Annotated in this window: 109 protein-coding genes and 6 pseudogenes (2 of these 115 running past the window's edge); 61 read left to right on the top strand and 54 right to left on the bottom strand. The window is 63.3% G+C overall.

Annotated elements, in window-relative coordinates; translation table 11 throughout:
• Both QE385_RS16965 and QE385_RS16960 read left to right on the top strand, forming a co-directional pair.
• Positions 1-516 carry the final stretch of an OprO/OprP family phosphate-selective porin gene (locus QE385_RS16965; protein WP_307103842.1) on the top strand. It extends 1029 nt beyond the left edge of the window, so the window shows 516 of its 1545 coding nt (coding positions 1030-1545); the start codon falls outside the window, past its left edge; the stop codon is at positions 514-516.
• 80 nt (positions 517-596) lie between these two features.
• Positions 597-1196 (top strand): phosphatase PAP2 family protein, encoded by a 600-nt coding sequence (locus QE385_RS16960; protein ID WP_307103840.1) that lies wholly within the window; start codon positions 597-599, stop codon positions 1194-1196.
• 57 nt (positions 1197-1253) lie between these two features.
• On the opposite strand, the gene QE385_RS16955 is transcribed toward QE385_RS16960, so the two are convergent.
• Positions 1254-1622, bottom strand: a complete 369-nt coding sequence (locus tag QE385_RS16955) for a DUF4440 domain-containing protein (RefSeq protein WP_307103838.1) — start codon at positions 1620-1622, stop codon at positions 1254-1256.
• Between the two features lie 340 nt (positions 1623-1962).
• Complete coding sequence (locus QE385_RS16950) at positions 1963-2208, bottom strand: hypothetical protein (protein WP_307103836.1); 246 nt, start codon at positions 2206-2208, stop codon at positions 1963-1965.
• 112 nt (positions 2209-2320) lie between these two features.
• Between QE385_RS16950 and QE385_RS16945 the strand changes: the two genes are divergently transcribed.
• The gene (locus QE385_RS16945; RefSeq protein ID WP_307103834.1) at positions 2321-2713 is read left to right on the top strand and encodes a hypothetical protein; all 393 of its coding nucleotides are present in this window, start codon (positions 2321-2323) and stop codon (positions 2711-2713) included.
• Positions 2710-3294, top strand: a complete 585-nt coding sequence (locus QE385_RS16940) for a transcriptional regulator (RefSeq protein ID WP_307103832.1) — start codon at positions 2710-2712, stop codon at positions 3292-3294. The genes QE385_RS16945 and QE385_RS16940 overlap by 4 nt, the downstream gene beginning before the upstream one ends.
• Positions 3295-3578: 284 nt before the next feature.
• On the opposite strand, the gene QE385_RS16935 is transcribed toward QE385_RS16940, so the two are convergent.
• The 3 genes from QE385_RS16935 to QE385_RS16925 are packed head-to-tail and all read right to left on the bottom strand — an operon-like array spanning position 3579 to position 9509.
• Positions 3579-5099, bottom strand: a complete 1521-nt coding sequence (locus QE385_RS16935; protein ID WP_373424692.1) for an efflux transporter outer membrane subunit — start codon at positions 5097-5099, stop codon at positions 3579-3581.
• 3 nt (positions 5100-5102) lie between these two features.
• The gene (locus QE385_RS16930; RefSeq protein WP_307103831.1) at positions 5103-8306 is read right to left on the bottom strand and encodes an efflux RND transporter permease subunit; all 3204 of its coding nucleotides are present in this window, start codon (positions 8304-8306) and stop codon (positions 5103-5105) included.
• Positions 8307-8312: 6 nt separating this feature from the next.
• Positions 8313-9509, bottom strand: a complete 1197-nt coding sequence (locus QE385_RS16925; protein ID WP_307103829.1) for an efflux RND transporter periplasmic adaptor subunit — start codon at positions 9507-9509, stop codon at positions 8313-8315.
• Between the two features lie 101 nt (positions 9510-9610).
• Here QE385_RS16925 and QE385_RS16920 point away from each other — a divergent pair, with 101 nt between their 5' ends.
• Positions 9611-10204 (top strand): TetR/AcrR family transcriptional regulator, encoded by a 594-nt coding sequence (locus QE385_RS16920; RefSeq protein ID WP_307103827.1) that lies wholly within the window; start codon positions 9611-9613, stop codon positions 10202-10204.
• Between the two features lie 39 nt (positions 10205-10243).
• On the opposite strand, the gene QE385_RS16915 is transcribed toward QE385_RS16920, so the two are convergent.
• Complete coding sequence (locus QE385_RS16915; RefSeq protein ID WP_307103825.1) at positions 10244-11050, bottom strand: transporter; 807 nt, start codon at positions 11048-11050, stop codon at positions 10244-10246.
• A gap of 476 nt (positions 11051-11526) precedes the next feature.
• On the opposite strand from QE385_RS16915, the gene QE385_RS16910 reads away from it, so the two are divergent.
• Complete coding sequence (locus QE385_RS16910) at positions 11527-12822, top strand: site-specific integrase (RefSeq protein WP_307103823.1); 1296 nt, start codon at positions 11527-11529, stop codon at positions 12820-12822.
• Between the two features lie 338 nt (positions 12823-13160).
• Positions 13161-13703, top strand: a complete 543-nt coding sequence (locus tag QE385_RS16905; RefSeq protein WP_307103822.1) for a hypothetical protein — start codon at positions 13161-13163, stop codon at positions 13701-13703.
• A 165-nt stretch (positions 13704-13868) separates the two neighbouring features.
• Here QE385_RS16905 and QE385_RS16900 read toward each other — a convergent pair whose 3' ends face one another.
• Positions 13869-14600 (bottom strand): SDR family NAD(P)-dependent oxidoreductase, encoded by a 732-nt coding sequence (locus tag QE385_RS16900; RefSeq protein WP_307103820.1) that lies wholly within the window; start codon positions 14598-14600, stop codon positions 13869-13871.
• Between the two features lie 84 nt (positions 14601-14684).
• Between QE385_RS16900 and QE385_RS16895 the strand changes: the two genes are divergently transcribed.
• Positions 14685-15002 (top strand): transcriptional regulator, encoded by a 318-nt coding sequence (locus QE385_RS16895; protein WP_307103817.1) that lies wholly within the window; start codon positions 14685-14687, stop codon positions 15000-15002.
• A 247-nt stretch (positions 15003-15249) separates the two neighbouring features.
• On the opposite strand, the gene QE385_RS16890 is transcribed toward QE385_RS16895, so the two are convergent.
• Both QE385_RS16890 and QE385_RS16885 read right to left on the bottom strand, forming a co-directional pair.
• The gene (locus tag QE385_RS16890) at positions 15250-15567 is read right to left on the bottom strand and encodes a hypothetical protein (protein ID WP_307103815.1); all 318 of its coding nucleotides are present in this window, start codon (positions 15565-15567) and stop codon (positions 15250-15252) included.
• Positions 15568-15782: 215 nt separating this feature from the next.
• Entirely contained in the window at positions 15783-17213 is a 1431-nt protein-coding gene (locus QE385_RS16885; RefSeq protein WP_307103522.1) for an IS1182 family transposase, read from the bottom strand.
• 116 nt (positions 17214-17329) lie between these two features.
• Here QE385_RS16885 and QE385_RS16880 point away from each other — a divergent pair, with 116 nt between their 5' ends.
• The 4 genes from QE385_RS16880 (at position 17330) to QE385_RS16865 (ending at position 19356) form a co-directional block, all read left to right on the top strand.
• Positions 17330-17731, top strand: a complete 402-nt coding sequence (locus QE385_RS16880; RefSeq protein WP_307103813.1) for a nuclear transport factor 2 family protein — start codon at positions 17330-17332, stop codon at positions 17729-17731.
• An 86-nt stretch (positions 17732-17817) separates the two neighbouring features.
• Positions 17818-18513, top strand: a complete 696-nt coding sequence (locus QE385_RS16875; RefSeq protein WP_307103810.1) for a YafY family protein — start codon at positions 17818-17820, stop codon at positions 18511-18513.
• Positions 18514-18583: 70 nt separating this feature from the next.
• The gene (locus tag QE385_RS16870) at positions 18584-18958 is read left to right on the top strand and encodes a VOC family protein (RefSeq protein ID WP_307103808.1); all 375 of its coding nucleotides are present in this window, start codon (positions 18584-18586) and stop codon (positions 18956-18958) included.
• Positions 18955-19356: an EVE domain-containing protein gene (locus tag QE385_RS16865; RefSeq protein WP_307103806.1), complete on the top strand. Its 402-nt coding sequence runs from the start codon at positions 18955-18957 to the stop codon at positions 19354-19356. Before QE385_RS16870 ends, QE385_RS16865 begins: the two co-directional genes overlap by 4 nt.
• Before the next feature lie 112 nt (positions 19357-19468).
• Here the strand turns inward: QE385_RS16865 and QE385_RS16860 are convergent, their stop codons facing one another.
• Entirely contained in the window at positions 19469-20188 is a 720-nt protein-coding gene (locus tag QE385_RS16860) for a carbon-nitrogen hydrolase family protein (RefSeq protein ID WP_307103804.1), read from the bottom strand.
• Positions 20189-20353: 165 nt separating this feature from the next.
• Between QE385_RS16860 and QE385_RS16855 the strand changes: the two genes are divergently transcribed.
• The gene (locus QE385_RS16855) at positions 20354-21376 is read left to right on the top strand and encodes an IS110 family transposase (RefSeq protein ID WP_307103802.1); all 1023 of its coding nucleotides are present in this window, start codon (positions 20354-20356) and stop codon (positions 21374-21376) included.
• Between the two features lie 292 nt (positions 21377-21668).
• On the opposite strand, the gene QE385_RS16850 is transcribed toward QE385_RS16855, so the two are convergent.
• Positions 21669-22022 carry a cupin domain-containing protein gene (locus QE385_RS16850; protein ID WP_307103800.1) on the bottom strand — a complete coding sequence of 118 codons (354 nt, stop codon included), beginning with the start codon at positions 22020-22022 and terminating at the stop codon, positions 21669-21671.
• Positions 22023-22199: 177 nt separating this feature from the next.
• On the opposite strand from QE385_RS16850, the gene QE385_RS16845 reads away from it, so the two are divergent.
• Positions 22200-22649 carry a GNAT family N-acetyltransferase gene (locus QE385_RS16845; protein ID WP_307103798.1) on the top strand — a complete coding sequence of 150 codons (450 nt, stop codon included), beginning with the start codon at positions 22200-22202 and terminating at the stop codon, positions 22647-22649.
• Positions 22650-22780: 131 nt separating this feature from the next.
• Here QE385_RS16845 and QE385_RS19890 read toward each other — a convergent pair whose 3' ends face one another.
• Entirely contained in the window at positions 22781-23272 is a 492-nt protein-coding gene (locus tag QE385_RS19890; protein WP_373424690.1) for an AAA family ATPase, read from the bottom strand.
• Positions 23273-23654: 382 nt separating this feature from the next.
• Positions 23655-25085 carry an IS1182 family transposase gene (locus QE385_RS16840; protein WP_307103522.1) on the bottom strand — a complete coding sequence of 477 codons (1431 nt, stop codon included), beginning with the start codon at positions 25083-25085 and terminating at the stop codon, positions 23655-23657.
• Positions 25086-25413: 328 nt separating this feature from the next.
• Here QE385_RS16840 and QE385_RS16835 point away from each other — a divergent pair, with 328 nt between their 5' ends.
• On the top strand, positions 25414-26844 hold the full coding sequence (locus tag QE385_RS16835) for an IS1182 family transposase (protein ID WP_307103796.1): 1431 nt from the start codon (positions 25414-25416) through the stop codon (positions 26842-26844).
• A 190-nt stretch (positions 26845-27034) separates the two neighbouring features.
• On the opposite strand, the gene QE385_RS16830 is transcribed toward QE385_RS16835, so the two are convergent.
• Positions 27035-27616 (bottom strand): GNAT family N-acetyltransferase, encoded by a 582-nt coding sequence (locus tag QE385_RS16830; RefSeq protein WP_307103794.1) that lies wholly within the window; start codon positions 27614-27616, stop codon positions 27035-27037.
• 28 nt (positions 27617-27644) lie between these two features.
• The gene (locus tag QE385_RS16825; RefSeq protein WP_307103792.1) at positions 27645-28484 is read right to left on the bottom strand and encodes an AraC family transcriptional regulator; all 840 of its coding nucleotides are present in this window, start codon (positions 28482-28484) and stop codon (positions 27645-27647) included.
• Positions 28485-28562: 78 nt separating this feature from the next.
• On the opposite strand from QE385_RS16825, the gene QE385_RS16820 reads away from it, so the two are divergent.
• Both QE385_RS16820 and QE385_RS16815 read left to right on the top strand, forming a co-directional pair.
• Positions 28563-29036 carry a hypothetical protein gene (locus tag QE385_RS16820; protein WP_307103790.1) on the top strand — a complete coding sequence of 158 codons (474 nt, stop codon included), beginning with the start codon at positions 28563-28565 and terminating at the stop codon, positions 29034-29036.
• A 142-nt stretch (positions 29037-29178) separates the two neighbouring features.
• Positions 29179-29985 (top strand): hypothetical protein, encoded by an 807-nt coding sequence (locus tag QE385_RS16815; protein ID WP_307103788.1) that lies wholly within the window; start codon positions 29179-29181, stop codon positions 29983-29985.
• Positions 29986-30306: 321 nt separating this feature from the next.
• Here the strand turns inward: QE385_RS16815 and QE385_RS16810 are convergent.
• The 4 genes and pseudogenes from QE385_RS16810 to QE385_RS16795 all read right to left on the bottom strand — a co-directional run bounded on the left by QE385_RS16810 (position 30307) and on the right by QE385_RS16795 (position 35425).
• Positions 30307-31309: pseudogene (locus QE385_RS16810) on the bottom strand (IS110 family transposase).
• Positions 31310-31502: 193 nt separating this feature from the next.
• The gene (locus QE385_RS16805; RefSeq protein ID WP_307103786.1) at positions 31503-32513 is read right to left on the bottom strand and encodes an alpha/beta hydrolase; all 1011 of its coding nucleotides are present in this window, start codon (positions 32511-32513) and stop codon (positions 31503-31505) included.
• A 175-nt stretch (positions 32514-32688) separates the two neighbouring features.
• Entirely contained in the window at positions 32689-33693 is a 1005-nt protein-coding gene (locus QE385_RS16800) for a hypothetical protein (protein WP_307103785.1), read from the bottom strand.
• A gap of 301 nt (positions 33694-33994) precedes the next feature.
• The gene (locus QE385_RS16795; protein WP_307103522.1) at positions 33995-35425 is read right to left on the bottom strand and encodes an IS1182 family transposase; all 1431 of its coding nucleotides are present in this window, start codon (positions 35423-35425) and stop codon (positions 33995-33997) included.
• A gap of 132 nt (positions 35426-35557) precedes the next feature.
• Between QE385_RS16795 and QE385_RS16790 the strand changes: the two genes are divergently transcribed.
• The 5 genes from QE385_RS16790 to QE385_RS16770 all read left to right on the top strand — a co-directional run bounded on the left by QE385_RS16790 (position 35558) and on the right by QE385_RS16770 (position 39812).
• Positions 35558-35974 carry an NUDIX domain-containing protein gene (locus QE385_RS16790; protein ID WP_307103783.1) on the top strand — a complete coding sequence of 139 codons (417 nt, stop codon included), beginning with the start codon at positions 35558-35560 and terminating at the stop codon, positions 35972-35974.
• Entirely contained in the window at positions 35971-36462 is a 492-nt protein-coding gene (locus tag QE385_RS16785) for a DUF523 domain-containing protein (RefSeq protein WP_307103781.1), read from the top strand. The genes QE385_RS16790 and QE385_RS16785 overlap by 4 nt, the downstream gene beginning before the upstream one ends.
• Before the next feature lie 182 nt (positions 36463-36644).
• Positions 36645-37718 (top strand): sensor histidine kinase, encoded by a 1074-nt coding sequence (locus QE385_RS16780; protein ID WP_307103779.1) that lies wholly within the window; start codon positions 36645-36647, stop codon positions 37716-37718.
• On the top strand, positions 37715-38425 hold the full coding sequence (locus QE385_RS16775; protein WP_307103777.1) for a LytTR family DNA-binding domain-containing protein: 711 nt from the start codon (positions 37715-37717) through the stop codon (positions 38423-38425). The genes QE385_RS16780 and QE385_RS16775 overlap by 4 nt, the downstream gene beginning before the upstream one ends.
• A 133-nt stretch (positions 38426-38558) precedes the next feature.
• Positions 38559-39812 carry an amidohydrolase family protein gene (locus QE385_RS16770; RefSeq protein WP_307103774.1) on the top strand — a complete coding sequence of 418 codons (1254 nt, stop codon included), beginning with the start codon at positions 38559-38561 and terminating at the stop codon, positions 39810-39812.
• Between the two features lie 106 nt (positions 39813-39918).
• Here QE385_RS16770 and QE385_RS16765 read toward each other — a convergent pair whose 3' ends face one another.
• The 4 genes from QE385_RS16765 to QE385_RS16750 all read right to left on the bottom strand — a co-directional run bounded on the left by QE385_RS16765 (position 39919) and on the right by QE385_RS16750 (position 43932).
• The gene (locus QE385_RS16765) at positions 39919-41397 is read right to left on the bottom strand and encodes a S41 family peptidase (protein ID WP_307103773.1); all 1479 of its coding nucleotides are present in this window, start codon (positions 41395-41397) and stop codon (positions 39919-39921) included.
• Between the two features lie 84 nt (positions 41398-41481).
• On the bottom strand, positions 41482-42246 hold the full coding sequence (locus QE385_RS16760; RefSeq protein ID WP_307103771.1) for an AraC family transcriptional regulator: 765 nt from the start codon (positions 42244-42246) through the stop codon (positions 41482-41484).
• A gap of 116 nt (positions 42247-42362) precedes the next feature.
• Positions 42363-43112 carry a nucleotidyltransferase domain-containing protein gene (locus QE385_RS16755; RefSeq protein WP_307103769.1) on the bottom strand — a complete coding sequence of 250 codons (750 nt, stop codon included), beginning with the start codon at positions 43110-43112 and terminating at the stop codon, positions 42363-42365.
• A 178-nt stretch (positions 43113-43290) separates the two neighbouring features.
• Positions 43291-43932, bottom strand: a complete 642-nt coding sequence (locus tag QE385_RS16750) for a CPBP family intramembrane glutamic endopeptidase (RefSeq protein WP_307103767.1) — start codon at positions 43930-43932, stop codon at positions 43291-43293.
• Positions 43933-44173: 241 nt separating this feature from the next.
• Between QE385_RS16750 and QE385_RS16745 the strand changes: the two genes are divergently transcribed.
• The 3 genes from QE385_RS16745 (at position 44174) to QE385_RS16735 (ending at position 46801) form a co-directional block, all read left to right on the top strand.
• Positions 44174-44926: a S41 family peptidase gene (locus QE385_RS16745; protein WP_307103765.1), complete on the top strand. Its 753-nt coding sequence runs from the start codon at positions 44174-44176 to the stop codon at positions 44924-44926.
• 236 nt (positions 44927-45162) lie between these two features.
• Positions 45163-46194 (top strand): NADP-dependent oxidoreductase, encoded by a 1032-nt coding sequence (locus QE385_RS16740; RefSeq protein ID WP_307103763.1) that lies wholly within the window; start codon positions 45163-45165, stop codon positions 46192-46194.
• Between the two features lie 103 nt (positions 46195-46297).
• The gene (locus tag QE385_RS16735; protein WP_307103762.1) at positions 46298-46801 is read left to right on the top strand and encodes a nucleoside deaminase; all 504 of its coding nucleotides are present in this window, start codon (positions 46298-46300) and stop codon (positions 46799-46801) included.
• A 196-nt stretch (positions 46802-46997) separates the two neighbouring features.
• Here QE385_RS16735 and QE385_RS16730 read toward each other — a convergent pair whose 3' ends face one another.
• A complete protein-coding gene (locus QE385_RS16730; protein ID WP_307103760.1) occupies positions 46998-47651 on the bottom strand; it encodes an arylsulfatase in 654 nt (217 codons plus the stop codon).
• Between the two features lie 276 nt (positions 47652-47927).
• On the opposite strand from QE385_RS16730, the gene QE385_RS16725 reads away from it, so the two are divergent.
• From QE385_RS16725 to QE385_RS16710, 4 genes are all read left to right on the top strand, one after another.
• On the top strand, positions 47928-50429 hold the full coding sequence (locus tag QE385_RS16725; protein ID WP_307103759.1) for a TonB-dependent siderophore receptor: 2502 nt from the start codon (positions 47928-47930) through the stop codon (positions 50427-50429).
• A 158-nt stretch (positions 50430-50587) separates the two neighbouring features.
• Positions 50588-51475, top strand: coding sequence for a MurR/RpiR family transcriptional regulator (locus QE385_RS16720; protein WP_307104788.1), 888 nt, complete (start codon positions 50588-50590; stop codon positions 51473-51475).
• A complete protein-coding gene (locus QE385_RS16715) occupies positions 51472-52797 on the top strand; it encodes an aspartate aminotransferase family protein (protein WP_307103757.1) in 1326 nt (441 codons plus the stop codon). The genes QE385_RS16720 and QE385_RS16715 overlap by 4 nt, the downstream gene beginning before the upstream one ends.
• A 58-nt stretch (positions 52798-52855) precedes the next feature.
• On the top strand, positions 52856-54139 hold the full coding sequence (locus QE385_RS16710; RefSeq protein WP_307103755.1) for a dicarboxylate/amino acid:cation symporter: 1284 nt from the start codon (positions 52856-52858) through the stop codon (positions 54137-54139).
• Positions 54140-54282: 143 nt separating this feature from the next.
• Here QE385_RS16710 and QE385_RS16705 read toward each other — a convergent pair whose 3' ends face one another.
• From QE385_RS16705 to QE385_RS16695, 3 genes are all read right to left on the bottom strand, one after another.
• Positions 54283-54519, bottom strand: coding sequence for an AAA family ATPase (locus QE385_RS16705; RefSeq protein ID WP_307104786.1), 237 nt, complete (start codon positions 54517-54519; stop codon positions 54283-54285).
• A gap of 25 nt (positions 54520-54544) precedes the next feature.
• A protein-coding gene (locus tag QE385_RS16700; protein WP_307103753.1) for an IS3 family transposase occupies positions 54545-55752 on the bottom strand; the annotation gives its coding sequence in 2 pieces (ribosomal slippage) (positions 54545-55428 and positions 55428-55752; 1209 coding nt in all).
• Between the two features lie 73 nt (positions 55753-55825).
• Positions 55826-56080: a hypothetical protein gene (locus QE385_RS16695; RefSeq protein WP_307103751.1), complete on the bottom strand. Its 255-nt coding sequence runs from the start codon at positions 56078-56080 to the stop codon at positions 55826-55828.
• 118 nt (positions 56081-56198) lie between these two features.
• Between QE385_RS16695 and QE385_RS16690 the strand changes: the two genes are divergently transcribed.
• Positions 56199-56636 carry a GNAT family N-acetyltransferase gene (locus QE385_RS16690; RefSeq protein ID WP_307103749.1) on the top strand — a complete coding sequence of 146 codons (438 nt, stop codon included), beginning with the start codon at positions 56199-56201 and terminating at the stop codon, positions 56634-56636.
• A gap of 109 nt (positions 56637-56745) precedes the next feature.
• Here QE385_RS16690 and QE385_RS16685 read toward each other — a convergent pair whose 3' ends face one another.
• A complete protein-coding gene (locus QE385_RS16685; protein ID WP_307103747.1) occupies positions 56746-57108 on the bottom strand; it encodes a darcynin family protein in 363 nt (120 codons plus the stop codon).
• Positions 57109-57184: 76 nt separating this feature from the next.
• On the opposite strand from QE385_RS16685, the gene QE385_RS16680 reads away from it, so the two are divergent.
• Together QE385_RS16680 and QE385_RS16675 are read left to right on the top strand one after the other, a co-directional pair.
• On the top strand, positions 57185-57799 hold the full coding sequence (locus tag QE385_RS16680; RefSeq protein ID WP_307103746.1) for a TetR/AcrR family transcriptional regulator: 615 nt from the start codon (positions 57185-57187) through the stop codon (positions 57797-57799).
• 118 nt (positions 57800-57917) lie between these two features.
• Positions 57918-59348 (top strand): IS1182 family transposase, encoded by a 1431-nt coding sequence (locus QE385_RS16675; protein ID WP_307103744.1) that lies wholly within the window; start codon positions 57918-57920, stop codon positions 59346-59348.
• 290 nt (positions 59349-59638) lie between these two features.
• Here QE385_RS16675 and QE385_RS16670 read toward each other — a convergent pair whose 3' ends face one another.
• Genes QE385_RS16670 through QE385_RS16655 form a run of 4 tightly spaced genes read right to left on the bottom strand, consistent with a single transcriptional unit; the run spans position 59639 to position 64767 of the window.
• Complete coding sequence (locus QE385_RS16670) at positions 59639-60442, bottom strand: formylglycine-generating enzyme family protein (RefSeq protein WP_307103742.1); 804 nt, start codon at positions 60440-60442, stop codon at positions 59639-59641.
• A 16-nt stretch (positions 60443-60458) separates the two neighbouring features.
• On the bottom strand, positions 60459-60725 hold the full coding sequence (locus QE385_RS16665; protein WP_307103740.1) for a hypothetical protein: 267 nt from the start codon (positions 60723-60725) through the stop codon (positions 60459-60461).
• Entirely contained in the window at positions 60713-62371 is a 1659-nt protein-coding gene (locus QE385_RS16660; RefSeq protein ID WP_307103738.1) for a sulfatase, read from the bottom strand. The genes QE385_RS16665 and QE385_RS16660 overlap by 13 nt, the downstream gene beginning before the upstream one ends.
• A gap of 11 nt (positions 62372-62382) precedes the next feature.
• Positions 62383-64767: a TonB-dependent receptor gene (locus QE385_RS16655; RefSeq protein ID WP_307103737.1), complete on the bottom strand. Its 2385-nt coding sequence runs from the start codon at positions 64765-64767 to the stop codon at positions 62383-62385.
• Between the two features lie 449 nt (positions 64768-65216).
• On the opposite strand from QE385_RS16655, the gene QE385_RS16650 reads away from it, so the two are divergent.
• A complete protein-coding gene (locus QE385_RS16650; protein ID WP_307103733.1) occupies positions 65217-65708 on the top strand; it encodes a GNAT family N-acetyltransferase in 492 nt (163 codons plus the stop codon).
• 317 nt (positions 65709-66025) lie between these two features.
• Here the strand turns inward: QE385_RS16650 and QE385_RS16645 are convergent, their stop codons facing one another.
• Positions 66026-68119 (bottom strand): TonB-dependent siderophore receptor, encoded by a 2094-nt coding sequence (locus QE385_RS16645; RefSeq protein ID WP_307103731.1) that lies wholly within the window; start codon positions 68117-68119, stop codon positions 66026-66028.
• A 429-nt stretch (positions 68120-68548) separates the two neighbouring features.
• On the opposite strand from QE385_RS16645, the gene QE385_RS16640 reads away from it, so the two are divergent.
• Positions 68549-69352 carry a class I SAM-dependent methyltransferase gene (locus QE385_RS16640; protein WP_307103729.1) on the top strand — a complete coding sequence of 268 codons (804 nt, stop codon included), beginning with the start codon at positions 68549-68551 and terminating at the stop codon, positions 69350-69352.
• 166 nt (positions 69353-69518) lie between these two features.
• Positions 69519-69887 carry a hypothetical protein gene (locus QE385_RS16635; RefSeq protein ID WP_307103727.1) on the top strand — a complete coding sequence of 123 codons (369 nt, stop codon included), beginning with the start codon at positions 69519-69521 and terminating at the stop codon, positions 69885-69887.
• 287 nt (positions 69888-70174) lie between these two features.
• Here QE385_RS16635 and QE385_RS16630 read toward each other — a convergent pair whose 3' ends face one another.
• Both QE385_RS16630 and QE385_RS16625 read right to left on the bottom strand, forming a co-directional pair.
• On the bottom strand, positions 70175-71206 hold the full coding sequence (locus QE385_RS16630; RefSeq protein WP_307103725.1) for a purine nucleoside permease: 1032 nt from the start codon (positions 71204-71206) through the stop codon (positions 70175-70177).
• Between the two features lie 592 nt (positions 71207-71798).
• Positions 71799-72689: a LysR substrate-binding domain-containing protein gene (locus QE385_RS16625; RefSeq protein ID WP_307103723.1), complete on the bottom strand. Its 891-nt coding sequence runs from the start codon at positions 72687-72689 to the stop codon at positions 71799-71801.
• 100 nt (positions 72690-72789) lie between these two features.
• Here QE385_RS16625 and QE385_RS16620 point away from each other — a divergent pair, with 100 nt between their 5' ends.
• The 7 genes and pseudogenes from QE385_RS16620 (at position 72790) to QE385_RS16590 (ending at position 79412) form a co-directional block, all read left to right on the top strand.
• Positions 72790-74301 (top strand): MFS transporter, encoded by a 1512-nt coding sequence (locus QE385_RS16620; RefSeq protein ID WP_307103721.1) that lies wholly within the window; start codon positions 72790-72792, stop codon positions 74299-74301.
• A 43-nt stretch (positions 74302-74344) separates the two neighbouring features.
• Positions 74345-74899 (top strand): recombinase family protein, encoded by a 555-nt coding sequence (locus QE385_RS16615; RefSeq protein WP_307103719.1) that lies wholly within the window; start codon positions 74345-74347, stop codon positions 74897-74899.
• Positions 74900-75084: 185 nt separating this feature from the next.
• Entirely contained in the window at positions 75085-76242 is a 1158-nt protein-coding gene (locus tag QE385_RS16610) for an epoxide hydrolase family protein (protein WP_307103718.1), read from the top strand.
• A 349-nt stretch (positions 76243-76591) separates the two neighbouring features.
• The gene (locus QE385_RS16605; RefSeq protein ID WP_307103716.1) at positions 76592-77026 is read left to right on the top strand and encodes a hypothetical protein; all 435 of its coding nucleotides are present in this window, start codon (positions 76592-76594) and stop codon (positions 77024-77026) included.
• A 55-nt stretch (positions 77027-77081) separates the two neighbouring features.
• Positions 77082-77459 carry a transposase gene (locus QE385_RS16600; RefSeq protein WP_272815911.1) on the top strand — a complete coding sequence of 126 codons (378 nt, stop codon included), beginning with the start codon at positions 77082-77084 and terminating at the stop codon, positions 77457-77459.
• Entirely contained in the window at positions 77456-77803 is a 348-nt protein-coding gene (gene tnpB, locus QE385_RS16595; RefSeq protein WP_126053555.1) for an IS66 family insertion sequence element accessory protein TnpB, read from the top strand. Before QE385_RS16600 ends, tnpB begins: the two co-directional genes overlap by 4 nt.
• A 111-nt stretch (positions 77804-77914) precedes the next feature.
• Positions 77915-79412: pseudogene (locus QE385_RS16590) on the top strand (IS66 family transposase).
• Positions 79413-79546: 134 nt separating this feature from the next.
• Here the strand turns inward: QE385_RS16590 and QE385_RS16585 are convergent.
• A complete protein-coding gene (locus tag QE385_RS16585; RefSeq protein ID WP_307104782.1) occupies positions 79547-80521 on the bottom strand; it encodes a DUF1176 domain-containing protein in 975 nt (324 codons plus the stop codon).
• A gap of 376 nt (positions 80522-80897) precedes the next feature.
• Here QE385_RS16585 and QE385_RS16580 point away from each other — a divergent pair, with 376 nt between their 5' ends.
• The 3 genes from QE385_RS16580 (at position 80898) to bla (ending at position 82909) form a co-directional block, all read left to right on the top strand.
• The gene (locus QE385_RS16580) at positions 80898-81437 is read left to right on the top strand and encodes a hypothetical protein (protein WP_307103712.1); all 540 of its coding nucleotides are present in this window, start codon (positions 80898-80900) and stop codon (positions 81435-81437) included.
• A gap of 85 nt (positions 81438-81522) precedes the next feature.
• Positions 81523-82002, top strand: a complete 480-nt coding sequence (locus QE385_RS16575) for a hypothetical protein (protein WP_307103709.1) — start codon at positions 81523-81525, stop codon at positions 82000-82002.
• 10 nt (positions 82003-82012) lie between these two features.
• Positions 82013-82909, top strand: a complete 897-nt coding sequence (gene bla / locus QE385_RS16570; protein WP_307103707.1) for a class A beta-lactamase — start codon at positions 82013-82015, stop codon at positions 82907-82909.
• Between the two features lie 75 nt (positions 82910-82984).
• On the opposite strand, the gene QE385_RS16565 is transcribed toward bla, so the two are convergent.
• Entirely contained in the window at positions 82985-83917 is a 933-nt protein-coding gene (locus tag QE385_RS16565; RefSeq protein ID WP_307104780.1) for an NAD(P)-dependent alcohol dehydrogenase, read from the bottom strand.
• A gap of 197 nt (positions 83918-84114) precedes the next feature.
• Here QE385_RS16565 and QE385_RS16560 point away from each other — a divergent pair, with 197 nt between their 5' ends.
• From QE385_RS16560 to QE385_RS16545, 4 genes are all read left to right on the top strand, one after another.
• Complete coding sequence (locus QE385_RS16560; RefSeq protein WP_307103704.1) at positions 84115-85035, top strand: LysR family transcriptional regulator; 921 nt, start codon at positions 84115-84117, stop codon at positions 85033-85035.
• Positions 85036-85138: 103 nt separating this feature from the next.
• Positions 85139-85483, top strand: coding sequence for a DUF1801 domain-containing protein (locus tag QE385_RS16555; protein WP_307103703.1), 345 nt, complete (start codon positions 85139-85141; stop codon positions 85481-85483).
• Positions 85484-85574: 91 nt separating this feature from the next.
• Positions 85575-86521 (top strand): IS630 family transposase gene (locus QE385_RS16550; RefSeq protein WP_307103701.1). Its coding sequence is split into 2 segments (ribosomal slippage): positions 85575-85911 and positions 85911-86521, totalling 948 coding nucleotides; the frame shifts between segments, so codons are not numbered across the junction.
• A 256-nt stretch (positions 86522-86777) separates the two neighbouring features.
• Positions 86778-87371 carry a TetR/AcrR family transcriptional regulator gene (locus tag QE385_RS16545; protein ID WP_307103699.1) on the top strand — a complete coding sequence of 198 codons (594 nt, stop codon included), beginning with the start codon at positions 86778-86780 and terminating at the stop codon, positions 87369-87371.
• Here the strand turns inward: QE385_RS16545 and QE385_RS16540 are convergent.
• Complete coding sequence (locus QE385_RS16540; RefSeq protein WP_307103697.1) at positions 87352-88584, bottom strand: cytochrome P450; 1233 nt, start codon at positions 88582-88584, stop codon at positions 87352-87354. The two genes, QE385_RS16545 and QE385_RS16540, sit on opposite strands and share 20 nt — an antisense overlap.
• Complete coding sequence (locus tag QE385_RS16535) at positions 88581-89747, bottom strand: MFS transporter (RefSeq protein ID WP_307103695.1); 1167 nt, start codon at positions 89745-89747, stop codon at positions 88581-88583. The genes QE385_RS16540 and QE385_RS16535 overlap by 4 nt, the downstream gene beginning before the upstream one ends.
• A gap of 152 nt (positions 89748-89899) precedes the next feature.
• On the opposite strand from QE385_RS16535, the gene QE385_RS16530 reads away from it, so the two are divergent.
• The 10 genes and pseudogenes from QE385_RS16530 to QE385_RS16485 all read left to right on the top strand — a co-directional run.
• Entirely contained in the window at positions 89900-92110 is a 2211-nt protein-coding gene (locus tag QE385_RS16530) for a TonB-dependent receptor (RefSeq protein ID WP_307103693.1), read from the top strand.
• A 5-nt stretch (positions 92111-92115) separates the two neighbouring features.
• Positions 92116-93294: an N-methyl-L-tryptophan oxidase gene (gene solA / locus QE385_RS16525; protein ID WP_307103691.1), complete on the top strand. Its 1179-nt coding sequence runs from the start codon at positions 92116-92118 to the stop codon at positions 93292-93294.
• 520 nt (positions 93295-93814) lie between these two features.
• A complete protein-coding gene (locus QE385_RS16520; RefSeq protein WP_307103689.1) occupies positions 93815-95941 on the top strand; it encodes a TonB-dependent siderophore receptor in 2127 nt (708 codons plus the stop codon).
• Positions 95942-95949: 8 nt separating this feature from the next.
• Entirely contained in the window at positions 95950-97323 is a 1374-nt protein-coding gene (locus tag QE385_RS16515; RefSeq protein ID WP_307103687.1) for an MFS transporter, read from the top strand.
• Complete coding sequence (locus QE385_RS16510; RefSeq protein ID WP_307103686.1) at positions 97320-97940, top strand: TetR/AcrR family transcriptional regulator; 621 nt, start codon at positions 97320-97322, stop codon at positions 97938-97940. The genes QE385_RS16515 and QE385_RS16510 overlap by 4 nt, the downstream gene beginning before the upstream one ends.
• A gap of 103 nt (positions 97941-98043) precedes the next feature.
• Positions 98044-98253, top strand: coding sequence for a hypothetical protein (locus tag QE385_RS16505; protein ID WP_307103684.1), 210 nt, complete (start codon positions 98044-98046; stop codon positions 98251-98253).
• Positions 98254-98413: 160 nt separating this feature from the next.
• A pseudogene (locus QE385_RS16500) lies at positions 98414-98925 on the top strand (transposase); the annotation flags it as partial.
• A gap of 67 nt (positions 98926-98992) precedes the next feature.
• Positions 98993-99517, top strand: coding sequence for a transposase (locus QE385_RS16495; protein WP_307103682.1), 525 nt, complete (start codon positions 98993-98995; stop codon positions 99515-99517).
• Positions 99518-99583: 66 nt separating this feature from the next.
• Positions 99584-99883, top strand: a pseudogene (locus QE385_RS16490) (DDE-type integrase/transposase/recombinase); the annotation flags it as partial.
• A pseudogene (locus QE385_RS16485) lies at positions 99880-100023 on the top strand (IS630 family transposase); the annotation flags it as partial. The pseudogenes QE385_RS16490 and QE385_RS16485, both read left to right, overlap by 4 nt.
• 85 nt (positions 100024-100108) lie before the next feature.
• Here the strand turns inward: QE385_RS16485 and QE385_RS16480 are convergent.
• The gene (locus QE385_RS16480; protein WP_307103680.1) at positions 100109-101326 is read right to left on the bottom strand and encodes an MFS transporter; all 1218 of its coding nucleotides are present in this window, start codon (positions 101324-101326) and stop codon (positions 100109-100111) included.
• A 101-nt stretch (positions 101327-101427) separates the two neighbouring features.
• Here QE385_RS16480 and QE385_RS16475 point away from each other — a divergent pair, with 101 nt between their 5' ends.
• Both QE385_RS16475 and QE385_RS16470 read left to right on the top strand, forming a co-directional pair.
• A complete protein-coding gene (locus QE385_RS16475) occupies positions 101428-102033 on the top strand; it encodes a TetR/AcrR family transcriptional regulator (protein WP_307103678.1) in 606 nt (201 codons plus the stop codon).
• Between the two features lie 199 nt (positions 102034-102232).
• Positions 102233-103042, top strand: a pseudogene (locus QE385_RS16470) (IS5 family transposase).
• Positions 103043-103502: 460 nt separating this feature from the next.
• On the opposite strand, the gene QE385_RS16465 reads toward QE385_RS16470, so the two are convergent.
• From QE385_RS16465 to QE385_RS16400, 14 genes are all read right to left on the bottom strand, one after another.
• Complete coding sequence (locus tag QE385_RS16465; RefSeq protein WP_307103676.1) at positions 103503-103730, bottom strand: AlpA family transcriptional regulator; 228 nt, start codon at positions 103728-103730, stop codon at positions 103503-103505.
• Positions 103727-104047, bottom strand: coding sequence for a DUF736 family protein (locus QE385_RS16460; protein ID WP_307103674.1), 321 nt, complete (start codon positions 104045-104047; stop codon positions 103727-103729). Before QE385_RS16460 ends, QE385_RS16465 begins: the two co-directional genes overlap by 4 nt.
• Before the next feature lie 4 nt (positions 104048-104051).
• Positions 104052-104270 carry a DUF2274 domain-containing protein gene (locus QE385_RS16455; protein ID WP_307103672.1) on the bottom strand — a complete coding sequence of 73 codons (219 nt, stop codon included), beginning with the start codon at positions 104268-104270 and terminating at the stop codon, positions 104052-104054.
• Between the two features lie 11 nt (positions 104271-104281).
• Entirely contained in the window at positions 104282-105553 is a 1272-nt protein-coding gene (locus QE385_RS16450) for a TrbI/VirB10 family protein (RefSeq protein WP_307103670.1), read from the bottom strand.
• Positions 105554-105567: 14 nt separating this feature from the next.
• On the bottom strand, positions 105568-106542 hold the full coding sequence (gene trbG / locus QE385_RS16445) for a P-type conjugative transfer protein TrbG (RefSeq protein WP_307103667.1): 975 nt from the start codon (positions 106540-106542) through the stop codon (positions 105568-105570).
• Complete coding sequence (gene trbF / locus QE385_RS16440; RefSeq protein WP_307103665.1) at positions 106539-107354, bottom strand: conjugal transfer protein TrbF; 816 nt, start codon at positions 107352-107354, stop codon at positions 106539-106541. Before trbF ends, trbG begins: the two co-directional genes overlap by 4 nt.
• 3 nt (positions 107355-107357) lie before the next feature.
• Positions 107358-108728 carry a P-type conjugative transfer protein TrbL gene (gene trbL / locus QE385_RS16435; RefSeq protein WP_307103663.1) on the bottom strand — a complete coding sequence of 457 codons (1371 nt, stop codon included), beginning with the start codon at positions 108726-108728 and terminating at the stop codon, positions 107358-107360.
• Between the two features lie 102 nt (positions 108729-108830).
• The gene (gene trbJ / locus QE385_RS16430) at positions 108831-109544 is read right to left on the bottom strand and encodes a P-type conjugative transfer protein TrbJ (RefSeq protein ID WP_307103661.1); all 714 of its coding nucleotides are present in this window, start codon (positions 109542-109544) and stop codon (positions 108831-108833) included.
• Complete coding sequence (gene trbE, locus QE385_RS16425; RefSeq protein ID WP_307103659.1) at positions 109541-111994, bottom strand: conjugal transfer protein TrbE; 2454 nt, start codon at positions 111992-111994, stop codon at positions 109541-109543. The genes trbJ and trbE overlap by 4 nt, the downstream gene beginning before the upstream one ends.
• On the bottom strand, positions 111988-112287 hold the full coding sequence (locus tag QE385_RS16420; protein ID WP_307103657.1) for a VirB3 family type IV secretion system protein: 300 nt from the start codon (positions 112285-112287) through the stop codon (positions 111988-111990). The genes trbE and QE385_RS16420 overlap by 7 nt, the downstream gene beginning before the upstream one ends.
• Complete coding sequence (locus QE385_RS16415) at positions 112284-112589, bottom strand: TrbC/VirB2 family protein (protein WP_307104778.1); 306 nt, start codon at positions 112587-112589, stop codon at positions 112284-112286. The genes QE385_RS16420 and QE385_RS16415 overlap by 4 nt, the downstream gene beginning before the upstream one ends.
• Before the next feature lie 20 nt (positions 112590-112609).
• On the bottom strand, positions 112610-113590 hold the full coding sequence (gene trbB / locus QE385_RS16410; RefSeq protein WP_307103655.1) for a P-type conjugative transfer ATPase TrbB: 981 nt from the start codon (positions 113588-113590) through the stop codon (positions 112610-112612).
• Positions 113587-114003 carry a CopG family transcriptional regulator gene (locus tag QE385_RS16405; protein WP_307103654.1) on the bottom strand — a complete coding sequence of 139 codons (417 nt, stop codon included), beginning with the start codon at positions 114001-114003 and terminating at the stop codon, positions 113587-113589. Before QE385_RS16405 ends, trbB begins: the two co-directional genes overlap by 4 nt.
• Before the next feature lie 11 nt (positions 114004-114014).
• Positions 114015-114159, bottom strand: the final stretch of a protein-coding gene (locus QE385_RS16400) for a conjugal transfer protein TraG (RefSeq protein WP_307103651.1). It continues 1892 nt past the right edge of the window; the window shows 145 of its 2037 coding nt (coding positions 1893-2037); its start codon lies off the right edge, out of view — the gene reads right to left on this strand; its stop codon occupies positions 114015-114017.

Genomic DNA, 114159 nt, shown 5'->3' with positions numbered 1-114159 from the left:
ATCGCGGTCGGCGGCTTCTTCAACGACAATCTGCGGATCGCGCCGGGCACCTTCACCGGCGCGCGGTCGGGCACCGGCTATGGCCTGGAACTGGGGACGTTTCACAAGTCGCTATGGGCTTATGGCGAATATGGCCGACGGCGGATCGAAAGCCGCACGGGCGCCGCGACCGACCAGTCGGCCTGGGCGGTGCAGGCGGGCTGGTTCCTGACCGGCGAGACCCCGCCCTATCTGACGCGCGGCGGCGTGTGGAGCCGCCCCAAGGTGCTGCGCCCCTTCACCTCGGGCGGGCGCGGCGCGATCGAGCTGGCCACACGCTATGAGGAACTGGATTACAGCGACAACCCCACCGCCGGGCGCGGCACCGCGCTGACGCTGGGGGTCAACTGGTATCTCAACAATTTCGTCCGGCTCCAGCTGAACGCGATCGACTGGACGGTCGCCAATCCGGCGCAGAATGCCGGGGCGTCGGATCACGGACGAACCCTGATCGGCCGGGCGCAGATCGCCTTCTGAGCATTCCCGGCCTTGCGCGCCCATCGGCCCGGTCGACGGGCATGCGGAGCCAAAGGACTGATCCATGTGTTGGATCGACCATGGGCGAGAAACACGAAGTCACGGCGGTCGAACAGGCCGACCGCCGGATCACGACGAAGGTCAACGGCCAGCGCGATGCGTGGCCCATGCGGGTGATCGGCACGGCCAGCGAGATCGGGGATCAGCCGCAGATGCGGACGATCTGCGCCACGACGGTCCTGCTGGGCCTCGCCCGGCGCGACCGGCACCTCGCCGAGACCGGGCTGCGGATGCTGGCCGCCCACACGATCGCCACCTGGGGCAAGAGCGGGATCAAGGCCGTGATCGACCGGAGGCGCCCGAAGGACGGCGACGACCCTCGGCTGTGCCCCGGCGACAGCGACCGCCACGAGGACAATTCCTTTCCCTCCGGTCATAGCGCAGGCGCGGTGGCGGTCGGCGAGGCGCTGGCGCGGGCCTATCCCGACCATGCGGTCGGCGCGCGTGGCGCGGCCTTGTCGGTGGCCGTCGTGCAGGTGCCGCGCGGCACGCATTATGCCGGGGATGTCGTCGCCGGGATCGCCATCGGCCTGATCGCCGAGCGGGTAAGCGACGCCGCAATCGGTCTGGCGCGACGATGGCTTGCGGCCGATCCGGACCGGGCACCTATCCGGGAATGACGGCGGGGCCCGTCCGATCGCCGGAGCGAACCCGCGATCGGACGGGCCGGTACGCCGTTACGCTTCGGCGAGTGGCTTGGTCAGTTTCGGGGTCTGCTGGTGCTGCACGACGCGCCAGACCTCATGTTCGAGCCGCCGGATGACCGAGGTGCAATAGGCCTCATAGGCTTCGTCGCCCCGGCTGGCCGCGACGTGATAGCCGATGACGATCACCCCCTCCTGCGGACGAGAGACCTGCCGCTCGGTCAACTCGGCGCTGTCCCAGACGGGCGTATCCGCCACCGCCGACACCGCCGCCTCGCCAGCCAGCACGAAGGGCGGCCGGGGCAGCACCATCACGACCTCGGCATCGACCTTTTCCCGGTAATTGTCCGGGCCCTGGGTCCACAGGCTTTCCTCGAAGCTCCAGAGGCGTTCATCATCCATGTTTGGGACTCCCGATTGTAAAGCAAAGGGCGTGCGCGCCGGACAGCTTCGGTCTGGCGAAGTCGCCGAGCGCGGCGGCTTCGTCGTCCGTGCGGTCTGGCAACGGTTTCTCGTCCGGTGGAGTCCGGTCCGGACGAACGGGCGATCCGTCCTCCCCCGCTTGCTCGACGGGCGGGACGGCATGCGGCGCAGGCGAGGATTGGGGGTGATCGGACATGACGGCTCCACGGATGCGGCCGACATGATCCCGTCGGCCCCGTCACAGAACGCCCCCGCACGCCATCGGAGCCGTCCGCCAATCAGGAAAATCGCCGGGGAGCCGCCGCCCCGGGCCGGGCCGTCAGCTTTTCGCCGTCACCGGCACCGAAACCCGCGCGGTCGCGGCCGGACCATGGTCCACCGGCGACGGGTCCGACGCGATACGCCGCATGGCGTAGAGACGCCGCAGGATGAGCGCCAGATCGTCTTCGGTCAGCTCGGACGCCGGATCGATCAGCACGCCTGCGGGCAAGCCCTCCACCCAGGCCGCCAGGCGGTTGCACGCTGCGCCGAGATCGGCATCGGAGCTGTCGTCGAAAGCGGCCATGCGATCAGCCTAATCCTTTCGCCGCCACCCGCAAGCATCATCGCTCCGACCGTCCGGAACGACCCTTGCCGGTGTTCGTCTGTACCCTGATCATTTTGTCGAGGCAGCGAGCGTGACCAGCACCAGACCGGCCCGGCGCGTTGTCGTCGCCGACGCCTCCAGCGGCGACGAAGGCCGGGGACGCGATGTCGTCACCACGCCGGACGGCCGCTACATCGTCGTACGAGGCCGGTTGTGGCGAAAGGCCAACCCCGCTCTGGCCCCCGACGAGCGGCAGGCGCTGGTCGACGCGCTGATGCGCGCCCGGCGCGCGATACGGACCGCGATGGCGCAGGCGGACGAGGCCGGGCTCCGCCACGCACGGGCGCAGGTCCAGGCCGCCAAGGTCGCGCTGGGCGAGCGCGGGCCGGTATGGTGGGACGATGGGACGCCCGACCTCAACCGCCACCTGATCCGCAACACCGGCTATGCCGAATGGTATGCCGACGGGGCGCCGCAGCGATGAACGTCTTCCTGGATTTCGAGGCCTCCTCGCTCTCGGACAAGAGCCACCCGATCGAAGTGGCCTGGGTGTTCGAGGACGGCCGCTCGCAAAGCCATCTGATCGCGCCCGCGCCGGGCTGGACCGACTGGGACGCCGCCGCCGAGCGGATCCACGGCCTGTCGCGCGAGATGCTGGTCCGCGACGGCGCGGCGCATGATTTCGTCGCGCGGCAGATGGTCGAGCAGTTGTCCGGCCATGCGCTGTTCGCCAGCGCACCGTCCTGGGACGGCAAATGGCTGAGCGCGCTGCTCCGCGCGGCGGGGTTCCCTCGCCACACGCTGCGCCTGCAGGACACCGACATCGCCCTGCGCGATGCGGCGATCCGGATCCTGCGCGACAGCGTGGCCCCCGATAGACTCGAGGCGCAGGTCACGCACCTCGTCGCATGGGCCAACGCGACCAAGGACGCCACACCCGCCCACCGCGCCCTTGCCGACGCGGTCGAGGAACGGGCGATCTGGCAAAGGGTGCAGGAACAGGCGCAGGCGATTGTGGCGGCATCGCCGCGCGCGCCAATTCTTCCCCTTGCGGGAGAGGAATGAGAGCGAAGGGCGATCGGCCTTGGGGCGAATCGACATTCAGGATCGCTTCCTTTTCCCCTCTCCCCTGGACAGGGGAGAGGGTTAGCGAAGCTTGCCAGCCTGCTGGCTAGCGCAGCTTGGGTGAGGGGTAGAGCGAGCCCAAAGGCTCGCGCGCTCGCCAAGCGAGCGCCCACCCCTCACCCAGCTCCGCCTAAGCCTTTGCTTTCGCAAAGGCCAAGTCTGCGCAACCCTCTCCCCTCTGCGAGGGGCGAGGGAAAGAGGGTATCGCCGAACGGCGATCGGCCTTAGTTCAGCCCGCCGCCCAGCGAGCGATACAGTTCCACCATGTTGCTCGCCCGGTTGAGGCGCGTGGTGACGAGCAGTTGCTGCGCCGAATAGGCGGTACGCTGGGAATCGAGCGTCGTCAGGAAGGATTCGACTCCCGTCCGGTAGCGCGCGTCCGAAATCTTCAGCGCGACATTGGCCGCCTCGACGCGGGCCGTCTGCGCCGCGATCTGTTCGTCGATGGTGCCGCGCTGCGCCAGGGCATCCGCTACCTCGCGAAAGGCGGTCTGGACGGTTTTCTCATAGGTCGAGACGGCGGCTTGCTGCTGCGCCCGCGCGACATCCAGATTGCCGCGGAGCCGTCCCCCGTCGAACAGCGGCAGCGATACCGACGGTGCGCCCGTATAGGTGAAGCTGCCCCCCGCGAAGAGACCGCTGAGCGCGGTGCTGATCGTGCCTAACGTCGCGGTCAGCGAGATGCGGGGGAACATCGCCGCGCGCGCCGCGCCGATATTGGCGTTTTGCGCGATCAGCTGGTGCTCGGCCTGCAACACGTCGGGGCGGCGGAGCAATATGTCCGACGACAGGCCGGTGGGCAGCACCTGCAACGCCGCGTTCGCATCGCCCAGCCCCTGCGGCAGCAGCTCGCCGGCCACAGGCGCGCCGACCAGCAGGTCGAGCGCGTTCTTGTCCTGCGCCACCCGCGTCTTGAGCACCGCGATGTCATTGCGCGCGCCCTGATAGGTCGTCTCGGCCTGCCGCGCCTCCAGCTCCGAGGCGACGCCGATACGGAATTGCGCCCGCGTCAGTTCCAGCGACTGCTCGAAGGATTTCAGTGACTCCTGCGAGATGCGCAGCTGATCCTGATCCGACGCATAGGTCAGCCAGGCCGTCGCGATCTCGGCGATCAGGCTGATGCGTGTCGAGCGCTGGGCTTCCTCGGTCGCGAAATACTGCTCCAGCGCCGCCCGGTTGAGGTTGCGGACACGACCGAACAGATCGAGTTCGAAGGCGGAGAAACCGGCATTGACCGAATAGAATTCCAGGTTGGACGAGGATGTCCCCACCCCGGCGCCCAGTCCGGTGCCGCCAGAACCCGCGCCGGTTCCGGTACCTGCTCCGGTGCCCGTGCCCGCCCCCGTGCCGGTTCCACCACCGGCCGCCCCGCCCAGCGCGCCCGAGGCGCCCTGGATGTTGTTGGTATAGGTCCCCGAGGCGGAGAGGGTCGTCGACGGCACCAGATCGGCACGCTGGATGCGATATTGCGCCCTGGCCTGCAGGACGTTGGCCGCCGCGATCCGCAGGTCGCGATTATTCTCCAGCCCCAGCGCGATGGTCCGGCGCAGCCGGTCGTCGGTGAAGAAGTCCCGCCACCCGATCCGGGTGACGTCGGGCGCGTCGGATGCCGCCGCCGGATAGATGCCGTCCTGCGGGAGCGTCGCCGGGACGGCTCCCACGGGGCGCACATATTTGGGGGCGAGATTGCACCCGGCCAGCGTCGTGGCCGCCAGCAGGGCCAGCGCGAATTTGGAATGGATCACGATTCAAACTCCCTGCGGCACGGTCGGCGGGTTCTGCTCGCCATCATGGGGCCTGCCGCCTTCGTACGGCTGCGCATCGCCCGGCGGCATTTCGCCCTTCTTGCGATCGAACAGCCGCATGACGACAACGAAGAACATCGGCACGAAGAAGATCGCCAGGACCGTCGCCGACAGCATGCCGCCGACCACCGCGCGACCGATCGCGTTCTGACCGCCCGCGCCCGCGCCGTCGGCGATCGCCAGCGGGAACACGCCGAAGATGAAGGCCAGGCTGGTCATCAGGATCGGACGCAGGCGCAGCTTGGCGGCTTCGATCGCCGCGTCGAACGCATTCAGCCCCTCCCGCATCTTCTCCTCGGCGAACTCCACGATCAGGATCGCGTTCTTCGCCGACACGCCGATCGTGGTGATCAGGCCGACCTGTAGATAGATGTCGTTGTTCAGGCCGGTGATCAACGCGGCGAGCAGCGCACCGACCACGCCCAGCGGCACGACCAGCATGACCGAGATCGGCACCGACCAGCTTTCATAGAGCGCGGCAAGGCACAGGAAGACGATCAGCAGCGACAGCCCGTAAAGCGCCGGAGCCTGGCCACCGGACAACTGTTCCTCATAGCTGAGGCCCGTCCAGTCGAGCCGGGTGCCCGGCGGCAGCTTGGCCTGCATCTCCTCCATCGCCTTGATCGCGGCGCCCGACGACACGCCCGGCGCGGCCTGGCCCAGGATTTCCATCGAGGGCTGGCCGTTATAGCGGGTGAGCTGCATCGGCCCCTGATGCCATGCGACGGTGGAGAAGGCGGTGAACGGCGCCATCGTACCCGTGGCCCCGCGCACATAAAGGTCGCCGATATCCTCGGGCGCCATGCGATAGGCGGAATCGGCCTGGATATAGACGCGCTTCACGCGGCCCCGGTCGATGAAGTCGTTCACATAGGCACCACCCCAGGCCGTGGCGATCGTGTTGTTGACGGTCGACAGGTCGAGACCCAGCGCGCCCGCCTTGTCCTGGTCGACATTGACCTTGAGCTGCGGCGCATCGTCGAGCGCGTTGGGGCGCACGCCGACCAGCAGCTTGTTCTGCGACGCCATGCCCAGCAGCTGGTTGCGCGCCGCCAGTAGCCGCTCATGGCCGATGCCGCCTTCGTCCACCAACTGCATGTCGAAGCCGGTGGCATTGCCCAGTTCCTGCACCGCAGGCGGGATGACCGCGAAGATCAGGCCGTCGCTGTAACGCGAGAAGGCCCCCATCGCACGGCCGATGATCGCCTGCGCCTTGTTCTCGGCGCCGGGGCGGTCCTTCCATTCCTTCATCGGGATGAAGGCGATGCCGCTATTCTGGCCCTGTCCCGCAAAGCTGAACCCGTTGATCGTGTAGACCCCGCGAATGGCGCTGCCCGCATCGCTCAGGAAATGGTCGCGAACAAGGTCGAGCCCCTTCTGGGTCCGCGCGCTGGTCGCCCCCGGAGGCCCCTGGACCAACGCGATCATCACGCCCTGATCCTCGTCGGGAAGGAAGCCGCTCGGCAACCGCATGAACAGGAAAGCCATGCCCGCGACGATCAGCGCATAGGCGATCAGCGACCGGCCCCAGCGCCGCGCGGTCGAGCGAGCGCCCTTTTCATAGCGGTCGCGACCACGGTCGAACCGGTCGTTGAACCAGCGGAAGAAGCGCGCCAGCGGGCCGTTCCCCTGCCCCTTGTTCGGGTCGTGCGGCTTCAGGATCGTGGCGCACAGCGCGGGCGTCAGGATCAGCGCGACCGCGACCGACAGCGCCATCGCCGACACGATCGTGATCGAGAACTGGCGATAGATGACCCCCGTCGATCCGCCGAAGAACGCCATCGGCAGGAACACGGCGGACAACACCGCCGCGATGCCGATCAGCGCGCCGGTGATCTCGTCCATCGATTTGCGCGCCGCCTCCTTGGGCGACAGATGCTCGGTGGTGATCAGGCGCTCGACATTCTCGACGACGACGATCGCGTCGTCGACCAGCAGGCCGATGGCCAGCACCATGCCGAACAGGGTCAGCGTGTTGATCGAATAACCGAACGCCGCCAGCACCCCGAACGTGCCCATCAGCACGACCGGCACCGCGATCGTCGGGATCAGCGTGGCGCGGAAATTCTGGAGGAAGAGGAACATCACGAGGAAGACGAGCACGACCGCCTCGACCAGCGTCTCGATCACCTGCTCGATCGACAGCCGCACGAAGGGCGACGTGTCATAGGGGTAGATGACCTTGACGTCGGGCGGGAACTGCTTGGCCAGTTCGTTCACCCGCTCCTTGACCGCCGCGACGGTGTCGAGCGCATTGGCGCCGGGCGCCAGCTTGATGCCGATGCCCGACGCGGGCTTGCCGTTCCACTGCGACGAGAAGGCGTAGTTTTCCGCGCCGATCTCGACACGCGCGACGTCGCCCAGCCGGACGATCGAACCATCGGTGTTGCTCTTCAGGCGGATCTTCGCGAACTGCTCCGGCGTGGTCAGCCGCGACGAGACCGACACGGTCGCGTTGAGCATCTGTTCCTTGGGCGCGGGCTGCGCGCCGATCTGGCCCGCCGAGACCTGCGCGTTCTGCGCCGTGACCGCATTGGTCACGTCCGCCATGGTCAGCGCATAATTGTTCAGCTTGATCGGATCGACCCAGATGCGCATCGCATATTGCGATCCCAGGATCATCGTATCGCCGACACCCGTGACGCGCGACAGCGGATCGGCGATCCGCGAGGCGACGATATCGGACAGGTCGTCCGCGTTGTGCTTGCCGTTTTCCGAATAGAGGCTGACGAACAGCAGGAAGTTCTGCGTCGCCTTGGCGACGATGATGCCCTGGCGCTGGACCTCCTGCGGCAGAAGCGGGGTCGCCGCCTGCAGCTTGTTCTGGACCTGCACCTGCGCGATGTCGGGATCGGTCCCCTGTTCGAAGGTCAGCGTGATCGTCACGCTGCCCGCCGAGGACGAGGAGGACGAGAAGTAGCGAAGGTGATCGATCCCCTTCATCTGCTGCTCGATGATCTGGGTGGTCGTGTTCTCCAGCGTCTGGGCGTCGGCGCCCGGATAATTGGCCGTGATCGACACCGCGGGCGGCGCGATCGCCGGAAACTGGGAAATGGGCAGCGTGCGCAGCGACAGGAAGCCGGCGATGACGACCATCACCGCCAGCACATAGGCGAAGATCGGGCGATCGATGAAATAGCGTGCCATGGCCGTTTACTTCGCCTGTGCCTGTGCCTGGCCCGCTGGCGACGGCGCGCCGGCGGGCTTGGCATTGGGGTTCCATGGCTTGCCCTGGACGGGCATGCCCGGCCGCAGCAGCATGCCGCCTTCGACGATGATCTTGTCCCCGGCCTTCAGCCCGCTGTTGACCAGCCAGTTGTCGCCGATCGAGCGGCCGGTCTGGAGCGTCCGCACCTCGACCTTGTTGCCCGCGCCGATCACCATCACCGTCGCCTGCCCCTTTTCGTCGCGGCTGACGGCACGCTGCGGCACCAGGAAGGCGTTCGACCGCGTTCCCTCGACCAGCGACGCGCGCACGAACATGCCGGGCAGCAACAGGCCGTTGGGGTTGGGGAACAGCGCACGGATCACCTGCGACCCGGTGGTCGGGTCGACGGTGACGTCGGCGAAGCGCAGCGTGCCCTGCGGGCCATATTCGCTGCCGTCCTCCAGCGTCAGCTTGACGCGGGCATTGCCGTCGCGGGTCAGCTGGCCGCTCATGATCTGCTGCCGCAGCTTCAGCAGTTCGGCGCTGGGCTCCTGGATATCGACATAGATCGGGTCGAGCCGCTGGATGGTGGCCAGCGCATTGGCCTGCGATGCCGACACCAGCGCGCCGGTGGTGAACACCGAACGGCCGATCCGCCCGGTGATCGGCGCGCGGATGGTGGTGCGGGCCAGGTCGATCTCCGCGGTGCGCAGCGCCGCCTGTTGCGCGGCGACATCGGCCTGCGCCTGCGCCGCGCTCGTCTGGGCGTTCTCGAACTCCTGGCGCGCGATCGCGTTGATCTTGACCAGCTCGCCATAGCGGCGGGCCAGCGCGGCGCTGGACGCGATCCCTGCGCGTGCACGGGTCAGCGCGGCGCGGGCGCTGGCCACCTGGGCCTGATAGGGCGCCGGGTCGATACGGTAGAGCGGCTGGCCCTGACGGACCATGTCGCCCTCGACGAACAGCCTCTGGGTGATCAGGCCGTTGACCTGGGGGCGGACATCCGAGGTTTCGAATGCGGTGGTTCGACCGGGCAATTCGGTCGTCAGGGTGACAGGCTGCTCGCTCGCCACCACATAACCGACCGGCGCCGGCCCCTGGGCAGCCTGCTGCTGCTGTTGCTTGCTACCGGCACCGCAAGCGGCCAGTGCGAGCAAGGCTCCGGATGCCAACACACGACCCATTAGCCGATTGGAGGACATATCATTTCCCGCTTGCTAAATTGTATGAGAGCGATCACTCACAAACGGTGTCGTTAGACCCGCCGGTCGAGTGCGTCAACATCCTTAAGAGAGGTCCCAACGTGTTGAATACCCAGTGCCCACCTCCCACCCGTGCCGAATTGCGCCGGCACAATATCAAGGAGGTGGCGCGTCGCCTGTTCGTCGAAAATGGCTTTCACGCCACGGGAATCGCCGCCATCGCCAAGGAATCGGGCGTCGCGGTTCAACAGCTGTACCGCGACTTTCCGTCGAAAGAGGATATCATCGCGGCCATCGTGGCGGCCGACTGCGAACGATTCGCCGACCAGAAGACGCTGAACAGGGCGCTGGCGACGAAGGACCGCGACGGGATCATCGCGTGGCTGGTGGGGACACCGTCCCGCAAGGACGAAGCCGGAGACCGGCTGTTCCTCGAGATCGCAGCCGAAGCGGCGCGGAACGATCGGATCAAGGCCATCTTCCTCGACGTTCGCGAGCGCGCGTCGGAGAATATCAGCCGCGCCTTTGCGGGCCTGATGGGCAGCGACTCGGTCAAGAGCGAGCATTACACGCTGGCCCAGGCCTTCATGGTCATTTCGCTGGGCTCCGTCTGCGCCAGGACGCTCCATCAGGAGAATGTAAAGCCCGCCAGTGACAAGCTCATTGCGTGCCTGATCGACGGCGCGCGCCCCTGACATCGGCGCAACACGGGCCACGGCCTTTGTCCGCGCCGCTCAAAACAGGATCGCGCCGCCGGTTACGAGGCGCAGGCCCGGCGCGGCATGGTTCAGGCCAGCCGATGCCAGAATGTCGAGTTGCACGACCTTGGTCGGGCGCCAGGCGGCCGACAGGGCGGCCAGCGCCAGCGTCTCGTGCCCATCGGGTTCGTCGTCCCGCTCCAGCGACAGTTCCGCCGTCGCGGTGACCCGCTCGGTGAACTTGTAGCGCAGGCCCGCAATCTCGCTATAGGCCAAATGCCGTCCCGTGCCGGACTGGTTCGCCGCGGCATCGGCCTCGGCCGTCACGGCGATCGCGACCTTCTTGGTCAGCTCATATTGGACGGGGACGATGATACCCATCGACCAGCTGCCCGCACCGACCGGATAACGCCCCGTCGCGGCGGTCACGAACGCCTGCACGCCCGCCGAGAAGGGCTTTTGCTTGTCCCCGGCCAGATGCTGGCGGATCGCGAAGGTCACGTCGCCGGTGCCCGTGACGGTATCCACCGTGCCCGCCGCCTTGTCACGTGTCCGATTCCGGCCATAGCCGACCCAGTCGAGCTGCACCTCGCTATTCTTACCGATGCCCAGACGGGCCAGGATGTCCGCCGTGACGATACGGTCCTCGCGCTGATCCGCCTGGTCGTCACGCTGCCAGTCCAGCGCCGACACCTCGACATGGACGCGCCCCGGCTCGGTCGTGCAGCTTGATCCGCCAAGGTTCGGCCTAGTGGGGCAGAAACGCGGTTCGTCTTCGGCAAGGGCGGGAGCCCCCATCGTCAGGACCGCCGCACTCAGCGCCAAGCCTATCACCCTCACCATCGACGCCCCCGCTAACTATTTGATCGGAAAGCATTGCACCGGCTTGACTGCACCTTGCAACGCCAAAGCCTTTCCAGGCGAGCGGCCGCGTCGCGGCCAACGGAATTTCCCAGCGGTTCGATGACGGTCAGCCTTGCCACGCTGGCGAGGGCATCGTCGGCCAGTTGGCGCAAGCGTTCACGATCGACTGATGAGAATCGGATCAGGAATGGCTATCGATGTGAGCGAGGATCCCGGGTTTCAACGCCTTGGTTGAAATCAGCGAGATATGGCGGAGAGGGAGGGATTCGTATCCCACATTCTTAGCATTTGAGCAAAAAGCCGAAAAATGGTATAAAACCATTATAAACACGTGGGTTTTTGTGGGACGCTTTCCGTCGCGGTTCTGATCGGTTCACGGTCGTTCGCCGCGATCCGGCGCCAGACTTGGGTTGCAACTTGGGTTGCTGAAGTTCGGCGGAGAATGGAGGATTCGAATGGGCCGCGCGATTCACAAGCTCTCGGCACGTCGCGTCGAGACGGTCAAAGAGCCCGGCAAATATGGCGATGGCGGCGGCCTATGGCTACGCGTCGGCAAGGACGGCTCCCGCCGTTGGGTTCTCATCTGGCAGCGAGATAAGCGGACCCGGGAGATGGGCCTCGGCTCTGTTGCCGACGTGCCTCTCGCTCAGGCCCGCCAGGAAGCTGAGAAGGCGCGGACGCTGATTGCGCAGGGCCTTGATCCAATCGCCGCCCGGACAACATCCGCCGTCGATAACACCGCGGAACCGGACGGTACGACCGATGCTCAGGCCGAAAGCAATTCCCGAGTATCGACTGTGCCGACGTTCAAGGAATTCGCCTCGACCTACATCAATATTCACGAAAGCGGTTGGAAGAATGCGAAGCACCGCCAGCAATGGCGTAACAGCATCAACACTCATGCAGGCAATATTCTCGACATGCCCGTCAATGAGATAACCGCAGACGACGTGGCGAGCATATTGTTGCCGATCTGGCAGAAAAAGCCAGAAACCGCGAGCCGGGTACGTAGCCGGATCGAAACCATCCTAGATGCTGCAAAGGCAGCCAAGCACATTCCTGGCCCTTGGGAAAATCCGGCTCGTTGGCGTGGCAATCTCATTCACCGCCTGCCGGCGCAGCGCCGCAAGTCGAGAGTGAAGCATCATGCCGCGATGCCGTTTGAGGACCTTCCGTCTTTCTACGCTCAATTGCGCACTCGGAACGCAGTCGCGGCACGCGCCCTCGAACTCACGATTCTATGCGCTACGCGGACGAACGAAACGCTCAAGATGACATGGGGCGAAGTCGATCTTGATACTGGAACGTGGACGATCCCCAAGGAACGCATGAAGATGGAGGTTGAACATGCCATTCCTCTATCAACGACCGCAATCGAGCTGTTGAAGGGAATGGCTGGTTCCAACACCCCACCATCAGGTCAGTACGTCTTTCCGGGGGAAAAAGAGGGCATGCCGCTGTCGCAGATGGCAATGACCATGGTGCTGAGGCGGATGGATCTCGGCCATTTCACCGTACACGGAATGCGAAGCGCGTTCAGCGATTATATGGGCGACATGACGGATTTTCCCGACGCACTAATCGAACAGTCGTTGGCCCATCAGGTGGGCAGCGAGGTTAGGCGCGCATATCGACGTCGCAATGCATTTCTGAAACGGCGGGCCCTCATGGAACACTGGGCGCAATATGTGACCGGCACGCTTTCGGAACAAAGACAGGACGCCGTTGAACCGGAATTGCAAGCGGCGTGAGATTCTGCACTGACGCAACCCAATAGCTTCGTGGCCATCCCGCGCGAGGCCGAGTCTCTCGCAGGCCCTCGCTGTTCGCATATAGCGTTTCTTCTAGGGTGCCGATTTTCCCGCTTCTCCATGTCCAACCGTCGATTCTGGGAAGGGGCATTTGGGAACACGTTTTGAGAAAGCCGATGCTTGGGGTGCCTCCAATCGTGCCATATTACTGGCTTTCATGCTGCACGTTCGTTTGTGGGAGGGCCGTGGTTGCCAGGAACTTCGACGAGCATCGCTTTTAATCAGCGCGACGCCGCTTTCAGAATGTGAGACGATGCGAATTGAGGAGAAACCATCTGATGTTTTTCGCTATTCTTGCAGCGGCTATACAGGTCCAGGCTGCTGCGTCTCCCGGCATTCCACCCGCGCCCAAGCCGCTCCCGCCTTTCTCTGCTGATGTCGAAGCTGTTGCGCGCCTAAAAGGCATGAGAGTATTCGCATCTTACGAGACGTGTGGTGATGCCCGCGCACGCAGCAACGCACGGGCTGTTGAAGCGTTCGGCACCCCACAACACTCTGCCGCATGGGCAAAAGCAACCGCAGCATTGAAGGCCGCGCTTTTTGTTTGTCAGGAACAGCGACAGGCTTTACGTGACAAACAGGACTTCATGGAATATGTCGCTGCAAACGGATCAGCCCACGATCAAGAATTGGCCGCTCGGCAAGTCGAAAGTATTTCGTACGAACTTAAAGCTATTGAGAAATACTACAAAGAAGAATCTATCCGCTATAAGCACCTTGTTATGGTTGGCTGGGGCAGTCCTCACTGTGACGCCCACCCGGACGGCTACATGCCACCTTCAAGCATATGCAAAGCTGGCGAAGACCCGTTCAAACCGTAGCCACATACCTAATCCCGGCCGCTTGGTCGGTGGATGACGTGATGGACTATCGCCCGGTCACGGGCATTCCCGAAATCCGATCCCAATGGGAATGTCCCAGCCGTCTTGCCCAACCTTCGTATTTGGGCGGGCGCCGGACCAAAGGTCCGGTCGCCCGGCATCCGCTTATATTTGTGCGAGGCCTCCATCGACGAACAGCTCGACGCCATTGACATATCGGGCGTCCGGCCCGGCAAGAAAGCTGACGACGGAGGCGATGTCTTCGGGTTCGCCGATCCGTCCGGCTGGTGCGTTCTGGGCGGTCCAGTTTTCGAACGCAGTGATCGAGCCATCGGCCTCTCCCTGCAACTGATGGGCGAGGGGCGTGCGAACCGGACCAGGGCTGAGGGTATTCACGCGGATGCATCGGTCACGAAGGTCGTTGGCCCATGATCTCGCAAAGGCGCGCACCGCCGCCTTCGACGCATTGTAGACGCTGAGGTCGGCCATGCCCTTGATCGAGCAGATCGAGCCGATCAGGATAACCGACGCACCATCGGCGAGCCGGGGCAGCAACGCCTGTACGGTGAAGAAGACCCCGCGCACGTTGAGATCGAACATGCGGTCGAAATCAGCTTCGGTGACATCCCCGAATTTGGTCGCCTCAGCAGTGCCGGCATTGGCCACGAGAACATCGAGCGTCACACCATCGGTTTCCAGACGTTCCGCGACTGCGCGGATACCGTCGCTTGTCGCCATATCCGCGCGGATGCCGATCAGACCTTCGGCTGCCGCAGCCCTCAGTCGTTCCTCGGTCCTGCCGGTGACGTAGACCGGTCGCCCGGTAGCGGCGAGCGCGTGCGCGCTGGCAAGCCCGATCCCGGCCGTTCCCCCCGTTACGAGTGCCGCGTATGTCATCACTGATATCCTCGTTCCGTTGATTCGGTAGTACGGATATACGGAACTATGGAATTTGACGCCAGCCCCTGATAGGTATGGGTGATGATCGGTTTCGTTCACCCTCCGGCGGATGCCGTCGAACTGCACCACATTCTGTCGGCGCTGGCCGATCCGACGCGCCTGCAAATCGTGAAAGCGCTTCACCGGGCCGCGGAAGGGCTGAACTGCACGGCCGCGACCGCTCCGTTCCTGCAGGTGCCGAAATCGACCCTCAGCAGCCACTTCCGGGTGTTGCGAGAGAGCGGGTTGATCTGCACCACCAAGCGCGGTGTCGAGAACATCAACGTGTTGCGCTGGGATGATATCGAAAGGCGCTTCCCAGGGCTTCTGCCAAACATCCTGGCGTTTACTCCCGATTGAAGCCGGCACAGCGCCTTTCTCGCAGTTCTATCCCCAGCGAGACGGCCAACGCCGTCTCGCTGGCCGTTCCTCTTTGGGAAAGACGCTTACGCCGCTGTCTGTCGCTTCATTGTCCATGCGAATGGGCTGCTCAACAGAACAAAAAGCATGAAGATGATCTGCTCGATCAACATCGGAGCCTGAGCTAGAGCTTGCAGAAGCGGTGGGAAGTAGTGGGCCTGAATCCAGACGTTATGAATCACATCCATTACAATGATGCAAATGCAACCGTCAGCCCGACTCCGACGTTAGGACGCGCGAATAAGAGGATAACAGCGGCAGGATCGAAAAAGGCCAGCGCCGTCCAGAAGGTGGCACTCCCCTTCGGAAATCCACCGTAATCCCAATGCAACCCGTGGTGATAAATCGCATACCAATGGTTGTAGGTAGCACCCAGCAAGCACAGCGCGTAGATGGTCCGCAGAATTAGGCTGCGACGCGATGCTTTGGCGTCAGGCGGTCTGGGCATGGCTCTACCCTGATTGGTGGGGTTGCGATCGTCAACGCTGCCGGCTTGATCGAGCAACGCTATTCCCGTTTCTCGATCCCTATGGGAATGCCCTGGCGGTCTCGCCGCCCGTTCCAGACCGTCCGAAAACTCGCTGGCTGTGGGAGCTGCAGGGGTTCCTCTTGGCGAACTGGCGCAAGAACCGGGATCTTGCCTCTATGTGCGCCGTGCGGCCGGGATATGCATCCTACCCGCTGTCCAGGACATGACGATGGCGTGTTCAGCGATGTGGCTCACATCTGCACCGCTCGGATCAGTCCCGGCACGCCGATGAGGGTGATGGCGCGCCTGAGATTGTAGGCGAGCGCCGTCAGACTGAACTCGGCACGCACCTTCTCCAGCCCGCGCATGAGGAACGCGCCCTGGTTCATCCACTGCTTGATCGAGCCGAACGGGTGTTCGACCGTGGACTTGCGGATGGCGAGGATGCCGGGCCGTTCCGCGAGGCGTGCCGCCATGCGCTCGATGACCGCCTCGTGCTCGCCGCGATTGACGCGCCGCCAGCGCCCCTTGGTGCAACGTGCCTTGATCTGGCAGCCGGCACACGCCGCGGGGCTGGAATACTGGACCGACAGATGCCCGCGCGTCACCGAGGCGTAGCGCGTGTCCAGCACCTGTCCACCGGGGCAGTGATAGACGTCGGCCTCGGGATCGTAGCGGAACCGCTCCTTGGGAAAGAGGCCGTTGCCGGCCGCGGTGCCACGATGCGGGCGGGGGATGTAGGGCGTGATGCCGGCCGCCTCGGATGCGACGATATCGTCGCCCGCGTGATATCCCATGTCGGCGACCGCATCGATCCGCTCGACCCCGAGTGCCTCCATCGCCGCACCGGCGGTGGGTGCCAGCAGGCCCATGTCGTTGCAGGCATTGGTGACGTGCTGTTCGACGATCAGGCTATGTTTGGCGTCGACTGCCACCTGGGCATTGTAGCCGACCGTGACTTTCGAATGCGCGACCATGAGGCGCGCATCGGGATCGGTGAGCGAGATCTGCCCTTCGCCGCTGTCCTGCAACTGGCCCAGCAACGCTGCGCTCGCCTGGCGCTGCTCACGCAGCCGCGCGATCTTGGTCGCCAGCGCCTCGCCGCGACCGGTGCCGGCACCATCCTCACCGCGGTCGATCTCGTCGAGTTCGGCCAGGTAGCGCTCCAGTCGCGCATCGGTCGAAGCGAGATACGTTGCCAACCGCTCGCGGCTGAAGTTGCGCGCCCGGCTGTTCACCGCCTTCAGCCGCGTGCCGTCCACCGCCAGCAACTCGCGCCCGAACAAATCCAGCTTGCGGCACAGTATCACGAAGGCGCGGAACACCGCCTTGAACGCAGCCCGGTTTTCGCGACGGAAGTCGGCGATGGTCCGGAAGTCCGGCCGCACCCCGCGCAGCAGCCAGATCAGTTCGAGATTGCGCGTCGCCTCCATCGCCAGGCGCCGGCTCGACCGCACCCGGTTGAGATAGCCGTACAGATACAGCTTGAGCATATCGGCCGGATCGTAACCCGGCCGTCCCGTCGCCTTCGGCCGTGCGCGCTGGAAACCGGAACCGCCCAGATCGAGGTCGTCGACGAAGGCGTCGATGAACCGCACCGGGTTGTCCGCCGCCACATAGTCCTCGACCGACGCCGGCAGCAGCAGCGCCTGGTTCCGAGCATGTCCCTCGATGTACGCCATGCCAGACGATTACACCGCCGCGATGCGCACGGGAATCATGATCCGCGTTTTCGGACGGTCTCGTTCCCAATCGGGAAGGTGGTGGCGACCTTGCTAGGCCGTCGCTACAAAGCCGCATGAACACCGAGCATCAATCACCCGCCGCCTTGGTCCATGCCTTTTATGAAGCACGACAGGCAAACGACCCCGACGCATTGCGCCCATGGCTGTCGGACGATGTGCGTTGGAACGAGCCGGTCGTTGGCGACCATATGGGGCACCTTCAAGGCGCCGATGCGGTCGTGGACATGCTGAAGCGTGCCTTGGCAACCACGGGCGGCACGTTTTCGCTGCGGGTCGCGAGCACCGTCGAGACTGGAAGCCATTGCGCTGCGGTCATCGAGTGGAGCGCCGACAAGAACGGCCGAATGATCCGGGGCCAGGAAATGGCCGTCTTCGGCTTCAAAGACGGCCAGATCATGGAAGCCTCGTTCTTCGCGTCCGATATCACCAACGATCAGGCGTTCTGGGAGGGCTGAAGCAGCCTTCCCGTTTAACCATCGAGAAATGGGAATTAGCCTTACTGCCATTTCTTGGCAGGTGAGCTGCGCTATACGCTGAGCGCATGTCCCGATCCGAGCGCCTTTTCGACCTTCTTCACGCTATGAGGCGGCACCGCCGTCCCGTCAGCGGGAAGACGCTGGCCGATGAGGTCGGCGTCAGCATCCGCACGCTGTATCGCGATATTGCGAGCCTCCAGGCGATGGGGGCCGCGATCGAAGGCGAGGCCGGCGTTGGCTATGTCCTGAAGCCCGGATTTCTGCTGCCGCCGTTGATGTTCACGCCGGATGAGATCGAAGCACTGGTGCTTGGCTCGCGCTGGGTCGCCAATCGTGCCGATGATCGCTTGAGCGATGCAGCTCGCAGCGCGTTGATCCGGATCGCTGCCGTGCTGCCTGCCGATCTTCGCGACGAACTCGACGGCTCAACGCTGTTGATCGGTCCCGGGGCCACGGTCCCGGTCGATGCCGTCGATCCGGCGTTGCTGCGAAAGGCGATCCGTATCGAACGCAAGTTGGTTCTTCATTATCGCGATGGTGCCGGTTCGGTATCCGAGCGGATCGTCTGGCCGTTCGCACTGGCGTTCTTCGACGCGGTGCGGGTGCTGCTGGGCTGGTGCGAATTAAGGCAAGGCTTTCGTCATTTCCGCACCGATCGCATCACATCGGCGACGCTGATCCAGGCACGATATCCCAAGCGGCGTCAGATATTGATGAAGGAGTGGCGGGAGGCGGAAGGGATCACCAAGCGGCTCGACTGAACGCTGCTGCCGCAAACTGACAGCGTGCGGGGGTTAGACCGGTTCCACCATTTCGAACCGGAGCCTTCCGATGACCGATACGAACACCCTGCTTCTCTATGTCGCCGATCCCGCAGCGAGCGTGCGTTTCTATACCGACATGTTGGGCATTCAGCCCGTCGAGCAAAGCCCGACCTTCGCCCTGTTCGTCCTACCTTCGGGACTGGCGCTCGGCTTGTGGATCAGGGATGGCGTCGAACCTGTGCCGACGGCAACCGGCGGGGGCAGCGAACTAGGCTTCAAAGTGGCAAACCCCGCCGCGATCGACCAGACCTACACAGAATGGTCCGCCAAGGGCGCGACGATCGCCTTGCCGCCGACCGACCTCGATTTCGGACGCAGCTTCGTAGCGCTCGACCCCGATGGCCATCGCCTGCGCGTCTATGCCGCCGCAGAGGAAATGTGAGCGGCGCGTCACGCCACTGGATCGCCGTCGCATCGGCCGAGCATGTTGCGCTCGGCCGGTCGCTGGGTTTCATGCAAGTATGTCATGGAAAGGCGGCGCCTCTTCGTCGCCTAACGCCCGGTGACGGCGTTATCTATTATTCCCCAGTATCCCGCTTCGGCGGGAAGGATCGTCTGCAAGCGTTTACGGGGATCGGCACGGTCGCCGATGGAATGCCCTACCAGGTAGAGATGGCACCCGGCTTCACGCCTTGGCGGCGCAACGTGCATTGGCGAGCGGCGCACGAGACACCGATCCACCCATTGCTCGGCGATCTGGCGTTTGTCGGCGACGGCAAAATTGGGGGTACAAATTCCGATTCGGCCTTTTCGAGATCGGTGAAGCGGATGCTGCGTTGATCGAAAGCAGGATGCTGGCGGGGAACGCGCTTCAATAGCTTCCCGAAGACGAACGGCGGGCGGGACGGCCGAACCGTTCCCATTGGGATGGTTAAATGGGAATGCCGCCAGTCTAGCCAGTGGGTATGTCATAGACTGCCACGCCCTCATTCAGCTCCTGGACGCGGGCCACGACGTTGCCCTCCGGCGTCACGATTGCAGTACATCCCCAGCTCATGAGATTGCCCGAGGTGCCGGTTACATCGGATGATGCCACCCAGCACCCTGTCTGGCGGGCTCGGCCGATTAGGTTCGCGACGCTCTTCTCCCGCCAGCGATCGGCCGTTTCGGATCGCAGCATATTGTTCAATGGGTATAGGATCAGTCGCGCGCCGTGATCTGCTACGCGCTGGGCCGCGTCGGGATGATTGGCGTCGTTGCAGATGTTTACGCCATACCGGACGCCCGATCGCAGGAACGTTGGGAAGTCGCTGCCAGCGGTCACGCTCGGCTCGTTGGGATGCGCCTTTGCGTACCGGCCGACAACCTGACCAGCTTCAATGACGAACGCGCTGTTGAAGACCTGCCCGTCCACTAGGTCGAACGCTCCAACCACCAGCATCGCGCGAAACGCCGCCACCCGCTCACACAAGGCAGCGATAGCGGACGTGCTTTGGCTCGCGCGCGACCAAATCGTCTCCGGGTCGTAGGAGTGGCCGAGCAGAAACGCCTCTGGGAAGACAGTGAGATCGACACCTTCACGATCGGCCCAACGAAGTCGATCCACGATCACGTCACCAGCGCGACGCGCGTCATCAAGGATCGAGGAGCATTGAAGAACGGCGATACGCATCGATGGCCGCTTTGCCCTCAACCTCGCATTCCCGCAAACATGGGGTAATCGCGGGAGCGGTACTCTGGGCTGCCACGAGATAGATGCTGGTGGCTGTTCCCCGATAAGATGGAAGAACGGGCTCACGACAGGAAGCCGGGCCCAGGCATCTGATGGAGAACAGCCATGGACGAGTATATCGGGCTCGACGTTTCGCTGAAAGAGACGGCGGTATCCATTCGGCGCGGCGGCAAGCGGGTCTGGCGCGGCAAGTGCCCGTCGGATCCGCAGGCGATTGCGGCGCTGATCCGCGAGCGTGCGCCCGCAGCCAAACGAGTGGTGTTCGAAACCGGCCCCCTGTCCGTCTGGTTCTTCCACGCGCTCACCGCGCAAGGAGTACCGGCGATCTGCATCGACGCGCGCCATGCCAAGGCCGCGCTCGACATGGCGGCGAACAAGACCGACGCCAACGACGCCGATGGCCTGGCTCACCTTGCCGAGGTCGGCTTCTACAAGGTGGTGCGGGCCAAGAGCTACGACAGCATGCTGACGCGCACATTGGTGGCGGCGCGGACCCGGCTGGTGCGCATCGGGACGGAACTGTCGAACCAGATCCGCGGCCTGATGAAGACGTTCGGCCTCGTCGTGCCGCTGGTCACCGGCGGCAAGTTCGAGCGCCAGGTCGAGGCGCTGCTGATCGACAATGCGGACCTGGGCCGGATCATCCGCCCGCTGATGGAAGCCTGGCGGGCCGTTCGCCTGCGCGCAGCGGAGTTGAGCCGCACGCTGTTGGCGGACGCCCGACGCAGCGATGCCTGCCAACTCCTCATGTCCATTCCGGGCGTTGGCGTCGTGACCGCCACGTCCTTTCTCGCAGCGATCGAGGAGCCTGGCAACTTCAGGCGCTCGCGATCGGTGGGAGCTTGGGTGGGATTGACGACCCGGCGCTATCAATCGGGCGACGTCGACTATGACGGGCATATCTCAAGGCGAGGTAACAGCCACCTGCGCGGACTGCTCTATGAGGCAGCGACATCGTTGCTCACCCGCAGCCGGGCAGGGTCCGATCTGCGTAGCTGGGGCCTGAAGCTGCGCGAGCGGCTCGGCTTCAAGCGCGCCGCGGTCGCCGTCGCCCGCAAGCTCGCCGTCATCATGCACACCATGCTGACCACCGGCGAACCGTTCCGGAGCACGCCTGCCACCATCTGATCCCCTGCTCGCCAGCGTCGCAAGGCGCCAACGAGACGTCCTGCCGGGACGTAGGCTGATCCATTCCGCGACGTTCGTTGCACCAGACGCCCAGCGCGACCGAGTGCGCCGCAAACATAGGAAGGGTCACCCGCGAAGCCCCATCATGCGGCGGCCCATGCCGACCGCGAAGACGACCATGCTTCCGGCAACGATACCTCAGATTTGTCTTGCAACCAGCGCGATTAGACGACGAACGGCCAGCGAGACGGTTGGCGCATCCCCATCGGGATGCTGAATTGGGAACTGAGCGTTAAAGCCTGACCGAGTAGGTACGGTCGGGCTCAAGGGCGTAGATCGCTAGAAATCGCAGTACCCGATCTGGTTTGCAGTTCCTGAAACGGGTGTGCGGTAAGTCGGCACGATCCTGCAGGGTTTCGCCAGCGCTATACCTTTTGGGCTCTTCTTCGCCGTAGGCCGACTCCACCTCACCCTCGATAATGTAGACGATGCCGGGAACGGGGTGTCGATGAAGGGGGGCAGACCCGCCGGGAGGTATTATCACCTCTTCCACCACGATGTTGCGCTTGTCCGTAGACAGCGGGAGCAGTTCCAGCGTCCTACGCGACACTGCCGGCGGAATAGGGGAGGTTTCATTCTCGCTCATGGGATTCGTTTTAGGCGATGGTGATGACATCGCCAATATTCGTAGCGCGGCATCGACGCGACCATTCCCTCAAACGAACGGCCTGCGAGACAGCCGGGGCATTCCCAATGGGATCGAATTTCGGGAATTGGCGCAGGTAGTAGATCAACACCCGGCGATTGGCGTACCTTGGACCGCATGGAAGCCGTCGCCGCGTATAGCCTGATCGAAGCCATCCCCGACGTGGAGGACTATCTACGGCTGCGGAGCATAAGTGGCCTTACACCCCGGAGCGCGGAAGCTGCGCGCGCTGGTCTGCCGGGCAGTTTCTTCGCGGTATGCGCCCAGCATCAGGAGGAAACAGTCGCGATGGGGCGGATCATCAGCGACGGCGCGCTGTTCTTCCACCTTGTCGACGTTGCCGTCGATCCAGCACATCAGGGAAAAGGATTGGGTAAAAGCATCGTCGCGACCCTCTTGGCTCACGTCCAGAAGGTCGCGCCCGCCGAAGCCTATGTATCGTTGATGGCGAACGGTGAGGCGCATCGGCTGTACGCCCCGTTTGGCTTCACGCCCGTCATGCCAGAAGCACGCGGCATGGCCCTTTGGTTCACCGCTGATCCTGCTGAGGCGACGCATCCGGTGTAAGCCGGCGGTCACGTTTGGAGGTGACGATCTCGACGAACAAAGCATTCCCGGAAGGATGGTGAAATGGGAAGGCGGGCAATTCTGATCCTCTCCCGTTGTACGCTTGGCGTACAACGGGAGAGGATATGTCGTTAGGACTGATGCAGAACTATGTTGAATCCTTCCTCGGGCGCTGGCGGGACGAAATGCTTAGTGAATAAGGCAAAGTCGTCATGGCTCACGGTAAATTCGTGCGTACCGTCGCTGTTTCGCTGACTTAGCCGGGATTTGCAGACTTCATCGGGCACGTCGAGATAGTGGAGTTGATGCCGGCACCCTGCATCTTCAAACAAGGATCGCATCCACGCCCGGCTTGCAGGTGTGTTAGCAGGGAAGTCTAAGACTACAGAAAGACCCGACCGCAGCAGGTCAACGAGATGCTCTTCTATTGCTTCTCGCAGACGTGTCGCGTTGCGAACATAATCAGCGAGGCTATTTTGCTCGCCGGGGTACAAGCGAGCCAACCAGTGATCTTCCTTCACAACGACCGTATGGGGCTGCTCCCCCAAGGCACTCGTAAGCGTGGATTTCCCAGCAGCGATTTTACCGCACACAAGGTGCAGGGTTGGTTGTTCCCAAGACATATTCCAAAAACCTTCGCGGATGCATGCAGCATCATTAAATTCACAAGCGGATAGACCCGGCCCGACGCATCAAGCCGGGTGGTTAATTCGTCCGCTGTTCGCAATGGCGATGTGAATCACGAAAGGCATTGCATGAAGATGCCAGTCCTTATGGCGGTAGTCCAGCGTGGAACGGCATCCAAGGTCGCTGCGCCCCCACCATGTTGCGGTTCCCGATTGGGAACCAGACCGTCCGAAAACTCGCTGGCTGTGGGAGCTGCAGGGGTTCCTCTTGGCGAACTGGCGCAAGAACCGGGATCTTGCCTCTATGTGCGCCGTGCGGCCGGGATATGCATCCTACCCGCTGTCCAGGACATGACGATGGCGTGTTCAGCGATGTGGCTCACATCTGCACCGCTCGGATCAGTCCCGGCACGCCGATGAGGGTGATGGCGCGCCTGAGATTGTAGGCGAGCGCCGTCAGACTGAACTCGGCACGCACCTTCTCCAGCCCGCGCATGAGGAACGCGCCCTGGTTCATCCACTGCTTGATCGAGCCGAACGGGTGTTCGACCGTGGACTTGCGGATGGCGAGGATGCCGGGCCGTTCCGCGAGGCGTGCCGCCATGCGCTCGATGACCGCCTCGTGCTCGCCGCGATTGACGCGCCGCCAGCGCCCCTTGGTGCAACGTGCCTTGATCTGGCAGCCGGCACACGCCGCGGGGCTGGAATACTGGACCGACAGATGCCCGCGCGTCACCGAGGCGTAGCGCGTGTCCAGCACCTGTCCACCGGGGCAGTGATAGACGTCGGCCTCGGGATCGTAGCGGAACCGCTCCTTGGGAAAGAGGCCGTTGCCGGCCGCGGTGCCACGATGCGGGCGGGGGATGTAGGGCGTGATGCCGGCCGCCTCGGATGCGACGATATCGTCGCCCGCGTGATATCCCATGTCGGCGACCGCATCGATCCGCTCGACCCCGAGTGCCTCCATCGCCGCACCGGCGGTGGGTGCCAGCAGGCCCATGTCGTTGCAGGCATTGGTGACGTGCTGTTCGACGATCAGGCTATGTTTGGCGTCGACTGCCACCTGGGCATTGTAGCCGACCGTGACTTTCGAATGCGCGACCATGAGGCGCGCATCGGGATCGGTGAGCGAGATCTGCCCTTCGCCGCTGTCCTGCAACTGGCCCAGCAACGCTGCGCTCGCCTGGCGCTGCTCACGCAGCCGCGCGATCTTGGTCGCCAGCGCCTCGCCGCGACCGGTGCCGGCACCATCCTCACCGCGGTCGATCTCGTCGAGTTCGGCCAGGTAGCGCTCCAGTCGCGCATCGGTCGAAGCGAGATACGTTGCCAACCGCTCGCGGCTGAAGTTGCGCGCCCGGCTGTTCACCGCCTTCAGCCGCGTGCCGTCCACCGCCAGCAACTCGCGCCCGAACAAATCCAGCTTGCGGCACAGTATCACGAAGGCGCGGAACACCGCCTTGAACGCAGCCCGGTTTTCGCGACGGAAGTCGGCGATGGTCCGGAAGTCCGGCCGCACCCCGCGCAGCAGCCAGATCAGTTCGAGATTGCGCGTCGCCTCCATCGCCAGGCGCCGGCTCGACCGCACCCGGTTGAGATAGCCGTACAGATACAGCTTGAGCATATCGGCCGGATCGTAACCCGGCCGTCCCGTCGCCTTCGGCCGTGCGCGCTGGAAACCGGAACCGCCCAGATCGAGGTCGTCGACGAAGGCGTCGATGAACCGCACCGGGTTGTCCGCCGCCACATAGTCCTCGACCGACGCCGGCAGCAGCAGCGCCTGGTTCCGAGCATGTCCCTCGATGTACGCCATGCCAGACGATTACACCGCCGCGATGCGCACGGGAATCATGATCCGCGTTTTCGGACGGTCTCGAACGAGACTGTCCGAAAATTCCGCCATCCCATTTTGCCGCGTAAGATACGTACGCCGGTCGGGTGCTGAGATGCGACAAATGACCGCCAACATCATCGGAAGGACACTATATCGCAGACGCATTGCGTCATCTACGTCCGCCTGCGAGTTTTCGGACGGTCTCGAACGGCCAGCGAGACGCCTGCGGCGTTCCCATTGGGATCCAGACCGTCCGAAAACGCGGTCGTGGATTCCATGCGCGGCGGGAGCGGTGTAATCTGCGGGCATGGCATATATCGAAGGTCATGCCCGGGATCAGGCGCTGCTTCTGCCGGCATCGGTCGAGGACTATGTGGCGGCAGACAACCCGGTGCGGTTCATCGACGCATTCGTCCACGACCTTGATCTGGGCGCTGCCGGTTTCCAGAGGACACAGCCGAAGGCGACGGGGCGGCCCGGTTACGATCCGGCCGACATGCTCAAGCTATACCTGTACGGCTACCTCAACCGGGTACGGTCGAGCCGGCGCCTGGCAGCGGAAGCGGCCCGCAATCTCGAACTGATCTGGTTGTTGCGTGGGGTGCGGCCGGACTTCCGGACCATCGCTGAGTTCCGGCGCGACAACCGGGCCGCGTTCAAGGCGGTGTTCCGGGCGTTCGTCCTGCTGTGCAGCAAGCTCGACCTGTTCGGGCGCGAGTTGTTGGCGGTGGACGGCACGCGGCTGAAGGCGGTGAACGGTCGGGCGCGCAACTTCAGCCGCGAGCGACTGGCGACGTATCTTGCCGCGACCGATGCGCGACTGGAACGCTATCTGGCGGAGCTGGACCAGATCGACCGCGGCGAGGATGGTGCTGGCACCGACCGCGGCGAAGCGCTGGCGACGAAGATCGCCAAGCTGCGCGAACAGCGTCAGGTCAGCGCGGCGCTGCTGGGCCAGCTGGAGGAAAGCGGCGAAGGGCAAATCTCGCTCACCGATCCTGATGCCCGCCTGATGGTCGCGCATTCGAAGGTCACGGTTGGCTACAACGCGCAGGTGGCGGTCGACGCCAAACATAGCCTGATCGTCGAGCAGCATGTCACCAACGCCTGTAACGACATGGGCCTGCTGGCATCCACCACCGGAGCGGCGATGGAGGCGCTCGGGGTCGAGCGGATCGATGTGGTCGCCGACATGGGGTATCATTCGGGCGACGATATTGTCGCGTGCGAGGCGGCCGGCATCACACCGTACATTCCCCGCCCGCACCGCGGCACTGCCGTCGGCAACGGCCTCTTCCCCAAGGAGCGGTTCCGCTACGATCCCGAGGCCGACGTCTATCACTGCCCCGGCGGACAGGTGCTGGACGCCCGCTACGCCTCGGTGACCCGCGGCCATCTGTCGGTCCAGTATTCCAGCCCTGCCGCCTGTGCCGGTTGTCAGATCAAGGCGCGTTGCACGACCGGGCGCTGGCGACGCATCAATCGCGGCGAGCACGAAGCGGTCATCGAGCGCATGACGGCACGCCTGGCCAAGCGCCCCGGCATCCTCACCATCCGCAAATCCACGGTCGAGCACCCGTTCGGCTCGATCAAGCAGTGGATGAACCAGGGCGCGTTCCTGATGCGCGGGCTGGACAAGGTCCGCGCCGAGTTCAGTCTGACGGCGCTCGCCTACAATCTTAGGCGGGCCATCACCCTCATCGGCGTGCCGGGGCTCATCCGGGCGGTGCAAGCCTGAACCACATCACCGAACATGCCCTCGTCACGTCCTGGACGGCAGGTAAGGCGCGTATCCCGGCCGCACGATGCACATAGAGGCAAATACTCGGTTCTTGCGCCAGTTCGCCAAGAGGAACCCCTGCAGCTCCCACCACCAGCGAGTTTTCGGACGGTCTGGATCGTGAAGCAGGGAAACGTCCGCCGGCCCGTTAACGGGCTGGCGGCTGCATAAGCTCTACCGTGATATGATCGGGGCCGGAAACGTAGGCCGCATCGCCGACGAGCGGCGGCGATGCCAAGACTATCGACGTGGCGATCTGCCGGTCGGGCACGTTCCAGTAGGTGCGTAGCAGGGGCGCGATATCGTCGTCGGATACGCGCGCAAAGCCGTGGCGTTCGTAGAAGCGGATCGCCCAGTCCGCAGCCGTCCATGTGCCGATCAGGATCGGTCGCTCGGCATCGCCGCATAGATGCCGGAGTAGCTGCGCCCCGATGCCGTAGCCCTGCCATTGCGGAAGGACGTAGGCATGACGGATAAGATCGACGTTGCGCCGACGCTGCACGCCCATCACACCGGCGAGCCCACCACCCGCTTCGTACCCGCTGAATTTGACGCCATCGGCCATCTCAGCTGCCAGCTCGTCGGCCGGCATATGGGGGTCGTGCCAGCGATCGGGGGGAATGACACCCCGATAGGCCTCGGCTGCGGCGTTGATGATCGCCAGCATGTCGTGGGTGTCGTTCTGGCCGCATGGGCGGATGTGGCCCTCGGTCCGCTCCTGCTCGTTCATTCTTGCCGCCTCCGTTACTGGCCGGACTTTAGTGAAGGCGCGTGGTTCCGATCTTGGACGATATTGCAGGGGATTGCCGAAACGCCCCGACGTAGGCGCCGGGCGTGAAGCCATGCCGCGCGATGAAGACGCGGTGCATGTGGCTCTGGTCGGCGAAGCCCGCCTCGGTCGCGGCATCTGCCAGCGCCCAACCCTGCCGGATCAGGCTGCGCGCCTGGTCGAGACGACGCTGCATGACATAGGCATGGGGCGTCAGACCCGTCAGGCGCGCAAACCCGCGCACGGTCTGATAGCGGCTCAGGCCCGCCAGCGCCGCGAGGTCCGTCAGGCTATGGGATTGGGCAGGAGCGTCATCGATCCGCTCACGTACCTGCGCCAAACGCCCACCTGATCCAGCTTCCGGCCACTGCCCGATGCCGAACAAGCTGCTGAACAACGCCAGCAGCCGTTCCTCGAATGCCAGCTTTCCCTGCGGGTGGAGCGCCGCCCGACGACTTGCCAGGAACAGACGGGCAAGGCGTTGATCGTCGACGACGGGCGCGTGCAGCTCGCGGGTCGAACGGCGGCCTTCCTCCAGGTCGGCGACGATAGTGCCAACGACATGCTGTGGCAGGTAGAGCATCGACCACGATCGGGCCGTCCCGATCGGCGCGCCATCGTGCAGCTCGGCCGGATTGACGGTGATGACGTTGCCGCGAAAAGCCTCAACCGGACCACGACCGCTCCCCGATCGCTGTGCGCCGTCCGTCATCAGCCCGACGCCGAACTCGTCATGGCTGTGTCGCGCGAACGATCGTGTGGAATAGGCATCCACGGCTACCACCGCACCTGAACAGGTCGGCCGAACAAGGAAGCTGTCGCGTTTCATGCAATCGCATCATGGCTTCCAATCCGCAGCGCCGGAAGGGCAGAGCTTTCTCAATGGGATCGAGAAACGGGAATAGCGTTGCTCGATCAAGCCGGCAGCGTTGACGATCGCAACCCCACCAATCAGGGTAGAGCCATGCCCAGACCGCCTGACGCCAAAGCATCGCGTCGCAGCCTAATTCTGCGGACCATCTACGTGCTGTGCTTGCTGGGTGCTACCTACAACCATTGGTATGCGATTTATTACCACGGGTTGCATTGGGATTACGGTGGATTTCCGAAGGGGAGTGCCACCTTCTGGACGGCGCTGGCCTTTTTCGACCCTGCCGCTGTTATCCTCTTATTCGCGCGTCCTAACGTCGGAGTCGGGATGACGGTTTGCATCATTGTAATGGATGTGATTCATAACGTCTGGATTCAGGCCCACTACTTCCCACCACTTCTGCAAGCTCTAGCTCAGTCTCCGATGGTGATCGAGCAGATCATCTTCATGCTTTTTGTTCTGTTGACCAGTCCATTCGCATGGACAATGAAGCGACAGACAGCGGCGTAAGCGTCTTTCCCAAAGAGGAACGGCCAACGAGACGGCTGCCGCTTTCCCATTGGGATGGTGGATCGGGAATGGGTTTCGCCACCAATGGTGGTACCGTACCCTCTCCGATCACAGGGTATATGGCCTACCAATAGGGGGAAGCATGCCGTTAACGCTCGCCTTTTTGGCAGTTATAAGCGATCTGACCACGTTGGAAGCGAATGTTACTTCCGCATGTTCTAGTAAAATGGGAGCCTTGCAGCGACACACCAAAAGCTCGGGGCATGTGATCCGAATTGGTCGTTCAGGGATATGTTACGACGGTGCAATAGAAAAGAATGGAGGATCATCTCTAATTAAAGCCATCAAATCTATTCCCGACCGCAATAGTCCGGTCATTGTCATCAGATCACAAGGAGGCGATGCCAACGTCGGGCTGGATATAGCCGAAGCAATAATACATCGTAAATCATCAGTGATTGACTATGACTACTGCATATCGAGTTGCGCTAATTACGTCCTTGCGTCTGGATATCGGAAGATTGTTAATCGCGACGCAGTACTTGGCTTCCACGGAGGTGCCGAGTCCGTCTCATTCTCACAAATATTATTCGCCTTTAAACAAATGGGTGTACCCAATCCACTCCAACTCGCTCGCCACGCCCAATTAGGCCTGAATGCAACAGCGCATCGGCAAAGTGTTTTTCTGGATAAATCGGGAATATCAGAAAAACTATTTGACTGGATAAACGACTTTAACAACCTGCCCGACAAAAAACGCAAGGCTATATGTAGTGATTCGTCCAATTATATCGTCTTTTCGCCGACATTTTTGAGCAGCTTTGGCTATCACTTAGCCAGTTACAAAGGCCCTTCTTCTCCTATTGAGCTTCGGAAAGCGTTGGTCCGCATTGGAGATGCGGCGTCAGCGGCTTGCTATGTCGCTTATCAACACCGCAATTTGCGCTGATGGAAAGAAGGTTCCCCAAAAACGAACGGCCCGCGAGACGGCCGGAGGCTTCCCACAAGGATCGAGTCGTCTAATCGCATGTCATAGGGCAAGTCCTTTTTCTGGTTCGAGGATACGTCGTATGCCGGGGCACGGTCGTCTTCGCGGTCGAGACATGTCGCCGCATGATGGGTGTCTGCGAAGCGGATCTTCCAATGTTTTGGACGCACGCGCCTTGCTCTTGGCTGGGTGGTGCAACTCGATCCTCGGAATGATCCGGCTCACGTCCCGGCAGGGACGCCTCGGGGCGCTGCGGGCAGCGCGTCCAAGCTTGTGAAAAGGTCAGGCGGCAGCGGTCCGATAGAACAACTCGCCGGATCGCAGCAAGGCATGCATGATGACGGCCAGTTTGCGCGCAACGGCAATGGCGGCCCTCTTGAAGCTTCAGCCCCCATGTTCGCAAGTCGCTATCGGCGTGAACGCGGGTCAGGATCGTCGTCGCGGCCTCGTAGAGCAGTGAGCGCAGGTTCGCATCGCCGCGCCTGGAGATATGCCCGTCATAGTCGACATCACCGGACTGGTATCGCCTGGTCGTCAGGCCGACCCACGCGCCGACCGATCGTGACTTCGCGAAGTTCGCCGGGTCTTCGATGGCGGTGGTGAAGGTCGTCGCCGTGACGGCGCCGACGCCGGGGATCGACATCAGCAACTGGCATGCCTGGCTTTGCCTAGCAGCCGCGGTGAGCTGGCGCCCGAGTTCGGCGGCACGGACGCGCATGGCCCGCCAAGCCTCCAGTATCGGAAGGATGATGCGGGCCAGCGCCTCCTCGCCCTCCAGCAGCCGGCGGACGTTCTTCTCGAACACGCCGCCCTGACCGCTGGGCACGACCAGCCCGAAGGTCTTCATCAGGCCGCGGATCTGGTTGGAAAGACTGGTCGCCACGCGGACCAGCTTGCTGCGCCCCGCCACCAACGTGCGCATTAGCATGCTGTCATAGCCTTTGACGCGGACCTCCCGATAGAAGCCGATCTCGGCGAGATGCGCCAGACCGTCGGCGTCGTTCGCGTCGGTCTTGTTGGCCGCCATGTCGAGCGCCGCCTTTGCATGACGCGCATCGATGCAGATCGCCGGCAAGCCCAGCGCGGTCAGCTCATGATAGAACCACACCGACAGCGGGCCGGTTTCGAACACGACCCGTTCCGCATCCGGCGCGCGCTTGCGGATCAACTCGGCCAGCGTCTGCGGATCCGAAGCACATTTGCCGCGCCAAATCCGCTTGCCCAAATGCCGTATGGAGACGGCCGTATCTTTCAACGACACGTCCAGACCGATATACTCGCCCATGGTTGTTCTCCGTGCGATGCCTGGGCCCGGCGCCAGTCGTGAGCCCGTCTGTCCATCCTATCGGGGAACAACCACCTGTCTGCCGTCCTGTTGGAAGCGGAGACTCGGGGCAGATCGCTCCCGCGATTACCCCATGTTTCGGGAATGGGGCGCGATCCCATCTTGGAGCGCGCCCCTCTAAATTACCATGTGGTTACAGCACGCCGATGTTACGCAACCATTGCTCGACCTGCCCCGGCCATTCCTTTGTGATCGGGTGAGCAGTTGGTCGCATTCCGAACGCATGCCCTCCCTTCGCGTAGAGGCGCATGTCAACAGGAACACCGGCATCGTTGAGCGCCAGCGCGTAGGCCATCGGTTGCCGAATGTTGTCGGTCGGGTCGTTCATCGCGTGGATGATGAGCGTCGGGGGTGCCTCACGATTGATCTTTACCCAGGGGGCAAGCTCCAGTTCGTTCTTGCCCTTGCTGGTGTCCAATACACGGGCCGTATAGGCAACGATCGCAAAATCGGGACGTGGTGACACCCGATCCGCTGCATCCCGGACAGGATATGTTCTTTCGTAGTCGTTGCTCATGTTTGTTACGAGGTACGCGCCGGCCGAAAAGCCGATGACGCCAATCTTATGCGGATCGATCCTATACGACGTGGCTTGACTACGCAGCAGGCCCATAGCGCGTTGCGCGTCTTCCAAGCCTAGCAGTACGTCCGGTCGTTTCTGACGCCCATTTACCTTAGGCCAAACTTGCGGTGTTCGATATTTCAGCATGACGCATGTCATGCCCTTCGTAACGACCCAATCGCAGATTTCCGTGCCTTCCAAATCCGTTGCTACCGCATAGAATCCTCCACCCGGCAGCACCAGCATTGTCGCGCCAGTGTTTCGTCCTTTGGGCTTGTAGATCGTCATCGTCGGTCGGGTGACATAGCTTGCCCAATGCCATTTCCTACCGCCTACGAGTGGCGATCCATTTCCCGTTCCTTCAGCTTCGTCGCCCGTGTCCGGTTTCAGCAGGGGGATATCCGGCGACCACAAAGGAATTTGCTTTCCGCCGGCTGTAGGTTGCCAAACCCCCTTCTTCTCGACCTTCGGAACTTCAATCCTCTTATCTGGCGGCGCGTCGCTTTTGGTCGCCTGACCGCAAGCTGCTCCGGCCAAACCAAGTGCAAGGAGCGACGGCACGACAAACCGAAAGCGCGGCAAATTACTGTCTCCAATTTTGAGGGTGCGACCCGCTGGTGGAATCAGTCGAGCTGCGATGACACAGGTTAACTGGGACCGGCATCCGCGCAAGCGGCTACTTCCCGAAATCGAACGGCCAGCGAGGCGATCGTGACGTTCCCGTTGGGATGGTATTTTGGGAAAGCGACCTTCGTCGTCACCGCGAAACAAGATAGCCTGAACGATCGATCAGCGCATGCACCGCTGCCGGATCGTCATAGCGCAGTTCGATAAGTTCCCGCACGGCGCGCCGCTTGTCCCGGGCTGCGTCAAAATAGCTTCGCGCTATTCGATATCCGACATAGTAACCAACGTCGCTCACCCCAAACGGATTGCTTGCGCTGTTCCAGAGCCAGTTATCGTAATTATCTGCCTGCATTTCGGCCATAAAACGCTGCCGGATGGCCGCATCATGCGTCGGGCCGTATATATAGACAGGCAGCGCCGGCTTTCGGTGGGTGATGAGTTCTGCCACCAGTTCCGCTACACCTTCGCGTAGCACCTGCTGCGCCAAACTCCCCTGCGTTTCCTGCTGTTGGGTATGCACATATTCATGAATGTTGTTCTGGGCGTTGTTCGCGAATGGGCGGGACGCGAAGAAGACGCCGAGGCGCGTGCGCAGCGGTGCAGGCAGCTCGGACACGTCGACTGTCTCGTCGCCTAGCGCCAGTTCGGCGCCGATCAGCACCTTGTCTCCGGTAGTCGTGCCGCCGGTGCGCAACACGCCGATCGCATAGGTGATGGAAGCTGGACGCAGCTCCGGATAGAGGCGGCGGAACCGAGCTACGTCATCGTTCAGGCTCGTGACCGCCTGCCGCGAGCGTGCTGTCAAAGGCCGGACGGACCGCCAGAAATTCGGCCAGTTGACGATCGCGTCTACATATTGCTGCGCCGTGTAACGCCTGGCGGCCATCAGCGCGTGCAGGCCCGGCGTGCCGGGATCGATATAGAGGGTCTGAATCAGTCGAAGCCGTTCGGCTGGATCGCTCACTGCGTTGATGGCGTCGAATGCTGCCCAGAAACGCGCGATGTCTTGGTCGGAAACCGCCTGCGATGCTGCCCTCGCGCTTACCACCGGCACCGGCACTCCCGCCGGCGCGGAAGCGGAAGGTGCCACGAAGCTCGCCATTAATCCGGCAGCAACAAGTGTCCTATTCTTCACGACGCGCCCCTTTTTTTAGGTTTGTGCCGCGATCGGGTCGAACGGTAAAGCACGACTTGGCCACCCCAGCTATCTGCGCTGGCAACTGTTTTGCCCGATTAGGAACGGCCAGCGAGACGGTCGGCGCATTCCCATTGGGATGGCAGACCGTCCGAAAACTCGCTGGCTGTGGGAGCTGCAGGGGTTCCTCTTGGCGAACTGGCGCAAGAACCGGGATCTTGCCTCTATGTGCGCCGTGCGGCCGGGATATGCATCCTACCCGCTGTCCAGGACATGACGATGGCGTGTTCAGCGATGTGGCTCACATCTGCACCGCTCGGATCAGTCCCGGCACGCCGATGAGGGTGATGGCGCGCCTGAGATTGTAGGCGAGCGCCGTCAGACTGAACTCGGCACGCACCTTCTCCAGCCCGCGCATGAGGAACGCGCCCTGGTTCATCCACTGCTTGATCGAGCCGAACGGGTGTTCGACCGTGGACTTGCGGATGGCGAGGATGCCGGGCCGTTCCGCGAGGCGTGCCGCCATGCGCTCGATGACCGCCTCGTGCTCGCCGCGATTGACGCGCCGCCAGCGCCCCTTGGTGCAACGTGCCTTGATCTGGCAGCCGGCACACGCCGCGGGGCTGGAATACTGGACCGACAGATGCCCGCGCGTCACCGAGGCGTAGCGCGTGTCCAGCACCTGTCCGCCGGGGCAGTGATAGACGTCGGCCTCGGGATCGTAGCGGAACCGCTCCTTGGGAAAGAGGCCGTTGCCGGCCGCGGTGCCACGATGCGGGCGGGGGATGTAGGGCGTGATGCCGGCCGCCTCGGATGCGACGATATCGTCGCCCGCGTGATATCCCATGTCGGCGACCGCATCGATCCGCTCGACCCCGAGTGCCTCCATCGCCGCACCGGCGGTGGGTGCCAGCAGGCCCATGTCGTTGCAGGCATTGGTGACGTGCTGTTCGACGATCAGGCTATGTTTGGCGTCGACTGCCACCTGGGCATTGTAGCCGACCGTGACTTTCGAATGCGCGACCATGAGGCGCGCATCGGGATCGGTGAGCGAGATCTGCCCTTCGCCGCTGTCCTGCAACTGGCCCAGCAACGCTGCGCTCGCCTGGCGCTGCTCACGCAGCCGCGCGATCTTGGTCGCCAGCGCCTCGCCGCGACCGGTGCCGGCACCATCCTCACCGCGGTCGATCTCGTCGAGTTCGGCCAGGTAGCGCTCCAGTCGCGCATCGGTCGAAGCGAGATACGTTGCCAACCGCTCGCGGCTGAAGTTGCGCGCCCGGCTGTTCACCGCCTTCAGCCGCGTGCCGTCCACCGCCAGCAACTCGCGCCCGAACAAATCCAGCTTGCGGCACAGTATCACGAAGGCGCGGAACACCGCCTTGAACGCAGCCCGGTTTTCGCGACGGAAGTCGGCGATGGTCCGGAAGTCCGGCCGCACCCCGCGCAGCAGCCAGATCAGTTCGAGATTGCGCGTCGCCTCCATCGCCAGGCGCCGGCTCGACCGCACCCGGTTGAGATAGCCGTACAGATACAGCTTGAGCATATCGGCCGGATCGTAACCCGGCCGTCCCGTCGCCTTCGGCCGTGCGCGCTGGAAACCGGAACCGCCCAGATCGAGGTCGTCGACGAAGGCGTCGATGAACCGCACCGGGTTGTCCGCCGCCACATAGTCCTCGACCGACGCCGGCAGCAGCAGCGCCTGGTTCCGAGCATGTCCCTCGATGTACGCCATGCCAGACGATTACACCGCCGCGATGCGCACGGGAATCATGATCCGCGTTTTCGGACGGTCTCATGCTGAAATGGGAAAGCCGGCCCGCCCGCGGTGCTTGCCGTTTCTATCCGCGAGCGCAATGAACGGTCTATGCCAGAAGCCACGCTCATTCGAATAGCTGCCGCCCTGATCGATGATGGCCAAGGCCGAACACTTCTGGTCCGCAAGGCCGGCACCAAGTGGTTCCTGCAGGCTGGCGGAAAGATCGAGGCGGGGGAAAGTCCGCTCGACGCCCTCTGCCGCGAACTGCACGAGGAGATTGGCCTCTCCATCAAGGATGTTACGGCCCAGCATCTGGGCTGCTTTACCGCCCCGGCTGCAAACGAACCGGGGCGATCGGTCCAGGCAGAGCTGTTCCATGTCCGAACCGCACATGATCCGGCACCCAGCCTTGAAATCGAAGAGGCCATCTGGGCGGATAAGGCGACGGCGGAGGGGATGCCACTTGCTACACTGACGAGGGACCATGTCCTGCCGTTGTTTTCTGCACTGACGGCAGGCGCATGACGCTCGCCAAGGTGCTGGTCAGCGCCTGTCTCTTGGCCAGGCCGGTGCGATACAATGGTTCGGCGAAGACACTGGAGGATGCGCTGCTGGATCGCTGGGTGAGCGAAGGCCGTGTCGTATCGGTCTGCCCGGAGGTGATGGCTGGATTACCGACGCCCCGACCACCAGCGGAGATAGCGAATGGGGAGAGCGGCGCAGCGGTGATTCAGCGCGGCGGCTACATCGTCGAGGCGGATGGCAACGACGTGACCGAAGCTTATCTCGACGGGGCGCGGATCGCCCTCGCACATGCTCTCCGACACGATTGCAGATACGCGCTCCTGACCGATGGCAGCCCATCGTGCGGGGGCAGCTTCATCTATGACGGCACCTTCAAGGGCCGGAGGATTGATGGCGAGGGTGTGACTGCCGCCCTCCTGCGCCAGCACGGCATCACTGTGTTCACGCAGACCGAGATTTCGCCTCTGGCTGCGGTGCTGAACGGTTGACGCAGGCGCTCGGGCTTTCGACGCCCCTTTCCCGATGGGATCGAGAAATGGGAATGACCTGACCATCTCGCTGTGCTCTCGTAATTGCAAGCGGCGACCGATCATCATCTCTCAAGGGGACGTTCCTGTTCCATCCCGACCAGCTGTCAAATCACCTATCACGGAGGTAAAAGTGGTGGGCGATGATGATCAAATCGAACCCATCGATTAAGGATTTCCGGGCGTGGCGGACAATCGGCGTGGCCTGGTGCATCGCCGCGTGCTGCTATACCCCAGCCGTCTGGTTGTTGGATAAGGCGGGCGATTGGAAGGCCTTGCCTGTCACGCTTGCCACCATGGTCCTGTTCTTCACGCCATGGGCGCTGCTGACCCCGGCAACGTTGCGCGCGAGTGCGCTTGCGCCGCTCGGCACCGGTCGCAATGGACGTTCCTTGGCGATGCTGGCCCTGCTCGGGATCGCCACCATCCCTTTCGCCACCGCGTCAGGATTGTTGCTCCAGCAGGGCGTGGCGTGGACGATACATGCAAGCGAAGCGCCCGCGTTCACCCAACTCGTGCGGGGAACCGCGATTACGTCGTTCTTCTCGGTGCCGATCTATGTCGCAATTGTCGGCATCGGGCAGGTTCTGATCTGGACGGAGCGGTCGAGGGAGCGCGAGAAGATGCGCGCCGATGCGCGGCTTGAGGCGCTTCGTGCCCGGATCGGCCCCCACTTCCTGTTCAACGCTCTGACCGCGATCGGCGAACTGGCGCACCGCGATCCGGACGGCACCCAACGCGCCATTGCCGGACTGGCCGATATCCTGAGAGGGACGTTGATCGCGGACGAGCATCATGGCCTTGGCGATGAGATCGCGATGGCGAAGGACCATGTCGAACTCCACCGCCTGTTGATACCCGGGAAGCTCGATTTCCACGTCCGCGTGTCACCCGACGCCTGGCGGGAACTCATCCCGACGGCGATCCTGCAACCGCTGATCGAGAATGCCCTTGTCCATGCGCTCAACTCACTCGGGCAAGGTCGGTTGGCCATCCTGGCCCAGGTCGATGACGGCCTGCTCCATATCCGCGTTGAAAATACGATGCCCGCCATCATCCGCCCGTCGCGTGGGACCGGTTCAGGTCTCGCCAATGTCCGGGAGCGTCTCGCCGCCCTTTATGGCGGGAAGGCCGAATTACGGACGATGATCGCGGCCGAGCAGTTCGTCGCGGAACTGAGCCTTCCAGCGTCGGTCGAGGCGAAATCGGCGGCATGATCGACACGCTGATCGTCGAGGATGTGCCGCTGGCGCGTGACGCGCTCGTGCGTCTGCTGGCACAACACGCGGATGTTCGCGTGATCGGGGCGGCCGGGACGGTCGCGGAGGCGCGGCAGCTGATCGAGCAACACCGGCCGCATCTCATCTTCCTTGACATGGCCTTGCCGGACGGCACGGGGTTGAGCTTGGCCGAGGCGATCCTGCCGCCTCGGCCCGCGATCATCTTCCTGACGGCGTTTCCCGATTTCGCGTTGCCTGCCTTTGGCGTGGAAGCACTCGACTATCTGCTTAAGCCCGGCACGCCCGAGGATGTCGCCCGCGCCCTTGATCGCGTTCGTCGTGCCATGAATGCAGCCGCTCCTTCGGCGCCCAACCCCTTCCTCGAAATACGCGATGGCGGTCGTACCAGCTTCGTCCCGCTCGACTCCATCGAACGGGTCGACGCCGCAGGCCATTATCTGTGCGTCCATGCCGCCGGGGAGGTACATTTGCTTCGCACTCCCATCACCGAGCTGATCGCTCGGTTGGGTCCCGACTTCGTTCGCGTGCACCGCTCGACGCTGGTGAGGCTCGACCGGATCGTGTCGATCACGGATCGGCGCAACAGCGATGGCGATATCACCTTGCTGGACGGCAGCGTCGTTCCACTCAGTCGAACCTTCCGCTCCGACCTCACGCGCCAACTGGCCTTGCGCGCCCGCTGACCGCGTCCGGCACGGCTCACGCCATCACAATCACCGTTCGGGCCTATCCCCTTGCCGCATGGCGTGTCGATCGATTGTCCTCCCCGGCGCAGCATGGAGGAATGAAATGCGGTGGAGACAATGGTGTATCGGCATGACGCTGTCCGTCATGGCGGTTCCTGCGGCGGCGGCGGACCGACCGCTGCTGATCCGCGACGCGCGCGTGTTCGACGGGACGCATATGCTCGGTCGGCGCGACGTCCTGGTCGAGAATGGCAGGATAGCAGCGGTTGGGCGCAGGCTGAAGGGACCAGCCGGTGCCAAGCTGGTCGAGGCGCGGGGCCGTACCCTCTTGCCAGGACTGATGGACGGACATGTCCACGTCTTTCCCGGCGCACAGGCCGACGCCTTGCGGTTCGGCGTGACGACGGTCTTCGACATGTATTCCGACGCCGACCGTGCCACCATCGCCCGCTGGCGCGCGCAACGCCGGTCGGACGCGCCCGTGACCGAGGCGGACACCTTCACGGCCGGGATCGGCGCAACCCCGCCCGGCGGCCATCCTACCGAGATGGGAGGGAATCAGTCTCCGCCATTGCCGACCCTGGCCGGTGGCGCGGATGCGGCCGCCTTCATGCGGGCCCGGATCGTGGCGGGATCGGATTATCTCAAGATCCTGCAGGATGATGGAGCCCGCGGGAGCAAGCCGCCGACTTTGCCCGCCTTCTCTCCTGAACGTTTCGCCCAGGTCATCGCCGCCGCCAAGGCGACCGGCAAGCTGGTGGTCGTTCATATACAGAAACTCGCCGACGCCCGCATAGCTGTCGCATCGGGCGTCAACGCGCTGGAACATGCGGTGTGCGATGCGCCGATGGATGACACCCTGATCGCGAAGATGCGGGAAAAGGGCGTGGCACAGACCGCCACGCTGGCGACCTATGCGGGGCTGGCGGGCGCCGACTATGCCCGAAAGCTGGCGGCCGACCCGCTGGTCGCGCCGTACCTGTCCCCGACGCAGCGCAGCATGTTGACGCTCGATTGGAAGCGGGCACGGCCTCAGGATTTCGCCATAGCGCGCGCCAACGTCGCGCGCCTTATTCAGAGCGGCGTGACCATGATTGCCGGCACCGACACGCCGAACCCCACGACCGCCTTCGGGCCATCGCTCTACATCGAACTGCAACTGCTCGTGGATGCGGGTCTTACACCGACCCAGGCGCTGGTATCCGCGACGTCGGCACCCGCGCGATTCTTCGGCACGACGGATCGTGGCCGCATCGCGCCGGGGCTGAAGGCGGATCTGCTTCTGGTCGATGGCGACCCCACGAAGGAAATATCGGCCGTTCAGCATATCGTGGCGATCTGGAAGAATGGCCATGAGGTCGATCGAAGGCCACCCGTCAAGTGAACTTATCTGGAAAAGCCATTTCCGATTGCGAACGGCCAGCGAGACGGTTGGCGCATCCCCATCGGGATGGTCGATCGGGGATCGCGCGGCGTTCTCAAATTCATGGCTAGCTGGGCTTTTGAGAAGCGAGGGCGGCATCGCTGGCGATGGTTCGCAAGGCTCGCTCGCCGCGCGCCCGGTCGCTTTCGCCCTCGGTCGGCAGAACGGGCAGGTCGGGCGCCATGCCCGCCTCCTCGTTCGTACCGTCCGCCCTTAGCCTCATGCAGTTCGGCACCCGGAAGCGTAGGCGCGAGTGGTGGAGGACGATCGGATCGTCCTCCGTCATGAAGCCGCACCCGTCACCGCCCGTCCGGTCGCCGACGAGCTTGGCGATCCGATTATCCTGCATCACGGCCGCGAACATCTCGGCGGACGAATAGGACCGCTTGTCGGCGATGACATAGGTCGCCCCTGTCCAACTGCCGTAGAATTGTCGAACGGTCGCGGCTGAGGACAGCGCGGCCGCTGCGTTGGCGTCGCTATAGACGTCGCCCGGCAGGCCGGGCGAATAGCCCCCGGCATAGCCAGCGGGCAGCAGCCGGTTGCAGTTCGACGGTGACCACTTCCGCTGCTCGCGCCAGACCCATGACAGGTCGCAGCGATGTCGACCGATTGCGGCGGTCTGGCGGTAGAAGAAGGCGCGCGCATCGGCTAGCGCGGTCTTGGCATCGCGCGACCGGGCGGCCGAGAACGCTTCATCGATGTCGCCGATCTCTTCCGCGAAATAGCGCGCGGCGATCGGTGCGTCCGCCATCATCAGGCGGGCGGATCGCACCGGGTGGTCGGTCAGGAGGCGGGGCGTCCAGTCGCCGCTATCGTCACCGCCGCTGTCATTGCCGATGTCGATCACCAGGGTCGTCGCTCCGGCCCGGCGCAGCGTCCCGATCACAGCCGCTATGTCCTTGAACCATCGCAAGCGCGTGGCATCGCGAACCGCGTCCGGCGTGATCGGAGTGCCCGCCTGCCGCAAGTCGGCCCAAGCGTGGAGACAGGCCATGGGAAAAGCGCGGGCGCGGAAGTTCTGGATGCGGACGACGCCGATCGTGACCTTCGATCGCATGACGAGGCCGCTTCGGAAGGTCGAGCCGAGCCCGTCCGACATCAGCCGGAAGCCGGGAAGGCTTTCCAGCGGCAACGAGAAGGCGACCGGTCCGGTCGAGGCATAACCTAGCGCCGCGCACCCTGCGATCGGCTCGACTGGATCGAGCGTGGCCTTGTCCGGTTCGGTGGCGGGCGTCGAGGCGATGGCGAGATAGGGCAGTTCGGACAAATGCCCGTCATGGAAACCGGCGATGAAGGCGCGGATGGCGTTCGCCGCCTCCGTGTCGTTGCTGGCGGAAGCCAGTGCGGCCATCGTCTTGCGATCGAGGGCGGGCAGGTCGACCCCGTCGGCGCCGGACGCTTTCCAGGCAAGGTTGACGTAGCGGTCGAGCAGTTCGCCCTTGAGCTGGGCATAGTCCTGTTGCCACGCCGCCCGGTCGAAAGGGGCGGCAGCGGATAGGGCGGTGGCGAACAGGTTCAGGACGAGCAGCGGGATGATGCGCATGGACGATCCGTCGGAGGTGTACAGGATGCACCGTCATACCGAGCCCGTTGCGCCCCGGCTTGTACGACACGCGCGACGAGGATGTTACGCGCGCTGGCGATATTCGGAAGGGGAGCAGCCCAGCACCGCCCGGAAGGATCGGGCGAGGTGCGCCTGGTCGCAAAAGCCGCAGCTCGTCGCGATGACCGCGATCGGCAGTATTGTCGTCCGGATCATGCTGGCCGCCCTCCTCACGCGCACATCGCGCTGATAGGCGGCGGGCGTGCAGCCATGCTCCCGGCGGAAGGCGCGGGTCAGCGTCGCCGGATGGCAATCGACGTACCGCGCGATATCCGCCACCGACAGCGGTTCGCCGTCCGCCGAATCGATCAGCGCCAGCGCACGGCGAACGATCGTCGAGGCCGGCACCGATGCGCCGGCAAGGCCTCGCCCCAGCTCGGCCGAGGCTTGCCAGATCAGGCCCTCGATCGCGCCACGGGAAAAACTATCGTTTGTGTGCCGCTCCGTATCCATGCGTGCCGCCAGCCTGTCGATCACCGTCGAGCGGGCGACCGGCGCCGACTGGAACGGCATCGTGCCCATAAGATAGTCGAGCAGATCGCCGGAGGGGGTGACAATGATCTTGCGCGCGCCCCGTGCACCGAACTGCTGGGCATGAGGGATGCCGGCGGGGCAGACGAGCGCGCTACCCCGCGTCTCCATCCCGGATCGGCCACCGATCGTCTCTTCATAGCCGCCGCCCAGGACGATCGTCAGGCTCGGGGCGGTATGGAAATGCGGTAGGATATGGCTACCGGCGTCATAGGTCCGGTAGGCGAAGTTTGTCGTGGAGCCTGACCGTTCTTCCATCCCGCCAGCCATACAGGTTTTGGCGGCTAAATGACATTACGGTGTTCCCATTGGGAACGGCCTGCGAGACGGCGCAGGCATTCCCATTGCGATCGAGTTTCGGGAAAGCGCTTCTTCTAAGCGACACGCCATGATGCAGGCGCATCCCGACGATCCCCGTCAAAGAGCGTGCCGCCGTGTGGAGCTAGTTCGGCTTCCGCAAGAGCAATCACGGGACCAGCATCGCCCTTTGTGAACAGCGCTCGAAAAGCACCGTCGAACCGGCTCGCAAGATCGGCATCGATACTCGTCAGCAGGCGTGGAGCCCATTTGCCCGTCCCGTTCCAACGGCGACGGCCACGCAGGGCGAGTTCCACGAGCTTGGGATGGAGCATGGCTCCTATCGCCAACAGTTCCTGCGCCGTTCGATCGCCGCGAAGATCGTCCACCGCGTCCGTGATCTCATATCGTAGCCCGTTCAACGTTGCGGCTGAAAACGGCAGCGGTCCGCTCCTTAACCGAGCCGCTACTTCAGCGCGCAGAGCTTCAGCCCGCTCCTGACCAGGACCGACTATCTTACCTTCTACAATCATATTGAGGATGCTGGGGCGGCCCCGCGCCACGTCCTCGCTGACGAACCATGCCAGCGTTTCGGGGTCGTGAACAAACGCCTCGATCGGCACGCCATCGACGGTGAAGGACTCCCGCCGCGCGGCGTCGAGGCGATCGAACACGACAACCAAGTCTATGTCGGACAGGTACGTGCCTTCCCCGCGCATGATTGACCCTGCCGCATAGGCAAAGGCCGCGCCATCGTAGCGGGTATGGAACACGGCTTCGGCGATCGTCAGCGCCTCCGCCGGCGTGGGGCCGGTTCGTTTCACCATGAGGCAGCTTACTTTCTTAGCTGCAACATGGGCAACGCCGCATCTGCCGCTCAGCAGCTCCCGACCGGGAACGGCGATTCAGACGGCCGCCGCATTCCCATCAGGATCGATTCCGAGAACGCTCGCGCAGTCTCACTGGCCGTTCCCCATCGAGACGGTTGAACGGGTCGGCGCTGAGCTAGGCGTATCGCCCGAAATAGAGCATTGCGATGCCGTAACTATCCGTGCAGGCATGCGCCAGCATCAGCGCCCATAGATTGCGCCCATTTCGTAAGTACGCTGCCGCATACAAGGCGCCGACGATGCCGGTAGTGATGATTCCGACGGAGCCCTGCGGCCCGTGGGCGGCCCCAAAGACCAAGGCACTGATCGCCACCACCAATGGGCTACGCCAGGCTCTTTCGCCCAGGAGCTCTGTCAGCTGCCTCACCAGGAAACCGCGAAATACGATCTCTTCACCGATAGCGGCGCTGGTGAGCGCAAAAATCAGCAGGCGCGTCGCCGCATCGGCGTTGCCCGCCAGCGCGCCATACGCGCTGTAGTCGATCGGGGTACCTAGCAACTGCGCAATGGCCGGCTGCACGAATTCACCGATAAGGATGCTGCTGATCGCCAGCAACACTGCCCAGCCTGCTGTATCCCGCCAGCGACGGCGCCGCAGGCCGAGCGCGGCCAAGCCTCCCGTCTCAGCATAGATCAGTCCGGCTGCTGCCGCTGCCAACACGAGGATGCGGTATGGAATGCTGACAGGAGCAAAGATCGCAACTAGCAAAGCCACCAGGATAAGGACGCGGGCAGGCCGGGAGGCGAGATTAAACACGATTGCAAACTCTGATATCATGAGCCGGTTGAACAGGGCGTCAGTTGATAGCGGCTGGCTGGCCGCTCGTATATGAGAAGGCGATGAGCGCCGAGACCGTGACGTTGCGGTTGGCCCGCGAAGCTTTCGTGCCAATGCCGGAACACCCAATTGCAGACATCGTCCGATGATACGGTCGAGACACTGCGTCAGGCCGGAGCGACGACCTTGGCGATCGACATCGGCAACGACAGCGGCGGTGATGATAGCGGGGACTGGACGCCCCGCCTTCCTGACCGACCGCCGCGTGCGATCCGCGCTCCTGATGATGGCCGACGCACCGATCGCCGCGCGCTATTTCGCGGAAGAGATTGGCGACATCGATGAAGCGCTCGCAGCCACCCGGTCGCGTGATGCCAAGACCGCGCTGGCCGGTGCGCGTGCCTTTTTCTCGCGGCAGACCGCCGCGATCGGTTGGCAGCGCTGCGACCTGTCATGGGTCTGGCGGGAGCAGCGGGTCTGGTCGCCGTCGAACTGCAACCGACTGTTGCCCGCCGGCTATGCCGGGGGCTATTCCGCCGGTTTGCCCCGCAACGCCTATAGCGACCCCAACCCAGCGGCCGCGCTGTCCTCGGCCTCGACCGTTCGGCAATTCTACGGCAGTTGGACAGGCCCAGCCTATATCATCGTCGACAAGCGGTCCTATTCGTCCGCCGAGATGTTCGCGGCCGTGATGCAGGACAATCGGATCGGCAAGCTTGTCGGCGACCGGACGGGCGGTGACGGGTGCGGCTTCATGACGGAGGACGCCCCGATCGTCCTCCACCACTCGCGTCTACGCTTCCGCGTGCCGAACTGCATGAGGCTAAGGGCGGACGGCACGAACGAGGAGGCGGGCGTCATGCCCGACCTGCCTGTACTGCCGACCGAGGGTGAAAGTGACCGGGCACGCGGCGAGCGAGCCTTGCGAACCATCGCCAGCGATGCCGTCCTCGCTTCTCAAAAACCCAGCTAGCCATGAATTTGAGAACGCCGCGCGATTCCCGATCGACCATCCCAACAAGACGGCTTCCCGCCTCGCTGGCCGTTTCATTGCAAGACGGTCGCGGCGCCGTCTTGGTCGCTTTGCGATGCCGACGCTCCATGCTCCGCGACGGTGCCGCAATGTCGATTGAAAGCCGGAAAGGAAAAGCTTGCTGCAGGTCCGTCGCGCGCTCGCTTACCTTCAAGCGACCCGCAAGGAACCGATCCATGGCCGACCGCACAAACCAGCGCATCCTCCTCGCCTCACGTCCAGACGGAGAGCCGCAGGCACGGAATTTCGAGGTCAGCACGGCCAGCGTCCCCGAGCCGGGACACGGACAGCTACTCCTGCAAATCCTTTATCTGTCGCTCGATCCATATATGCGGGGACGGATGAGCGCCGCCAAGTCCTACGCCGCCCCCGTTGAGATCGGCGAGGTCATGGAGGGCGGAACCGTCGCGCGCGTCATCGCCTCTCGCCATCCTGATTACACCGAGGGGGATATCGTCTTGTCGCATTCCGGTTGGCAAAGCTTTGCGCTCTCCGATGGCGTCGGCCTGCGCAAGCTCGACCCTAAAGCCGCGCCCATCACCACGGCGCTCGGCGTCCTTGGGATGCCAGGCTTCACGGCGTATGCCGGTCTTCTCAATATCGGCCGTCCGCAAATCGGTGAGACGGTCGTCGTCGCGGCTGCAAGTGGGGCCGTCGGGTCTGCCGTCGGGCAGATCGCCCGTATCAAGGGTGCGCGGGCGGTGGGGATCGCCGGTGGTCCCGAGAAATGCGCGTTCGTCCGTGACGAACTCGGCTTCGATGCTGCGATCGATCACCGCGCTCCGGACTTTGCCGAACAACTGGCCGCTGCCTGCTCGAACGGCATCGACGTCTATTTCGAGAATGTAGGCGGGGCGGTCTGGGATGCGGTCTTCCCGCTGCTTAATTCGTTCGCCAGAGTGCCGGTGTGCGGCCTGATCGCCCATTACAATGATCGCCCCGGTGCCGCTGGTCCCCGTGACCGACTGCCGACGCTGATGCGGGATGTTTTGAGCAAGAGCCTGACGATCCGCGGCTTCATTCAGCGCGAGTTCGCTGATCAACGGCCTGGTTTCTATCGACAAGCAGCGGAATGGATTGCCGACGGGCGTCTTCGCTACCGCGAAGACGTGGTGGACGGGCTGGAAAACGCGCCCTCGGCCTTTATCGACCTGCTGCGGGGGCGAAATTTCGGTAAGTTGATCGTTCGTATTTCCGCCGATCAATAGTCTCTCAAAACAGCATCCCAATGGGAATGTCCCAGCCGTCTTGCCCAACCTTCCCGATCGAGAATAGCCTCGGCTGTCTACTGCCGCCGTGCTACTCGGAAGCATGGATCAAGATGAAACGATGATGGGGATGGCATTAGATGAAGCCCGCTCAGCCTTGGCTGAGGGCTATCTGCCTGTTGGCGCTGTCCTAGCATCAGATGGGACGCTCCTCGGGCGTGGACGTAAAGGGATGGAATCGAACCACCTCGATCACGCTGAAATGGTTGTTTTTCGTCAGGTATTCTCTGGCGACTACCGCTACACGCGCGCTGACCCGATCAGTCTCTACACGACGCTTGAGCCCTGCATCATGTGTTGGGGGACTTTACGGCATCTACCTATCCGGCGCTTGGTTTACGCTATGTCCGATCCCTATGGCGGATGCGCTGCGGCTGAGGTGACACCAACACCGCCACGCCATTTATCCCGACCGCTGGAAGTCATTGCCGGGGTCCGGCAGCGGGAGGCGCGTGAGCTGTTTCGACGCTTTCTCGATACGACTACAGAGAGTTTTTGGATAAATGGCGGCGCGTCGGAGTTTGTTGCTCAGGTACGGTGCGACTGACCAAGAAGATCACACCCTCTGCCATTTCACCATCGATTCTGAGAACGCCCGCACGTCTCGCTGGCCGTTCCTAATGGGAAAGCCGCTGCCGCCTCGCTGGCCTTTTTCAATCGCGACAAACTTGCGAACTGTCTCCGTATCCTTTTCCGTATTAGCTCCGACCGTGCGCAATCTCAGCCGTGGGTGACCTGCTGTATCAAGCTGCGTGGATTAGGGTGTCTCGCAATTCGATGACGGCCATATCCGGTGTGGTCAGTACCGGCTTTGAGGTACGCTTTCGGATCTCCGGGGCTGACCTGGCAATACTGAACTGCGCCAACGCCACCACGTCAACATCGATCGCGGCCACAGCTTCGGCGACAAGGCGATCATGCTCGGTATAGTCACCAGCAAGGTGAGCCGCTTGCGCACCTTCCACAAACACCGGGACGATCTCGACGCCATCCGGAAACTCTGCCGGCATGGACGCAAGCGTCGGTGCAAACCAGGCCACCAGCGCTACCCGACCTCCTATGCGAGCTGCTTGAGCGATCATGGCATCGTTGGGCTTGCGTACCGGTATCGGCGCCACCTCTGCCCGCACCGCATCAATACAGGGCCCGAACGCGGAGCATGTGAACAGGATCGCATCGGGTCGATCGGCCGCCGCATATCGGCCCAGTGCGAGGAACCGCTCGGTCATACGATCATCAAGCAACCCCGTCCGCGACAGTTCGGCGGACAGGCCATCATCCAGCAAGGACCGCAACTCGGCCCGCGGCCAGAGGCGGGCGAACGCATCTTCGATCGGGGGTGGAGACGATCGTAGAGCATGGATCAAAGTGATTCGCATGACGGCGGTATGATCCACGTGTTTCCAGACGGCAACCGTGAGTAATGTGCCAAAAAACTGTGCACCGCCCTCGCAGGCAAACTCGCTTTCTAACTCTGAAATCTATGTAAAGCAAAGGCTTAAAATGGAATCGCAGCCTGCCCGCCAAACTGTCACGATGCCCAAAAATGAAGCATATGGCTCATTTCTAGGTATAGTGATTCATGTGTTGCGTTTCCGTGAAAAGCGCGACAGTCTGGTTGCGAAGAAGGTCAGGAAAGCATTCCGCCCTTCGCCTATCGGGGGAACTGGTTCATGGCATATCGTTCGACGCTGCTCGCCTCGGCTTGTTTGCTTTCGCTGTCTGCGATGCCTGCAACCGCTCAGATTGCACCCGTGGGTGTAGCCCCGGACGAGGTCGCTGAAACCGAAGCCGCCAAGCCGCCCGCGCTCGGCGACATCGTTGTCACCGGATCGCGCGTTGGTCGCAGCCGCCTCGAGACCCTGGCGCCGGTTGACGTCATCGGCGCGTCCACGTTGACACGTCAGGGCACGCCGGAACTCGGCGCTGCGCTGGCCAATGTCGCACCTTCCATCACATTTCCGAGACCTGCGATTACCGACGGAACGGACAGCGTTCGTCCCGCGACGCTTCGTGGTCTTGCACCCGATCAGACGCTGGTGCTCTTGAATGGGGTGCGACAGCATTCCTCGGCGCTGGTCAACGTCAACGGTTCGATCGGCCGAGGATCCTCGGCCGTCGACCTCAACACCATTCCGGTCATTGCCCTTGATACCGTCGAGGTGCTTCGGGATGGCGCCTCGGCGCAATATGGCTCGGACGCCATTGCGGGCGTCGTCAACCTGCGGCTGCGCGAAGCGCGATCAGGGGGCGGTATCACCTCCAGCATTGGCGTCTATTCGACCGACGTGAAGACCGCGCGCATCCCGAACGGCTATCACCGCAATGACGGCGCCAACTATAGCGTAGCGGGGTGGCAGGGCTTCGGCATCGGGGCGGAGGGCTTCGTCACGGTTTCGGCCGAGTACATCAAGCGCGAGCCGACCAGTCGCGGCGATCTGGATCCGCGGGTGACCACGCCGCGCATCACGTCGCGCTTTGGAGACCCGGAAGTCGAGAGCGAGGCTGTCGTCATCAATGCCGGCATTCCGCTGACGTCCGATCTCGATCTCTATGGGCTCGGCGCATACCAGCATCGCTATTCGGAGTCCGCCGGCTTTCCGCGGCTCGAGAACAACATCAACAACACGAACATCGCGACTGGCCGACCGATCGTCCCGGGCGGGTTTCTGCCACTCATCGGCACGACAATCGACGATTTCACCGTGGGCGGCGGCATCAAGGGTGACGTGTCCGGGTTCAACGTCAACGCCAACGTGACCTATGGCAAGAACCGTCTCCACTTCTCGACGCTCAACTCCCTCAACGGCTCGCTCGGGGCCTCATCTCCCCGCAACTTCGATTCCGGAGCCTTGTCTTACGATCAGCTCACTGCAGGGCTGGATGTGGTCAGGCCGATCGAGATCGGGCTCGACAAGCCGCTCGCGCTGGCGTTCGGCGCGCAATTCCGCCGCGAAGGCTATGCGATCGAGGCCGGTGAACTGAACTCATATGTGTATGGCCCTGATCGTGGCGGCGGTCGCGCCGCCGGCGCGCAGCTTTTCCCGGGTTTCCGTCCAAGCAATGAAGTCGACCGGCATCGTAACAGCTACAGCCTGTATGCCGATCTCGATGCACCGCTGTTCACCGGCTTCGATATCGATGTCGCCGGACGGTACGAGCATTATGCCGATTTCGGATCGACCGCGACCGGCAAGGTCGCGGCACGCTATGACTTCGCTCCCGCATTCGCGATCCGCGGCGCCGTTTCGACCGGCTTCCGCGCGCCGAGCCTGCAGCAACAATTCTTCACGTCGACCGCGATCAACTTCCTCGTCATCAACGGAGTCAGCACACCGGTTGACGTGGTGACCTTCCCCGTGGCTGATCCGGTTGCGCGAGCGCTGGGCTCGCAGCCTCTGAAGCCCGAAAAGTCGACCAACCTGTCGGCGGGCTTCGTCTTCCACACCGGCGGCTTCGAACTGACCGTCGATGCCTATCACATCAAGATCAGGGACCGCATCGTCCTGTCCGAAAACATCCTTGGTTCGGCGCCGGGCACGCCGGGGGCGTCTGCGACCGCGGTCGCGATCTACAACCTCCTCAACTCGACCGGATCGACCCAGACCTATGGCGGGGGGCGTTTCTTCATTAACGGCGTCGACACCACGACCAAGGGTGTGGACATCGTCGCGCGCTATCGGTTTGATACCAATGGCTTGGGGCGCTTCGATCTCAACGCCGCGATCAACCTTAACGACACCAAGATCGACAAGCTGCCAACAACCAACCAGCTGTCGTCGCTGCCGGTCCCGCCGGCGCTCTTCGCCCGGGTCAACCAGTTGACATTCGAGAAGGGAACGCCCCGGCAGAAATATGTCCTTGGCACCGATTGGTCGAACGCCGGGCCGTTCTCCGCGACCGCCCGGTTGAATATCTATGGCTCGGTGTTGGTACCGCAGACGTCCGCGGCGCTCGACTATGAGACGGGAACGCATGCGCTGCTCGATCTGGAAGGCCGCTTCAAGGCGGGCGACCATTTCACTTTCGCGCTCGGTGCCCAGAACCTGCTCGATGCCTATCCCGATCAGACACCGGCCGCCGTGAACTCCACCGGGGCCATCGCCTATTCCAGCTATTCGCCCTTCGGCTTCAATGGCCGGTATGTCTACGCCCGGGTCGGGATCACATGGTGATCCCCGCCCTGGGGCAGGGCGCGTTGCATGCGCGGTAACGATCGCTCGGCGAGTATACCGTCGCGCGCTTCCGCCCTTCGTCGTTGAATCAAATGGATCATTTACCAACCCTAGGATACAGGCCCGATTCAGAGCTTAGGCAGAGGATCGGACCGGTGATGAATAACCCTTTGCAGGATCGTATCATCGAGGCGTTCGATGGCATGTCGGGCCAGCTTCAAGTGGCGGCCCGGTTCATGCTCGACCGCCCCCGCGAGGTCGCGTTGCTGTCGATGCGGGAAATGGCCCGGCAGGCCGATGTGAAACCAGCGACCATGACGCGGCTTGCCAAATATCTGGGCTTCGACGGATACGACGCCTTTCGCGACGTCTATGCTGCGGCCATGCGCGACGGCGGGCTGGGATTCTCTCGCCGCGCCGACGAACAGGTCGAGAAGCAGAAACTCGATGGCGACCAGGCTCTCGCAGCGCAAATGGCGGTCAGCACCGCGGCCCAGCTGAAAAACCTGACCGGTATAGCAACCCTTGACCAGTTCACCGCTGCAGCCGCTACGCTATCGGACGCAAGGCGGATCTATTGCCTGGGCATGCGGTCGTCCTTCCCTGTCGCTTGGCATTTCCACTATATTCTGTCGCTGGTGCAGGACGATGTGCATCTGCTGGATGGCAGCGGTGCCACTGGCATCGACATGCTCCGGTACATGTCCGCAGACGACGTGCTCCTGGCGGTCAGCGTGCAGCCCTACACCCGCGCCAGCGTCGAGATCGTCGATCATGCCGTGGCGCGGGGCCTGAAGGTCATCGCCATCACCGATAGCCCGGTCGCGCCCGTTGCAGAGGCCGCCTGTCAACTGATCCGCATCGAGACCGCAAGTCCGTCCTTTCTACACACGATGACGCCGGCATTGGCAGCAGCAGAGATTCTCGCCGCGCTGGTGACGGGACGGGGTGGCGAGAAAGCCCTCGCAGCCCTGCGACGAACCGAAGGACAGCTTGCTGCCTTCGACACCCATCTCGACAACAAAAGGCGCCGCAAGTCGCTATGACCCATCTTCTTCACCGTTCCATCAAGGCCGGCTATCCCGTCGCTATCGGGGGGCGCGGGGTCGAACTGTTCGACGCCGATGGACGACGCTACATCGACGCCTCGGGCGGGGCGGCGGTATCGTGTCTGGGCCACGGACATCCCGCCGTCCTCGACGCGCTTCGCGCGCAACTCGATGCGATCCCCTATGCACATACGGGCTTCTTCACCACCGAGATTGCCGAGCGCCTCGCCGACCGCCTCGTCGCCGATGCGCCCGGCGATCTGAACCACGTCTATCTAGTCAGTGGCGGCTCCGAGGCGGTCGAGGCGGCGCTGAAGATGGCGCGCCAGTATTTCGTCGAGAAAGGCGAGCCGCAGCGCCGCCACATCATCGCCCGGCGGCAAAGCTACCATGGCAACACCCTGGGCGCCTTGGCTACTGGCGGCAACGAGTGGCGTCGCGCGCAATTTTCCCCGCTGCTGATCGAGACGCATCACATCGATCCCTGTTACGCCTATCGCTACCAACGGCCCGGCGAGAGCGACGGTGACTATGCGGCGCGAGCGGCACAGGCGCTCGAGGACGAAATCCTGCGCCTGGGCGGCGACACGGTGATCGCCTTCGTCGCCGAGCCCGTGGTCGGCGCGACCAGCGGCGCGGTTCCACCGGTCGCGGATTATCTGCGGCGCATTCGGGAGATCTGCGACCGCTATGGCGTCCTCCTCATCTTTGACGAGGTCATGTGCGGCATGGGCCGGACCGGCACCCTTCACGCCTGCGAACAGGACGGCGTTGCACCCGACCTTCTGACGATCGCGAAGGGGCTGGGAGGCGGGTATCAGCCCATCGGCGCAGTTTTGCTGGGCAGGCATGTCTTCGAGGCGTTCGAGAATGGCTCGGGCTTCTTCCAGCATGGGCATACCTACATGGGCCACCCTATGGCTGCGGCAGCGGCGCTAGCCGTTCAGGAAACGATCGCTCGCGACACCCTTCTCGCAAACGTCCAGGCGATGGGCGACCGCTTGCAGCAAGGTCTGGAGACGCGCTTCGGCCAGCATCCGCACGTCGGAGACATCCGGGGGCGTGGCCTGTTCCGCGCCGTCGAGCTGGTCGCCGACCGCGATACCAAGGCGCCCTTCGAACCGGCCCGGAAGATCAACGTCCGCATCAAGGCCGAAGCGATGGCACGGGGGCTAATGGTCTATCCGATGGGGGGCACGATCGATGGTCTGAACGGCGACCATGTTCTGCTCGCTCCGCCCTTCATCATCAACGAAGCACAGATCGACATGGTGGTCGAACAACTGGGTGCCGCCGTCACCGCCGCGCTCGCTTCCTGACCTCTCCACCGGCAGCGACGTTTCCGTCGCCGATCCCCCTTGCGATGGGACTACACGCATGAATCGTCGATTTGCGAGCTTCGTCATCGCGGCCATGATCCTAGGCATCGCTGTCGGATGGATGTGCAACCTGGGCTTGGCTCCTGGCGACGCAGCGCGCACCGCGGCCGGTTTTTCGATGGTCACCGAGCTGTTCCTGCGGCTGATCAAGATGATCATCGCGCCACTGGTCTTTACCACCCTGGTCGCAGGCGTCGGCCATATGGAGGATGCAGCAGCGGTTGGCCGCATCGGTGCCAAGACGATGGGCTGGTTTCTGGGGGCGTCCATCCTGTCGCTGCTGCTGGGGCTGGCGATGGTCGAGTTGCTTCGGCCGGGAGCCGGTCTGACGTTGCATGCGGCCAACCCGATCGGCGCTCCGCCCCTGCCCAGCACTGACAGTTTCTCGCTCCACACGTTCATCACGCACCTCGTGCCGACGTCGATCTTCGACGCCATGGCCCGCAATGAGATCCTGCAGATCGTGATCTTCGCGATCTTCGTCGGCACGGCGGTGTCCATGCTCGATCAGAAAGCGCCGCAGGTCATGCAGTTGGTTGAGCAAGCGGCCTCGATCATGCTCAAGGTCACCGACATCGTCATGAAGTTCGCGCCGTTCGCGATATTCGCGTCGCTTGCATCGACCGTGACCCTCCAAGGTCTGCCCATCCTGCTCACCTATGCCAAATTTGTCGGTGGCTTCTATCTGTCGCTGGCGTTGCTCTGGGTGATCCTCTTTGGATTGGCCTTGCTCGTCCTTGGCCGGGCGGCAATCCGCCTCTTCGCCGCGATCCGCGAGCCCGCGCTCATTTCCTTCTCCTGCGCGAGCTCGGAGGCGGCCTATCCCAAGCTGCTGGCGGCGCTGCCTACGGTTGGCGTACCGCCCCGCATCGCGAGTTTCGTGCTGCCTTTGGGCTACTCGTTCAATCTCGACGGCTCGATGATGTACTGCACCTTTGCGACCACGTTCATCCTTCAGACCAACGGCGTGTCTTTGACGGTTGGGCAACAGGTCGGGATGCTGTTTCTCCTGCTCATCACATCGAAGGGTATCGCTGCGGTGCCTAGGGCATCATTGATCGTCATCATGGCGACCCTGACCTACCTGGGTTTGCCGGAGGGGTGGATTGCTCTGGTCCTGGCGGTCGATCACCTGTTGGACATGGGACGATCGGGCACGAACATCATCGGGAACTCCGTGGCAGCTGCCGTCGTATCGAAATGGGAAGGCGCTTTTGCTAGCCACGTCGCTGTGAGCGCTCAGCCCTTCAACGAAAAAGCGAAAGCGAGCTTGAGCGTCTAAGCGCCATCCAGTTGACCTTTGCCCCGCACATTTCTCGCTCTACGGGATAATGAGAAGATCGAACCCTTCCCATTTGCCCATCCCAATGGGAACGGCCCGGGCGTCTCGTCGGTCGTTCGCAATTGGTAAGGCGTGGGTAGCTACTACAGCCATCGGCCGCCATCGAATACGGCAACATGATTGAAGCCTTCCGCTGCCGTCGGTTCCTCAAACTGCTGTGCGACGGCGACGATCGCGGGGGTTGGTACTACCTTGTCGGGGGTTCGGGCCGCGTTTCGTTCGATCGCCACATCAAGCGGCGTGTCGATCCACACCGCTTCGACAGATGCTCCTAGCCGTTGGGCGATGCTAATGATCTTCGCCCTGTGGCGGACCCTGATCTGGCCCCCGTTTCACCGGACGGATTTAAGCGGTTGCAGAAACCGTTGCGCGATGCTCGCGCGGTGAACGCATCTTGAGCCCTGAATGGGGGTGGTTGTCGTTGTAGTCCTCGATCCACCCGGCCAGCGATGTCAACGCGGAGGATGCATCGGGCAGCGGCGAGACGCGGACGTAATCGCGTTTGAGGGTGTGCACGAAGGCTTCGGAGATGCCGTTGGATTGCGGGCTGCGGACAGGCGTGAAGCAGGGTTTGAGCCCAAGCTGCCTGGCAAAGGTGCGTGTTTCGCGGGCGGTATAGGCCGAGCCGTTATCGGACAGCATCTCGACCGGCGTGGTCGTGCGTACAGCGCCGAAGCGGGTTTCGACAGCTTCCAACATGATATCGCGCACGTCCGAGCCGCTGATGCCGGCATTACTGACCGCGCGCCAGGCGATGATCTCGCGGTCGTGGGCGTCGATGATGAAGGCGCCGCGCACGACCTCGTCGTTCCAGCAGGTGAACTCGAACCCGTCCGAGCACCAGCGCACGTTGGAGCGGATCGTCACCACAACGCCGTCATGGCCATAGTCGGTCCGCTCGGTGTAGCGCCGCGCCAACAGCAGTCGGTCCGCCGCCATGATGCGATAGACACGCTTGTGATTGACCGGCGCCAGTCCTTCGGCACGCTGCTGCCGATTGAGGACCGCCGCGATGCGGCGGTAGCCGTATGTTGGCCGCTGCGCGGCGATTTGGCGGATGCGAGGCAGCAGAGCCGCATCCTGGGCCTTGGCGTACGGCCCGCGCGTCTTGCTGCTGCCGGCCAGGCGGTCGTACACCGTCGAGCGCCCGACCCCGAGCGTGCTGGCGACGATGCTCACCGGATAGTCTCCGGCAGCGGCGAGTGCATGAGCAAGCTCGCTTTTTTTGGGCGTGAGCGCTCCAGCGCCTCCTTCAGGATCTCGACCTCCAGCGTCTTGCGGCCGAGCTGGCGCTCCAGTTCGCGGATGCGGGTCTCCATCTCGCGTACCTGGCGGTTGCTGGTCACGTCGTCGTCACCGGCGACCGCGACGCTCCCGCCTTCCAGCATCAGCCGTCGCCAGCGGTACAGCAGGTTCGGGGCCACGCCGTTGCGGCGCGCCACCACCGAGATGCTCTCGCGACCATCGAGCGTCTCCTCGACGATCCTCAGCTTCTCAGGCGTGCTCCAGTGACGGCGACGACCGCCGTCGGTGATGATTTCGGACACGGACATAAGCCTATGCTCAGGGGATAGCCCCAAGCCTCCTTCCTAGGCTTAAATCCGTCCGGTCGAAACAGGGGCCAGCTCAGACCCCGGGCAGCGCGGCGTCGAAGTAGATCGTGAACGGCGATGCTGGCTGCGAGGCGATCCATGTCGATTTGCCGGCTCCTTGTATTCCGCAGACCACCACCACTCGCATCGATGCCGGCGCGAGTTCCAGCGTGCGTTCCAAAGCTGCATAAGACAGCCGCCATGCTTCCTCGTTACGTTCGACCGTCCAAACCCTACCCTCTGGGGTTTCTAGGAAATCATCCGGGTTGATCGTTGTCGGGACGGTCATAGGATCAGCATAGCGTCACGCCAGCCAATTCCCATTATTCGATCACAATGGGAATGCCCTGGCTGTCTCGATCGCCGTTCGATTGTGGGGGACGGCCAGCTGGTGATAGGGAACAGCCATGATTACGATCCGCGCTGCCGCTCCCGATGATGCGGAAGCACTTACCAACCTGATGCATGGTTCGGCCTCTTATAGCGGTAAGTACGCAAGCATCCTCGACGGGTATGCGGTCACGCCCTCGCAGATCGAGCGAGATGTTTTCTATATCGCTGAGCGTGACGACACCTTGTGCGGATTTTACAGTCTAACCCTCGATGGTGAACCCGAACTGGACCTGATGTTCGTAGCAGATGGCATTCAGGGTAGTGGTTTAGGATCTAGGCTGTTCCGGCACATGATGGCGGAAGCGAGGCGGCGGGGTATCGTCTCGATCAAGATCGTTTCCCATCCGCCCTCAGTTGGCTTTTATGAGGCGATGGGTGCGGTCGTCGTCGGTACGAAACCACCGACAATCAAGGCAACGTGGAGCCGTCCGATCCTGTCGCTGGCGATCTAGCCACCTTCTCAATATTCGATCCTAACGGGAAAGCCCCGGTCATCTCGCGGGCCGTTCCTAAGCGGAAAAAGATGAAGAGGGGGGCGCAGATGCCCCCCTCTTCCGTTGGTCAGGCGGTGATAGCCGGGCGATCGTAGTTCTTGGCATAGGCGTTTTCCACGCCGGTCAGGATTTCCACAATATCGAAATAGCGATCCCAGAAGGCCGTTTCGCGCAGGTCTTCCACCAACAACTGGTAGGAATGATGGTCCGCCGCGTCCCACATCCAAATGTCGGTGACGCGGGCAGAATAGAACTCCACGTCAAAAAAGCGCAGCGAGACGCTAGCCGCGTGCTTTTTGAGGATCGGAGTGAAATGCTCTGCCAGAAGCTCGAAGCGGCGATCGACGGGGAATCCAAGCCATTCAGGTGAAGTCTTGACCAGCATGAAGACGGTGACGGTCGGTTCAAAGGGTAATTGCGGAGTGGTCATTCTGTGTCCTTGCATCATCATGTGCAGGACGTAGAATGCGAGCGTAACCTCATATTTGGCTACTCGCATTCGACTTATGGAAGAAACGACGACCTCGCAGCGCCCCCGCCCCCGCAAAATGCCACGCCAAGGCCGTTCCGCCGAGACGGTGCGGGCGATCATCGAGGCTACGGCTCGCATTCTGGAACAAGGTGGGCTCAGCGCGTTCACAACCAATGCGGTCGCCGAGAAGGCCGGCGTCAGCATCGGCTCGCTCTATCAGTATTTTCCCGGCAAGGAGGCGCTGATCGGGGCCTTGATCGTGCGCGAGACATCGCTGCTGATCGCCGAGTGCGACGCGATAGTTGCTGGTGCGAACGGTCGACAGGCATTGCAAGGTGTGATCGCGTCTGCCGTGGACCATCAACTGCGCCGACCGGCCTTGGCAAGGCTCTTGGATCTGGAAGAGGCTCGCCTACCTTTCGATGAAGATACCCAGCGGGTAACACGGCGGCTGCACTCGATCTTGTTGTCCATCCTGGCGCGCACCGATCTCCCGCAGCAGCGCGATCCCGATGTAGCCGCACAAGACGTGTTGGCTATCATCAAGGGTATGGTGGACGCTGCCGGAGAACGCGGCGAACGGGATCGGGACGCTCTTGGCTCGCGCGTGGGCAGGGCCGTCTACGGTTATCTGGACAATGCCGCCTGATGATTTGGCGATCCTGTCTGAAACAGCGCTCGTGACCGCTTTCCTAAAATACCATCCAAACCGTCCGAAAACGCGGTCGTGGATTCCATGCGCGGCGGGAGCGGTGTAATCTGCGGGCATGGCATATATCGAAGGTCATGCCCGGGATCAGGCGCTGCTTCTGCCGGCATCGGTCGAGGACTATGTGGCGGCAGACAACCCGGTGCGGTTCATCGACGCATTCGTCCACGACCTTGATCTGGGCGCTGCCGGTTTCCAGAGGACACAGCCGAAGGCGACGGGGCGGCCTGGTTACGATCCGGCCGACATGCTCAAGCTATACCTGTACGGCTACCTCAACCGGGTACGGTCGAGCCGGCGCCTGGCAGCGGAAGCGGCCCGCAATCTCGAACTGATCTGGTTGTTGCGTGGGGTGCGGCCGGACTTCCGGACCATCGCTGAGTTCCGGCGCGACAACCGGGCCGCGTTCAAGACGGTGTTCCGGGCGTTCGTCCTGCTGTGCAGCAAGCTCGACCTGTTCGGGCGCGAGTTGCTGGCGGTGGACGGCACGCGGCTGAAGGCGGTGAACGGTCGGGCGCGCAACTTCAGCCGCGAGCGACTGGCGACGTATCTTGCCGCGACCGATGCGCGACTGGAACGCTATCTGGCGGAGCTGGACCAGATCGACCGCGGCGAGGATGGTGCTGGCACCGGCCGCGGCGAAGCGCTGGCGACGAAGATCGCCAAGCTGCGCGAACAGCGTCAGGTCAGCGCGGCGCTGCTGGGCCAGCTGGAGGAAAGCGGCGAAGGGCAAATCTCGCTCACCGATCCTGACGCCCGCCTGATGGTCGCGCATTCGAAGGTCACGGTTGGCTACAACGCGCAGGTGGCGGTCGACGCCAAACACAGCCTGATCGTCGAGCAGCATGTCACCAACGCCTGTAACGACATGGGCCTGCTGGCATCCACCACCGGAGCGGCGATGGAGGCGCTCGGGGTCGAGCGGATCGATGTGGTCGCCGACATGGGGTATCATTCGGGCGACGATATTGTCGCGTGCGAGGCGGCCGGCATCACACCGTACATTCCCCGCCCGCACCGCGGCACTGCCGTCGGCAACGGCCTCTTCCCCAAGGAGCGGTTCCGCTACGATCTCGAGGCCGACGTCTATCACTGCCCCGGCGGACAGGTGCTGGACACCCGCTACGCCTCGGTGACCCGCGGCCATCTGTCGGTCCAGTATTCCAGCCCTGCCGCCTGTACCGGTTGTCAGATCAAGGCGCGTTGCACGACCGGGCGCTGGCGACGCATCAATCGCGGCGAGCACGAAGCGGTCATCGAGCGCATGACGGCACGCCTGGCCAAGCGCCCCGGCATCCTCACCATCCGCAAATCCACGGTCGAGCACCCGTTCGGCTCGATCAAGCAGTGGATGAACCAGGGCGCGTTCCTGATGCGCGGGCTGGACAAGGTCCGCGCCGAGTTCAGTCTGACGGCGCTCGCCTACAATCTTAGGCGGGCCATCACCCTCATCGGCGTGCCGGGGCTCATCCGGGCGGTGCAAGCCTGAACCACATCACCGAACATGCCCTCGTCACGTCCTGGACGGCAGGTAAGGCGCGTATCCCGGCCGCACGATGCACATAAAGGCAAATACTCGGTTCTTGCGCCAGTTCGCCAAGAGGAACCCCTGCAGCTCCCACCACCAGCGAGTTTTCGGACGGTCTGCATCCCAAACGGGAAGGTGCTTTGCGGAAGATGCCACACTGAGCGCATCACCTCCTGGGTCCGGGGCCAACATCGCCCTGTCTGCTGCAGCGGCCTTACACACGGACTTGCGCACCTGATCGACCCGCCACGTTATGAGAGGTCGGCAGCGCAGCGAAAGCCGATATGGGATGTCGGCACCGTGCCGATCTGACGGGCGGCAGGCCGATATCGTCGGCACCAGTTCGGGGCACATAAGTGCGATCCGCCCTTGATCACTCCGCCTTCCGCTTCATCCTGGCGCTCCGTTCCGCAGCAGCTCGGTTTAGCATCGAAAGGAGGTGCCTTGGTGGCAGTCCATTCCCACACGTTCCCGATCATGTCGAACAGGCCGAAACCATTGGGCTCGTGGGACGCCACCGGCGTGGTGAACGGCAGTTCCCGACCTTGTGTCCGGCTCGAAGGAAAGTCGCCTTCCCATATGGAGGCGGGGATTTGATCATCGATGGTCAGCGTGTCACCCCAGGCATAATCGCAGCCGTGAAGACCTCCGCAGGCGGCTGCCTCCCACTCGACTTCCGTGGCCAGCCTTTTGCCGGCCCATGCGGCATAGGCCTGTGCATCACTATGCCCGACATGCACGACGGGATGTTGCTCGATGGAACTCCAGCGGCTCGCATGTCCGTGGGGCGTCTGCCATGAAAGGCCATCGATGAACCGCCATGATGCCGTCCCGGCATCATGAAAGGCGAACAGCAGTGAGCCCGGACGTCCATCCTCGCCCCGTTCGGCCTCGGTGACATGGCCGGTCGCCTCCACAAAACGCGCGAACATCGCGTTCGTGACCGGGGTCGCGTCGATGCGAAAAGTGCTAACCGAAGCGGGCCGCGCGGGACGCTCCTCGGGGTAGAAACGGTCGGACCCCATCTCAAACGTGTGACCGGGAATGACGCGCATATCCTCCGTCACGCGGTCAAAGGCCCGACGGCGCGACGCGATTGGCGTTGCGGATGGTGGCCTGAATATCCATCGTCGGCGTCGAGGGCTTGTAGGTTCGATCCAGGACCAGTTCGAGATAGCGCCCGGCATAGTTGAGATACTGGTCGTCGCTGTGCGCGGCGCGGCCGATCGCCGCACGGGCGGGCCGCGCCTTGTCACCAATGAAGGTCAGCGCGTTCAACGCCTGCAGGCGAACCCGTGGATGGGGATGATGGTCGAGGAGATCGGTCAGTACCGCCACCGCGGCCGATCCGTCGGTGAGGTTGGCGACCGCCTCGGCAGCAACACCACCCGCACATGCGGCGAGGGATCGTCACGCATCGCTGACTCCAGCCGCGACAGATAATCCCGCGCGGCGTCACCCAAAATCAGGAAGCCGGTCGCAGCCCAATAGCGCAGCACATCGTCGTCATCGCCGAGTTGTTCGCTCAAATAGGCAAGGTTGGCGGGGTCACCGCGCGCCGCAGTCGCCGCAAGGGCCATCGCACGGCGGAGCGGATAGGCCCCCCGACGGCGGCTTTCGTCATACCCTTCGACGGGCGAACCCTCGGGGATGAAACCATTGTCGTTGACCGCCACCATATGCGCATCGAGCGCCCGGCGCATCTCGGCGATGCGCTGGGCGTGGGCGGGCATGTCGATGAGGTTGTGGACCTGATCCCTGTCGGCGTTCAGATCGAAGAATTGCTCGAACGGCTTTTTGCCCCAGAACGCCTCCTGAACCGGATCGAGGGTTCCGGCGAGATGCGCCGCCTCCCAATCCTGATACCCCTTGGCCAGCCATTCGAACGCACCGTGCTGTCCCCAGGGGCGATGCGGGGAATAGTTGCGGAGATAGCGGAACCGCCCGTCGGTAACGGTTCGCACCATGTCGTAGCGCTCATCCATGCGATTGCGCATCCCGAAGGCATAGCGTTTCGGCGACGCCATATGTGAGCCCAGAAACGCGGTGCCCTGCATATGCGGGGGGGGCTTGATGCCGGCGATCGACAGCACGGTGGGAGCCAGATCGATGAAGCTGACGGGTGCGCTGATCTGCGTGTTCGGAGCGGCGGGCGCGAGCCTTCGCCAGCGGGGCGGCACGCGCACGATCATCGCGCAGCGATGGCCTTCGTCATAGCAATAGCGCTTGCTGCGGGGCAGCACGCCGCCATTGTCCGAATAGTAGAAGACGATCGTATTGTCCGCGAGGCCCGAGGCGTCGAGTTCCGCGAGCTTTTGCGCGATTTCGCCGTCCATCTTTTCCATTAAATTGTAATAGGTTGCGAAATCCTGCCGTATCCCTGGGGTGTCCGGCAGGTAGGCCGGCAACCGTATGGCAGCAGGCTCCACACGCCCCTCCACCGGTTTGAATATACGGGATTCGTGCGTGGTTTCGTGATTGAAGACAGCAAAGAAGGGAGCGCCATCCGGCCGATTTCGCCAATGGGCGGATTTGCTCGACTCGTCCCAGATCACTGCGGGATCAAGGTCGGAATTATAGTCGGTCTTGGCGTTGTTGGTACAGTAATATCCGATCTCGCGCAGATATTGTGGCAGGCCACGTAGCAGGTTCGGTAATTTCGCCACCGCCCGCATGTTATGAGCTGGCCCTGCGCTTTCCGGATGAACGCCGGTGATGATCGCGAAGCGGGTCGGCGCGCAGACGGGCGCGTTGGTATAGACGTTGCGGTAGAGCAGACCTTCCTTCGCCAATGCGTCCAGCGTCGGCGTATGGGCGAGTGTATCGCCGTAGGCGCCGATGAACGGGTTATTGTCCTCGCTGACAAGCCACAGGATGTTGGGCCGTTCGGATGGGGTGGCAGCGGCGAGCGCATCGGTGGCGAGCCCAGTTGCGGTCAGCGCAGGACCGGCGGCCAGAACGTCGCGGCGGGATATCGTCGACATGGATCCGTTCCTCAATAAGCGATCGAGAAGGTCGCACCGACATAGCGGTCGGCGTCCTTCGGCAGGAAACCGGTCAAGTTGCCGGGATTGGCGGCATTGGTCAGTTGGCCGGCGCGACCGACGCTGGTCAGGAAATGACGGTCGCCGATATTGCGTACGAACAGGGTCGCGGAATAGCGCCCCGCGACCTGCCGTACGCCGATGCTGGCCTCGAAGGTGGCATAACCGCCCTGCGCCAGTTCAGGATCTTGCTCGAGGGAGAAGTTGACCCGTGTTTGCCCATTGGCCGACACCTGCCCGAACAGGGCGAGGTCCGAGTTGGGCAGATCGGTTTCATAGCGCGTCGTCAGCATGCCGCGCCAGGACGGCGCGTTCGGGATGCGTCCGCCACGCACGTTCAGCAGCGGCGTTCGACCGGCTGCCGTCCGGTAGCACTGATTGACCGGGAAGCCGGATTGAACCGGTGCCGCTCCTTGCTGAGGGAGGGGACAACTTACCCCATCGACGTCGAGATCCGTCGCCAGATAGGTAGCCCCGCCACTGATCGTCAGCCCGCGTGCCGGGCGTGCGATCCACTCCACCTCGACGCCTTTCGTAATCGCGCTCCCGGCGTTGGTGGGGATGGTAGAGACAATGCCGGTAACAGGATCGGTATAGGCCGCCTGCACCTGCAGATTGGCATAATCGGCATAGAATGCCGCAGTGTTCAGAGAGAGGGCGCGGTCGAACAGATCGAGCTTCACACCCGCCTCCCACGCCTTCACCGTTTCGGGCAAGACAGGGCGCTGGCTCGCGAAATTGGCGTTCACCTCGATGTCGTAGGCGGCCCCCTTATAGCCGCGTGTCCATGTGACATAGGCCTGCGCATCACGACTGGCGCGATATTGCAGGCCCAGCTTGCCCGACAGATCGGTGTCGCGGGTCGAACCGCTGCCACGCGACGCCCCCATGAGAGGCGCATCGCCCGTCACCAGCGGCAGGCCGGGACGGTTCCCCTCATAGCCGACCCTCTCGCGCTGTAGCCGAGCCCCGGCGATCGCCGAAAGGCGGTCGACCAGCTTCAACTCGGCCTGGCCGAATGCGGCATATTGCTGCGTCGTCGACTTGGCGTTGTGGAAGGTCGAGACATAGGTCGGTGCCGCGCAGGGCTGACCGAACACAGCCGCGCCGTTAACGCCGCCCGCCACGCAATTGCCGAGGCGACGGCGGAATCCACGCGTGACGTCCAAATCAAGAAAGTAGAGCCCGGCCACATAAGTGATCGCGCCGGTTTGCGGCGATGTCAGCCGCAATTCCTGACTGAACTGCTTCACGCCCGCCGGCCCCCCGTTCAGGATGCCGCGACCGTTGCCGAACGGCACGAAGATCGGCGACGGCGTGTTCAGGCCATCGACGTCGACATTGTTGTCAAAGTTGAAATCCTGCCATGCCGTCAGCGATGTCAGCGTGTGCCGTCCAAGATCGAGATTCGCTTCCAGCGATCCCAGCAACTGGCGGGTGTTATTGAACGACGGCACGTCGATGCTGACCTGCCTGTTGTGGCGGCTGGCGACCACCGGCGACAACAATTGCGCCAGAAGCGGCGTTGTCACCTTGATATATTGCGGCTGGCAACAATTCGCATCGGTATGGCGATAGTCGATTGTGCCGAGCAGGTTGAGCCCTGGAGCTGCAGCCCAGTCGAGCTTGCCGCGCAATCCCCAACTCTTGAAGCCGTTCTGGTCGCGGCCGCTGGCCACATTGGTGATGTGCCCACCGACGTCATTGCGAAAGCCGCTAAGCCGAAAGCCGAGCGTGTCGCTCAAGGGTCCGGAGACGGTTCCCTTGATCCGGTACTCGCCAAGTTCGGCGATGGTTGCCTCTGCGCGAGCCGTGAACGTCCGGGTCGGGCGCGCGGTGACGACGCTGATGACGCCCGCCGTGGCGTTTTTGCCGAACAGCGTTCCTTGCGGCCCCCGCAGCACCTCCACCCGCTCCAGATCGGCGAGATCGACAAAACCTTGCGCCTGTCGAGCGAGGACGACGCCATCGATGACCGTCGACACGGAGGATTCGGACCCCTGATTGAACAGCGTCGTACCGATGCCGCGCACGCGGAAGGTCGAGTTGGAGACGTTGTTGCCTTGCGTGTAGGTGAGCGAGGAGACGGCCTGGACCAATCCATTCGTATCGTTGATCTGCCGCTGCGACAGCGTGTCGGCGGACAGCGCGGTGACGGCCAGCGGCACATCCTGCAGGCGTTCGCTTCGCTTCTGCGCGGTGACGACAATGTCGCCTTCATCGACCGGCGAGCTTGATGGGGCATCCAAGGCCTGCCCGCTTGCCGGAATGCTCATCCAAACCGGCGCGAAAATGAGCAGCGCACCAACCATTAGCTCGCGATGGACGATCGACACGAAACCCCCTTATTCCCATTGGTTTGGTGGAGATTGCCGCCGGAAGAGAATGGGCCAAACGAAGAAATTCTATCGCTTGGGCAACGGGGTGATTCCTGCCCCACTCAGGCAATTGGCTGAGGGGGTAGGCGCCCCGCTGAGCGAGGTCGCTAAATCGCGGAATGTTAAGGCACCATCACGACCACCCCCTGATGCCAGGAGAACACGTCGCGCCGGTCGTTCAGTTTCTGCGATCAAGAACCAGGCTTGGCGCGCCTCCAAGAGTATGGTTGCGCTACCGGCTATACGGGTGAGCATGAACGGCACGCCATTCTCGAAATTTGACCCCAATGGGAAAGCCCTGGGCATCTCGCTGACCGTTCCCAAACGGGAAGCCCGAACGCAGCGCCTGACAGCCCTTGGCGATCCCGCCGAACGACGTCATTAGCCATCTACAACGGGGGGGGCGTATGAGCGGCGTCGGATCAAGTGCTGGAACGTACCGGATCGAAGTGGTGCGTGAAGGGACAGAGATTATTGCGAGAGATATTCTCGACAGCCTGCCCGAATGGTTCGGACGGCCTGAATCGCTCGATGAATATGTCGCAGCCACGACCCGTTTGCTGACCTTGGTCGCCTATTCGGAGGACGGCAAAGCTGCCGGCTTTCTGTCCCTGGAAAAGCATACATCCGTCGCAGCCGAAATCCATGTAATCGGTGTCGCGCGGGATCAGCGCGGTAGGGGCTGCGGACGCGAACTGATCGAGCAAGCAGGAACCATGCTAAGAGCCGAGGGCGTCCGCTGGTTGACGGTCAAGACCCTGGCTGCATCCCATCCTGATCCGCATTATGCCGAAACCCGGCTCTTCTATGAAGCCAGCGGGTTCGAACCGCTCGAGGTGTTTTCGGACTTGTGGGGTGAGGACACGCCTTGCCTGATGATGATGAGGCCGATCGGCTGATTCCTATTTCCCGATCGATTCCGAGAACGACGATGCCGTCTCGCTGGCCGTTCCCGATCAGGAAGCCCCGCCGCCTCTCTCTTGGTCTAGGTGCCAATCGTCTCTTTTTGGCGTGCCTGATGAGCCACTGGCGGTTGACAGGGCGGATCGGGAAGTCCTGCCCCAAAAGGAAAGCAGCATGATGCCCCGGCGAGCTGCGATGGGAATATGCTACTCGGCAAGGCTCTTGGTGAGGGATCCGATCCACCGCCAAGGTGTTGCTGGAGCCAGCGCAGACGCCGCGCCGGCAAACAATCCTGACTAACGTTTCCGGCGTGTCAGAAACTGACCCTGGCCGTAGCCAAGAGAGATCGCGGCGCACCGGGCATGTTGAGCAATGGCGAAGTGCCGTGTCCTGAGATGATGTATTTCTCATTGCCCAGATTATAGGCGTTGAGCTGAAGGCGCACCGAGCCGACATTCACCCAAGCCACCGCATCCACCGTGACATAGTGCGGCAATATCGTGGTATTGGCCGGATCGGCCCATCGATCGCCGACATAGTTCATACCCCCGCCGATGCCGAAACGCCCGTCGAAGGTCTTGGTCAGGAAAGCGTTGACGGCGTTCTCCGGCGTAATCGTTGCCCGCTTGTTCACGAAGGCGGGATTGGCCGATGCCGTGACGCGCGTGTCGAGATAGGCATAGCCCGCAATGGCTTGGAAGCCCGATGGCAAGTCGAGTTGACCCGACAGTTCCAAGCCGCGGGTACGCTGCGTACCGATCGGCACCACCCTTGTCGGTGTCAGCGGATCGCTGCCCTTGATGCCGGTACGGCGCAGGATGAACCCCGCCGCCTGGATGTTCAACTTTCCGCCGAACAGCGTGTATTTGGCGCCCACCTCCCTGTTGGTGGTCTCCTCTGGCGCGATATCCGCGTTGTTGGCCGCGAGCGCGAATGTTTCGGCCGAGGGCTGAAAGCTCTGGCTCCATGACACATAATAGGATTGCGCTGCATTCGGCTGGAACACGAGGCCAGCACGTGGGCTCCATTTGCGATCGGTGCGGGCGAGATTCGGCTGGCCTGGCAGCAATTGGTAGGTTTTCTGGATGAACCAGTCGTGCCGGGCGCCTACCAGTGCCTTGAAGCCGTGGCCGAGGTCGGCAAGATCCTGCACATAGAGGCCACGCGTGTCGAACGTCGTGTTGCTGTTAGCGCTCAGCTTAGTGAAGCTCGCATCGTTCACGACGGGTAGCACCGGGTTGAAGAGCGAAGTAACGGTAACAATTCGCGAAGCGAAGGTTTGCGCGCCCTTTACCTGCCGAGCGATTTCAAAGCCGTAAAGTAGCGTGTGCTCCATCCCGGCGAAGTGCAGCTTCTGGGTCAGCTCGGATTGGTTAGACCAGCCATCCTCGTCGCGGTTGAGCCGGCCATGCTGGAGCGTCACCGTCAACGCGGCCGCGTTCACCGCCGAGGGCAATGTGCTGTGGCGATCGAGTTGATAGGTGTAATGGCGAAAGCCGTTGCGGAAGCTCAGGGTGTCCGAGAAGCGGTGCGTCAGTATGACGGTCTGCGACAGCACCCTGCTGGTCGTGGCATCGGCATTGCGGGCATTGGCAGCACCATAATAGGTCGAACGCGGCACGTCGACCGGCCGTCCATTGATGGCGGGTATACCAAGATCCATCAGACGCGTGTCGCGTAAGTAGTCCGCCTCGACATACAGCGTGGTATCCCGGCCAGCCCCGAGCAGCAGCGAGGGCGCGAGCGCGAAGCGCTTGAGGAACTGCTGGTCGCGGAAGCTTCCGTCGTCCTCATAAGCACCGGTCAGGCGGAAGCCGACGCCGCTTTTCGGGTCGAAGCGACCCACATCCCACTCGCCGCGCTTGGTGGCGAAGGATCCGGCAGAGAGGGTGGCGGAGGTGATGTTCACATCGGGTTGCTTGAGCACCCGGTTGATGAGCCCACCTGATGAACCACGGCCATAGAGCACCGCCGCGGGCCCCTTGATGACCTCGACGCGTTCCGTGTTGGAGAGATCACGAAAATACAGAGCATCGTCGCGAAAGCCGTTGACGAACTGGTCGGCGATGGCGGTGAAGCCACGGATATTCACCTGATCACGCTGGCCATCGCCTCCGGCGAAGCTGACGCCGGGGACGTTCTTGAGCGCATCCTGAAGCGATAGCGCCCGTTGGTCGAGCAGGACCTGTGCCGGAACCACCGCGATCGACTGCGGAATATCGCGCAAGGGTGCCGGGGTCTTGGCGGCGGAGGTGTCCGTGGGCGTATAGCCCTCCCGCTCGCCCGTCACGACGATATCCCCCTCCCCGGCATGGGGCGGGCTGGTTTGCGCGGCCGCCATGGACGGTATGGCGGCCCCAAGAAGCAAGGCCATGGGAATGCTTGCCACGAAACGGCAATCGGTCAACTTTGCCCCCCTGAGCATTAATAAGAACGATTCTCATTAGCGCGCAAAGTCGGTTTAGTACAGCCTCAATTGCCGCCGGAACCTGCTAGACGCGCACCCACCGCTCTGAGACGGAGTGCCTCTGCAGCTGTGGACCGCCTGGCACGGCTAACACACCATTCTCGATGAACCATCGAGTTTTGAGACACCGGCCGTTTGACCGATTTGCTTTTCAAGCGGCTCACACTTATCTGTTTCGCGATATCGGAGTGCCCTGACAGTGATCCTGTAACGAAGTCGTATCGGCCGATTGCGCATCGCGCGCTCCCGTTTGAGCCGTTGGCCAAATGGCGCGGGCATGACTTCGTTTTGTGTCAACTCGCTTGTTCCAACGCGCCCCAATCTTGCACGGGTGGCTGAGTCAGAACGAGCAATCCAACAGGTATCATTATGACATTTTCAAACCGCTCGCCGGATAGCATCGTAGCGCATAATCAAGCGGCTTGGGACAAGCTCGCAGCACAGGATTGCGAATGGTCCCGCCCGGTGTCTCCGCAGGCCATTGCAGCAGCCCGTCGAGGCGATTGGTCGGTGCGATTGATACCGGACGATATGCCCGGCCATTGGCTGGGGCAGGTGGCAGGCCGCGACGTGCTTTGCCTTGCGTCCGCTGGTGGTCAACAAGCCCCCCTTCTTGCTGCGGCGGGCGCAACCGTCACCGTCCTGGATGCGTCCGAAGGGCAGTTGGAGCAGGACCGCTTGGTGGCAGCACGGGAGGGCCTAGCCTTGTCCACGATCCGGGGCGACATGCGCGACCTGTCCGTGTTTCCGGACGAGTCGTTCGACATCATCTTCCATCCCATTTCCAATCTCTACGTGCCAGATATTCGGCCTGTCTGGAGGGAATGTTACCGGACCCTTCGCAAGGGCGGGCGGCTGCTGGCGAGCTTCTACAACCCGGTCGTCTTCGTGGGCGACCGCGATCCCCAATGGCGAGAGCAGGGGCTTATTCGTCCGATATACGCCCTGCCCTATGCAGATATCGAGGACATGGAGGTCAACGAACTAGAGGCAAAGGTCGAGCGTGGCGAAGCACTGGTCTACGGTCATAGCCTGACCGATCAGATTGGTGGCCAGACCGAGGCAGGTTTCAGGATCGCAGGATTTGCGGAGGCCCGTGCACCGGCCCCGCGCTTCGTCATCGACCAGTACCTGCCGACCTTCCTTGCAACGTTGGCATTGAAGCCACTTTGATCTGAAGGTTCCCACTTGGAACGGTTACGGCCGTCCCGAGTGGGAACGGCCAGCGAGACGGCGCAGGCATTCCCATTGGGATCGAAAAATGGGCCGCTGGGCGGCGGACTATTGCGTCGCCTTGTCTAAGGGGAGAGTCGGTAGCCTAAACTCCATTGGATGCAACATGAACGATACACCGGCAAAGCTCTTCAACAGTCCGATCGAGCTATATCGGAAGCTCCGAGCGGCTTGGTCCGCCGAAACCGCGAGTCCTCCTGAAAGCTGGTCCGCCGAGAACCCTGCGAAGAACCATTGCAGCGTTACGGCTTTGATCGTTCAGGATCATTTCGGGGGCGACATTCTTACTACTAAGACCGTTGGCGGCACGCACTTCTACAATCTCATTGACGGCACGCGGTGGGATTTGACGGTAAGTCAGTTTCCCGAACCCATCCCGTTTGACGACAATCCGTCTTCTCGTGACGCGGCGATGCGCGACACCACGCCGGAAAAGTACGAAGCAGTTAAGCGCCGGCTTCAAGCGCAATCCTGATAGTGCAGGCCGCGCCCGCTCAAGGGCGCGGCCGCATGGGTTAACCGCTTTCCGATTGGGAAGGTTCAGAGGGACCGCCACGGCGGTCCCATAAGGAACCCAATCGGGACGCGTTAACGGCGCGGTGACGGGGCGTTAGCGTATATAGGTCTATCTATTTAACGCCCCAGCTCGGGCGTCATGCGTGGTCGGGACGCACACATGACGTACCTGTCCCAGGCGACATCCTTCCCTGCCAACGAAAGGATCGCCCCAACAAACTGCGGGATCAAACATCTAGGCATGCCTTACCGAGAGGAGTTTTGCGGATCATTTGAGCTTGGATCGACGCTCGGTATATTTTTGGCATAGATGTCCCAGTGGGCGAGCAGTTCGTGGACGACAGGAACGCCAACGCGGTAATTGGCTTCGTAAGCCGCCATTTGTCCTGGGCCTTCATCACCGACACTGGCGATTGCCGACGTTCCGGGCGGCGGCATTGACGGATTGCTGCCCGTGCGCAGGACCATGACGCGTGCCGGATCCACCAGCTTGAGTTTTCCACCAAGTTCGATGGCGCCAGCCAATGTCTGGCTTTCCATATTGGTCATGGCAAAAACACCCTTGTTTTGCGTCCACAACTTGACCCAGTCGCGTGCCCACTTGGTGCGCCCCGGACCATGCCAGTAACGGCGAGACCCCAGCGTTTCACCCATTAGGACAAACGGCGGGCGCTGGGCGTTGGGATATCCTTTCCATGCGGCGCGCGCCTCGCGAAGCGCGGGAGAATCGGGGATTTGGATTGAACGTGTCCGTTCAAATGCCCAGCGTGCAAGGCCCTGGTTCAACTCGATCGCCATGCCCAGCCCAGATGTGTCGTCGCTTCCGCCAAAACTGTTGCCATTGGTCGGCAGCATATCGGGCCTGTCCGCACCAATCGCGAAAAGTCCATAGGGCCAAGATTCCGGCACTTCGCGATCGTCGAACTCGCGCAGCGTATCGCCCTGTACCACCCAGCGCGCCCATGCCGCGCTACCTACGGATGCAACGGCAGGATCGACACCCGAAATACACGTGAACAGCCAATATGTCTTGGTGAAGTCGAAACGGGGGTCCATCAACAGGCCGATCAACTGCTGGCCATTGTCGCTGAATAGGGTGCCGGTACCGCCCCAGACCATGCCGTAAAGTCCCTGCGCATTTCGTCGCAGGGGGTGCGTCGCACCCGGCAACGGGATGACTTCATTCAGATGTTCGCGTTCGGCCCATAATTGGAATTCGCCGGGAACGTCACCTGTGTCCTTCCCCGGCTCAAAATTTGCAACGACGACAACCTTCACCGGTACTCGCTGGTTCACGGGTAAGGAGGGCACCGATGGCTCCTGCGCCATCGCTGGCGTTAGCAGTGAGACAGCAAGGGAGAGGGAGAGGGAGAGGGAGAGGATAGATGAACGAATGAAAGATTGCATTGCTATGTCTCGCATTCTTGAAATCGGAAAACTTATAAAGTTGAATGCCCCGATTAAATCTGCGGGGATGGATTGCGCTTTGTGACGATCTCGCGCAGCGCTTCCGGCGAAGGGCACGAATTAACCATCGAGCGCGTGTATACAAACGCCATGAATTAGACGCCTTGTTGCAATAAATAGGTCGGCCTCGAATGCACCGACAGAGCAATAAATCTCTTTGACCTATCTTAAGCGGTGAGAGAGCGTCGTCGCGCTGGCATAGGTGCGGCAGCGGCGCAGAATTCCTTAGCGCCCGACTCTCATTCCATCCCTCTCCGGTGAGTATGACGCCGCGTCCTCATTTCACTGAACCGCGCCAGGCTTTCCACAAACGAACGGTCAGCGAGACAGCCAGCTCTTTCTCAAAAAGGTGCCATTATGAGAATGGGTGGCTTAGTCCATCAACCCTGACGCTCATGCCATTCTACTGAGTTACCACACGGTCTTGGAACAGGTTGACAGTGGCAAAGTCGATGAAGGCCCGCAGCCGCGATGATACCAGGCGGCCGGAGGGCCATACGAGTGAGAATTGGCCTTCGGAGCGCACCTTGTCCTCCAGCAGGTGGCAGAGCTCACCAGTCCGAACGGCATCTGCCGCCAGGAAGTCAGGCATATATGCGATGCCCAGACCGTTGATCGCCGCAGCGCGTACGCCCTCCATGTTGCTGCATGCCAGGACTGTACGCGGGTGTCGGTCGAGTTCGAGAGGCCAAGGCTGTAACTGCCCAGAGCCCGGATAGCGGAAGCGCACGGCGTCATAGGTCGCCAAGGCATCGACCGAGCGAGGTTGGCCGTACGTGTTTATGTAGGCAGGAGACGCGCACAGCACGAAAGAAAAGGAGCCGAGCTTGCGCGCGATCAGCGACGACGCGGCCAGTTCACCGCCACGTATCGCCACGTCTATGCCTTCTTCGATCAGGTCGACCAGTCGATCATTGCAATGCAGGTCGAGCTCGATGTGCGGATAGGCAGCGCAAAATGCGGGCAGGTGCGGGACGAGAAACCGATAGCCAATCGTGGGCAAGCTGACCCGAAGGGTGCCACGCGGTATCGCCCCCGCGTCCGATACGGCAATCTCCGCCTCGCGCAGATCATCCAGAATGCGGCGGCAGCGCTCCAGGAACAGCGCGCCTTCATCGGTGAGGCGGACGCGACGGGTGGTGCGATGCAGAAGGCGCACATTAAGTGCTGCTTCGAGTTTGGCGACGTTCTTACCGACAGCGGATGGCGAGAGCCCGAGCGCACGAGCTGCGCCGACGAAGCTCTGCAGTTCCGCCGTTCGAACAAAGCTGGTGATGCCGAGCAGATGATCCACGTCAGCAGATTATAGCCGAAAAGGATATAGACCAAGTCCAACTGACCTGATTATCGCCCTGGGTTCGTGAGATAAGGCGGTGCGCGGAGGTATCCCGCATATGACCAGCTCATCTCGTAATCCTGCCGTCACCCGCCCCCGTGCCGCTTTGGCTGCGGTGTGCACAGCCGCCCTCATCCTGCCCATGAGTTTTTCCGGCGGAGCGGTGGCAACGCCTGCGATCGGGCATTTGCTGGGCGGCGACCTGCCGGGGCTCGCCTGGATCACGAACGCCTTCATGCTGACGTTCGGTGGGCTGCTGATGACTGCAGGTACGCTGGCCGATCGCTGGGGCCGCAAGCGGGTGTTCATCGCAGGCGTCGGTCTGTTCGGTGTCGCCTCCTTTATGCTGAGCTTGGCGCCGACACTCGGTTGGATTGATCTGCTGCGCGCCGTGCAGGGCGTCGGTGCAGCTGGGGCCCTGGCGGGGGGAACCGCGGCCTTGGCGCAAGAGGTCACCGGGTCGGCACGCGCGCGGGCATTCAGCCTGCTGGGCACCACCTTTGGCATCGGCCTGGCATTTGGGCCACTGGTCGCTGGCATACTGATGGAGGCGTTCGGGTGGCGTGCGGTGTTCGCCGCGCCGACGGGCGTGGCGGCCCTTGCGCTTCTGCTCGGGGCGGGGTCGCTGCGCGAAACTCGTGCAGCGGAGTCGTCTGCGATGGACTGGCTGGGCGCAGCGGCCTTCTCCATCGCGCTCTCCTGCCTCACCCTTTTCATACTTCAAGGACCGGTCTGGGGTTGGACCAGCATGCCAATGGCAGGGCTGCTCCTTGCCTCCATTGGCGGGTTTGCACTTTTCGTTCGCGTAGAGCGCCGTAGCACGGCGCCGCTGCTCGATCTTAACCTTTTGCGCTATCCCCGCGTCCTGGGGGTGCAGTTGCTGCCGATCGCGACCTGCTACTGCTTTGTCGTGCTGCTGGTTCTGCTGCCGCTGCGGTTCATCGGTGTCGAAGGCATGACCGAAACCCACGCAGGGGTGCGCATGCTCGGCTTGTCGGCGCCAATGCTGGTCGCGCCGACGCTGGCGGTACGGCTGGCGCGTCGGCACTCGGCAGGGAGCTTATCGGCGGCCGGTTTGCTAGTAGCAAGCGCAGGTCTGCTCTGGCTGTCGCTGTGCGGTCCCGGGTCCGGCGCGACACCGGTGCCGGCGATGCTTCTGATCGGCATGGGGGCCGGATTGCCATGGGGATTGATGGACGGCCTGTCGGTCGCGGTCGTGCCGTCGGAACGTGCCGGCATGGCCACGGGTATCTTCAACACCACCAGGGTCGCGGGTGAGGGCATCGCGCTGGCGAGCGTAACGGCGGGATTGGCGGCCCTGGTGCGCTGGCACCTCGATCGGCTTACGATCGGCTCCGCTCAGGTCCGGCCGCTTTTGGCCCAGCATCTGGTTACCGGCGACCTTGGCCGGGCCATCCGGCTGGGTGCATCGGCCGAGGCACTGAAGGAGAGTTATGCGAGCGGCTTCGCGGTTCTCCTATACGTCCTCGCTGGCGTAACTTGCGCGTCCGCAGTGCTGGTGTTCGTGACCTTGCGGCGCGTCGACGCTCATGAGGTGTCGGCGATTTAGGCCGAAGCGCACGGCGGTTCGAGAACGTCAACGGACAATCAAGATGCTGATAGGCTATGCTCGTGTGTCGACCATCGACCAGGATTTGGCACTGCAGACGGATGCGCTAGCCAGGGCCGGTTGCGAGAGAATATTCGCCGATAAGGCGAGCGGTGCGAAGACTGATCGACCGGGTTTGACGGAAGCTCTGCAATTCCTGCGCACCGGAGACACGCTCGTGATATGGAAACTCGACCGGCTTGGTCGTTCCATCCGGGGCCTTATCGACCTTGCCGCGGGTCTTTCCGATCGGAAGATCGACTTTCGGTCCCTAACCGATGGTTTCGATACCGCCACCCCTTCCGGACGGCTGCTCTTTCACATCCTCGCGTCAGTCGCCGAAATGGAGAGAGAGCTCATTAGGGAACGTACGATCGCTGGGTTGGCAGCAGCCCGGGCGAAGGGAGGCACCGGTGGAGGCCGTAAGCCAACTATGACGGCCGACAAGATCGATACCGCGCGGAAGCTGCTGGCGGCAGGAGACAAACCTGCCAAAATCGCTAAATTGCTGCAGGTTGGCTTATCGACTTTTTATCGGCATTGCCCATCAGGCAGCTAAGCCAGCCTGCTGCAACGGTCGCAACCCTTGCCGATTGGGATCCCAATGAGAAAACCCCGGCCGTCTCGATTGCCGCTCGTTTCCGAGAAACCCAGGGTGTTGCCTTGTTTGGCAAAGGAGATGCTAAACCGGCTGCCTAGTGGGTCGGAACCTCTACTTAGATGTCCGATCCGAGATGAAGAGGAATGACAGTGGCGGCACGGGAGCACAGGATCGCGATCACGGATGAGGCGCTGAGCGATTTGCGGCGCCGCGTGATTGCAGCGCGCCTGCTCGACCCCATCGATCCCGACAGCGGCGAGGACGGCGCCAGTCTACGGCTGGTACGGCGATTGGCGGATCGGTGGGCCGATGGCTTTGATTGGCGCGCCACAGAAGCACGGCTCAACCGGCTTCCGCATTTCATCTCCCGCATCGACGGGCTGAACATTCATTATGTCCATCAGCGCGGCGTTGGCCCCGCACCCATCCCGCTCGTGATGACTCACGGATGGCCAGGATCGTTCGTCGAGATGGAGCGTATCCTGCCGCTCCTCACCGACCCGGCGGCGCATGGGGGGCACGCGACGGACGCGTTTGACGTGGTGGTGCCCTCCCTGCCGGGATACGGTTTGAGTCAGGCGCCGCAGTCGTCCGGCGTGAGCGCTAGGACCATCGCCGGCATGTGGGCGAACCTGATGGCTGAGTTGGGCTATGATCGCTATGGAGCGCAGGGTGGCGACATTGGCGCAGGCGTGTCCCTGTGGCTTGCACGGCAGCGACCTGAGGCATTGACCGGCGTTCACGTGAATTACATCCCTAGCAGCTTTGCACCCTGTATCGATGAAGCGGTCGAACCCATCACTTCGGACGAGCAGGCTTTCCTTGATCGGGCAAGGATGTTTGCAGCCGAGAATGGTGCCTATGCGGCGCTGCACGGCACCAAACCGCAGACACTGGCTTATGCGCTGTCGGACAGCCCGATCGGGCTTGCCGCATGGATGATCGAGAAGTTCGATGCCTGGAGCGACCACGACGGCGATCTCGACAGCGTGATCCCGCTGGAGACGATCATCACCAACATCGCCCTGTACTGGTTCTCCGGTACGATCGACGCATCGCTGCGGCTGTATAAAGAAAACCGGTTCAACCCGCTGGCGTTCGCTTCCGGCGAAAAGGTGCTGGTGCCGCTCGGCGTGGCTGTCTTCCCGCGAGAGCTGCCGATGCCTCCACGCAGCTGGGTCGAGCGGGTGTTTGATGTTCAGCGCTGGAGCACGATGCCCAAGGGCGGGCATTTTGCGGCGCTCGAGCAACCGGCAGCCCTCGCGGAGGAGATACGCGCTTTCTTCCGGCCGCTTCGCTGACCCACCACGCCTGATGCTGCCGGATCGGCTCTGCCGACTAGACGGCAAAGGCGCAGAAACAAGCCGCATTCCCGCTTTCCCATAATTCGATCCCAATGGGAATGCCCCGGCCGTCTCGTGGGCCGTTCCGGGTCGGGAACGATGCCGCTGAGTGGTCTAGGCTATTCGAACCGTGGCTATGGGATCAGTGCGCCGAGTCCGGTTGCATATCCGCGGAGGCGCCAGGCACAACGTTGCAAGGCAATCTTTGCATTGCAAGCAAGGCGATCCTAGGTGGTGCTCGATCCACCGCGCCATGAACCTTTTCACTTTCACCAAACTCTAGCGTCGATCATCTGGAGAAGTGGTAATGACGATGTTGCTTTACCTCGCTGCCGTAACGGCTGGCTTCGTAGCACCAAATCCGGGTGGCGGGATCATCATGACAGATATCGAATTGTCGGAATGGCATCCCTCAATGCGTCTTGTTTTGGATCTGGAAACTGGTCGCTATGTCATTAGGCCGACTGCGGCAAAATGGCCGAAAGGCGAAGTTCGGCCCGATCCGCGCCATGGTACATTGGCGGGTGAGGCTTTGCATAAGGTAAGAGCGTTGTTCGGCATTGCGATGGACGCCGGCGTGGCGAATGAAAGCTGCGTCAAGGCGGATGGAAAGGGTTTTCCGGGCATAGTATCGAACGCCAGCGTGCCCCGCCTTAGTCTCGAAGCCGGCGAGCGCCGCATAGCAGCACCGGCCATGTATGAATGCTGGACCGTAAGCGTCCGGTCTTCTCCGCCTTGCTGACGAGGTGATGCGCAAGCCACAGGTGCGGCACTGTGGCAGACACCGGTGCGGCATCATGGCGACGCGAATTATCGAGATGGTTGGGGCAGAGCCGCGGCGACGGTTCAGCGACGATGACAAAGCGCGGATCGTGTCGGAGGCGATGATGCCGGGAGCGAGCGTGCTGGACGTGGCGCGGCGTCACCGGGTTTGTACGTCGCTGGTGTACCGCTGGCGACGCACGCTGCTGCGCGACGGGGTGGCAAGCGAAGTGTTGCCGTTGCCTGGTGCGGCGTTCGTGCCCGTCGAGGTGGCGGGCGCGCCCATGGTGCCGCAGCCGGAGCCGCTCGGACCGGGTATGGTGGAAGTGGTCGGTCCGACCGGGCAGCGCATCCGCCTGGCACCTCCCATCGACGCGCGGGTGCTGAAGGCCGTGCTGGCCGGGTTCGCTTGATCGGGCCGCCGAGCGGCGTCCGGGTGTATCTGGCGGCCGGGGTCACGGATATGCGCAAGGGGTTCGACGGGCTGGCCGCGCTGGTACAGCAGCGGCTGCGCCAGGATCCGTTTGGCGGTGCGGTGTACGCCTTCCGGGGCAGGCGCGGTGATCTGGTCAAGCTGTTGTGGTGGGATGGCCAGGGTCTCGTGCTCCATGCCAAGCGCCTGGAGCGGGGCCGGTTCACCTGGCCGGCGACCGCGGACGGCGTCGCGGTGCTGACTCCGGCGCAGCTGTCGATGCTGCTCGAAGGGGTGGACTGGCGGCATCCGATCCGGTCCTCGCAGCCAACTTTGGCTTGGTAAAAAGCACGGTTTCCTGCGGCTTTCGCGTGTATCGGCACGACTGTTCTGGTATAAGCAGGCGTGTCGCCCGATGCCGCCTCGCTGCCCGACGATATCGCCCTCCTGAAGGCCATGCTCATTGCTGCCGGCGCCGAGCTGGAGCAGTTGCGGATGCAGGTCGCGCGGCTGCGGCGCATGGCCTTTGGCCGCTCCTCGGAGAAACTGACGCATCAGGCAGACCAGTTGGAACTCGGGCTGGAAGAGCGTGAGGCGGAAGCCGCCATTGCGGCGATGCCGGCGACTACCCGGACACGGGAGGCCGCCAAGCCGTATCGACAGCCACTGCCCGACCATCTGCCCCGCACGGACGTCGTACATGAGGCACCGTGCGTCTGCCCCGACTGCGGTGGTGCCATGCGGCGCATGGGCGAGGACGTCACCGAGCAGCTCGACTATGTGCCTGCCTCGTTCCGGGTCGTGCGCCACGTCCGGCCGCGGCTGAGCTGTCGGTCATGCGAGCGCATCGTGCAGGCGCCGTTGCCGTCCATGCCTATCGAGCTGGGCAGGCCCGGCGCGGGGCTGCTCGCACATGTGCTGGTGTCCAAATATGCTGACCATCTGCCGCTCTACCGCCAGTCGGGCATCTACACGCGCCAGGGCATCGACCTTGCCCGCTCCACGCTCGCTGACTGGGTCGGGCGCTCGGCCGCGCTCCTCGATCCGCTGGTCGACGCGCTCGAGCGCCACGTCATGGGAGGCTCTACCCTTCACGCCGACGACACGCCCGTACCGGTGCTGGCCCCCGGTGCCGGTCGCACCAGGACGGGCAGGCTGTGGACCTATGTGCGTGACGAGCGCGGGGCTGGCGGCGAGGCCCCGCCCGCCGTGCTGTTCCGCTACGCGCCCGACCGCAAGGGCGAACGCCCCGCCGGGCACTTGCGGACATTCCGGGGCGATCTGCACGCCGATGGCTATGCCGGGTTTGACCGCCTCTATGGAGATCGCATCCGCGAGGTGGCCTGCTGGGCGCACGTCAGGCGCAAGTTCTTCGACATCCATGCCGCAACCGGCTCTACCACGACCCGCGAGGCACTGGACCATATCGCCGGGTTCTATGCCGTCGAGCAGGACGTGCGCGGTCGGCCCCCGGACGAGCGACGACATGTGCGCCAAGCCAGAACCGGACCAATGCTCGATGCGTTCCGCCAGTGGCTCGACGCGACCGGACCAAAGCTGTCCCGCCGCTCAGACCTCGCGGTCGCCATCCGCTATGCGCTCACCCGCTGGACGGCGCTGACCCGCTATGCCGACGACGGCCGCCTCGAGATCGACAACAATGCCGCCGAGCGTTCACTGCGCGGCATTGCCGTCGGTCGCAAAAACTGGCTGTTCGCGGGCTCCGACCAAGGCGGGCACCGCGCCGCCAGCATCTACAGCCTCGTGGAAACCGCCAGGCTCAACGGCGTCAACCCCGAGGCCTGGCTGGCCGACACCATCAGCCGCATCGCAGACCATCCGGCCCGCCGGGTCGCTGAACTGCTGCCGTGGAACTACCGTCCCGCTTGATGTGACGCCGTCACCGGACGCTTACGCTGGACCTCAGCCGCCGATGGCCTTCAACAGGCCCTGACCGAAACGTTCGATGGCAAGACGCCTTAAACCGCATTTCCGATACCCCAGCTCCTTCACATCGATGTGCATTTCTTGGCACTTGTATCGGAAGCCACTTTTCCCGGGTGTCGAGGGCGCCAGACAGACGCGCGTTTACGACCGAACCTCTGCCCGCCAGGTTTGAATGAAGCCGACGTTACCTCGGCAATCGGGCATCTCAAATTGCCGGGCAAGGCGCATGCTCAGTCCGTCCCAGGCGAACGCCTGTTGCACGCCGCAGTCGCCAAGACCGCGCCCCTTGGTGAAGCTCATCACCCTGTTGTCCCTGATGCCGCCACCAACGATTTCGTGGATATTGTTCGCGGTGGCATCGCCGGGATCTTCAAAGCCGACCGGAGCGTCGAACGGCGCAGGTCTGATTTTACCGCCTTCAAGGACGAAAATGGCGATGCCGACATTATAGGGCGCACTATGGCACGGAAGGAGAACGACGCGCTGGCCTTCGCCCGCTTTTGCCACGCTGGGCGGCAGCGACAAGTCATCAGACGGTTGCTCACAATCACCAAGCTTGCGCATTGCCGCCAACATGCTCGTATCCAGTTTCGACGGGATAGGAACCAGTGTCCGGGCGCTGAGCATCGGTACGGCAGGTGCAGTCGGAACCGAGCTTGCGCTTCCTGATCCTTTGGCGACGATAGCCGTCACGGTGCCGCTACGTCCCTGCATCGCATCGATATAGCGTAGCGCGGCCGATGCGCCGGCCAGAGAAAAGGTCCTGCCCGTTCCCTTGACCTCCGCTGCCATACCGTGGGCCATTGCAGCGGCGATGACTTCAGCGTCGGTTCCATAGTCGCGCCCATCGACCACGATGCTGGGCGACCGTTCGTTCAATCCCTCGACATCCATTCGAAAGCGACCAGCCGCACCAGGTGCCCGGATCAAATTAACCGTCACCGGGGGCCATGAATTTTCCGGAACGCCCGGGACCAGCGACGCCATGGTGCACGTCAGGCCATTATCGCAGCCAACCGCCCAATCTTTGAACAATTTAACCGTCCCCGGGTGGGGTGGTCCGCCCGACGCAGCCAACGGCAACAGGGATATAGTGGCGATCGCAAGACGGTGCATACATATCATGACGAAGCCTTCATGCAGCAATTTGGTGTGCGAGTGACCTTAGCAAGCATTGATGACAGTCTTTCCGCTCCAGCAGGTGCACCATGGCTCTCGTGTCTGTTTTGTAGCCAGATGGCTTACAATCCGCTGATAGGTCGATGAAATGGATAGATGGTCCTCATACGGCTACTCAGCGTGTTTGTCGTGCCACACCGGATGCGCATGTTTGAGGAACGTCAGATCATTCCCAGAATACGATCCCAACGGGAATGCCCCGGCCGTCTTGCAGGCCGTTCCAAATCTAGAATCTGGTTGATCCACTAGTGCGCCTTGTCTGTGGTCTATCTGGACAATACAGTAGTGCCTTACTGTGAAGGGAGAGCGACCGATGAGCGGATATTGGCGCATTGCGGCTTTCGGATCGCTGGCCCTGAGCAGTCCGCTGCTGGCACAGGACAGCGACGGTCAGGATTACCCCGATCTCCCGCGCTACCCGCAGTCTGTCATCGACGGCTATCGCGCGCCCTCGCTGGACGAAATTGTCATACCGACCGGCCCTATCGCCAACGTCGAGGCGCAGGCGAACAGAAAGGTGCTGGAAGGCAAGATCACCCATATCGACTATCGAGTGAAACCCGCCACCGCTCCGTTGCAGATCGAACGCTATTACGGCGAGATGTTGAAAAAAGCCGGGTTCTCGATCGCCTATTCGTGCGTCGGCCCGTCCTGCGGGCGCGACATGGGCGCGCTGATCCTGAATTCCGGCAAGGTCGCGCCGGTCGGGCTTGCGGACGGCCTGTTCAACGACGGGATACGGGTGCTGATCGCCCGACGTGCCGATAGCTGGGTCGTGCTACATATCGCCGAGGGGCCGGATCGGTCGCAGATATTCCAGGCGGTCGTGGAAAACGTATCCCCGCGTCGATAGATTGGGGGGCGCTTGCGGGATCGCCTAGTCCCGTAACGGAGATGAGCCGAACAGATCAGTATCGCGCCAGAGGACGACATCGCCCGTGACTTTACGCCTTACAGCCGCCCTGCTGATCGCCGTTGCCGGCCCCGTTTCCGCCCAGACCCCCGACCGCACGGACAGGAATGTTCGGGCTGTAGCGGTCAGGTTTCAGCATGCGATCCGCCACCGGGACAAAGCGGAGTTCCTGTCACTCTTCCTTAATCCGGCTGCCACCAACTGGCAGGAGGTCATGAGTATGAAGGCCTTGGCAAAGGACGCTTCGAGTAAGGGTATCAAGGCGGTCTATGATCCAGGGAACAATCCGGTCGCGTTCATCGACAGCATCGTTGCCCGAAAGGGTAACGCGGATGAGGATTTCAACGACATCCGTATCGCAGGGGATGGTGAATCGGCGGCAATGTCGTTCGACTATGCGTTCAGGATCGACGGCGTGGTCCTGAACACCGGCATGGAGCATTGGCTTCTCGTCAATACCAACAGCGGATGGCGGATCGTATCAGTGGCGTGGTCGGTAAAATGACGATAGTTGCATGATGAATCGCCGCGATGTGATGCTGGCGATTGGCGCGAGCCTGGTCCTAGCCGACCGCGTTGATGCAGGGACGCGTATGCGCAATCCGACCGCGCGTCTTCGTGCGATCGAGCGGACATCGGGCGGCAGGCTGGGCGCCTTCATTTTCGACACCGGCAGCGGACGCAGCTTTGGCTGGCGCGCCGACGAACGCTTCTGTCACTGCTCGACGTTCAAATTGTCATTGGCCGCCATGGCGCTCCGCGAAGCCGATGCCGGGCGCCTCGACCCGATGGAGACGCTCCCCTTCAGCCGTGCCGACATCGTCGCCTATTCGCCGGTCGTCGAGGAGAATCTGGATAAGGGGACACTCCCTATCCTAGCGCTGGCGGAAGCCGTGCAGGTTACGAGCGACAATGCCGCTGCGAACGTGCTCATGCGCCGCCTGGGAGGCCCCGACGCGGTCACACAGTTCTGGCGCGACATCGGGGACGCCGTGAGCCGGCTTGACGGTTACGAACCCGCCATCAACGTGATCCCGCCCGGCACGCAGGAGAACAGTACCACGCCGAGGGCGATGGCCGAAACGGTGCGGCGGATCGTCCTTGGCGATGTGTTGCGCCCAGCCAGCTGCGACCGGCTGCGTGGCTGGATGGCAGCGACGCAGAGCGGATCGAAGCGCATCCGGGCGGGCCTGCCCGCTGGTTGGCATGGTCTCGACAAGACCGGCACGGGCATGCGCCCCGGCGTCGGCAACAAGACCAACGATCTGGCGGTGCTCATGCCTCCGGGAGGTCGTAGCCCCCTGATCGTGACCGGCTATTTCGAAAACCCGAATTTCTCGGAGGATGTGCGGCCGGCGGACGAGACAGTCCTTGAGACGCTCGGCAGGGTGGCAGTGACCTGGGACGGATAGGGTTACTCTTGATACCATCCCGATAGGAATGCCTCAGCCGTCTCCCTGAACGTTCCCAACCAAGAACCCTGAAACCTACCCTCTCAGGCTGATGACGATCTTTCCGAACGGCCCCGCATCCAAGTGTCGAAACGCGGCGGCCGCATCATCGAAGCCATAGGTCCGGTCGATGACCGGCTTAACTTCGTGGCGATCGATCGCCCGCACCATGTCCTCAAAAGCTCTGCGGTGACCGACAGTGATGCCTTGGATGGTCGCGCGTTTCAGCATCATCGGTATAGCGGAAAGAATGATGTCGGCGCCGCCCATAAAGCCGATCTGCGCGATACGCCCTCCGCTGCCGAGTGCGGCAGCGGACTCGCGAATGTTGTCGCCACCTATCAATTCCAAGACGTGATCGACACCCCGGCCGCCGGTGAGATCGAGTGCCACACCTGACCACGACGGAGTTTCGTGAGTATCGATCAATCCCCAGGCCCCGAGCGCCTGCGCGCGCGCTAGCTTAGCGGAATTCCGAGACGTGACGATCACGCGAGCCCCCAGCGCCTGTGCGATCTGCAAGCCGAAGATCGCCACGCCACCAGTTCCCTGAACCACCACCGTCTGACCAGCCCGCAGGCCACCCATCTCAACCAACGCGAACCACGCTGTCAGCGCGGCGACGGGCAGCGTGGCTGCCTCTGTATCCGTCAGCGACGTGGGCGCCGCGACCGCAACGTCTTCGTGCAGGACCACGTACTGCGCCAGCATTCCCGGTAACGGACCGCCGAGCGAGCGGCCGTGGCGAGCCATCTCGGCCGGCGGTTCGCCGTCAATCCATTGCGTCCAGAAATTGCCGCAGACCCGATCGCCCGGCCCAAAGCGAGTGACGCTGGCGCCGACCGCCATCACCTCTCCTACCATGTCGGATACGGGAACGAACGGTAGGGCTGGCATTTCGGGCAGCAGTTCGCCTTCCACCACCAGCTTGTCCCGGTAATTGAGCGATACTGCCGATACGCGGACCAGCAGCTCGCGGTTCGCCGGTTCCGGGAGCGCGACCTCGGCGAGTTCGAGATTGGCCAGGCCAAAGGCAGGAAGTTACCACTGCTTCATCACCATACTGCAACCCCATGTCTGCCGATGGGGATGGACGATATTGGCGATTGATGGGATTGTATCGCGACATATTGCCCGCTCACTTCCTCTCTTTAATCGCCAATGTCATGACCATCCTCTCGCAGCTCCAAGGCATCGCCGCCTTCGTCCACACAGTTGAGACCGGCAGCTTCACGGCCGCCGCGGCACGGATGGGCCTCTCGAAGTCCGCGACCGGCAAAGGTGTCGCGCGTCTCGAAAGCCGGCTCGGGGTGCGGCTTTTGAACCGCACCACGCGCAGCCTCAGCCTCACGGCTGACGGACAGGACTATTACCAAAGTTGCGTAGCGATCCTTGAGGAACTCGGCACCGCCGAGGCGCGCCTGGGTTTGGGACGGGACAATCTCTCCGGGACGATCCGGATCAACCTTCCGATCTCGTTCGGCCGACTGTACTGCATGCCGATCCTCACCGCGTTGGCAGCCCGGCATCCGGCGCTACGTCTAGACGTGACGTTCGCCGACCGGCGGGTGGACCTGGCCGAAGAGGGGATCGATCTGGTCGTGCGCCTTGGCCATCCTGGCGATCAGAGCAGCCTCACCGGGCGGCGGGTCGCCTGGCAGCGTTCCGTCATCTGCGCGAGCCCGACCTATCTCGAACGCCACGGCCGGCCTGGGACCGTTGACGATCTGACGAAGCACGATTGTCTCGCCTTCGCACGTGATGGCCGCCCGCTCCCCTGGACGGTAATCGGCGACGATGGCGCCGCGCGCGCTCTCGCCATCGAGCCTCGTCATGTCATCAGCCACGGCGAGGCGCTACGGGATGCCGTCGTGAGCGGGTTGGGCCTTGCCTATCTGTCGACCTGGCTGGCGGCCGACGACCTGCGATGCGGTCACCTCGAAGCCTTGCCGATTTCGACGCCAAATGAGGAAGCGGCCATATCGATCCTTTGGCACCGGACGCGCGAGCGTTCGCACAAAGTCCGGTTCGTGGCCAATGCCCTAATCGCCGCGTTCACACCGATCCCACCATGGGAGAGAGCTTGAAATCGATGAAGGCCGTAGTCCGAGCATTCTCGAAACTTGATCGATTTCGAGAGGAAGAACGAGACCGATTGCAGGCGCGGTAAGAGCTTGGCATTTCTTCCGCATGGGAGAAGCAATCGGCACGTTCGAACAGGTCGTATCGCTGGAACCCCAGCATGAAACGCTGCTGCGCGCGTTACGGGCCTTGGCCTTCGAGCTGCATCCCGATCTTGTCGAGGTGGCACGGCCAGGCGATCGGGCTGTGAGTTGGGGCTGGGGTCCCAAGAAGATGAGCGAGGCTTATGCCTGCGCCCTCCCCTACAAGGACCATGTGAACCTCGCCTTCTATCGAGGTGCCGAACTGGCAGACCCTCTCGCCAAGCTTCGGGGGACCGGCAAGGCGATGCGGCACATGCCACTTACCAAGCTGGAACAGCTAAACGATCTCCTTGAACGAGCAGGCAACTAGAGCAAATTCCGAGCGTCGTGAATCGAGTAGGGATTCCCAAGCGGCTTGAAGTCTGATTCATGATCGTCACCGGTGACGGGAGGCCGGTCAGATGGGCAAGCCATTGTCGATGGACCTGCGCGAGCGGGTGGTTGGTGCGATTTTGGGAGGCATGTCACGCCGGGCGGCAGCAGCACGGTTCGGGGTGAGCGCGGCCAGTGCGGTGCGGTGGGCGGCGCTTCAGCGCGATCAGGGGAAGCCCGTGGCCAAGCCGCAGGGAGGTGACATGCGCTCGGTCGCAACGGAGGCCAAGGCGGCGCGCATCTGGGCGCTGTACGAGGCGGCTCCCGACATCACGCTTGCTGAGTTGCGCGCGGCACTGGCCGCTGAGGGGGTTGCGGTGGCGGTATCGACGCTGTGGCGCTTCTTCGCGCGCCACGGGCACACGCGCAAAAAAAGACCGGCCATGCACAGGAGCAGGACCGCCCCGACGTCCTGAGCGCGCGCGAGGCCTGGTTCGATGGCCAGCTCGACCTCGATCCGCAAACGCTGGTCTTCGTCGACGAAACCGGTGCCAGCACGAAGATGGCGCGCCGCTACGGACGCGCGCCGCGCGGGCAACGGCTGCGCATGGCCGTGCCGCACGGTCACTGGAAGACGACAACGTTCGTCGGAGGCTTGCGGCTCTCGGGCATGACCGCGCCGCTCGTCATCGACGGACCCATGACGGGGGCATGGTTCGCAGCCTGGGGCGCCCGCGCACTCGCCCCGACGCTGAAGCCCGGCGACGTGGTGATCCTCGACAACCTGCCCGCCCACAAGAGCGTCGTGGCACGCATGGCGATCGAGGCAAGGGGTGCCCGGCTGCTTTTCCTTCCGCCTTACTCGCCCGACTTCAACCCGATCGAAAACGCCTTCGCCAAGCTCAAGGCGCTCCTGCGCAAAGCCGCCGCCCGCACCCGCGACGACCTGTACCGCGCCATCGGTGCCGCCATCGACACGTTCACGCATGCCGAGTGCGCCAACTACTTCGCCGCTGCCGGTTACGATGCAGACTGATCGGAATTTGCTCTAACAATCAACCCGGACCACCCGGTGGGGGCTGCTCATCCTGGTGACCACCCCCCGGCCAACGGAATTGTCCTTGATAGGTTGAACCGCAACGACGGCGCATGCCGACACGTCCACTATCAGTCATTGATCACTCGCCATTGAATCTTCGGCAGGCCCCCGACGCGGTCGGTTGCGAAGGAGGCAATAGAGACCGCCTCACGAGAAACTTGAGAAAGTTCGGAAAAACGGGTTGGAGAAAGTCATGCCCGATACAATCACCCCCGCTGCCAAATTGTCTACGCGCGCATGGCTAGAGTCGGCGCGGGCGATGTTGATCCGTGACGGGATTCACGCCGTCAAGATCGATCGGCTCGCCCGCGAATGTGGGGTGACGCGTGGCGGGTTCTACTGGCGGTTCAGCAGCCATGCGGAATTGCTCGCGGCGTTACTCGATGACTGGCGCGAGACCAATACCGCACCGATGCTGGCGGCGCTCGACGGGCCGGACGATCCCGACACGCGGTTCGCGCGTCTCGCCCGGCTTTGGGTTGACGAACAGGGGTTCAGCTCGGCCTATGACGCGGCAGTACGCGAATGGGCGCGGGGTGATGCAGCGGTGCGCGCCGTCGTCCATGCGGTGGACGACCAGCGGATCGGTGCGCTGTGCGGGCTGTTCCTCGACTATGGCTATGGCGCGGACGAAGCGCTGGTGCGGGCACGTATCACCTATTATCATCAGGTCGGCTATTACGCGCTGGATGCGCAACGCGACGATGTCCGCCGCAGCGAACTTACTCCGCTCTATATCAAGGCACTGACCGGGCCGCTGGGCCGGATCATACCGACCGCGGACTGACCGACAGGTCTAGCCGGGTCAAGCCGCTCGTCGCGAACGCCCCGCCAGTCACCGGGATTCGTTCGCCGCTTGCCACGATCGATCCGGTGGTGGCCGCGATATGCTCCAGCATCAGCCGCAATTCGAGGCGCGCGAGCCACGACCCCATGCAGATATGCATGCCGAACCCGAACCCGGCATGCGGTGATCCGCGCCGGTCCGGGTCGAAGCGTTCGGGATCGGCAAAACGCGTCATGTCGCGGTTGGCCGATGCGATCAAAAATCGGACCGGCGCACCCGCCGGCACGGCATGCCCCGCGATCATCGTCGCCCGCGCGGCATAGCGAGTGACGCGGTGGACCGAGGGGCGATGGCGCAACATCTCGTCGACGAAGGCTGCCGGACTGCCCCCTGCCCGCAACCACCACAGCGCCGCCGGATCGCGCGCCAACTGGTCGATGCAATTTACCGACAATAGCGTTGTCGTCTCATGGCCCGCCATGAACAACAGACAGGCGAAACCGTTAGCCTCATCGGGAGTCAGCGCCCTTTCGTCGCGCAACACGGCCAGCGCATCGATCACCGTATCTCGACCGCGCCCGGCGGCGCGATCGCCGGCGGCACGGTCCATCGCATCGGCCATGAACGCGCGCATGGCGGCATAGCTGTCGACGCTGGCATGGGGATTGACGACGCCCCGGATGCGCGTGGCGATGAAATCGACGGCGGAGTTGGTCCAGTCGCGCATCTGCGCGGCATCGTCGATGGTGATGCCCAGCACGGTCGCGATGACACCCATGGTCAGAGGCGTCGCGAAACCCGCCGCCGCATCTCCGCCACCGCTAACGAGGAACCGGTCCCAGTGCGTCGCTACTAACGTCCGCACCCGGTCCTCGATCGTGTTCACCGCGCGCGGACCGAATGCTCGGCCGATCGTCTGTCGCATCGGCCCGTGCAGCGGCGGATCGAGCATCAGCAGCAGGCCGGGAATGATCGCGCCGCCCGGCGGCGTGGAGACGAACGTCGCCGCATCCTTCAACCCGGCAAGGACGTCGTCGTAACGGCTGACGAAATAGATCGGCGCATCGGGGCGCCCGGCGCGCACTATGGGGGCGTTGGTCCGCAGCCATGCATAGTGGCGGAACGGATCGGCCTGGATCGCCAAGTCGAACGGATCGAACGGCGGCAGGTCAATGGGCCAGGGGAGGTCGTACGACCAGGGGGCATCGGTCATGCGAAAGACCTTCGAAGTTGCGGTGCAATCCCCAGCGCCAGCAGCAGCCCGGCCAGCGCCAGCGCCGCCGATCCGCAGAGCAGCGCGGCGAGCCCTATCCTTTCGAGCAGCGCCCCGCCCAGCAGCGGCGCGATCGTCGAGGCCGCTGCCGTCGCCAGTGGAGTGACGGTCGCGGCGCGGCCGCTCGGCTCGCGCTCGGCCATTAGCCGGAAGAGAAACGGATAGACGAACGCCCAAATGAAGCGCAGCAGGCAGGCCGCACCGATCGTTACCAGCGGGGTGCCGCCGATCCCCAGCCCGATCGCAGCCAATATCATCGCTACCGCCACCGCCAGCAGCACCGGACGAAAGCGCAGGCCGTCGGCGACCAGCGCCGCCAGCAGCGGTCCGACCATCCCCGCCGACGCTGCCAGCGACAGCAACGTCGCAATGCCCGCCGTCGTCAACGCGTGCGCACTGCCGATCCGTTCGAGGAAGGTCCAGCTCAGGCCCATGCCAGTGAATACGAGGAAGATCGCGACCAGCGGCTTGATTCCCGCCATCGGCACTGGTCGGCGCAAGTCGGCGATCGCCCGGGGCGGAGCGTCGCGCGTCGCGATCGGCACCAGCATTAGTGCGGGCAGTGCCACGACCGAGACCGCGATATAGAAGATCGCCGGACCATGCGCCGCGATCATCAGCGTCAACAACGCCATGCCGCCCGCCGCGATCACATTCTGCCCAGCGGCATAGAGGCTGACCGACACCCCGGGTCGCGCAGAACGTGCCATCAGGCCATAGGCGACGGCGCAGGCCAGTCCCTCCCCCAGCCCCGACACCGCGCGCACGCCGATCAGCACCGCATAGTCGACGACGAAGATCGTCACGATGTTGCCCGCGACCATCACCGCCAAGCCGACATGGAGCAGCGTGCGTTCGCCCGCCCGTGCCAGCAGCAGCGGCGCGAACGCCGTCGCCAGCAGGATGCTGCCCATGTTCGCCGAGACGACGGCTCCCGCTGCCTCCGGCCCGATCTCGAACTGCCGCTGCAGCGCGGCGACCATTACCGGCATGACGTCGGGTAGGGTCACGGCAATCAGCGCGACCGCCACCGCCGCCCAGTCGCGCGAGGCCAGCCCAGCCCAGAATCTGAGCGGGTGGCGACGTGCCGGACCGGAAACCATCCTACCTTCCATCGTTGCGACGATACACAGTTGTATCGGGCGAACCAAAACTGGCGAATAGCTTAGCTTTAATCCCCATCAGAATCGTGTGTGTTGACGATACACCCCTGTATCGTGCTGCTTGTTAAGCAACGGTAACGACAGGGTGGGCTATGCGGGGAATCGGGAAAAACGGCGTCGCGCTGGGTGCGGTCATCGCGGTGATCGGATGGAGCGGGGCGGCCCACGCGCAGGTTACCGACCGCACGGTCGAGGCCGATCGGGCCGATGAGCCCGGCGAGATCGTCGTAACCGCGCAGAAGCGGGTCGAACGGCTGATCGACGTTCCGGTGTCGGTGACGGCGGTCAACGCCGCCGACCTGACGCGGCAGAACCTCACACAGCTTCGCGATTACTTCGACCGCGTGCCCGGACTGAGCTACACCGGCGGCGGCGGCTTCACCACCGTGGCGCTGCGCGGCATTACCACCGGGCGCGGGGCCAATCCGACGGTGTCGACCACCGTCGACGACACGCCGTTCGGATCGTCGTCCTTCGCAGGCTATGGCGACCGGCTGACCCCCGATCTCGATCCATCGAACCTCGAACGCATCGAGGTACTGCGCGGGCCGCAGGGGACGCTGTACGGCGCGAACAATCTGGGCGGCCTCATCAAATATGTCACGGCCACTCCCGATCCGTCGCGCGCCCGCGCCGCGTTCGAGTTTGGCAGCCAATCGATCGCGCATGGCGATACCGGCGCGTTCGCACGCGGATCGGTGAACGTGCCAATTATCGCCGACCGGGTGGCGGTGCGGGTTAACGGCTTCTACCGGCAGGACCCGGGGTTCATCGACAACACGCTATCGAAGGTCGACAACGCCAATAGCGGACGGGTTTGGGGCGGCCGCGTTGCGTTGTTCGCGCAACCGGTCGATGCGCTGACCATTACGGTGCAGGCGCTGACGCAGGACCTGTCGGGCACCGACGCGCCGACCGTGTTCCTTGCCGGCAACGGATCGTCGCCGTTCGGCCGCTGGGCCGCGCCGCTGTCGGCCCGGCCCGTGCCCTATGCGGTGCGCAACCGGCTGTATCAGGGGCGGGCCGCGTGGGACCTGGGCGGGGCCGAGCTGACCTCGATCACCGGCTATGGCGAGAGCCGATACAATACGCCGACCGATTCGACCGACCGGTTCGCCGGCGTGCTGACCCGCTTCGGCTATCCTGGCCGCCGCGCGATCTTGAGCAACACGATCAATACCGACAAATGGACGCAAGAAGTACGCTTGGCGTCGCAGCCTGGCGGCACGATCGACTGGCTGATCGGCGGCTTCTACACCAATGAGGATACGGTCGCGTTGCAAAGCCTCGACGCGATCGCCGGCGGCGACAGCGCAAACCTGTATGCCGGCAACATACCGTCGACCTTCCGCGATCTGGCCGCATTCGGCACGCTCACCTGGCACTTCACCCCCGCGTTCGACGTCCAGTTCGGCGGGCGCATCGCCGAAAACCGGCAGGTGTACCGGCAGGCGCTGTCCGGGCCGCTCAACGGCGGCATTACCGCCAATGTTCAGCGCTCCCGCGAAACCGCCGCGACGTGGCTGGTGTCGCCGCGCTGGCGGATCGGGCGCGATCTAACCGCCTATGCCCGGGTCGCGTCAGGCTATCGCCCCGGCGGCCCCAACACGAATTTGCCCAGCCTGCCGCCGTCGTTCGATAGCGACCGGACCACCAATTACGAACTGGGGCTGAAGGGGCTCACCCCCGATCGCAGGATCGGGTTCGACGTCAGCCTGTTCTGGATCGACTGGACCAATGTCCAGCTATCGGGCAACGACCCGACCAGTGGCTATCTGTTCTACACTAATGGCAGCCGGGCGCGCAGCCGTGGCGCGGAAGCCACCGTCGATCTGCGTCCGTGGAACGGTGGGGCGGTCGCGGTGACCGGCGCTTGGACCGACTCGGCGCTGACCCGCGACCTGCCAGCCGGCCGTACCGCCGCGCTGTTCGGGACCGAAGGGGACCGGCTGCCCTACAGCGCCCGCTGGGCGGGATCGGTCGCGGCCGATCAGGATGTGGCGCTAAGCAACGACGTCACCGGCTTCGTCGGCGGAACGGCGGTCTATAACGGGCGGCGCATCGCCGAGTTTCAGGCGCGCGCAGGCGTGCCGCGGGTAACGCTGCCCGCCTATGCCACGCTTGATCTGCGCGCTGGCGTGCGCAGCAGGCCGCTGGCCTTCACGCTGTTCGCGCGCAACGTGACCGATCAGCGCGGGCGACTGGGCGCCGCCTATCGCACCGCCGCCACCCCGGCCGGCGGCACCGCGATCAGCGTCATCATTCCGCGCACCATCGGCCTGTCGGTCGGCTACAGCTACTGATCGTCATGGCAACCGCATTCGATGTCGCGATCGTCGGGCTGGGCGCGGTCGGCAGCGCAACCTTGTTGCAGGCGGCAGAGCGCGGTCTCCGCTGCGTCGGCATCGACCGGTTCGTGCCGCCGCACGTTCAGGGGTCTTCACACGGCGAGACGCGCATCACTCGCCGCGCGATTGCCGAGGGTCTGGCCTATGTCCCGCTGGCGCTGCGCAGCCATGCGATCTGGCGCGATCTAGAGGCGCGTACCGGGCGCTCCCTGCTGACCACGCCCGGTTGCCTCGTGCTGGCGGCGGGCGGCGGCGGCGATCGTGCGGACAGCTTTCTCGGCCGCACGATCGCCGCCGCTGAGCGGTTCGACATCGATCACGAGCAACTCGACGCCGATGCCATCCGCCACCGCTTCCCGCAATTCGCGGTAGGCGACGCCGACCATGGCTATTTCGAACCGGGCGGCGGCTATCTGCACGTCGAGCGCTGCATCGCGACCAACCTGATGCTGGCCCAAGCAGCGGGCGGCCTCTGCCGCTTCGCCGAGGTAGTGGCGGCGCTGCATCCCATTGCGGGCGGGATCGCGATCGAACTGGCCGGGGGCGAACGGATCATCGCCGCGCAGGTGGTTGTTGCGGCGGGCAGCTGGGCGGGTACGCTGCTGGGCGAACCCTTCGCCTCGCTGCTCACCCCGATACGGCAAGTCATGCACTGGTTCCCGCTCGAACCGGAGCCGGCGCTGACGGCGGCATGGGCGGGGGGACCCACCTTCATCTGGTCGCATGGCGATCGGACGCGCGACTTCTATGGCTTCCCGTCGATCGACGGTGGCTGCACGATCAAGACCGCCAATGAACAGCCGCCGATTCCGGTGACGCCCGACACGGTGCGCCGCACCGTCGATCCTGATGAGGCGGCGGCGATGTACGCCGCGCATGTCGCCGGACGGCTGTGCGGAGTGCGTCCCGATGCCGCGCGATCCGCGGCGTGCCTGTACACGCAGTCGCCCGACGCGCATTTCGCGATCGGCCATCACCCGGCAATGGACCGGGTCCTGGTCGCCTCCCCCTGTTCGGGGCATGGCTTCAAACATTCGGCGGCGATCGGCGAAGCGATCGCGCGACGCCTGGCAGGCGAGACCGATATCCTCGACCTCGCCGAATTTGGGTTGTCGCGCTTCGACGCGCCCAACAAATAAAAGGTACGTCCCACCGCTACCTTTGCTCTCAATCGTTCCAAGTGCGCAGATTTAATGCGGCTTGGCAGACCCTCTTCCGGCCGTTGACACCCTTCCCTTCGCTTCTCAAGTTCAGGCGCTGGGTCATCTCTTCGATAAAAGCAATTTTTGACGCCCGGCTTTCCTTTCGCGAACGACGCGATTGGGGAAGCTGAAGTAAGCTGCTTAAATCGACTGGCTCGCACACTCCGGATGCAATCCAGCTATTTGCTCTAAGGTCAAGACCCATTGATGTGAGTGTCGCGATCTGATCGGGCTCCGCCGGGAGACCGGAATAAGCGACTTTGTTGGCTGATGGATGAACATATAAAGCGGCTGGCCATCGGTGACGCACGCGATCCGCCCATGCCGCGCGGTCGCGCACCGTCTTCAGCAGCCCTGGGGTCGAGCGTAAAGCGGACCTTCGCACCCGCGAAAAAATACTCTTACATAACGATTGCGCGGTATGTTTATGTGCTACTTCCATCATGGGAGGGTTCGTATGCTGAAGCTGGGGGGTTACAGTGTTCCGGTCGTCGGGTTGGTGGTCGCGACGGCAGGAATGCTGCAACCGCACGCTGCCGCCGCGCAGGCGCAACCTCTGCCACGTGATACCGAGGCGGAAGGAAATGCTTCAGCGAACGAAGACATCCTCGTCACCGGGCAGTTGAGCCGGGAAGCGGATCTCGGCGGCACGCTGGGCACGCGTTCGATCCTTGATACGCCGCTGTCGATCAGCAGCGTCTCGCGCGATGATCTGGCCGATCGCGCGGTGACGGCCTTGGGGGAGGTGTTCGCACGGGACCCGGCGGTGACCTCGCTCGGCGATACCACCACGATCTACTCGTCGAACCTCAGCATTCGCGGCCTGCCGCTGGACCCAGCCAACGGCTACAAGATCAATGGCCTGCCCATCTATAATTTCGGCGCGGAACTGCCGATCGCATTCTTCGACAGGATCGACCTGCTGAAGGGGTCGTCGGGTTTTCTCTACGGCTTCAGCGCGCCGGGCGGCATCGTCAACTATGTGACCGCCAAGCCGACCCACGACACGCGGGTCGCGGTCGATGCCGGCTATCGCTCTGACAGCATCTTTTCCGGCCATATTGATGTGGGCGCGCCGGTCGCGCCCGGCTTCGGCTATCGCCTGAACGCGATCGCCGAGGATGGCGACGCCCGCAACGGCGCACATATCCACAACAAGGGTGTCGCGCTGTCGCTGGCGGCCGACCTCGCCCCCGGCCTGCGCTGGACGTTCGACGGCATCTACCAGCGGCGCGAGACGGGCAACGTCGTCCAAGGCGTCAGCGTCAGCAGCTTCACCGGCACGGCGCTGCCGCGCCCGCCGGCGGGCGACGATCCGCTGCCGGTCACGCCCGGCAGTTACTTCGACACCGACTATTATCTGCTGGCGACCGGCCTGCGGATCGCGATCACGCCGGGCTGGAGCGTGTCGGCGGATGCGAGCAGTTCGGGCAACCGGCGCAGCTTCTCGTTCGACTTCGCCTATCTGCGCAACGCGGCCGGCGACTATACCAACTTCGTCAACGACAGCCGGTCGCGTAACCGCTTCGATCAGGGGCGACTCCTCGTCGAAGGAAAATTTGCCACCGGACCGCTGAACCACATTCTCGTCCTGGGGGCATCGGCACAGGGCTATACTGTCTTCGGCAACGTGAACCAGGTGTTCCGGGCGACGGGGTCCAGCAACATCTATACCGGCGCGCCGGTCCCCTATAGCTCGACGATGGTCGTCGCCCCGTACAAGAGCGCCGAGGTCGAACAACAGGCCCTGTTCGCCAGCGATACGGTGGAGGTCGTGCCCGGCCTGTCGTTGCTGGCCGGCGTGCGATGGACCCAGTATCGCCAGCGCGGCTATGCCACGACCCGGCTGCGGACGTCGCAATATGACAAATCGCCGGTCACCCCGACGCTGGCGGTCCTCTACAAGCCGTCGCCGACGACGACATTCTATGCCAGCTACGTCGAATCGCTCGAACAGGGCGCGACCGTATCGAGCCTCTATGCCAATCGCGACGCGTTGCTGGCGCCGCTACGTAGCCGGCAATATGAGGCCGGCTTCAAGATCGACGAACGTGACTGGACCGGATCGGCCGCCGTCTTCGCGGTCCGGCGCGGCGCCGCCTATGCCAATGCCGCCAACGAACTGGTGCAGGACGGCTACGCGCTCTACCGCGGTCTGGATATCAACGGCCGGGTCCGCCCGGTGCGCGGCGTGTCGCTGGGCGCCGGCGTGCTGGTGCTCGACGCCCAATATGAGCGGGCGAGCCCGGCGATCGTCGGCAACCGCGTGGAAGGCACGCCCAATTTCCAGCTGTCGGGCGATATCGGCTATCAGTTCGCAGCGGTGCCGGGCCTGAGCGTCAGCGCGGACGTCCGGCGCAACGACGACGTGACCATCAACAGCGCCGCCACCCCGCGGACGCCGGCCTATACGCTCATCGGCCTGGGGATAAAATACGACCTCCCGCTGTTCGGGCATCAGACTACGCTGCGCGCGAACGTGACCAACCTGACTGATGAGCGCTACTGGTTCTACATCCAGCCCAATTTCATCTTTCCCGGCGAGGCGCGCACGTTGTCGCTCGGGCTGCGGTTCGCCTTCTGATGCGAACGATGGCCGGCGAAGCCGACGGGCGCACGGCGGTCAGCTATGCGCTCGTCAACCTGCCGCTGCAGATGATTCAGGGGCCGGCCTCGATCATCCTGCCGTCGCTCTATGTCCAATATGCCGGGCTGGACATGGTCGTCGTCGGCATCCTGATGACGCTGTTGCGGCTTGGCGACGCGGTGATGGATCCGGCGATCGGCCATCTGTCGGACCGCACGCGCCTGCGCTTCGGCCGGCGGCGGACGTGGGTGGCACTGGGCACCGTACTGTGCGTGCCGGCGGTCCTCCTCGTCTTTCGCCCGGGTCCTGCGACCGGCTATGTCTATTTCACTGCCAGCTATTTCCTGCTGACGCTGGCATGGACGATGGTCGAGATCCCGCACACCGCGTGGTTGAGCGAGATTAGCCACGATTATGGCGCCCGCAACCGGCTGTCGACCTATCGCTACATCGCCGGCATGGCCGGCACCGCGTTGTTTCCGCTGATATCGTTCCTGCCTTGGCTACCGAGCCGCGCGGTGACGCCCGAAGTGACGCAGCTAGCGTCCTTCGTCGCGATCCTGCTACTCGGCATTGCGGTGCCCGCGGCGCTGTGGCTGGTATCCGATCCCCCGGTGAAGGCGACGGACAGCCGCAGCCATGGTATCCGCCAAGTCGCGCGGGACCTGTGGGCCAACCGGCCGCTGCGCCGCTTCATCGCCATGCAGTCGCTGACCGGCGTGTCGTCCGGCATGGTGACCGGTCTCTATTATTTCTACGTCAGTATCTATCTAGGACTCAGCCGCGACTATACCAGCGTGATGCTGGCGGTATACACGCTGTCGATTGTCGGCAGCGCGCTGTGGTTGCGGATCGGGCACAGCGTCGACAAGCACCGCATCATCGCCTTGTGCACCCTCTTCACGGCGCTGACGAATCTTCTGATGTATGTCATCACTCCCGGTCCCGACGCCTTCACCTCCCTGCTGATCATGTTCTCGGTGGCGGCAATCGCCACTTCGGGCGCGATAGCGGCGCAGATTGCCCTGCTGGCCGACGTCGCGGACTACGGCGTTCTCCAGTCGGGGCGCGAGCATCCCGGCAACTATTTCGCCCTGTTCGCCTTCGTGGGCAAGGCAGCGCTGGCGGTCGGCAGCGGGATCGGCCTGATCGTCGCCGGCCTGTTCGGCTTCCAGGTCGACGGCGGCAACGGTCCGCTGGCGATGGCCGGCTTCTTCCTCGCGATCATCTGGCTTCCGCTCGCGCTCAACGTCCTGTCCGCTGCCCTGTCATGGTCCTTTCCGCTGGATCGCCGGCGACAGGCGATCATCGTTCGCCGGATCGGACGGCACCATGTACTTGACTCGACGCCCGAATCATCGGGTAACGGGGTCACATGACGACCGTACGCAAAGCCGAACGACGCACCCAGCAGGAGCGGACGGCCGCGGCGCGGGACAATCTGATCCGGGCGACGCAGGACTGCCTCGCCACGCTGGGCTTTGCGAGAACGACCGTCAGCGAAATCTGCAAGCGGGCGGGTGTCTCGAGCGGCGCATTGCTGCATCATTTTCCCAGCAAGAACGCGCTGATCGTTACCGCGTCGATCCAGCGCCAGATCCAGCTGATCGATGATACGGTCCGGCGGGCGCAGTTCGGACAGGGCACGATCCGCGACGAGGCCGACGAGATGCGTCAGCTGATGGCGCAGACTTTCCCGCTGTCCTATGAATTCTTCTGGGCACTGCGCACCGACGAAAATCTGCGGCGCGAATTCCAGAGCCAGCTTCAGGCGAACGAAGGTGCGTTCACCAGTCGCTACACGGTCCAGGATTCGGACCTCATGCGGTCGGGCGAACCGCTGATCGTGCGGATGGTCATCGCCTGCTTTCTGAGGGGCCTGTTGCTGGAGGCGCTAATGAGCGACGCCGGGACCGTCGAGCGGATTTACGAGGTTTTCGTCGAGGCGATGACGGCGTTCGTCCGCCATCAGATGCCGGCGCGGCGGGCATCGTGATGGACGATGGGAGCGACCTGCCTATGTTGCGGCTCTATACGTCGCTCGGGCCTATCTATGTCGCCCTCGCGCTGCATCGGGCGCCCGCACCGCGCGGCATGTGATGGAACTGGTGCAGCGCGATCTGCTCTCTCCCGCCACCTTCTATCGCGCCGTCCGGCCGACCGACGCGACCGACCCGCCAACCCGTATTTCGGTCCTGCAAGGCGGTGTCGGTTGGCGGCGTTGCGAGGACCTGCCCGGCGTCATGCACGAACCGACCTCGGTTACCGGATTGCGGCATGTCGACGGCGCGGTGTCGATCGGTCGCTAAGCGGACCGGCCGGCCACCAGTGAATTGTTCATCTGCCTCGGCGATCAGCCTCGATGCGCGTCCGGGCGACGAGCCGTTCGATGCCGGCTTCGCGGTGTGAACTGCCCCCTTCTGAGTGGTCCATCGACTATGACAGTCTGGACCAAGGAAGGGACGACGAATGCCTGCGAAGAAGCACAAGCCCGAAGAGATCAACGGCAAGCTGCGTGAGGTTGAGATCATGCTGGGCCAGGGCGGCACGACTGCCGAGGCATGCCGGCGCATCGCAGTCAGCGAGCAGACCTACTACCGTTGGCGCAAGGAGTATGGTGGTCTGAAGACGGATCAGGCGCGGCGGATGAAGGACCTGGAGAAGGAGAACCTTCGGCTGCGCCGCGCGATCTCGGACCTGACGTTGGACAAGCTGATCCTGCAGGAGGCGGCGCGGGGAAACTTCTGAGCCCCGCACGGCGCCGGCGGTGCATCGACCATGTGCGGGAGGTGCTGGACGTATCCGAGCGGCGCGTGTGTCGCGTGCTCGGGCAGCACCGGTCGACGCAGCGCAAGGCGCCGTGCGGGGCAGACGATGAAGAGGCGCTCACCGAGGACGTCATTGCCTTGGCCAAGCAGTACGGGCGCTATGGCTACCGCCGGGTGACCGCGCTGCTGCACGCGGCCGGCTGGTCGGTGAACCACATGGCGTAATCAGGAGCGGTGCTCTCTAGGATAGCCTGTCGTCCCCTGAAGTGGAGGACGGAAGATGATCTGCTATGTTGGCCTGGATGTGTCGATGAAGGAGACCGCGATCTGCGTCGTGGACGAAACGGGTGATCGCATATGGGACGGCAAGTCGCGAACGGACCCGGACGCTATTGCGGCCGTGCTGGCGCGGAGGGCCGTAGGAGCCGTGAGGATCGGTATCGAGACAGGCCCGATGACCGTGTGGTTGTGGCATGCATTGACCGAGCGAGAGCTGCCGATCGTGTGCCTTCATGCCAGACATGCTGCGGCAGCCCTGAAGCTGCAGATGAACAAGACGGACCGCAACGACGCGTTTGGCTTGGCACGGCTGGTCCGCTCGGGCTGGTACCGGCCGGTCGCTGTTCGCTCGATGGACACGCACCGGTTGCGTGACTGTCATGGCCTGATATCTGCTTTCCGAGCTGCCGCCCCGCCAGGGTGCGGCCACGGCCATCTCGTGACTCGCTTCGTGACCATCTGGAACACGGGAACCACATCGAGAGGCCGGCGATCTGGCGCCATGCTGAGGCTGGACCCGTCCTGACCTCGAAGACGACAACGATGTGCAAAGCAGATCGACTACGAGCACCTTGGCAAACGGCTTGACCGATTAGACGACAAACGCGTGGAGCGGATTTGGCGGCGCGAGGGCCTGAAGGTACCGCAGAAGCAACCCAAGCGAGGACGGCTATGGCTGAACGACGGCTCGTGCATCCGGCTCCGGCCGGAATATCCAGGGCATGTCTGGGCCTACGACTTCGTCGAGGGCCGAACCCATGACGGGCGCAAGTTCCGGATCCTGACGATCATCGACGAGGCGAGCCGGGAATGCCTGGCGCTGATCGTCGCGCGTCGGCTCAACCACGAAGACGTGCTGGCGTCGCTTGCCGACCTGTTCGTCGAACGGGGTCCAAGCTCAAGGCGCTCCTGCGCAAAGCCGCCGCCCGCACCCGCGACGACCTGTACCGCGCCATCGGTGCCGCCATCGACACGTTCACGCATGCCGAGTGCGCCAACTACTTCGCCGCTGCCGGTTACGATGCAGACTGATCGGAATTTGCTCTAGTGGGTGGCGGTGGCGTACGCGAAGCTTTCGCGCTTGTTGAGACGGCAGCATATCGGCGATGATCGGGTTTTATGCCGGTGCGATCTGGCGAAGGTTCCGCGGAGCGAGGCTAAGCAGGCCAAGAAGCGCCAATCCGAACCCGATCCACAGCGGTGATCGCAAGCCCAGCCCGGCGTCGATGCCGAAGCCACCGGCCCATGTGCCGAGCGCCAGACCGCCGGTGATCATAGAGGCGTGCATGCTGTTGACGAGCGGTCCCGGATGCGCGGTGCGCATGACGCGCGCCACCATCGCGGGATTGAGCGAGACGCCGGTAACGCCGATCACAAGGAAGGCCAGGACGCTGATGATGGCGTTGGTGGCGAACAGCGCGAACAGCGCCAGCGCCGCCGCCAGGACGATCAGGCCATAGACGAGAACCCGAATTGTAAAGCGATCGGCAAATCGTCCGACGACAAGGTTGCCAACGATATTTGCAACGCCATAGGCAGCCAGCAGCAGCGGGATCGCCGTTTGCGGCAGTCCAGCCACTTCGGTGAAGATCGCCGTGAAATAGCTGAACGCCGCGAAGGTCGCGCCGATGACGAGGCCACTGGTCGTGTAGGCCGCCCAAAGTCGGCCATTGTTCAGATCGGCCAGGCTGGCGTCAAGATCGATGGCTGCCCCCCGCTTCGAGGCGGGAACGCCGAAAGCGATGATCGGGATGCACAGCACGGCCAGTGCAACGATCCCCCAGAACGCGGCCTGCCAGCCGAAGCTCTGGCTGACAAGGCTCGTCGCCGGCACGCCGAGGATAGGCGAAAGCGTCAGCCCCGCCAGGACGAAGGAGACGGCGCGACCACGCAGATCCGGACGGACCAATTCCGCGCAGATCGTCATGGCGATGCCGAAACACGCCGCGCTGGAGACACCTTGCACGGTGCGCGCGATCGCCATGACCGCGTAGTTCGGTGCGAGCGCGGCGAGGAGGCTGCCAGCCAGGAACAGGACGAGCATGGCGAGCAATGCCGGCTTGTTCGGGCTTCGCACGGCCAGCATTCCCGCCGTCGCGAGTGGTCCGCCGATCGCCATGCCGAGCGCGAAAAAGGAGATGAGATAGCCGATCTCGCCGACCGAAACCGAAAAGGCTTGCGCCAGCGTCGGCATCAACCCCGCCACCATGAACTCTGAGGTGGTGATGGCGAAAATCACGATCGCAAGCAGATAGACGAACGCGGGCACCTTGGCGGAGCTGGGCGCATGTTCGAATGTCGGTGCCGGGGTTTCAACATGCGAGCCTGCCGCCATGGCCGGATAACCTTTCTATATAAATGACTACAGAAATAGCTATCCCGCTTGTCTGCGGTGGTCAACGAATTTATATAAACGCTGATACAGAAAGATTTATCATGGCTGCACCCAGAGGACGCCCCCGCAGTTTCGATCGTGATCAGGCGCTGGAGCGCATGATGGAGGTGTTCTGGCGCAAGGGCTATGAGGGCGCTCAGCTCAACGACCTTCTGACCGCCATCGGCATCACGCCGCCGAGCTTCTATGCTGCCTTCGGGTCGAAGGAAGCGGCGTTTCTGGAGGCAGTGGATCTTTATATCGCCACGGTCGGCACCCCTCCGATGCGGGCGCTGAACGAGACCCCCGCTGTGAGCGACGCGCTTCGGGCGATGCTGAAAGGTAGCATCGACGTCGCCTTGTCTTCTCGTCCGGGCGGCTGTTTCCTGATCCTCGGCGTGGTCAATTGTCTGCCCGAGAATGAGGCGGCCCGTGCCCGCTTGCTGGAGGCGCGGCGTGAGACGCACCGTCTCATTCGCACCCGTCTGTCCCGCGCCGTTGCCGAAGGCGAACTCTGGGCGGATACCCAGGTGGACTCGCTGGCCGCATTCTATCACGGCATTCTCCAGGCCATTTCCTTCCAGGCGCGCGATGGCGCGACGCGCGAGGAACTGACCGCCTTGATCGAACCGGCCATGGCGGGATTTGCTGCCACGCGCGCAGAATGATCCGCAGGCGGCGTGTCTTCGGATTGTCATTCTTTGCCGACCCTATGACGCTGAAGATCAGCGTTCCTTCGGCGATGGGCTGTGTCGTCTCCTCGTTTTTGCCGCTTACGACTGTCGCGTTGCCAACAGTTTTTTCTATAGCGACGCTTCCTAGAGGCTGTTATGGACTTGTGAGACCGGCTAATTCATCCGCGCTGGGATGAGCATTTGCCGCAAGTCCTATCCGTCTGACGTGAGCGACGAGGAATGGTTTCTGGTTGCACCGTACCTGTTGCTGCAACGCGAGGATGCCGGGCAGCGGGAGCATGACCTGCGGGAGGTGTTCAACGGCCTTCGCTACATTGTTAAGACGGGCGCGCCATAGCGGTGGATGCCGAACGATCTGCCGCCCTGGGCAGCCGTGTACCAGCAGACACAGCGCTGGCTGGCGGCGGGCTGCTTCGAGGCGCTGGTGGACGACTTGCGCACGGTGCTGCGGCTGTCAGCGGGGCACAAGGCCGAGCCGACCGCTGCGATCATCGACAGCCGGACGCTTCGATCGACGCCCGAGAGCGGCGAGCGGGCCGGCTATGACGGGACCAAGCGCAAGAAGGGCTCGAAGATCCACATGGCCGTCGATACGCTGGGCCATCTGCTGGCCCTCCATGTCACGCCAGCCAGCGCCGAGGATCGCGGCAAGGTGGAGCGGCTCGCCCGCACCGTACAGGCGGTCACCGGCGACACGGTCGAGCTGGCCTGGGTGGACCAGGGCTATACCGGCGGGCGGGCCGCCGATGCAGCAGACAAACACGGCATCGCGCTCGAAGTCGTCAAACTGCCGCAGGCCAAGCGCGACTTTGTTCTCCTGCCGCGCCGCTGGGTCGTCGAGCGGTCATTCGCCTGGGCAACCCGCTTCCGCCGTCTCGTCAAGGACTATGAACGCTATGCTCAAACACTCGCCGGACTTCACATCGTCGCTTTCGCCTGCATCATGATGAAACAGGCGGCTGCTATCTCTGCAGGTTCATAACAGCCTCTAGATCATGTCTGGGATCGCGCGAGCTTCTATGACAGTCTGGCGCAATCTCTTTTCGGACACTCGATCGATCATACGATCCTAATCCATCATAGACTGACTACCGGCCTGTTTCTCGACGATATGCTTTCAATGTTCAAAGACCGCGGTTGGCGGCTCATTGACGCGAAGGCGGCTTTCGCGTCTCCGGTATTTGCTATGGAGCCTAACGTCCTGCCCGCAGGGCAGAGCCTCATTTGGTCACTGGCGAAGGCGGATGGGCGCTTTGAGAAGCTGCTGCGCTTTCCGGGGGAGGACGGGGATTACGAAGCACCGAAAATGGATGCAGCCGGTCTGTAGAGTTCCATTCCCAACAGCGCCAGATTTTGAGAACCCGTTTCGATTCCCACTCAACCATCACAATTAGAAGTCGCGACCGCATCGCAGCACGTTACCAAGTGGGACGGCAATATCATCAATCCACTGCCGTGGATGAAATCCAGGCGTCGATGTCCCTTTCACTCCACCGCGCCATTGCCGGTTTGATCTTCCGGGGCTTCGGAAACCGCTTCTCTGCGATGAGGGCGTAGATCGTCGTCTTGCTGAGACCCACGCGTTGCTTGACCTCATGGAGACGAAGGAGACGGTCAGTAACCAAGGACGTTGGCACACTCGCGCCTTCTAGATGGTCTTGCTCGATCATAGGTAACTCCGATCCCATATAAGGCTGGCGGTGCTGCCCTCGACGTCAGGAAACAGCGCGGCTTTCCGCGGATGCTGGAAAAGCGGATCGTCCAGAATGACACGCACATAGTCGCGCGGCGTCTCCCCTCGCGACCGCTCTTCCCAGGCGTCGCCGATCCGTTGCCCGCCCAGCAACACCCGAAAAGCCGGCGCGCGCTCGCTTGTCCGGTCGTCATTGGGCACGAGGCGGACCTTGCGACTGATGGTGAGCGTCTGGATCTCGCCTTCCCATCCGCCCTGCCTCGACAGTTTGAACCGACCGATCACGATGCTCATCGTTTTAGCCCTCCCCCGTCGCCTTGCGTGCCCTGGCGAACGTCCGATCGCTGGCGAGGAAGGCATCCAGCATGAAGGGGATAAGGTCAGTCACGTCCGCCTTCTCACCATAGGTCTCCCGGTAGAGCGCCGCATAATCGGAAAGCGCGCGGTTGAGGTCGGGCATGACTGTAATGGTGATCTTGACCGGGGTGCGGTCGGGGAGCTTCGCAAGCTTCAGCATGGGGGCCTCCATCACCGTCCGCCCCATGGGCGGAGAATCAAATCCTTATGAACTAGCACGCGGACCGGCCATCCTGGCCGGATGCGGATCGTCGGCTGGACCGCGAGCTGCTTGGTGACGATCTGCTGGCCCGCCTGGCTTGCCGATTGCTGGGTTGCCTCGCGTATCGCGCGAACCAAATCGCCATCGCCGCCGATGGATACCTGCGTGCCGACGCCGAGCAGGGTCGACAGCGCGACGCCTTTCAGAAGCCGCCATGTGTGGAAATCCACCTTGTCGGCGAGGCCGGTATAGCCCGCGGCATCGGTCGCCGGCAGGTTGTCGAACTGGAGCGACGATCCATCGGGCAGAATGATCCGCTGCCATACCAGCAATGCCCGGCTTTGGCCGAACGCCACCACACTGTCGTAGCTACCGATCAATCGCGATCCCTGCGGCACCAGCAGGAACCGCCCGCTGGCGGTATCGCAAACATTCTCCGTCACTTGCGCCACCACCATGCCAGGAAGATCGGAATCGAGGCCGGTAATAAGACTGGCCGCTATCGAGCTGCCGGCCATGACCATCCAGGGCGATGCCGGTTCTTCGAGACGATGCGGATTGACGGTCGTGTCCGCCCGCTGGTTGACGAAATCGCGCTTCGGCTGCTGGCTGTTTGAAGCGGTGCCGAGACTAGCCGTCGGCATACCACCCGCGCTGGCGATCGAAGGTGCTGCAATCGCGGCGTCATCTATAGAAGCGGTGGCAACGGATGGCGATTTGTTGCGGCCCGCCGATTGTACCATCACCCCAGCTTCGCGCGCAGCACGAGCTTGATCGGCGCGCCGAAGTCGCTCCGCCTCCGCGGCCTGAGCCGCGGGTGTTTGCGCGGGAGGCAATTGCGCCGGTGCCGCCCCTTCGGTCTGTCCAGTCTCGCCGCCCTGGGCAGCGAGTTCGCGTTGCCGTTCGAGGATCGGCCGCCCGAGGTCACCCGGCAATGGCGGGCCGAGGATAGGTGTGGATGGCGTCACCCGGCTATAGCTGTCCGGCAGGTTGGCAACGGCATCTGTCGGCACCCGTCGCTCGGACACTGCCTGCTCGTCCGGCGATGCAGCGATATGGAGCCGGTGACCACCGAGCGAAAGCCAGGCCAGCCCCGCCAAGGCAAGCGATCCGCCGCCTGCCGCACCGATCAATATGCTGCGGCGAAAGCGGACCACGCGGCGCGGACGGGCGCGGAGGGTCAACGTATCGACATTTGCCTTGGGCGGCGGCACGGCGACAGCGCTTTCATCGACCATCATGTCGGACTCGCCGCTCACGACCTGTTGCCCCGCTTGTCGTCGGTGCGGATAATCCGCACGACCTGCTGCGGCTTCTCGCCAAGGCGCAATTCGGCGGCTGAGAACAGACGATCCACGATGTAATGGTTCCCGGCTACCCGGTAGTTCACCAGTTGCGCGTCGCCGGTCGGTGACAGCACGAACAGCGGGGGCGCCTCCGCCTGATCGAGCCGGGCCGGGAACTCGATATAGACCTTTGCGCCGTCATCCCAGGCGCGCAAGGGCCGCCACGACGGCTTGTCCCCGCTAATGGCATAGCCAAAGTGCAGGTCGGCGATGGCGACGTTATCGGCGATCGGCTGCGCTTCCCGTGCCGCCTGATTCTGACGCCGAAGGGCGACAAGCTGATCCTGCGGGTACGTCCATGATACGGCGGCCATCGCCGTGCGATCGGTGCTGTCGAGTGCGATATGATAAGCTCGCCGATCAGTCGTCACGACCATGTTCGTCGCGAGGCCAGCGGCAAAGGGCTTCACCAGTACATGCACCTGCGCGGTTTCGCCGGTGCCGCTACTGGTGTCCCCGATAACCCAGCGTACCGTATCGCCCGCCGCAACGGATACCAGCGTCTCGCCCGGCTGAAGCGCGATATCGGTGATGCGGCCGGGCGCGGTGTAGAGATGGTAAAGCGCGCCATCGGCCCATGGATAGACCTGCACCGCATTAACGTAGCCAGCAGTGGTCGGTTCGCGGGTGGCCGCCCGGTTTGCAGCGGCGACACGCTCGCTGGGCGTGAGGGTATCGGACCGGACCGTCGGACGTGGCAGGAGTTGACCGGGAAGCGGCAGCGGCTTCGGCACTTCCACGATGCGGATCGGTGCAGCTGGCTCCTGTTGCACGACCGCGGGACTGAATGCCGCGGGGTCATGGGCGATCGTCGGGGGCGTCGCTTGAGTAGCACACGCTGCGGTCGGGATCGCCAGCGTCACGATGGCGGACAGGCGGATCATTGGACATTGCCTCCTTCATTGCTGGACGGTGGATTTGTCGGCGTGGGCACCGGTGCGATCGGCGAGGAGAGTGCGGCCACCGGCTGCGCCATCGTGGGCGTCGGGTTTGCAGCCAGCGCAGAACCGCCGCTGTCCAGTTCCTTGGTCCAGTCGATGGCGTTCACGAACAGTCCGAGCGGATTGCGGCGCAAGCTATCGGCGTTCTTCGGGGGTCGCATTACGATGGAGAGGATTGCCGTCCATCGTGTCGTGCCGGCGAGCGAGCCCCGCTCATAGGTCTGCTCGATCCATTTAACCTGAAAGCTGGTGTCGGACGCACGCACGACACTTGTGACCTGTACGGACACGCTACGCTCGCCGATCTTCGAGAACGGATCATTGGCGCGCGCATAGTCGTTGAGAAACTGCGCCGCGCGGTCGGTTACGAAGTCATAGGCTTCCAACCAGTTCTTCTTGACCAGCACCGGGTCTGTCGAGACCGACCGAACGTCGGTGATGAAGCGTGCGAGTTGCCATGCGACCTCGGCATCTGTCGGCCGGTAGTTCTGGATGGCCGGCGCGACCGCGCGCGGTTCGCCAAGCCGATCCACCTCCACGACATAGGGTGTGACCCGGCTTTGCAGGGATTGCCAGACATTGCCTATGGCGAGACCGCCAGCGAGCGTGAGACAACCGAAGGCGATCAGCCGCCAGTTGTGCGCCTGGATGCGGGCTGAGCCGATCCGGTCGTCCCAGAGTTGCCCGGCGCGTTGATAGGGCGTCTCCGGCTCGGGGGTCCGTCCATAGCGCTGAGGATTGCGCTTGAAGATCATTGTTCAATTCTCCTTGTCGCTGAGGTCGGGGTTGGCGGGCGCGCCGGGACGATCGCCTTCCTTGACGATCTGCATCGCGGCATGAACTCGGTGACGGGCGGTCTGCTCGGATCGCATCTTGCGGGCCCAAAGCGGTGGGCTTGAGTCGGCACTCCTGTTCGGGGCCGCATCGTCCTTCGCCGGCTCGCCGCTCCCTTCCGCTCCAGCGCCCGCCCTTGGCGATTCGCCGCCCAGAGCCGCCATGGCGGCATCGCGTCCCCGTTGCGCGCTGTCGCTCAAGCCCTGCTGGACACGAGAGAACGTGGACGTCGCGGCATGTCCAGCGGCCCCCTTGGCGGCGGAGGCCAACCCGTCGAAACCGGCCGATATGCTATGTTCACCGGCTGCGGCCTGACCTGAGCGCCACGCCGTTTGCGTTGCCGCTCCCATCGCCGTGCCCGCCCGGATAGCCGCCATGCCGCCCGATCCGGCGGTAATGGCCGCACGCGCACCCAGCATGGCGGCCCCGCCTGTCGCTAGTGTAGCACCTCCCATTGTGCCGACAGCCGCGCCCGCGCCAAGTTGGGGTGCCCCTGACACCAGCCCTGTCGCGATCCCGGGTCCAAAAATGCCAAGGCCGAGCAATGCGAGCGCGCCGAGAACCAGCGACATGGCTTGCGCCGTGTCGATCTCCGCGCCGTTCGACGTGGCGATGAAGTCATGGAAGAAGCTCGATCCAATGCCGATGATGACAGCCAGCACCATCACCTTGATGCCAGACGATATGATGTTCCCAAGAACCCGTTCGGCAAGGAAGCTTGTCTTGTTCCAGAGCGCGAACGGAACCAGCGTGAACCCGGCAAGGCTGGTCAGCTTGAACTCGACGATCGTGATGAAGAGCTGGATAGCCAGAATGAAGAACGCCAACACCACCAGCAGCCACGCCACCACCATCACGGCCGCTGCCGCAAGAGCCGGCACGTAAAAGCCGATCTGCTTGCCGGCCTGGTCGAGAAGTGGTTGTGCCGCCTTGAATCCGGTGCCGGCGATCTTGCCCGGCTTAAGCAAGTCTTGCGCGGACATGGCATTCGCACTGGCATGAAGGCCGAGCCCGGAAAATGACTCGTAGATGATTTGGGTGAAGTGCTGGTAGTTGTTGAGGATCAGCGCGAAGACACCGACATAGAGTATCTTCTTGACCAGCCGCGCGAGAATATCGTTCTCGCCATCGAGCGACCACCATAATCCGGCCAGTACGATATCGATCCCGATCAACGTCGTTGTCAGGAACCCTACGTCCGGGCGAAGCAGTCCGAACCCTGAGTCTATATAGTGACTGAAGACGGTAACGAACTGGTCGATGACGTTGAGGTCAGGGGCGCCCGGATCAGCCATGGCACACTTCCGGACACAGGGGCGGCAGGAGGCCCTTCCACGACTGCGGCAGGACGGGGATGGTCGGAGTCATGATGGTTTCATCCCTTCCGAGCGCGCCGCTTATCGGGGGGTGTAGGCATCGCCGGTGCCGACGAAGCGGGTCCACGCCGCGCGGGCGGCTTCCTGATCGGCGGCAGCGCGGGCCTTCTCCAGCGCCTCGGCGCGGAATTGCGCCGCCATCATCGACTGAAGCTGCATCTGCTGCTTGATCGCGAGGGCGGTGAGCTGGTTGGATGCCTGCTGGGCCTGAAGGCTGCCCTCGGCCCCTTCGCTCGCGGCGAGCAGCTTGCTCAGTTCGGCGCTGTCAGCCCGCACCGATTCGACAATGCTCGACTGCACTTGCATCGTCTGGTGGAAGCTATCCATCGCGTCTTGCCAACGGGTCTTGGCGTCCGCAGTGATCTGGGCCGCGCTTTGCGCCGCATCGGGCGTCGCGAAATGCTGCCGGAACAGCCGGTCAGTTTGCGCAACCTGATAGCCAAGGTTCTGGGCCTGGCCCATCAGCGAGTCGATCCGCTTGAGGTCGGACGTGATCGCGGTCAGCGACGATACGTCCAGTCGCGACAGGTTGCGCGCCATGTTGCGCAGCATCGTCGCCTCATTCTGGAGCGACTGGATCTGATTGTTGATCTGCTGGAGTGTACGCGACGCAACAAGGAGATGCTGCACATAGGCGCGTGGGTCGAACACGATCCCGCCGAACTGCGCCTGGGTCGGTGTGGCAGCGAGCAGCGCGATCGTGGCGCCGGCGGCTGCAAGTTTACGTCGGGTCATAAAGCAAGCTCCTGCTGGATCGGGCGGCGCGGGGCCGCGTGGGGGAAATGAGGAAGGAGGTCCGCCGCCCAGCCGAGGCCGCGTGCGCGGAGAAAGGCGGCAAGAAAGCCGTCATCGCCATGGTCTGCGATCAGCGTGTCGATCAGCGTTTGGGTCGCCGGGTCAGCCGAGCCGGCAAGCGCAAGGGCGATCGGACCCAGAGCGAGATCGAACAGCCGGTTGCCGCGCCGCGACTGGAGGTAATAGTGCCGCTTTGGCGTCGCCCGTGCGATCAACTCGATTTGCCGGCCATTGAGACCGAACCGGACATAGGCGTCACGCGCCTGCGGTTCGACCGCGCGGTCATTCGGCAGGAAGATGCGTTGGGGGCAGCTTTCGATAATGGCCGGCGCGATCGAACTGCCAGCGATATCGGCGAGGCTCTGTGTCGCGAAGACGACCGAGACGTTCTTCTTGCGCAACACCTTCAGCCATTCGCGGATACGTTCGGCGAACAGCGGATTGTCGAGGAAAACCCAGGCTTCATCGAGGATCAGCAGCATGGGCCGCCCATCCATCCGGGATTCAAGCCTGTGGAACAGCCAGGTCAGCACAGGGGCGACCACCGCCGGCATGTGCATCAGCGCCTCGGTTTCGAAGCACTGAACGTCGGCCAGCGTCAGCCGGTCTTCAGCGGCGTCGAGCAACCGTCCGAACGGCCCTTCGAGCGTGTAGGGACGGAGGGCAGATCGTATGGCGTTGGACTGGAGCAGCACCGAAAGGCCGGTCAGCGTGCGCTCAGGCGCGGGGGCACCCGCGAGGCTGGTGAGCGCCGACCACACCATATCCTTGACGTCGGGAAGCACGACCAGCTTCTCGGCCGCGAGCAACCCCGCCAGCCAGTCGGCCGCCCAGCTTCGTTCGTGGGCTTCGTCGATCCGGGCGAGCGGCTGGAACGCGAGCGCGCCACCCTCACCAAGCCGGTGATGCTGACCGCCCATCGCGAGCACTGCCGCGCGTGCCGACAAGCCCTTGTCGAATATCGTCACCTGCGATCCGGCATAGCGCCGGAACTGGAGAGCAAGCAGGGCCAGCAGCACCGATTTGCCGGCGCCGGTCGGCCCGACCACCAGCATATGCCCCACATCGCTGACATGGGCGGACAGGCGGAAGGGCGTGGAGCCGGATGTTTCGGCGTAGAGTAAAGGTGGTCCGGCGAGATGCGTATCTGCCGCCGGCCCCGCCCATACCGATGACAGGGGCATCAGATGGGTCAGGTTCAGCGTATGAACCAAAGGCTGTCGCACGTTGGCGTAGACATGGCCCGGGAGCGACCCCAACCACGCTTCGAGCGCGTTGATGGACTCACGGATACAGGTGAACCCCAGCCCATTGACGATCCGCTCGATGATGCGGACCTTCTCATCGGCCGCGCCCGCATCCTCATCCGATATGGTGATCGTGGTCGTCAGATAGCCGAAGCCGACATGATCGCCGCCAAGCGCCTGCAAGGCGAGGTCAGCGTCGGCGACCTTGTTGTCGGCGTCGCTGTCGGTCAGCGGCACCGGCTCGTTCATCATGACCTCGCGCAACAATTGGACGACCGATTTCCGCTTGTTGAACCATTGCCGCCGGATGCGGGTCAGCGCCTTGGTCGCAGCCGGCTTGTCGAGCGCGATGAAGCGCGTGGTCCAGCGGTATGGAAAGTCCTGATGGTTGAGCGCGTCGAGGAGGGCGGGACGGGATGCGGCTGGAAAGCCCAGCACCGTAATCGTGCGGAGATGCCGGTCGCCCAGCGTCGGTTCGATGCCCCCGATGACTGGCGTATCGACCAGCAAGCCGTCGAGATACATCGGGGTCGGGGGCATTGCGACCTTGTGCCGGCGTGTCGAGATGCACCCGTGGAGGAAGGTCAGTGTCTCCTCATCATCGAGCGGGCTGATCTCGGGAAAGACGCCGTTCAGCAGGTCGAATAGCCGGTCGGTCTCGGCGACGAAGGCGCGCAATTCCTGCCGCCAGTCGCGAGAACCGGAGCGGTCGTCCCTTTCCCATACCGCCCGCTCGGCGCGGCTGACGCCATCGGGCGCGGGGAGGTAGAAAAGCGTGAGGTGATAGCGGGATTCGAAATGCTGTCCCCGGCGGCCGTCGAAATGACCACGGCGTTCCTCATCGATCAGCCAGGATGCCGGATCGGGGAAATCGCTATGGGGATAGTCCTGGGCCTCGACGCGCTCGGCATCGAGGAACAATGCCCATCCCTCGCCTAGTCGACGCAGCGCATTGTTCGCACGGGCGGCAACCGATACCAATTCGGCTTCCGTCGCGCTTTCGAGGTCCGGGCCGCGGAATCGAAAGCTGCGCTGGAATCCACCGTCCTTGTTCAGCACGATGCCGGGGGCGACCAGCGCGGCCCATGGCAAGTGGTCGGCGAGCCGATCCGCAGTCGCGCGATACTCACGCAGGTTCAGCATGAAAGATGCCCTTTCTGGCGGAGGTGGCGGATGGTGACGGCAGCGAAATCCGGGTCACGCTTGGCGGCGAAGATCGCGAGGCTGTGCCCGGCCATCCAAAGCACCGCACCCGCGATCCATTGTTGGAGGCCCAGCCCCAACGCCGCGGCCAGGGTGCCATTGATGATCGCGATCCCGCGCGGCGCGCCGCCGAGCAGGATCGGTTCGGAGAGTGCGCGGTGAAGCGGCACCTCGAACCCATCGATCGAGTCTGAGGCGGGACCGGCCGAGACGATGGAGCCAGGCGACATCATGCCAACAGCGCTCCGCCGCCGAAGCTGAAGAAGGACAGGAAGAAGGAGCTTGCCGCGAAGGCGATGCTCAATCCGAAGACGATCTGGATCAGCTTTCGGAAGCCACCACTGGTCTCGCCAAACGCGAGCGCGAGGCCGGTCGAAATGATGATAAGAACCGCGACGATCTTGGCGACGGGGCCCTGGACGGACTCAAGGACCTGCTGAAGCGGTTCCTCCCATGGCATACCCGAGCCTGCCGCGAAGGCGGTGGCGGGCCATGCAACAGCGGCCGCAAGAAGCAGTGGGATGGGCGCGCGCATGCGGCGCGTCGAAACGACGATCATAACGTAGCTCCATCATGGGGTGGGAAAGTGAGGTGGTTGACGGCGTATTCGCCCTGCGCATCGACACCGCCGACCTCGGCAACGGTATCGACCCTGCGGCCGGAGCCCCTACCGGAGAGGAAGACCACCATATCGATCGCCTCGGCGATCAGGTGGCGGGGAACAGTGACGGTCGCCTCGGCAACGAGTTGCTCAATGCGCGTGAGGGCTGCCCGTGCCGAATTGGCATGGACGGTCGCGATTCCGCCCGGATGACCCGTATTCCATGCCTTGAGCATGTCGAGCGCTTCCGGGCCGCGAACCTCACCGACCACGATGCGGTCGGGGCGCAAACGCAGTGTCGAGCGTACCAGGTCGGTCATGCCGACCACGCCGGGTCGCGTGCGCAGCGCGACGGTATCGGGCGCCGGGCATTGCAGCTCGCGCGTGTCTTCGATCAGGATGACCCGTTCATCAAGGGTCGCCATCTCCGCCAGCAGCGCGTTGGCAAGTGTGGTCTTGCCGGACGATGTACCACCGGCGACGAGAATGTTCTTGCGTTCGAGAACCGCGGTCGACAGCACACGCGCCGCGCCTGCCGACATAATCCCTTCGGCGACATAATCGTGCAATCGGTGGATACGGAGGGCCGGTTTGCGGATGGCAAAACAGGGCTTCGCAACGACTGGCGGCAACAGCCCCTCAAACCGCTCGCCTTCTGGTAACTCGGCGCTGACGATGGGGGCAGCGGCATGGACTTCCACCCCGGCGTGGCTTGCGACCAGGCGGACGATACGTTCGACCTCCCCTGCGGCGATCGAAACGCCGGTATTGATACGCCCCTCGCCAAGCCGATCGAGGCGCAGCGCGCCATCGGGATTGACCATGATCTCGACCACAAGCGGATCGCCCAACGCCGCCGCGATCTCGGGTCCCATGGCAGTACGCAACATGCGACGGCGACGGTCGTGGGTTTCGGGCGGGAGGGTGCCGGTCATCGCACCGCCTCCGATCCGGGCTTGTCATCCGGCAACGCCGGCGTGCCCCCGATCTGGCGGCCGACTTGATCGACAAACTTTTGGAAGCGATCTCGACCGATCGCGCGTGCGGCGGCGTCGGGTTCGGGAAGCTGGGCGTGAAGGCAGAACAGGTAATGCACGAACAGCGACAGGCTTTCGAGCACCACCAGTAGGTCGCGCTGTGTGCGAGCCTGTTGCTTGCTGATGCGATCGAGGCGCGGCCCGAACCGCTCGTCGAGTTCGTTGCTGCCCTGCCGGCTGAACCATGCGTCCAAGGCTTCGACCAGGATCGCGGAGCGCGATACGCCCGGCCTCGCTGCCAATTGCTCCAGACGCTCGGCCAGATGCGGTTCGAGATAGAGTTGATAGCGGTTCTTGTCGCGGTTGCGCATTGTGCAGCCCCTCAGAAGCTCGGCAGCAGATCGTCGCCGCGATCTGAACCTTCGTTGATGGCGTAGGCGCGGCTGACAGCGTTCAGCCCGCGCACCCGATCGATGGCCTGCTTGTCGGCTACGGAATCGCTGTCATCGTCGCCGTTGGGGTCGATG

Origin of the sequence: Sphingomonas sp. SORGH_AS_0950, from assembly GCF_030818415.1 — a bacterium.
GTDB lineage: Bacteria > Pseudomonadota > Alphaproteobacteria > Sphingomonadales > Sphingomonadaceae > Sphingomonas.
The sequence above is the reverse complement of the archived record's forward strand: the minus strand, read 5'-3'. Positions and strand labels throughout refer to the sequence as shown.

Bases quoted from the DNA above. Each gene is read 5' to 3' on its own strand.
- QE385_RS16960 (WP_307103840.1), top strand. From the start codon at position 597: ATGGGCGAGAAACACGAAGTCACGGCGGTCGAACAGGCCGACCGCCGG.
- QE385_RS16955 (WP_307103838.1), bottom strand. From the start codon at position 1,622: ATGGATGATGAACGCCTCTGGAGCTTCGAGGAAAGCCTGTGGACCCAG.
- QE385_RS16950 (WP_307103836.1), bottom strand. From the start codon at position 2,208: ATGGCCGCTTTCGACGACAGCTCCGATGCCGATCTCGGCGCAGCGTGC.
- QE385_RS16940 (WP_307103832.1), top strand. From the start codon at position 2,710: ATGAACGTCTTCCTGGATTTCGAGGCCTCCTCGCTCTCGGACAAGAGC.
- QE385_RS16930 (WP_307103831.1), bottom strand. From the start codon at position 8,306: ATGGCACGCTATTTCATCGATCGCCCGATCTTCGCCTATGTGCTGGCG.
- QE385_RS16925 (WP_307103829.1), bottom strand. From the start codon at position 9,509: ATGTCCTCCAATCGGCTAATGGGTCGTGTGTTGGCATCCGGAGCCTTG.
- QE385_RS16915 (WP_307103825.1), bottom strand. From the start codon at position 11,050: ATGGTGAGGGTGATAGGCTTGGCGCTGAGTGCGGCGGTCCTGACGATG.
- QE385_RS16910 (WP_307103823.1), top strand. From the start codon at position 11,527: ATGGGCCGCGCGATTCACAAGCTCTCGGCACGTCGCGTCGAGACGGTC.
- QE385_RS16905 (WP_307103822.1), top strand. From the start codon at position 13,161: ATGTTTTTCGCTATTCTTGCAGCGGCTATACAGGTCCAGGCTGCTGCG.
- QE385_RS16900 (WP_307103820.1), bottom strand. From the start codon at position 14,600: ATGACATACGCGGCACTCGTAACGGGGGGAACGGCCGGGATCGGGCTT.
- QE385_RS16895 (WP_307103817.1), top strand. From the start codon at position 14,685: ATGATCGGTTTCGTTCACCCTCCGGCGGATGCCGTCGAACTGCACCAC.
- QE385_RS16885 (WP_307103522.1), bottom strand. From the start codon at position 17,213: ATGGCGTACATCGAGGGACATGCTCGGAACCAGGCGCTGCTGCTGCCG.
- QE385_RS16880 (WP_307103813.1), top strand. From the start codon at position 17,330: ATGAACACCGAGCATCAATCACCCGCCGCCTTGGTCCATGCCTTTTAT.
- QE385_RS16875 (WP_307103810.1), top strand. From the start codon at position 17,818: ATGTCCCGATCCGAGCGCCTTTTCGACCTTCTTCACGCTATGAGGCGG.
- QE385_RS16870 (WP_307103808.1), top strand. From the start codon at position 18,584: ATGACCGATACGAACACCCTGCTTCTCTATGTCGCCGATCCCGCAGCG.
- QE385_RS16860 (WP_307103804.1), bottom strand. From the start codon at position 20,188: ATGCGTATCGCCGTTCTTCAATGCTCCTCGATCCTTGATGACGCGCGT.
- QE385_RS16855 (WP_307103802.1), top strand. From the start codon at position 20,354: ATGGACGAGTATATCGGGCTCGACGTTTCGCTGAAAGAGACGGCGGTA.
- QE385_RS16850 (WP_307103800.1), bottom strand. From the start codon at position 22,022: ATGAGCGAGAATGAAACCTCCCCTATTCCGCCGGCAGTGTCGCGTAGG.
- QE385_RS16845 (WP_307103798.1), top strand. From the start codon at position 22,200: ATGGAAGCCGTCGCCGCGTATAGCCTGATCGAAGCCATCCCCGACGTG.
- QE385_RS19890 (WP_373424690.1), bottom strand. From the start codon at position 23,272: ATGTCTTGGGAACAACCAACCCTGCACCTTGTGTGCGGTAAAATCGCT.
- QE385_RS16840 (WP_307103522.1), bottom strand. From the start codon at position 25,085: ATGGCGTACATCGAGGGACATGCTCGGAACCAGGCGCTGCTGCTGCCG.
- QE385_RS16835 (WP_307103796.1), top strand. From the start codon at position 25,414: ATGGCATATATCGAAGGTCATGCCCGGGATCAGGCGCTGCTTCTGCCG.
- QE385_RS16830 (WP_307103794.1), bottom strand. From the start codon at position 27,616: ATGAACGAGCAGGAGCGGACCGAGGGCCACATCCGCCCATGCGGCCAG.
- QE385_RS16825 (WP_307103792.1), bottom strand. From the start codon at position 28,484: ATGAAACGCGACAGCTTCCTTGTTCGGCCGACCTGTTCAGGTGCGGTG.
- QE385_RS16815 (WP_307103788.1), top strand. From the start codon at position 29,179: ATGCCGTTAACGCTCGCCTTTTTGGCAGTTATAAGCGATCTGACCACG.
- QE385_RS16795 (WP_307103522.1), bottom strand. From the start codon at position 35,425: ATGGCGTACATCGAGGGACATGCTCGGAACCAGGCGCTGCTGCTGCCG.
- QE385_RS16790 (WP_307103783.1), top strand. From the start codon at position 35,558: ATGCCAGAAGCCACGCTCATTCGAATAGCTGCCGCCCTGATCGATGAT.
- QE385_RS16785 (WP_307103781.1), top strand. From the start codon at position 35,971: ATGACGCTCGCCAAGGTGCTGGTCAGCGCCTGTCTCTTGGCCAGGCCG.
- QE385_RS16780 (WP_307103779.1), top strand. From the start codon at position 36,645: ATGATGATCAAATCGAACCCATCGATTAAGGATTTCCGGGCGTGGCGG.
- QE385_RS16775 (WP_307103777.1), top strand. From the start codon at position 37,715: ATGATCGACACGCTGATCGTCGAGGATGTGCCGCTGGCGCGTGACGCG.
- QE385_RS16770 (WP_307103774.1), top strand. From the start codon at position 38,559: ATGACGCTGTCCGTCATGGCGGTTCCTGCGGCGGCGGCGGACCGACCG.
- QE385_RS16765 (WP_307103773.1), bottom strand. From the start codon at position 41,397: ATGCGCATCATCCCGCTGCTCGTCCTGAACCTGTTCGCCACCGCCCTA.
- QE385_RS16760 (WP_307103771.1), bottom strand. From the start codon at position 42,246: ATGGAAGAACGGTCAGGCTCCACGACAAACTTCGCCTACCGGACCTAT.
- QE385_RS16755 (WP_307103769.1), bottom strand. From the start codon at position 43,112: ATGGTGAAACGAACCGGCCCCACGCCGGCGGAGGCGCTGACGATCGCC.
- QE385_RS16745 (WP_307103765.1), top strand. From the start codon at position 44,174: ATGATAGCGGGGACTGGACGCCCCGCCTTCCTGACCGACCGCCGCGTG.
- QE385_RS16740 (WP_307103763.1), top strand. From the start codon at position 45,163: ATGGCCGACCGCACAAACCAGCGCATCCTCCTCGCCTCACGTCCAGAC.
- QE385_RS16735 (WP_307103762.1), top strand. From the start codon at position 46,298: ATGGATCAAGATGAAACGATGATGGGGATGGCATTAGATGAAGCCCGC.
- QE385_RS16725 (WP_307103759.1), top strand. From the start codon at position 47,928: ATGGCATATCGTTCGACGCTGCTCGCCTCGGCTTGTTTGCTTTCGCTG.
- QE385_RS16720 (WP_307104788.1), top strand. From the start codon at position 50,588: ATGAATAACCCTTTGCAGGATCGTATCATCGAGGCGTTCGATGGCATG.
- QE385_RS16715 (WP_307103757.1), top strand. From the start codon at position 51,472: ATGACCCATCTTCTTCACCGTTCCATCAAGGCCGGCTATCCCGTCGCT.
- QE385_RS16710 (WP_307103755.1), top strand. From the start codon at position 52,856: ATGAATCGTCGATTTGCGAGCTTCGTCATCGCGGCCATGATCCTAGGC.
- QE385_RS16695 (WP_307103751.1), bottom strand. From the start codon at position 56,080: ATGACCGTCCCGACAACGATCAACCCGGATGATTTCCTAGAAACCCCA.
- QE385_RS16690 (WP_307103749.1), top strand. From the start codon at position 56,199: ATGATTACGATCCGCGCTGCCGCTCCCGATGATGCGGAAGCACTTACC.
- QE385_RS16685 (WP_307103747.1), bottom strand. From the start codon at position 57,108: ATGACCACTCCGCAATTACCCTTTGAACCGACCGTCACCGTCTTCATG.
- QE385_RS16680 (WP_307103746.1), top strand. From the start codon at position 57,185: ATGGAAGAAACGACGACCTCGCAGCGCCCCCGCCCCCGCAAAATGCCA.
- QE385_RS16675 (WP_307103744.1), top strand. From the start codon at position 57,918: ATGGCATATATCGAAGGTCATGCCCGGGATCAGGCGCTGCTTCTGCCG.
- QE385_RS16670 (WP_307103742.1), bottom strand. From the start codon at position 60,442: ATGCGCGTCATTCCCGGTCACACGTTTGAGATGGGGTCCGACCGTTTC.
- QE385_RS16660 (WP_307103738.1), bottom strand. From the start codon at position 62,371: ATGTCGACGATATCCCGCCGCGACGTTCTGGCCGCCGGTCCTGCGCTG.
- QE385_RS16650 (WP_307103733.1), top strand. From the start codon at position 65,217: ATGAGCGGCGTCGGATCAAGTGCTGGAACGTACCGGATCGAAGTGGTG.
- QE385_RS16640 (WP_307103729.1), top strand. From the start codon at position 68,549: ATGACATTTTCAAACCGCTCGCCGGATAGCATCGTAGCGCATAATCAA.
- QE385_RS16635 (WP_307103727.1), top strand. From the start codon at position 69,519: ATGAACGATACACCGGCAAAGCTCTTCAACAGTCCGATCGAGCTATAT.
- QE385_RS16620 (WP_307103721.1), top strand. From the start codon at position 72,790: ATGACCAGCTCATCTCGTAATCCTGCCGTCACCCGCCCCCGTGCCGCT.
- QE385_RS16615 (WP_307103719.1), top strand. From the start codon at position 74,345: ATGCTGATAGGCTATGCTCGTGTGTCGACCATCGACCAGGATTTGGCA.
- QE385_RS16610 (WP_307103718.1), top strand. From the start codon at position 75,085: ATGACAGTGGCGGCACGGGAGCACAGGATCGCGATCACGGATGAGGCG.
- QE385_RS16605 (WP_307103716.1), top strand. From the start codon at position 76,592: ATGACGATGTTGCTTTACCTCGCTGCCGTAACGGCTGGCTTCGTAGCA.
- QE385_RS16600 (WP_272815911.1), top strand. From the start codon at position 77,082: ATGGCGACGCGAATTATCGAGATGGTTGGGGCAGAGCCGCGGCGACGG.
- QE385_RS16585 (WP_307104782.1), bottom strand. From the start codon at position 80,521: ATGCACCGTCTTGCGATCGCCACTATATCCCTGTTGCCGTTGGCTGCG.
- QE385_RS16580 (WP_307103712.1), top strand. From the start codon at position 80,898: ATGAGCGGATATTGGCGCATTGCGGCTTTCGGATCGCTGGCCCTGAGC.
- bla (WP_307103707.1), top strand. From the start codon at position 82,013: ATGATGAATCGCCGCGATGTGATGCTGGCGATTGGCGCGAGCCTGGTC.
- QE385_RS16560 (WP_307103704.1), top strand. From the start codon at position 84,115: ATGACCATCCTCTCGCAGCTCCAAGGCATCGCCGCCTTCGTCCACACA.
- QE385_RS16555 (WP_307103703.1), top strand. From the start codon at position 85,139: ATGGGAGAAGCAATCGGCACGTTCGAACAGGTCGTATCGCTGGAACCC.
- QE385_RS16545 (WP_307103699.1), top strand. From the start codon at position 86,778: ATGCCCGATACAATCACCCCCGCTGCCAAATTGTCTACGCGCGCATGG.
- QE385_RS16540 (WP_307103697.1), bottom strand. From the start codon at position 88,584: ATGACCGATGCCCCCTGGTCGTACGACCTCCCCTGGCCCATTGACCTG.
- QE385_RS16535 (WP_307103695.1), bottom strand. From the start codon at position 89,747: ATGGTTTCCGGTCCGGCACGTCGCCACCCGCTCAGATTCTGGGCTGGG.
- QE385_RS16530 (WP_307103693.1), top strand. From the start codon at position 89,900: ATGCGGGGAATCGGGAAAAACGGCGTCGCGCTGGGTGCGGTCATCGCG.
- solA (WP_307103691.1), top strand. From the start codon at position 92,116: ATGGCAACCGCATTCGATGTCGCGATCGTCGGGCTGGGCGCGGTCGGC.
- QE385_RS16520 (WP_307103689.1), top strand. From the start codon at position 93,815: ATGCTGAAGCTGGGGGGTTACAGTGTTCCGGTCGTCGGGTTGGTGGTC.
- QE385_RS16515 (WP_307103687.1), top strand. From the start codon at position 95,950: ATGGCCGGCGAAGCCGACGGGCGCACGGCGGTCAGCTATGCGCTCGTC.
- QE385_RS16510 (WP_307103686.1), top strand. From the start codon at position 97,320: ATGACGACCGTACGCAAAGCCGAACGACGCACCCAGCAGGAGCGGACG.
- QE385_RS16505 (WP_307103684.1), top strand. From the start codon at position 98,044: ATGGAACTGGTGCAGCGCGATCTGCTCTCTCCCGCCACCTTCTATCGC.
- QE385_RS16495 (WP_307103682.1), top strand. From the start codon at position 98,993: ATGATCTGCTATGTTGGCCTGGATGTGTCGATGAAGGAGACCGCGATC.
- QE385_RS16480 (WP_307103680.1), bottom strand. From the start codon at position 101,326: ATGGCGGCAGGCTCGCATGTTGAAACCCCGGCACCGACATTCGAACAT.
- QE385_RS16475 (WP_307103678.1), top strand. From the start codon at position 101,428: ATGGCTGCACCCAGAGGACGCCCCCGCAGTTTCGATCGTGATCAGGCG.
- QE385_RS16465 (WP_307103676.1), bottom strand. From the start codon at position 103,730: ATGATCGAGCAAGACCATCTAGAAGGCGCGAGTGTGCCAACGTCCTTG.
- QE385_RS16460 (WP_307103674.1), bottom strand. From the start codon at position 104,047: ATGAGCATCGTGATCGGTCGGTTCAAACTGTCGAGGCAGGGCGGATGG.
- QE385_RS16455 (WP_307103672.1), bottom strand. From the start codon at position 104,270: ATGCTGAAGCTTGCGAAGCTCCCCGACCGCACCCCGGTCAAGATCACC.
- QE385_RS16450 (WP_307103670.1), bottom strand. From the start codon at position 105,553: ATGATGGTCGATGAAAGCGCTGTCGCCGTGCCGCCGCCCAAGGCAAAT.
- trbG (WP_307103667.1), bottom strand. From the start codon at position 106,542: ATGATCCGCCTGTCCGCCATCGTGACGCTGGCGATCCCGACCGCAGCG.
- trbF (WP_307103665.1), bottom strand. From the start codon at position 107,354: ATGATCTTCAAGCGCAATCCTCAGCGCTATGGACGGACCCCCGAGCCG.
- trbL (WP_307103663.1), bottom strand. From the start codon at position 108,728: ATGGCTGATCCGGGCGCCCCTGACCTCAACGTCATCGACCAGTTCGTT.
- trbJ (WP_307103661.1), bottom strand. From the start codon at position 109,544: ATGACCCGACGTAAACTTGCAGCCGCCGGCGCCACGATCGCGCTGCTC.
- trbE (WP_307103659.1), bottom strand. From the start codon at position 111,994: ATGCTGAACCTGCGTGAGTATCGCGCGACTGCGGATCGGCTCGCCGAC.
- QE385_RS16420 (WP_307103657.1), bottom strand. From the start codon at position 112,287: ATGATGTCGCCTGGCTCCATCGTCTCGGCCGGTCCCGCCTCAGACTCG.
- QE385_RS16415 (WP_307104778.1), bottom strand. From the start codon at position 112,589: ATGCGCGCGCCCATCCCACTGCTTCTTGCGGCCGCTGTTGCATGGCCC.
- trbB (WP_307103655.1), bottom strand. From the start codon at position 113,590: ATGACCGGCACCCTCCCGCCCGAAACCCACGACCGTCGCCGTCGCATG.
- QE385_RS16405 (WP_307103654.1), bottom strand. From the start codon at position 114,003: ATGCGCAACCGCGACAAGAACCGCTATCAACTCTATCTCGAACCGCAT.